Source organism: Parahoeflea halophila, from assembly GCF_900220985.1.
In the GTDB taxonomy this organism is placed as follows: domain Bacteria; phylum Pseudomonadota; class Alphaproteobacteria; order Rhizobiales; family Rhizobiaceae; genus Hoeflea; species Hoeflea halophila.
This window is the reverse complement of sequence record NZ_OCPC01000004.1, coordinates 343,418-456,628: the sequence shown is the minus strand read 5'-3', so window position 1 is coordinate 456,628 and position 113,211 is coordinate 343,418. Positions and strand designations below refer to the sequence as shown.

The following is a 113,211-nucleotide window of genomic DNA, read 5'->3' as shown; positions in this document are numbered from 1 at the left end:
AACGTCGTAGCCGAAATCCTTCATCGGCGAGGTGAAGAACGGCGAGATCCAGATGGCGTCGACGCCAAGTGACGCGATGTAGCCGATGCGTTCGGCAATGCCGATCAGGTCGCCGATGCCGTCGCCAGAGGTGTCCTGGTAGGAGCGCGGATAGACCTGATAGATGACGCCACCGCGCCACCAGTCGGCATCCGGGACGATCTCGGTGCCGGTTTGCAGCCGCTTGCCGGCAAGAGTCATGGTTTTCATAAAAGCCTCGTTATTTGACCGAGCCGGCCAGCAGGCCGCGCACGAGATATTTCTGCATGGCGAAGAAGACCACCAGCGGCACGGCGATCGACACGAAGGCCGAAGTCGCCAGGATTTCCCAGTTGCCGCCACGGGTGCCGAGCAGTTCGACGATCTGCTTGGTCATTACCGTGGTCTCACCGGTCGCATCAATCAGAAACACCAATGCGACAAGAAGATCGTTCCAGGTCCAGAGAAACTGGAAAATGGCAAAGGAGGCCAGCGCCGGGAAGGATAGTGGCAGGATGATCTTGACGAAGATCTGGAAGTCGGTGGCGCCATCGACGCGGGCGTTTTCGATGATGTCGCGGGGCAGGCCGACCATGTAATTGCGCAGCAGGTAGATCGCCAGCGGCAGGCCGAAGCCGGTATGGGCCAGCCAGACGCCGAGATAGCCCTTGCCGATGCCGATCTCGTTGTGAAGCCTGAGAAGCGGGATCAGCGCCAGCTGCAACGGCACCACCAGCAGGCCGACAACGGCTGCAATCAGCAGCGCGCGGCCGGGAAACCGCATCCAGGCGAGCGCATAGGCGGCGAAGGCGGCGATGACGATCGGGATGATGGTGGCGGGAATGGTGACCGTCAGCGTGTTGAAGAAGGCCCTAGCCATGCCCTCGCGGTTGCCCGGATCAAACAGCACGAAGCGGTAGTTCTCGAGCGTGAATTCCGGTGGCCGGGTGGCGGTAGTGAAGACCCGCGGCAGGCGGCTGTCGCCGAAGCTCTGGGGTGCTGCCAGGCTAAAGGCCCCATCTTCTGTGACCGTCAGGCTGGCGCCGTCGCCGACATCGACGGTCTCGCCGGGCGCATAGGCCTCGGGCGCGCGAGAGCTGGTGCCCCACTTGCTGATCTCGACTTCGTCGCTTTCGAACAGGTTGCCTGAAATGACGAACCGGCCGTCGATCTCGGCCTCCTCGCCGGAGATGCGGATGGCCGGCGCCTGGCGTTCCTGGGTGAACAGCGCCTTCCACCAGCCGGTGTTGGCGATCTGGTCGGCGGTGCGGAAGGAGGAAACGAAGAGGCCGACGGTGGGGAACAGCCACAGCGCAACCAGAAGCACGACCGAGATGTGAACGGCCCAGGTGAGAGGCGACTTTTTCGAGAACATGTTCATCAGCCGCCTCCCTCAGCGCGTTTCTTTGCGGGCGTTGTAGACATTCCAGGCGAGAATCGGCGTGACCAGCAACATGATGATCATGGCGCTCGCCGAGCCGACGCCCCAGTCATTGGTGCGAAACAGCTTGTCGTACATGTAGTTGGCCAGGACCTGGGTTTCCCATTGCCCGTTGGTCATGGCAAAGACGATGTCGAAGACCTTGAGCACGACTATGGTGATCGTGGTCCAGACCACCACGATGGTACTCATGATCTGCGGCACCTTGATCTTGAAGAAGATCTGGAACGGGTTGGCGCCGTCGATGATAGCCGCCTCGATGGTTTCTTCGGGAATGCCGCGCAGCGCCGCCGACAGGATCACCATGGCGAAGCCGGTCTGGATCCAGACCAGCACCACCATCAAAAAGATCGAATTCCAGAACGGGATGGTCAGCCAGGTCTGCGGCTCGCCATAGGGCAGCGATGCCGAAAACAGCGACGGAATTGCGCCCAGGGACAGCCACAGCATCCAGGCCGCGGCGAGGCTCAGAAGGCCGCGCAGGACATAGCCCCACACGCCGATTTGGCCGCGTCGCACTTCACGGCCGAGCAGCGGACGCAATGCCTGGTAGATGACATAGCCCATGCAGGCGGCGAAGACCGCTAGCAGCGCGATGGGCATGAGCTTGAGCACGAGAACCGACCAGGCACCACCATCGAAGCTGAGCCAGACGGCATTGAGCACGCCAATCTGATCCTGCCCGGCCGGCCTTGTGTCATAGACCAGCTTCCAGATCACCGCGGCGCCGACAAAGGAGATCGCCATCGGCATGAAGATCAGCGACTTGGCGATGCCGCCCCAGGAAATGCGGTCGGTGAGCTGGGCTGCCAGCAGGCCAAAGCCGGTCGAAAAGGCAGGAACAATGATCAGCCACAGCATGTTGTTCGTCATGGCTTCCCAGAACTTGGGCTCACCGAACATCTGGCTGTAATTGGCGAAACCGACAAAGGCACCGCCGGCATTGCGGTCGGTCAGCGACAGCCAGAGGGTGGCGAAGACCGGATAGGCGAGATAGAGGCCAAGCGCGAACAGAGCGGGGAACAGGAACAGCCAGGGCCGGATCTGATTGGCCCGGTTGATGTTGCGTCCGGCGTGCTCGCCCCTGGCCGGGAAAAGAACGTAATCGAGGAACCTGTTGGAGAGATAGAAGTAGCCTACGCATCCGCCGACGCCAACGATGATGGTGATCAAACCCTGAAGTGCCGGATGCATTGGTGTCCCCCCAAAAAGACATTTCAAAGTGGCAGACCCCGGACCAAGCCGGGGTCCGCAGATTTGTGCAGGTTGTTACTTGAGCGCGTCCCAGGACTTCTGGATCGCGTCCGCAACCTCTTCGGCGGATTTGCCACCAGTGTAATCGACCATGCCGGTCCAGAACGAGCCTGCTCCGACACCGCCGGGCATCAGGTCGGATGCATCGAAGCGGAAGGTCGTTGCGCCCAGCAGTACGTCGTTCATCTTCTTGAGCGTCGGATCCGAGAACACGTCGGTGTTGACCGCCTTGTAAGGGGTGAGGAAGCCCTTCTGCGCCATCCAGATCTCATGCGCGATCGGCGACTGCAGGAACTCGATCAGCGCCTGGGCGCCGGGGCTGTCCTTGGTGATGGCCCAGAGCGTGCCGGCGCCGAGCACCGGTTTGCCGAGATCCTTGCCTTCATAAGCAGGCATGTAGAAGAAGTCCGCATCGGTACCGACCTCCGTGCCTTCGGGGAAGAAGGCCGGGATGAAGGAGGCCTGATGGTGCATGTAGCACTGCGGCGGCGAGGAGAAGAGGCCTTTCGGGCTGTCGCGGAAATCGGTGGTCGCAACTGCGCCCGCGCCACCGGCGACATGGGCATCGTTGCGGGCAAACCAGCCGAACTCCTCGATCGCGTCGATGACGGCGGGATCGGTGAACTTGATTTCGTTGGACACCCATTTGTCATAGACGTCGGGCGACTGGGTGCGCAGCATCATGTCCTCGACCCAGTCGGTTGCCGGCCAACCGGTGGCGCCGCCCGAGCCAAGACCGATGCACCAGGGCGTCTCTCCGTCGGCTGCGATCTGTTCGGTCAGCGCCTTGAGCTCCTCCATGGTTTCGGGGATCTCGTAACCGGCATCCTCGAAGTTTTCCGGGACGTACCAGACCAGCGACTTCACATCGACCTTGTAGAAGAAACCATAGAGATTGTCCGAACCGTCCTCACCGGCATAGGTGCCGAGATCGACCCAGGACTGGCCGGCGGCATAGTTTTCCTTGATCCAGTCGCCAGTGCCTTCGGGAAGCGGCGAAAGAAAACCGCGCTTGGCCATGTCGGCGGCAAGCCCGGGCTGCGGGAACACCGCGATGTTGGGTGCTGAGCCTGCTTCGGCGTCAATCATGATCTGCTGTTCGAAACTGTCGGAGCCGACATATTTGACATCGGCACCGGTGGCTTCGGCGAAATAGGCCAGAACCGACTCGACATTCTCCTGGTCGGGCCCAAGCCATGGACCGAAGACCGTGACTTCCTCGCCGTCAAGCTGGGTGGATTTCAGCGCCTCGTAGCTCTCCCAGTTGAAATCGCCCTCGCCGGGGGTGAATTTGAGATCGGCGGAATGGGCCGACCCAATGGTCAGCGCAGCAGCCGCCGCGCTCATCAAAAACAGTTTCTTCATCAATTTTCCTCCGGACCAGTATCTGGCCTCTCCATCAAGCTAAACGGATTCTCCCAGCCAAGGCCATGCGATTTCAAAGCGCTTTGGCTTGCCTCAACAGGATTACGAGTACCGGCTTGAGTCAAGCTCAAAGTTCCCGGCAGGCGATGGATTTCCGTCTGCCGCTCTCGAATTGCCCAGGATTGTTGCGTTGCAACAGTGTTTTGCGATGCACTCGCGTCGTTTTCGCTTTTGCTGGCGGCAAAGCTGGGATTAGATAAAGGACTTGGGAGGGCTTGGCGTTCGCAGCCTGATGCTCAATTTCCCAAAGCGCTTTGAGTAAACGGACCGTCTTGTCGTGAACCTGAAACAGCTGTCAGCATTGCTTGAATTGTCGCAGACCACGGTCTCGCGTGCGCTCAACGGCTATCCAGAAGTCAGCGAGCAGACCCGAAGACGGGTGCTGGAAACGGCGCAGCGGTACGGTTACAAGCCCAATTCGAACGCCCGCAAGCTGGCCACCGGGCGCGCCGGTTCGATCGGTTACGTGCTGCCAGTGGGCCGCAATGTCGATCTCGATCCGCATTTTGTCGAATTCCTTTCCGGTCTCGGCGAACATGCGCTCAGCCGCGAGGTCGATCTGTCGCTGACACCCGCATCCTATGAGCGGGAGAGCGAAGCCTACCGCCGTATTGCCGCCAGCCGCTCGGTGGACGGGGTCTACCTGTCCGCGATGCGCAGCGACGAGCAGAGAATCGGCCTTTTGCAGGAGCTCGGGATTCCGTTTCTGGCGCATGGGCGGGCATTGAAGCCGGTGGACGGCTACGCCTGTGTCGATATCGACAATGAAGCCGCGTTTCACGACGCCACGCGGCTGCTGCTGCAACTGGGGCATCAGCGCCTGGCCTTCATCAATGGCGACACCGATTATTCCTTTGCCGTGCACCGGCTGGACGGGGTCCGGCGGGCAATGACTGCGTGCGGACTGGCGGTCGGCAGCCTTCAGCACCATTCGGCAGCAATGAACGAGGAAAACGGCTACCGGATCGCCAGTGCACTGTTCCACAACGCAGATCCGGCTACGCGGCCGACCGGGGTTCTCAGCGCCTCGATGTTCACCACACTGGGCATCGTGCGGGCGCTCAATCAGCTGGGGCTGAAGATGCCCGACGATGTATCGGTGATCACCCATGACGACGTGTTTCCGTTCCTCAAGCCCGAGAGCTTTTCGGTTCCACTGACCACCACCCGTTCCTCGATCCGGGCCGCAGGCGCGCGGATCTGTGAGCGATTGGTCGACATCATTTCCGGGGTGGAGACGGAGCCGGTGCAGGAGATCTGGCCGGTGGAGCTGATCGTGCGCGCGTCGAGCGGCCCCGCGCCTACGGAGCGCAAGGTGGTGCGCAGAGCGGCAGAGGCGGCGCAGTAGACAGACAGCGAGCCGCCGTCGAAAAACTTGCCGCAACGTCGTTGGGCTCTATGGGGATCGAAGACGTAAGCATGCTTTGCAGATGGGACCACACAGCGCGCAGCCTTCAGCCGAGGCGACACGCGGGCAGATGATGACCGGCACCCCGGTCCGGATCTGAAGGGTTTCAAGTGCTGTGGGGTTACAGTCCCGATCAGCTTGTCACAAGCTATACCCGGTCATCGGTCTTTTCCGCAGATTGCATCTCGTTGTGGCTTCCAGGATCGAAATCGTCGGGGTCGTAGCCTTCCTCGCCTTCGGCGATCCCGCTCACATGCGTGGTTCCTGTTTCTTCGTCGTAGACAAGCCCGTAGGTCGCGCTGCCTTCGGACCTGTAGCGGCGGTATTCATGGATGATCGCGTAGACGAAAAGAAAGGCGAAGGGCGCCAGGATCATCAGGGCTATCAAACGGGCTTCCATGGCAAATGCTCCTTTCGCAGAAACATGTTGGCTGTGAGGCTAGTGTCAAGACATGGCCTGTCAGGGCCAGCGCAGAAAGCGCCTCCCTGGTGGCGTCGAAACCTCGGGTTTCAACCCTTCTCAGGGTTCATCCGGTAAGATGAAATGCCCCAATATCCCGGGTGCCCGGATCGATGGTACGGCAGGGCCGATAAAGCGCCTTCTGGAGCCTAATTTCGCCGCCCGGCGACTTCAGTCGTTAATTTTTTTGCCGAAATCTTCAGAATTCGATAGGCGGAGTTATCCGTTCATTAACCATAATTGACGATTTTCGGCTCAACGAATGGTGGGTCGCTGATCCAGGAACAAGCAGCAGCGATGGCATGATGTCCAACCACCATTGCCGGTAACCCGAGTCCGGTATGTCCCGCGTAGATTGTCAAAAAGGGACACTTCCATGACAAGCATTATGACCAACACCGCAGCAATGTCCGCACTCGCCACTCTGCGCTCGATCAACTCCGACATGGAGACGACACAGAACCGCGTCTCCTCCGGCTACCGCGTTGAAACTGCTGCCGACAATTCGGCCTACTGGTCGATCGCAACCACCATGCGCTCCGACAACAAGGCACTTTCGACGGTCAAGGACGCTCTCGGCCTCGGCGCCGCCAAGGTTGACGTTGCCTACACAGGTATGAATTCGGCCATCGACGTGGTCTCCGAAATCAAGGCCAAGCTGGTTGCCGCCCGCGAGCCCGGTGTCGACAAGACCAAGATCGACAAGGAACTGACCGAGCTGAAAAACCAGCTGGTCTCGATCTCGGAATCGGCTTCCTTCTCGGGTGAAAACTGGCTCAACCACGATGGTGCAGCAGCCGCCGGTACCAAGACGATCGTCGGTGGTTTCAACCGCGATTCCGCCGGCCTGGTCTCGATCACGACGCTGGCGGTCAACACCACTTCGACCACGCTGATCGGCACCACCAATGAAAGCCTCGGTATCCTGACAAAAGATGTCGACGCCGACGCGCTCAATCCCAACTCCACCGGTACCGCCGTCAACTACTACCTGATCGATGCCGACGGCACCGCCACCACCGCCGGCTCCGCTACGGCCATCGCGCTGACCACCGCCACCACCGATGCCCAGGTCGACGACATGATCCGCGTCGTGGACTCGATGCTGACCGAGATGACCGATGCGGCCTCCAACCTCGGTGCAGTCAATTCACGCATCAAGATGCAGGAAGACTTCGTCGCCAGCCTGATGGACTCGATCGACTCCGGTATCGGCCGTCTGGTGGATGCGGACATGAACGAGGAATCGACCCGCCTGAAGGCTCTGCAGACCCAGCAGCAGCTCGGCATCCAGTCGCTCTCGATCGCCAACTCCAACTCGGAAAACATCCTGTCGCTGTTCCGATAGGACAGGTGACATCCGGTGGCACTGCCAAGGTGCCACCGCTCTCATGACGCAAAAGCCGCATCGGACACGATGCGGCTTTTTTAATAATTCTAGACCCAGAAATCTTCAGAGAGCGCTCAGAAGGACGGCGGCTTGAGGCCGTGGGCGCGCATGGCGGCGGTGACGGTGTTGGCCATCAGCATGGCAATGGTCATCGGGCCGACGCCGCCGGGGACCGGGGTGATGGTGTCTGCCACCTCAGCGCATTCATCAAAGGCGACATCGCCGACCAGCCGGGTCTTGCCCTCGCCACGCTCGGGCGCGTCGATGCGGTTGATGCCGACATCGATCACCGTGGCGCCGGGCTTGACCCACTCGGCCTTGACCATCTGCGGACGGCCGACCGCAGCCACGAGGATATCGGCGTTGCGGCAGACGCCAGCCAGATCCCTTGTGCGCGAGTGGGCGGTGGTCACCGTGGCATTGGCCGCCAGCAACAGCGCCGACATCGGTTTGCCGAAAAGGTTCGAGCGGCCGATGACCACGGCGTTAAGACCGGAGAGATCAGCACCGTGGGTCTGGCGCACGAACAGCATGGCGCCCGCCGGGGTGCAGGAAATCAACCCGCCGTCGAGGTCTCCGGTCATCAGCTTGCCGGCATTGACCACGTGCAGGCCATCGACATCCTTTTCCGGCCGGATCGACTGGATCACCGGGTCGGTTTCGAGATGATCCGGCAGCGGCAGCTGCACCAGGATGCCGTGAATTTCCGGATCCTCGTTGAGCTTGGCGACCAAGGCCTCGAGCTGGACTTGCGTGGTTTCGGCAGGCAGGGTGTGCTGCACCGACTTGAAGCCGCACTGCTTCGCCATGCGGCTTTTCGACGAAACATAAACATGGGAGGCCGGATCATCACCGACGATGACCACGGCCAGACCCGGACGGGCACCGGTCTCGGCCTCCAGCGCATTGCTCGCTGCCGTCACCTGCTCGATCACGCCAGCTGCAACAGCCTTGCCATCAATCACCTTCGCCATCCCAAATCCTTCCCGATCTGTTGCCTGCCCCGGCACCTGATTATCGGAGCGAGCAGCCTGCGCGGACCCTACGAAACCAAACGCAAAGGCCGATCGCTTCTTTGCGTCCTCTGATGTCAAATTTCAAGCTTGGAAGGTGTCAGGCGCTACGGCGGGGCGCGGCGTAACCGTCGATCCGGGAGCGCAATTCGTTCATCTCGCGGCGAATCCTGTCGACTTGCTCATTGCTGACAGGAGGTTCGGACCGGGCCGGCTCCGTGGCTGGTGCTGCCCGTGCCGGAGGCGCTGCGGCCGGAACCGGCTGCGGTGGCACCTGCTGATAAGCATGCACCGGTGCCGGGTGGGACTGCGCATGGGGCTGTACCGGCACGGGTTGCGGCTGATAGGCCGGTTGGAACTGGTGCGGCTGCATGGGCATCATCTGCGGCGGCAGCATGGGATAGGCCGCTGCGGCAGCATAGGGCGCCACGGGCACGCCATGGACCGGATAGACCGGTGCGTAGGGATCCACCGCCCGCCCGTGGTGCAAGCCCGGGAAGTGGCTGATCTGGGGCTGAGGAGCCTGATAGTACACGGAATGGCTGGGGTAGATCGCCTGAGCCGGGGCCGGGGCCGCAAAGGCATGGGGAGCATGGGGGGCTTGCGGATGGAATTGCGGCTGCGGCTGATGGGGCGTCTGGGTCTGCACCGGGCAAGATTGCTCCGCCGGCTGCACGTTGTGGGAATCGGGCGCGGCAACACTGACCGGTTCCGGCGCTCTGGCGTGCGCATCGGGAGCCAAGGCCGGCTCGTACCGGGCGTCCCGTGCCCGGGGAGCTTCGCCGGACAGTGCGGTTTTCTTTTCGCTTGCGGGGGGCTGTTCGACATGGTCGCCTGCTTCAGACAGGATTCTCGCCACAGCCTCGAGCCATGCCGGGCTGGCGGTCTGCTCGGCGTCGGGTTTCTCCGCTTTCCTTGCGCGTCCGGACGGAGCGGGCTCGCTGGACGGAGCCGCCCTGCTGGTCCCGGAAGCCCCGGCCCTGGCCGATTTCGGACGAAGAACGATGGTGCGTGCGGGTGCGGGAGGCACCGGTACCGCTTCCATGGAATCAAGGGTCTGCGGTTCGGATTTGCCGGAAGGCTCCTCAACGGGCGCTTTGCCCATCCGCGCACCGGCTGCCGCCGCGGCGCTGGCGCGCGCACCGGTAAAGGGGGCCGGTGTGAACCCGCCCGCGATGCTCTCACGGCCACCGGACATGCTATCATCCGGGCCGGGGCCGGACGGACGGCCGGGACCGCCAGGAGGCGTCCGCGGAGCCGGGGCCGGCGGCTGCGGATACCCGCCAAAGGGCGAGCCGGGATAACGATTTGGCAATTGCGCGCTGTTGTAGGCGCGAATGCTTTCGACCGCGCCAGCCAGCAAGGCCAGGCCGAGACCTGCAAACAGCCCCGCCATCATCCCGCCGATGGCGATGATCTTGCGCGACGGACCCATCGGCCGCATCGGCGCCTCGGCCGGGGAAATGACCCGGACATTGCGTGTCGAGAGGTTGGAACGCTCGCTGGTTTCGCGCGAGCGGGTGAGGAAGGCCTCATAGATGCCACGGGTGGCGTTGGCTTTGCGCTCGAGCTCGCGCAGGGTCACGAGCTCGACCGACTGATCCATGGAGCGGCTCTTGGCAATGGCCATCTGGCTCGCCAGTTCCTGCTCGGTCGCGACGGCACGCTGCAGCTCTGTCTGCGAGCTGGCGACGATACGGCGCAGCTCGGCGCTGATTTCATTGGTGATGGTCTCGAGCGACTGCATCGCAGCGATATATTGCGGATGCCGCGGACCAAGCCGGGTGGCCAATGAATCCGCGTTTGCCTTGGTCTGAGTATACTGCTTGCGCAACTCGCTGAGATTTGAGGACAGCAGCTCTTCGGGAAACGCGCCGGAGAGGACATCATCAATCCGGACCTTGGCGAGATTATCGGCCTTGACCCTGATGCCCACCTTCATGGCGCGGGCGTTGGCGAGTTGATCGCTCAGCGCCAGGATCTCCTTGTCGTCGATAAATTGACCGCCAACGCCGACCAGGCCGTTTTCTGCCTTGAAGCGTTCGACTTCACGCTCGGCGGCATCGAGATCGGCGCGCAGGGCGTTGAGCCGTGTGTCGATGGATTCCGAGGTCCGTTCCAGCAGGCTGGACTGCGCTTGACCTTCGGAATCGAGATAGGTCTCGACGACCCGGTTGGCGATCAGCGCGGACTTTTCCGCATCGCGGGTATCGACGCCGACTATGATGACGAAGGTCCTGGAATCGCGGGAAACCGACAAGGCATCCCTGAGATTGTTGAGTGCCTTCTGTTCGCCTTCATCGGACGGAGACTTTCCGGTGAAAAGCTCCCTGATCAGCGAGATTCCGCCGCTGATGCCGCCTGCCGAGCGGGAACCATTGAACTCGGGATCGCGGTCGAGCCCGAGGTCTGAGACGACCTTTTCGAGTACGCTGGTGGAGGAAAGGATCTGCAACTGGCTGTCGGTGATCGCCAGCATGGCTTCGGTTGAAAGCTGCTGATTGCGGATGTCATCCTCGGTGACGCGAACCTCGCGCGGGTCAACGAAGAGCCTGCTTTCAGCGTAATATTTGTGCGGCGTCGACAGCGCCAGGAGCACACCGATCACCGCGCCGCCCACCGTTGCGGCGCCTATCAGACGACGGAAGCGCCAGACGGCGGAAATCAGGATCGATGCATCGAGCAGGGGACGCGTGTCGTCGACAAGCTGACTGTGACCGGACGCAGCATGCCAGTGGTAGGGGTCGTCGCGGAACTGGATGTCCCTGCGGGGATGGCGCCCTGAATCGGGAACTTTCTCTGGCTCCGGCTCAGCCTCACTCTGCAAGGGCGCTTCGGGTCGCCGGTCTGCCTCCGGGCTCGCACCGGACGCCACTGGCTGCTGGTTGCCGGATTGCTGCCGGCGTGTTCCGGAATTCTCATCCGGCGCGATGGTGCCGATCAGCCGGGCGATCCTGTCACCGAATTTCTCGCGGGTGGCAGATGCCGGTTCAGCAGATTTCCCGGGCTGGGCTTCGGCGGCAACGGTCGGAGCGGGGTCATTGGCCGGAGCCGAGGCAAGTACAGAGCCGGCGGCACGGTCGGGTGCGTCATCCCGGGGTGCGGAAAACCGCGAGGTGGACACCCGAGCAGAGCGGTTGGGCGTCGACAGGATCGACGGTGCGGCCCTCGGCCGGTCAGCCGGCTGCGGTCCGGCGGGCTGGCCGGTTCGCGACACGCCGCTGTCACGGGCGTGATCGAGCAACGATCCACGCCCCCCGCGGGGTCTCCTGTCATCAGTTGAATCGCTCATATCCGGCTACGGCCGCCTTATTGGCAAGAATGTCCTCTTCGTTAAGACAAGTTATAAATTCATGGGTAACAAAAGGTTAATTTCGGCCAATACAGATCGTTTTCTGCTCTTTGCCGGGCAAATTGGGTGTGTTTCGGGTGGATCCGCATTGCGACCAAGCCGGCTCGCAATGGCCGTTTCGAACCTCGGATTAACATATTCCCCTTATCATTCGCCGGACGAAACGACGGGTGCAGGTGCTGCATGCGTCTCCCCCGTTATGGTACCCGATGATTGTTCGACTGAGAAACCTTGCCAGCGCCAACAGCGCCCTCGTCCGCGCTTACCTGTCCTTGGTCGGCGGGTCCGCAGGACGGCTGGTGATTTCGCTTGTCTATTTCATTGCCATTGCCAACACCCTTTCGATTGCCGAGTTCGGGCTGTTTGCCACGGCCTCGGCCTGCGGCATCATGCTGTCGCGGCTGCTTGCGTTCGGCTTCGTGTCGCCGCTCTACCGGATCGCAACGGTCAAGACCCGCCTGCTCGGGGTCTATACCGCGGGATTTCTCGGGGGGATGGTGGCCTCGGCACCGGTAATCGCGCTGGCCGCCTGGCTCACCCACCTGCTGGTGTTCGCAGACCAGATGGCGCTCGCAACCTTCGCCAAGATCATTGTTGCCGAAGTCCTGTGCTGGCGCATCATGGAGATCGCGGTGATCGTCAGCTACGGCACGAACCGTTTCGGCTCCGGCTCCGTGCTGGTGGTGGTGGCGACCTTGCTCAAGACCATTGCCGCAGTGCTGTTTGCCTGGCTGTCGGACGGTTCGCTGCAGAGCTGGGGCTGGTATTACCTCGCCGCCAACGGCCTGTCGGCGATTGTCGCGGTGGTGTTCTTCTATCCCCGAGTGCGGCTGCGCTGGAAGCTGGAGCTCTACACACGGCGATGGGTCGATGCCGTCTCCGTGGCGGGCGCGGAGATGCTGTTCTACATCCAGTCGGAACTCGACAAGGTGCTGGTGCTGTCGCTGGGCGGGCCCGAGACGGCCGGGATCTACGCCATCATCATGCGGCTGGTCGACCTGACCGCCCTGCCCGTGCGCGCCTTCCTGACGGTGCTGACCCAGAGGCTGATGCGCACCTCGGCAATGCTCAACGAGGTGAAGAACCGGTTGCTGCTGGAGGGTGCTGTGGCCGCGGTGTCGACGGCGGGGCTTCTCGGCATGGCCGGCTTCCTGTGGCTGTTCCCCGACGCGCTTGGCAAGAATGTTTCGGTGGCCGCTCCGTTGCTGATCTTCGTTGCGCTGGTGCCGGCATTCCGTAACCTGATCGAGTATCACTCGGAGCTCCTCTATGCGACCGGCCGGACCGTGGTGCGGATGCTGATCCTGGCAACGCTGGGGGCGATGAAGGCGCTGTTGCTTGCCTATATTCTGGGACTGCACACCGATGTCGTGATCTGGGTGGAACTGCTGAACGTGGCGTTCCTCGTGCTGTATCTGCTCTCGGCACTGCTGACCTACCGCGCACTTCGCGGCATCAAGAAGCGGCCTATCTGATGGGTCTCAACAGCTGCCTGCGCCAGGTCAGGGGGCAACCGAGAAGGCCAGGCGGCGGATCTCGGAAATCGGGTGATTGACGAAGGACTGGATGCCGATGGCAACCTGCCCGGGCTTCAGGTCCTGCATGAAAGCCTCGAGCCCTTCCTGCGTCTCCGGATGGGCCTCGCGGTCCCACAGAACATGGCAAAGTGCCTGGTTCGAATGACTGTGTCCCTCGCCAGCAAGCACCTCATCGACGAACCGGCCGTAGATCGTGCATTCGGAAATGGCGCGGGAGCCGATCAGCGCACGAACCCAGTCGCGGCCGGAGGCCTTTTCAATGTGATCGAGCATTGCGCGGGCGGTGTCGGCCCGCCAGCCGATGAAGGTGTTGATGTAATCAGGCAATGGCCCGGCCGCTGCCGGCACGCCAAGGAGCTTGCCGGCATGGGCGAACCATTGGCGGTGCTCGGTCATCTGCTGGCTGACCCCTGCATCAACACGGTACATGACCATGTTTCCGTCCATCCACATGCGTGATGGATCATAGGAGCGCACCATCACCACATCGGAATCGACCGACAGCAGCATGTCGGCATCGATGTGGCGGGCCAAGGCCATGCGGCGGATCTGCTGGGCGTGCCAGCCGCGCAACGGGACCGAGAACGGGCTGAGCCAGAGACGGCGGCGGCCAAGACTTAAAGGGTCGGGGAACGACCGCAGCCACCAGGGAAAGAGATCGGCTTCGCTGACCACGGTGCGGCGCGGACCTTCGAGCGGGCTGAACAGCGTAACATCGGCCGGTTCAACCAGCAGGTAGTGATGCCAGTCGCCGGACAGAAAACGGTCCAGGCTTTCGCACATCAAGCGGCAGCGATCGAGATCGGCGGACCAGGACGCGGTCATAACGGCAGTCTTCATGGCGGTTCCGCTTGGTTCGCCTCGGCGGCGGCATTCGGCAGTTGTCAGGCAGGCAGCCCGCTCTTTCGGCCGGCACCAGACAGTTTGTAACGCAGCAGGTGGCACAGGAAAACGGGGTTGCCGAGAATATAGCGGCGCCAGAGCCTTGATGGCTCAAGCACAAGGCGCCAGACCCATTCCAGCCGGAGGTCGCGAATGATCCGAGGTGCGCGCGGGACGGCCCCGGACACAAAATCAAACAGTGCGCCGACACCAAAGACCACACGACCGTGGCCCGGCCTGATATGGCTGTCGATCCAGATCTCCTGCGATGGGCTTCCGAGAGCGATAAGGGTCACATCAGGATCGATTGCCGCGAGATCGGCGAGCACCCTTGCGCTGTCGGACAGGTCAAAATAGCCGTCCGAGACGGGGAAGAACTCATGCCAGGGGGTCGCCGCCTTGAAGTTGCTGACCGCGCGATCCAGGATTTCAGGACGCGCGCCGATAAGCGCCACCTTCAGGGGCCTTGCCGCGTGCACCAGAAGTGCTGGAATGAAATCCGTGCCGTTGAGGTTCGCCGGAAAAGCACTGCCATGAAGGGCGCGCGACGCAATGTCGACACCAACGCCATCGGGCAACACCTCGGACCTCATCAGGCCCTGGCGGTATCTCGGGTCACGCATGGCAAGGTTGGTGTTGTTGGCATTGAGGAAATTGAAAATCTGCTGCGGCCGGTCTTCGTCAATCACGCGATTGAGCTGTTCGAGCGCCTGGGACCATTCCAGAGCAGCAACCCGAATACCCATGATGTCGCGATGTTGACAGTTTTTCATTGCTGGCATGGTCACTCCGAACACTCTCACCAGAACCGGGCTCTCCGTCCAAGGTACCCTGCAAACGGTGTTAGCACTTTATTAATCCGTGGACAGCTGTATTCCACAAATGCAGTTAAGGACCTGATTTACCTTTTGTTTACCATGCAATCGAGACCGGTCGACAGGGCTTTGCCGAGGCCGTCAAGCTGAACGGCATGGAAACTGCGGCCGTCCCTGTCCAACCGCTCTCCGGCACGAGAGCGCCCGACCAGATCGATCAGTGCAGCGGCAAATGCTGCCGGGTCATCGGCGACGGTGCAATTGTCCGGTGTGACCGAGATGCCACGCAGGGCACTGGATGTCGCGACCGACGGCAGCCCCATCTCGAAGGTCTCGATGGTCTTGAGCTGAACGCCGGTGCCTGTGCGCGAAATCAGTGGCACGACGCTGCAGGATTGAACGAAGGTACGGGCATCGGGCACACGCCCGAGGAACGAGACATTGTCCGTGGTCCTGGGCTTCCCGGCCCCGATCCCTCCGGCGATGGCGATGCGGAAGTCGGCCGGCAGGCGGGGCACGATCTCATCGAGGAACCAGTCGAGTCCTGCCCGGTTGGCGGCCCAGCTCCAGGATCCGATCATGCCCACATCATGGGCCGGGGTACGGTCCGTAGCTGCCGGAGGCGGCGCCACCGAGGTCACCAGCGGCAGGACAGTGGACCGCGCGGGGGCTGCGACACCGAGCGCCGCCCGGTCGTCCTCTGCAAGGGTGAAGACATGCTCCGCCATGGCACAGAGCCTGCTTTCCAGACCGGAAAGCAGGCGTGCCTCACGCTCAAACAGAAAGCGGGTCAGTGGATTGGCGGCGTTGCGGGCATTGTCGGCGGCGCTGGCAGCCTCGACATTGTGGGCAACGAATACGGAGGGAAAAGCTTCGAAGAAGTCTCTGAAGGCGCCGGGAAGCTGCACCGAGTTGAGGACCAGCCCGTCAAGCGGCGCCAGCGCCGAGAGCGCGTCACGGATCTGGGACAGGGAGGCCGCATGCATCTTGGCCACCGACACCGGTTCGCCGTGATAAAACGCATCCTTGAGCCAGAGCGCCTTTTGGCGCTTGCCCACACGGGCATTGGTAACTTCGAGCTGCCCAAGCAGGCTGGTGTGCGCCGGCTCAGCGGGGGCATGGCCGGGTTGGAGGAAACCCAGCACGGAAACCCTGTGACCGAGCATCCGCAGCGCGTCGACGATCACGCGGTTGGCGATGTCGTAACCCGACGCGGGATTTTCGACCGGGACCAGGGAGGAAATGAAGACAAGGTGCATATGTATTCCGTTCCAGCAATGGCCAGATCATAGCGCGATCACTTGAATGCCCGGTTAAGCGCCTGTTTCAAATGTCCGGTGTCAGCTTCAGCTATTCTTCAGAATCCTGTGATTGGATGGGAGGTGCAACAACCGGATATCCAAGATGACGCCAGACCCTGCCTTCGTTTCCGAGCATGCCCGCTCAGCGGACCTGAAGCCGGAACGTATCCGCGTCGTAATTACGCTGCCGACATTCCGCCGTCCGGATCATCTGGTCATGACGCTGGACTCTCTGCAGGCGCAGGGCCTGGGCGACGACACCGCGGTTATCGTCATGGACAATGACGCCGAAAGGCTGCAGGGCGCCACTGCTGCGGCAGACTGGCTGACAAGCTCGCGGCTCAAGGGCATCGCCATCGTGGCGCATCAGCGCGGCAACTGCCACGCCTACAATGCCGGCTGGGAGACCGCGCTTGCGGAGTTTCCCCGCCTGACCCATGTGGCGGTGATCGACGATGACGAAATCGCCGGGCCGGACTGGCTGGCCGGGCTGATGAAGGTCGCCGTGAATACCGGTGCTGACCTGGTGGGCGGGCCGCAGATTCCGGTGTTTGCCAACAAGGCCCTGGAGGGCTGGCGCAAGCACCCCGTCTTCACGCCGCATTACGACAAATCGGGACTTGTTCCGATCCTCTACTCCTCCGGCAATGTGCTGATCTCGCGGCCGGTGCTGGACATGATGCCGAGGCCGTTTCTCGATCCGGCGTTCAACTTCATCGGAGGCGGCGACAGCGACTTTTACCGCCGTGCCAAGGCGCGCGGTTTCTCATTCGGCTGGAGCGCCGAGGCCGTGGTTCTGGAAACGCTGCCTTCCCGGCGCGCCGAATTCTCGTGGCTGAATGCACGCGCGCTCAGAAACGGCGCGATCTCTGCAATCCTCGAGAAACGGCAATGGCCCGGAATCCCCGGCCGGGCCCGGACGCTGGCCAAATCCCTGGCATTGCTGGCCGCTGCCCCGCTGCGCGGTGTACCGCTCGGATTGCGAACCGGTTCCGCAGTGATCGGGCTTTATCACATCCAGGTCGCCGTGGGGCGGCTGATGGCCGAGTTCGGACTGGTCAACGAGCAGTACCGGAACCCGGAAAGCAACTGAGAGTCCCCAGTTAAAGCGCCGCGTGAAGAGACCGCGGCTGCGGGGTCACTGCGACGGTGCAGGCGCTGCGGCTTGTGACGGCGTGGAGACTGTCGGGTTGTTCTTGAGCGAACGGCCCTGCTGCACATTCGACCGGATGTCTTCCTTGGACAGAAAATCGATCTGTTCGACAATCACGTCGTGGAAAAATTCCTCGCCGACCCTCTCGTTCAGGGTCTGGCGGATGTGGGTCTTGAAGGCCTCGAGATCGAAGACGTCAACGTCGGGGAAATCGATGACCGGTTCGCCGACCAATGCGGTGTAGAGCGCATCTGTGATCAGATCATTGATCGGGACGGAGAGCTTTTCGATCTTGAGCGGATCGACCGTGTAGGAGAGGCGTGTAAGGAAATAGCCCTGGACCGCGCCATTCGAAATCACCGGAATCGATGCCACTTCACCGCGAATGGTTTCGAGGCCGCCGAGCATGGCGGCCGGTTCCTGCTCGGCGGATTCTTCCTTGTTGGAAAGCTGCACCGAGAAATAGACCGAGCCCAGCGCGACGGCACAAATCCAGACACCGATCGCAAGCGTTTTGATCATGACAGCTCAGTAGCCCTGAACTGGGCTTCGGAATAGGTTCCGTCGGCTTCCGAGGCGGCTACGGTTTCCTTGATCATCTCGGCGATGTCGCGAACGGCTTCCATATGCGCCTTCACCTTAAGACTGTTGGTGTGCAGCTTGCCGCGAACTGTTTCGAGGTGCTCCTTGTGCTCAGGCTCGAGCGCAACAGGACGGCTGCCGCTGAACAGCATCGTCATGTCGTAGAGGCAACGGCTCTTGATCGAGTTGGAGCGGACGAGGTCGAAATTGGGATCACTGCCGATGGCAGCGTTTTCGGCATCGATGACGGCTTCAAGACGAGACAGGACGCCGTTGATACGATAATCGTGTGAATTCAGGTCGCTCATGCTGTTTGGTGTCCCTGGCTGGATTTGGCTGTCGTGCCCGTTGCCTCATCGGACCCGGCAATATCGGCCAGGATCCGCTTCTGGAAATCATTGGTCATGCTGGCTGCGCGGTTGGTCAGATTGTCATCCTGCGAAGGGCTGACCGTCACCCCCTCGCCCGCCATCCGGGCCGCGATGCCGATGCCGCCGCCCCTTGCCAGGGCCGCACCCAGTTGCTCGGCCATCATTCCCTTCCAGATCTCACCGGCGGTTCCCTCGCCGTAAAGCTGCTCACTGTCCTTGGGCAACATGTCGGCGATGAAACTCTGCAGGATCATCGCTTCGAAGCGCTCATAGGACTCGATCGTCTTGCCGGATGCGGCAGTGCCGCTGGCAGCTGAAACCGAGATGGCTGAGGTGTCAGAAGACGCAAGCAATTGGCGCTCGAACGCAGGTGTTGCCGCTGCGCGCTCGGATTTGCGTGCGGATGCGGCTTCCAACATGGCTTCGGCCCGCTGTGCAACGGCAGGATCCGCCGCCTTGACGACGTCCAGAATGATATCGGTGGCTGTTTGTATGGCCAAAGAGCTCGCCTCGCAGAAACGGACCAAAGATGATGAATGACACCTTGTCCTACGAAGCTTACGCTGGCCTTGCGCGCCGATGGTGGGCGTCCAAATCAGGCCCGCAAGAGCCGCCGGGACAGGAAAACCTGTCCCACCGACGCGGGCTCGCCTGCCTCAGGAAAACCCGCCAGACTTGATCGTGCTGTCGAGAAGGTCGAACAGGCTTTCGTCGGCGTTGAGACGGTCTTCGGCCTCGGCCGCCTCCGCGGCATGATCCGCCAGCCGGTCAGCCTTGGTCTTCTCGGTCAGCACCTTACCCTCCTGCACCTTGATGGCGCCGGTCAGCAGTTGCGACCTTGCTGACAGTCTCTGAAACCGCTGGGCATATTGATGCGACATTGCCGTATGGATGGGATTGAACGAGCCGACAGCGTGGACCAGCGCCTCCTGGGTGGCATCGGTCTCCGCCTGTGCGCTCAGGGTCAGTGAAAGCTCGTACTCGGCCATGCGCTCGACCTGTCGCTGCACACGAACCAGACGGGCAAGTTTTTCCGAGCGCGATGTCGACATGTCAGATCAACCTCGAAAACAGATCGGCAAAACCGTTGGAAAACAGCGTGAAGAAGGTGTTGGAGCCGAAGTAGAGCAGGATCAGCCCGCCGGCGAGGATGAAGGGAATGGAGATGAAGTAGACCGGGATCTGCGGCGCCAGCTTGTTGACCATGCCGATCGAGAGGTTGAAGATCAAACCGTAGGCGAGGAACGGGCTCGCGAGCCTGAGCACCAGCATAAAGGCATTGGCCAGCGTGTCGGTCAGCGTCATTAATGCCATTCTCGGCTCGAAGCCGGTGGTCATCGGCATGAACCCGTAAGAGCGCACCAGAGACGCGATGATCATGTGGTGGAAGTCGGTCAGGAACAGGATGAACAGGGCCGTGAAGGTGATCAGGGCGGTCAACTGACCCTCGGGCTCGTTCTCGATGATGCCGCCGCCGGGGGATGAGTTGAACCCGATCGCCATGGACATGGCGGTGCCGGCATACTGGAGCGACACGACGATGAAACGCGCCACCAGGCCCAGGGTTACGCCGATGAACAATTCGGCTCCGACCAGCAAGACATAGGAGCTGCCACCGCCCTGAACGTTTGGATAGATGGTATCCCACAGGGTGGGAAGCAGCGCCATGGAAACGGCCACGGCGAGGAAAAGACGGATCTGCAGCGGAACGCGAAAGCTGGAAAAACCCGGCAGGACCATGAAACATCCACCAATCCGGCAGAACGCCAGAAAGAGGGCAAGCACGGTCCCTTCGGGGTCTTCGATCACGAGATCGAGCCGAGAAGCTTGATCTCGATGCCCTTCGCGATCTCGACGTGCGACAGCACCGGCAGTGTTGCAAAAATCCGTTCCACGATCATCCGTACATATGGCCGTGAGTCGGGCGAAGTTACCAGCACAAAAGGAATGCCCTTGTCCATGTGCTCGCGGATGACCTTGGTGGCTTCCTCGGAAAACTCCTCCAGCATGCGCGGATCGATGTCGAACTCGACGATCTCGCCCTTGGGATCACGCTTGAGTGCCTGGTGGAATGCGAGATCCCAGCGGTTGCCCAGTCTGAGGACATTGAGCTGGCCATTGCGGGCGATGTCGCCGCAGAGCTGCTGGGCCATGCGGATGCGCACGTGCTCGACGATCTGCTCGGTCTTGCGCACATGCGGCGCCAGTTCCGCGACCGCCTCGAGAATGAGGTGCAGGTTGCGGATCGAGACCCGCTCTGCCAGCAGCAGCTTGAGCACGGCCTGGAAGCCGGAATAGGTCAGATGCGAGGTGCAGATCTCATCGGCGAGCTTGCGATATTCCGGATCGAGCCGGTCGATGAGGATCTTCATGTCCTTGTAGGACAGAAGTTGCGGCAGGTTGTTGCGGATCACCTCGGACAGATGCGTCAGCACGACCGAGACGTTGTCGATCGGCTGGAAGCCTTCGCGCTTGAGATCCTCGCCGAAGCTTTCCGGTACCGACAGGGCCGGCAGGCCGAAGGCGGGCTCGCGGATCTCGTCGCCGGGCAGTGAGGGGCGATGGGAGCCGGCAAGCACCACCAGAAGTTCACCGACCCTGAGATCGTTGGCGGCCACCGTGGTTCCGTGGATGCGGATATGGTAGCTCTTGTCCTTGATCGAGATGTCGTCCGTGACCTTGATCTCGGGGACGACGAACCCGTACTGGGTTGCGAATTTCTTGCGCATCTTGGCGACGCGGAAGGCGAGTTCCTCGTGGCTGCCGAGCAGCTTGGTGGCGACCTGCTTGCCGAGCACCAGTTCGATCTCGGCGGTCTTGAGGATCGACTTGACGGAATCCTTTTCCTTGTCCTTTTCTTCCTGCTCGGTGCGGTGAATCTCCTGCGCCTCGGCGCGCGCTTTCTGATCGCGCTGGCGCGGGATGATCCAGCTCGCAAAGGCCATGCCCGAGGCCAGAATGACAAAGGGGAAGAACGGCAGACCCGGCATCAGGGCCAGCAGGAAGAGCAGACCGGAAGCTGCAAACAGCGCCCGTGGATAGCCGCCCAGCTGGTCGATGACCGCCTCGTCCGTGGAGCCGAGCTGGCCGCCGCGCGAGACCAGAAGGCCTGCTGCGAGAGACACGATCAGGGCCGGGATCTGGCTGACAAGACCGTCGCCGACCGAAAGCCGCACGAAGACATCGGCAGCTTCGCCGATCTCCATGTCATGGCGGGCAAAACCGATGATGATGCCACCGAACATGTTGATGCCGGTGATCAGAAGACCGGCGATGGCGTCGCCGCGGACAAACTTCGAAGCACCGTCCATGGAACCGAAGAACGAGCTTTCCTGCTCCAGTTCCCGGCGCCGTTCGTGTGCCTGCTTGTCATCGATCATGCCTGCCGAGAGGTCTGCGTCAATCGCCATCTGCTTGCCGGGAATGGCATCAAGGGTAAAGCGGGCACCGACTTCCGCGATGCGGGTGGCGCCCTTGGTAATGACGATGAAGTTCACCGTCACCAGAATCAGAAACACGATGACGCCGATGACGAAATCCCCGGACATCACCATCTGCGAGAAACCGCCGATGACGTGCCCTGCCGCATCGGGACCGAGATGACCTTCCGAGAGGATGACGCGCGTCGTCGCGATGTTGAGCGACAGCCGCATCATCGTGGCAATCAGCAAGATGGTCGGAAACGACGAGAAGTCGAGCGGGCGCCTGATCCACAGCGCCACCATCAGGATCAGAACCGAAAACGCGATGGAAAACGCGAGCCCTACATCGATGAGAAAAGCCGGAATTGGCAGGAACAGGATGGAAAGGATGACGACGATGCCAAAGGCAAAGCCCATGTCCTTTCCCTGAAAACCTGTCTTCTGGATCGCCAGCGCTTGCGGGTTGGCCATGTTTTCGGAGCTCCGGAGCACAGCGCAGGCGTCATGCCCGCGCAATAGGTCACCGCGACCCTAATGGGCGAAGCTTGCGCGAGGATGGCAGGGTGAATGATGGCAGTGTTCGTGATGAGACCCGGAGAGGAGCCGGCCGGTGGTTAGGGTGCGGGGCAGCCTCGGCCTGCGGACATGAGCCGTGGTCCCGCTGCGCCCGGAATAGGGCTGGCTGGACGCCATGCCCTCCCCCAAGGCGGGCCAGGAAACGCGCCTTAGAAGCCGCTTTCTATTCGCTGAAAGACGACGTCGGTGAAGGTCGAAATCTGCGCCCCGACGAAGGGCGCAGAGACGGCAACGGTCACCAGGATGGCAACGATCTTGGGAACGAAGGTCAGCGTGATTTCCTGAACCTGGGTCAGGGCCTGGATGAAAGCGATGCCGACACCGACGAACATGGCAACGAAGACCGCCGGTCCCGAGCAGACAAGCACGGTCCAGATCGCAGTCTGCACAATATCAAGGGCGTCGGCTTCATTCATCTTAGCTGATCGTCACACCTGCACTGATCGGAACCTGCTCGCCGGTTTTCAGCAGAGCCATCAGGCCGTCAGCATATACCTTTACCTGTTCAATCTCGCCAGAGATAGTGCCATCTGCACTTGTCAACGTCCGTCCGATCATCGAGCCGGCCTGACTGAGGGTCGAGGACTGCAACAGGTTTTCCAGGTTCTTGTTGGTCTGGATGGTCTGTTCCACCTGGCTGAAGGTTGCCAACTGGGCAATCTGGTCGGTGGCGTCCATCGGATCAGTGGGGTCCTGGCTCTTCATCTGCTGGACGAGCAGAGTGAGGAAGGTGTCATAATCGAGTGTGGCCTTCTTCGCCGCGGTATCAGCAATGGAACGTGCTGCTGCGGCGCCGGTTGAAACAGGGCTTACGTCCATGGTGCCAACTCCTTGCGAATCTGTTCGATCGTACCGGCCGACATGCCGGCGGTATCGAGGATCTTCTCTTCGATGGGATAGAGCGCCCGGATGGCCTTGAGGGCTTCGAATGCCCGGCCCTGGGTGACCATTCCATCAATGTGCTTGAGTTCGGTGAGAACTTCCTCGTTCTTGAAGCAAGTCAGCAGCATGACAACCGATTTGCGGAACATGCTCATGGCCTGCTCTGCCCCTTCCGGGTTGATCAACATCATCTGGACAATGAAGTAGAGCTGCTTGAGCGGCGTGGTGGCCTGTTCAGGCTGGAGAACATGGTTCTCCAAAAGGAAGGTCACGTCGTTGAGGAACTCGAGAGCAACCTTGCGGTCTACCCGCAGCACGGCTCCATTGATGAAGATCCGTTCGCCTGCCTTGAGAGAAATGCGCAGAGAGCTTTTCATTTCAATCCGTCCCTGATGATGACCGAGATATCAATGATCCCCTGGAAATTGTCGGATTGACGTTTCCGAATGCTCTCTGATTCCTTGATGATCCAGATGCCTATCGAGATGAGGTTTGCACGCAACTCCTCAGCCAGTTGATTGTCGGGGGATGCCAGGTCTTCGACAAATCGCACCCACAGACGGCTACAAAAATAAACAGCCTCAACCGCTTCACGGGATTCAAGACCCTTGGTCTTGGCCGCTTGCAGCAGCGAGATTGAATGATTGATTGCCTCTCGCTCGCGTTCGCGTGCTTCGGCAACACCATCCTCCTGAACATCCGCGTAGGAAAATTGGTACATTCAGACGCCCTTCATGTTTGTCCATTTAAGTCCGGGAACTCCGGACCATGCTGCTACAAATAGTTCATCAAGCTCATTTGCTGGATCCGGGACGTGAGCGTGTAGGACGCCTCGACCTGGGCCAGCAATGAGTTCATTCGCGTGGACGCCTCGTAAGGATCCACGCCTTCGATATCACCCAAATGAAGGGTGATGATGCGTAGTTGAGATTCAAGCGCGGTGTTGGCCTTGGTGATCCGGTTCTGGGATACACCCAGCTCACTGCGCTGATTGTCGATGCCCGTTACCGCGCTGCCTGCATACTTGATCGCGCTGGCGTTTACCGCCGTACGAACTTCGGCAGTGATCGGCGAGTTGAGCAACTCGATGCCAATGACCGCGGCAAGCGCAAAGTTGCGCATACCCTCGGAATTGGCATTGGTATTGGACTCCACCACCTCGTTCTTGAGGATGCGGCTCGTCATGTTGGTATCGGAGGCATTGGACCAGTCCGTGTTCCATGCAGCTCCCGTAAAGGCCGGTTCGAGCACATTCGTGATGAAATCGTTCATCTGCGGGACGGTGATGCCCGCTGCTGCCGGATCATTCTGGGTGAACCCGAAATGGCCTAGGAAAGTCGCGTCAAAGGCGGCCTTCGGTGCCGAACCCGGTGCGAAATAGTCTTCCAGCGGCTTTACGTTCGAGTTGATACCTGAAAACAGGTACTCGCCGTTGGCTGAGGTGTTGCCCGCGATGGTATAAGCGCCCAAGGAGGCTTCAACGTCGCGCTGGGCAATCAACAGCCTGTTGGCATCGTCGGATCCGTTGACAGCGATGAACGCCTCAAGCATCTGCTGGGCGGAATCCGACATCATGTCTAGGGCTGACTGGGAGGCCGCGAGCCGCTGGGTTACCAGGGCGTTGGAATCCAGGATCCCGTTCAGCTGGGTCATTTCAGTGTTGAGAGAAACGCTGTTTGATGTCTTTGCGCCCAGCGCCAGACCGACATCCGCATAGCGGCCGGTCACGATCTCGGTGTTGAGCTTCTGGATTTCATTCTGACCGCGGCCAATGGTCAGCCGCATTGCATTCTGCATTGCCAGATTGGAAACAAAACTGGTTTTCATGACCTTACCTCGCCGCCGCCATGAGTGCCTGGAGCATTTCATCGACCGCCGCGATCAGCCGGGCCGATGCCTTGTAGGCCTGTTCCAGTTCGAGAAGCATCGACATCTCTTCGTCCAGAGAGACGCCTGTAATGCTTGAAAGGGCTTCGACCGAACGAAACCTCGATGCTTCGCGCGATTCAGCCGCGGTTCCCGCGTCACTGCGATTGAGTTCCAGCCAGCCGATCGATTCGGCTGCAAATTCCATCAGGCTTGCTGATGAAGAAAGTCCCGCTGCAGCGTCGAAAGCCATTGGCGTGTCGAGTGCCAAGACATGCGCGTCAAGAAGCGATGAGTATCCCGTCGCGCCTGTGGGGTTGGAACTGTAAGCCGCGCCGTTGATGCCACCGTCGCGCAGCAATTTCGGATCGCCGCCGAGCGACTGGATCAGGGCCGGATTGACAGCCAGTGTCGAGGCAATGCCGGGCTCGATGGTTGCGCCAGCCGGCACGGTACCGCCTGCCCAGGTGAACAGTCCCGGCATGTCCGGAAGTGTCGGCGTCGCCGACTGATCGCTTTCGGCAAAGGTCACAACCAGTGCCCGGGCGATCTCGTCGAGCTGGGTCTGCATGGCCGGAGCGTAGTCGTCACGGATCTGCAGCAGTGACTGCAACGAGCCGCGGCCGGTGGTGTTGGCACCCATGCCCGCACCCAGCGGCACCCCGTCGACAAAGACCTGCTTGCCCTCGAGCGAGGCCGAGAAGCCCGATGAGGGTTCGAACTCGACAGGGCGCGCTACCGTTTCAAACAGGGTGACGCCGTCGCTGGTGTACAACGCCACATCATTGCCCGCCCGGGTAACCTGGGTCACACCGATGATCGACGAAATCTGCTTGATCAGCGACTCGCGCTCGTCGAGCTCTGCGTTGACATCCTTGCCGGTCTGGGTTCCGCTGTAGACCCGGTTGTTGCTGGTCTCGAACCGGGCCAGCAATTCGTTGAGCGTATCGACCTGACGCTTGATTTCCTTGTCGGCCTCATACCTGACCGTCTGAACCGCCTTGGATGCATCGTTAAGACCGTTCGCGGTAGTCACCGCATCGGCTATTGCCATCTGCGCAAGGGTGGCTTCGGAAGGCTTTGCCGCGTAGGTCGCGAGCGTATCGCGCATGGTGGCGATCAACACCGACGGCGATGATTCGTAATCGTTGCCACCGAGAATGTTCTTCAGGTCCGTCAGCCCCGTAAGCAGGGTCTGCTGCGCACTGGCCGTGGATGTATCGGTGATGCTGCGGACGAACAGGGCCGTGTCCTGTGCGCGCTGGATGTTGACACCCTGAGCACCGAACAGCGAATTGGTCAGCACCGCATCGCGACGGGAATAGTTCGGGTCCGAGGCATTGGAGATGTTGCGTGACACGACATTGGTCTGTGTCGCGTAATTCGACAAAGACGATTGTGCGGTACTAAGTGCTGACGTCAAAGACATTGACTGTACTTTCTAGTTCCCGAAAGAGCCTATCGCTTCAGATTCACGAGGACGTCCAACAGGTCGGAGCCTGTCTGGAAGACCTTGGAGTTGGCCGTGTAGCTGCGCTGGGAAGCGATCATGTCGGTCAGCTCCTGGGCGATGTCGACGTTCGAGCCCTCGACAGCGTTGGAAATCAGCCCGCCAAATCCACCGGTTCCTGCGAAGCCGGTAGTGATGACGCCGGAATCGATACCCTGGGCGTAGACGTTGCCCGGCAGCGGGATGAGATTGTCAGGACTCGGCACTGTGGCCAGTGCCACCTGATACATCGGCCTGAGGTCACCGTTTTCGTACTTTGCGTAGACGGTGCCGTCCGCCGCGACCTCAACATCTGTCACTGCGCTGGGGGCATTGCCGTTCACGTCCGCATCATCGACGGTGAACTCGTAATTGAGCTGCGTCATGTCTTTCAAGTCGATGGTCAGCGCGGCGCCACCGGGTACTGTCATCGCAATGCTGGTCGGGCTGGCTGCGGCAAGCGCGCCGTTGAGAGCGGGATCGAACACGAGGTTCTGGGTTGCGAGAGGACCGCTGCCGTAGGGGAACCCGGTTCCCGGCGTGGCCGCCGCGCGGTCATAGACTGCGACTTCCCAGTTATCATCGGCAGTCTTGGTGTAGTAGAAATCGAGCAGAACTTCCTTGCCGACGGTGTCATAGACAACCAGCGAACTCTTGTGGCTGTACTCGGCCGTGACCGCGTTCGCCGACGGCAGGTCGGCGGCTGCGACGACCGTCGCGGCATCATTGAGGTTGGCGTAGAACAGGCCGTTGGTCGAAGGGGTCGCCGTCAGTCCGGCGGAATTGACATTGACCGGAACCAGCCCGTCAAAGCCGTTGACCACGGGAGCGGGCGCGCCGCCGGTATAGTCGTAACCCATCAGTGTAAATCCGGCGGAGTTGACTAGATTGCCGTCACCATCCTTCGAGAATGCGCCGTTCCGGGTCAGAAACGGGCTTCCATTGGAGTCGGAGACGATAAAGAAGCCGTTCCCGTCGATGGCCAGGTTGGTGTTCGACGTCGTGAACTCAGGTGAACCGGAGGTGCTGATGTCGTACTGCACGCTGGTCTTGACCGCGCCTGAATTGTACGATCCGGCAGTGGTCGGCAGAATGAGCGAGGAGAAAGCGGTGGTTGCCCGCTTGTAACCGGGGGTGCTGGAGTTCTGAATGTTGTCGGCAACCGTGCTGAGGCGGTTGGCCTGGGCATTCATGCCCGACACACCGGATTGCATCATTCCAAAAAGGCTCATCGCGTAATCCCTCGTTTACTACTGCGATCAAGATTAGCTTGCGGGCCTTGCGTGAACCTGATTGCTTGTGATGCATCTGGCGCTGGCCAACCAACAAAATCGGTTGGCCAAAGCCTGCTTACTTCCAGTCGATGAGGTAACCGAGGAACCGCTTCGAATCGATCGGGTCGAAGCCGAGACGCTTGCGCAGTTTCTTGCGCAGCTTGGAGATGTGGCTCTCAACAACGTTCTCTTCCACGTCTTCGTCGAAGATGCCGTAGATGGCGTTGAAGATCTGCTGCTTGGTGACGCGGCGGCCGCGATTGGCAACAAGATACTCAAGGATGCGGCGCTCGCGCCGTGGAAGCGCAAAAGTCCGATCCTCGATTTCAGGGTCACGTCCATCGGAAAAGACGCGGATGGGGCCGATCTCGGTATGGGTGGAGAGCGCCTTGAGACGACGACGAATGGCTGCCGCACGTGCAAGGATTTCGCGGGGGTGAACCGGCTTGCGCACCACATCGTCCACACCGCTGTCATAAAATGCCAGGGTGGATTCAAGGGACGGCGTATCGCTGACTGCGATCACCGGCGCCTGGGAGCGGTCGCGGATGGCTCGTGGCAGTTCCATCATCTGGCTGCCATGACCAATCAGGAAGGCTTCCACGGCCTCAAGATCGGAGTCCGCCGCCGCATGGACCCACTCACCAAACTCAACGGAATCGAAACTCGCCGAAGGTACTCCTTCGCGCCCGAAAAGGGATGTGTACCCGTCTTTAACCAATTGCCGGTCATCAACCACTACGATCATTCGTTCGCCTCCGAATCAGTGTGGTGCCTCGTTAACTAAGAAGTACGAATCCGCTGAATCCGGGTAAACTATTAAATAGATATGGTCACATTTAATAATTGATTAACCATATTTCCCAGTGATTTGGCTAGATATGGTAGGACCCCGTGGACATGACACAATTTTGATTGGAAAAGTTAATAAAAGGTTAATTTTTGCCTTGCGCTGTTCACATTTGCCCAATTTCGAACAAACTCTCATCGGTTGGCGCACTCTTTCCAATTTTTCTCGTTTTGGTTGTGTCAGCCGCAGAATGATCGAGCCTGTTCCGTCCATGCTCCGTGACCGGTTGCAACAAGATTCGCGATCACACGGCAGACATATTTCTTCTGCGCCGGATCATTGTTCGGGCCGGCATGATATCGTGCAACGGCCATGGTCCAGGTTTCGTGCCGAGCGTGCAGACGGGAAAGAAACCGGGCGGCGTAATCCACATTGGCACGCGGATCCAGCATCGCTGCGACCGAGCTGAATTCGCCACCATGATAGCGGTGATTGATCTGCATACATCCCAGATCGATCAGGGTCTTACCCTCTGCACGCGCCTGCTCGAACTCGCGCAATGCGTCGGCCCGGCTGCGGGCATAGACCGCGCGTCCCTCGATGTTGAGCGCATAAGGATACAGCGAGCCCTTCCGTCCGGTCTCGGTCAGGCCGACCGAATGGAGGATACCTGGCGGAACTCCATGGGCGCGTGCTGCGGCCAGGATCTCAGCCTCGCAGACACCACTCGCGGCCCGCGCCTCGCTAAGCGTAACTGTCTCAGAGATAAACGCCGTCAGTACGCCGAGCGCCAGAACCAGCATGGGAACCTTGTTCATGGCTTTGCCCCCCACGGCTGCCGGATTGCTGCTGACTGGCATTGTTGCCGCTGCCTTCCCGGCCAAAGAACTGGGCATCATTCGCCCCCGCCCCCTGCTGGCCGGCCGGAAGACCTTGCTGGGCCGGCTGCCCGGACGCACGCTCTGTGCTGACAACGTGCTGAACCGTGATCTGCTCAACTCCAAAGCCCTGTCCGCGCAAGGACTTGAGTATGGACTGGTTGTCTTCCTTGATCTGACGGTAGGCTTCCGCAGTCTGAACCTTGATTTCGACCGACAGGTCCTCCCCCGACAGTTTGAGAACCGCGGTCACACTGCCAAGCGAGACGGGGTTGAGCTGAAGCTTGAGGGTATGGAGAGTTTGCCCAGGCTGCGGCCCGCCAGACTGGGCGACCGCCTGCGCAGGCGCGGCGCGCTCGGCTGCAATCGCACTGTTGCCCAGCTCGGCCAGCGAACGGGTCAGCATCTGGGAATTCGGAGACAAGTTCTGAACAGGCATAAACCGCCGTGATTCAATCACTTCAACCTTGCCGTCCTTCTTGCCTGTCAGCTCATCGGCCCGTCTTGCATCCGCATCACCCCGGTTGCCCATGGCGTCACCGCGGGCTTGTTTGCGAACGGCATCTGACTTGGCCAGAGCCTGTTCGCTTTCAAGGCCCAGTGCGCGCATGGCTTCCTTGAGCGCAGTCGGATCCTTCTGCATATCCGCCGGAGACGTTGCTGCCCTGGGCTGTGGGGAAGCAGCCTGTGCCGCCATGCCCGCAGCCGCAGCTGCCAGCGTCTGTGTGGACGGCGTCGCAGCCACAGCCTTGGTTTCTGCAGATGGCTGAGCGGCTTTCGCATTCCCCAACTGGCTGGCAGCAGCCGTGCTTGCTTGCGCATCTCCTGACGTGACCTGTTCACCGGGCTTTCGAGCGGCACTGTCCACATTGGCCTGGCTTGCAACCCTGGTCGCGGCGATCTCATTGCCGGGTACCGGCGTCTGGCCCGCTAGCGCATCCGTGTGGGCGAGCTCTCCGTCGGCTGCGCCCGCAGGCCCGTCAACCGGGTCACCATCGATCGCGCCATCCGGACCGACCAGCCCGGACGTCAGTTCCAGCTGATCACCTTCCGCGCCAAGCTCGGCTTCATCCGAATAGCTGGCACTCGACTTCAAGCCGGCCAGCAGATTGAGGATATCGTCAGATTGTCCGTATTGGACGGACACCTGCTCGTCCGCATCGGAAGCTTCGTTGCCGGTGCTCGTCTGGTTTCCAGACTGAATCTTGTCGCGATCTGCTGCAGCACCGCGCTTCTCGTTGGAAAGGGCCGCAGAGAACGCGTCAGGCCTGGCTCCATCGCCTTCGCCGCCACCTGACATCCCGTCGCCCGCCCTCGCGGCCGACCGCGCCGGCACCTGCCGCTGCAACACCATATCCAAAGCATTCACGACGCTTTTCCCTTCAATTACTCAAGCAGTTTGTCGATCCGCTCGAGTGCTTGCCTCCGCTCGGACACATAGCCCTTAAATGCTCCTTCCTCAGCCACACGGATCTCTTCTTCCGCCGCACTTGCGCGCTTGAAGAGTGTGCTCCCGGCCCTGTTTGCGGTAACGCCCGCACCTTTGAACTCTGAGGCGCCCTGCTTGCTTTCGACTGGCTCCATGATGGACGGCATTGCTTGCGTGAAGCTGTCGAGCACCGGTGCCTTCACAACCTCGCTCGCCACGATTTTAGCAGCCTCCCGCAAGACCCGGTCCCGCTGTGACAGGCGGGCGCTCGACAGGGCATTGATGCTTTCGAGCACTCCGCCAACACCGTCCGTTGGAATCTTTGCCATTCCCGAGTAGAGCTCGGCCATGGCCTGCGGCATGGTATCATTGGCTCCCAGCAGCGTCTCGGCCATGTCCGAGGCGAAGACTGCCAGCTCACGCATGCCCGAAATGGCGGCCTTGCGGGCAATCCGCAAATAGATCTCGCGCTTTCTCGGCCGATCCATGAAGGAGAGAATTTCACTCAATCCCTCGTCGCCTATTTCTTCGTAGTTTTTCTGGACGAGGTCGACGAGAAGATCGGCATATTGTCCCGCATACGGGGACGTGATGAAGCGCCGCGCATACAGTTGCGCGTAGTGCAATGCCTCCTTAAGCATGTTCTTTTCCGAGGCGATGAACAGCGACCGGCGCAGCGCGGCCTCTTCCACGAGCGTGCCGGGAGCAGTCAGTCTTGCCCAATCGAACAGCTTGAGAGCAGCAACATCATTCAATGCGGCCATGACATTGGCGGCCACCAAAGTGATGTAGGGGCCGATCTCGGTGTCGCGGTAGATCTTGACCACTTCGGTCAACTCGGTCTGGGTCTTGGCGGCTCGCCCATTCAGATAGGCACGCAGGACTGTGGTCACCTCGTTGTCGAAGTTGCCGAACTTGTCCTTTATCGCCAGGATATCGAGTGTGGCGGGATTGCCGCCGCTCATGGCGTAAATCAGCGCCGCGTCAACGTTGCGAGGATCATCGAAAACGGCCTGGTCAGCCTCGCGCAGCCTGCTGTCGATCACGCCGATGAGATAGCGCTGCATCTCCATTGCAGAATGGTCGCCTTGAACCACCGCATCCTGAACGAACTGCAAGGATCGGACCAGCTTGTAGGGCTGGAGGACCTCGATCTTGTCGTCCATTTCCAACCCGGCTTCTTGCTTGGGTTCCGAATAGGGCGCCTGGACACCCTCGATCGCCGTGGGCTGTTGCCCATCGCTGAACGCGCGGTCCGCTTCGGTACCAGCCTTATGGCCGGAAGCGATTCCGGAGAGAGAGCCAGGTAGGTTTTGGCTATCCCCTGATGGAACAGCCGCGTCGCCGGCACGGGGAACCATTGTGGCTCCGTGAAACAGCTCGAACGGCAGCGGCTTTTTCGGTTCTTCCGCAACCGCCGCACACGCAAGCACCGCCGCAATCACGGCGATGGAAACGGGCGCGGGATGACCTATTCGCCGCATCGTCAGCTTCCTTCGGCCGCGACGAGAATTTCGATACGCCGATTGACCTCCGCATAGGGGTTCTCTGGATCCTTCAACCGCCTATCAGCAAACCCCGACACCTGGATTATCCGCTCTTCGGGTACGCCACCGCGGACCAGCATGAACAGGGCGGAATGGGCGCGTGCTGTTGACAGCCGCCAGTTGTCATCATTTCCTGACGTGTATGGCCGCGCATCCGTGTGACCGCGGATGGCAATTGCGCCAGGGCGCTTTGACAGCAACTCGCCAATCTTTTCCATCGCGATGACAAGATCGCGTCCCGGCACAGCGGAGCCAACATTGAACATGCCGAAATCGAGCTGGTCGGTCAGGGAGACGAGCAAGCCGCCCTCGGATGGTGTCACGGTCAGGCCTTCGGCGAGTTTGCCGACACCGTTGCCCAGTGCCTTGGCAATTTCATCCTTGAGCCTGTCCGCCTCGGCCTCGATCTTCGCAAGCTGCTGTGCCTGCTGCTCACCGGCCTCGGCGCCGGTTCCCCCCTCGCCGGCAGTGTCAGATGCCTGGCTGCCGTCGGGACCGGTTTCGGTTTTCTCGCTGAAGTTCCCGCCCTGGGCATAGGGATCTTCGATCAAACCAAGTTCATCCAAGGCATCGGGCGGCGCATTATTCTGCGGGTACTGGTCCACCTCGACCATGGCCTGGCTGTCTTCCAGGGTTTTGCGGCTCTGCTCAACCTGCTTGGTCCAGAAATCCGGATCAAACGGATCTCGATAGGCATCACCACCGGACGCGCCTGTCGCAGGTCCAGACTGTGCGGCGCCACCATCCCCCTTGTCGGAGATGTTGGTCTGGGTTCCGGTTTCCTGAGCGATTTCAGCCAGGACCGAAAAGGGGTTTTCGAAATAGTCGGATTCCGAATAGTCCTGCTTTTCGCCGGCGGTGCTGTTTTCCTGCGTGCCAGCTTCGGCGGCCTCACCATCGGTGGTGCCCTCACCCTCAGATTTCGACTTCGGCGCGTTGGCTTCGCCGTCCTGGGTGTTGCCGACCTGCTTGATGCCGCGATCGGTGGGCTTGTCGTCCGTCAGCTTGATCGGATTGAAGTAACTCGCGACCGAAGCCTTGCTCTCTTCATTGGCAGCGTTGACCAGCCACATCACGAGGAAAAAGGCCATCATCGCTGTCATGAAGTCAGCGTAGGCGATTTTCCAGACACCACCGTGTGCACCATCATCGCCGCTGCCGCCGCGGCGCTTGACGATAATGATCTCGTTCTTGCCCTGGTGGGTTGAGTCGCCTTCAGCCATCACAGAACCTCGGCAAGCGCTTTGGACCAGTCAACCAGACGGCTGGCAAACAGGGTCCGGTCTATTTCAATTTCGATATCGAAGTCTTCGGTTTTCTCAACCGTGAGCCCGTCCGCGCCCGCGCCGAGTTGCTCGCACAGGGTGTCAGCCAGAGCTTCCGGCCCGGAAATGCGGATCTGACCGGCATTATCCAATGCGAGAGCCCTGCGCACTTCTTCGGCAAGGCCGGCGAGGATGCGCTTGCGAACCGCTTCGTCGATCAGCGGTGTCAGCACGGCCTCGACGTCGGCTGCAAGAACCTCGGCGATCTCCGCGCTTCGGGCCTCGATTGCCGCAGGGATCGTTTTGGCAGCGCTGATTTCGAGTTCTTCGCGCAAGGCCTGCATTTCGGCGGCGTGAAGGTTCTCGATGGCAAGGTGTTCGGCTTCGAATTTGCGGGTCAGTTCGGCGCGTGCGATCGCATCGCCTTCGGCACGCGCCTCGGCGCGGATGCTCTCGATATCGATGTTCGGCAGAGCCGCGGGCTTTTCGTCTTCGACGACATGTTGGCCGGCATGAAACCCGTTCATGTTCGTGAATTCGAAATCCGGTAGATACCGCGCGAAACTGGCCGTCATGAGCCTCTCCGATTGCTGGCAATTGCTGACGATAGCCGATGCAATTTCGTTCCCTTCAAGATCAGAAGGCGGGGATTGCATGATCCGACTGCGCCTTCATGCGCGTGGGAAACCTAGATAGCTAAACTTGTGTGAGAATGACCTCAGGCTGCCCGACCTGATTTTTATCCGGCTCTCACTCCGTGATAGCCGCTGGCCCGCCCCGAGGGCAATTTCGGAGCGGGCCAGCTGATCCACCATGTCCGATGACCGGCGGCACAGCGGAATTCGTTCACTCGATGCGCCCGTTGCCGGACGCTGCCAGGCTTACTGCTGGAAGAGCGAGAGGATGTTCTGCGAGTTGTTGTTGGCGATCGACAGAGACTGAATGCCGAGCTGCTGCTGGGTCTGCAGAGCTTTCAGGCGGGTCGATTCCTCGTTCATGTCCGCGTCGACCAGACGGCCGATGCCGGAGTCAATCGAGTCCATCAGGTTGGCGACAAAGTCTTCCTGCATGGAAACGCGTTTCTTCACAGCGCCAAGGTTGGACGCAGCGTCGGTCATCTCGGTCAGCATCTTGTCGACAACACGGATCATGTCGTCAACCTGAGCATCTGTCGTCGCGGTGGTGAGCGCGATTGCCGTAGCGGAGCCGGCAGTGGTGGCGGTGCCGTCGGCGTCGATCAGATAGTAGTTGGTCACCGTACCGGTGCTGTCCGGGTTGAGCGCGTCAGCGTCGATGTCCTTTGTCAAGATACCGAGGCTTTCGTTGACCTCGCCAATCATGGTGAGGCTGGTGACATTGATGTCGAGCGTGGTGATCGACACCAGTCCGTTGACGTCGCGGTTGAAGCCGCCGACCACCGACTTCGTGCCGGCTGCGGTTGCGGTGGCATTGTTGAGCCAGTTTTCGCCGGAAAACGAAGCCGAGACCGCGATCGACTTAAGCTGGTTCTTCAGCTCGGTCAGTTCCTTGTCGATCTTGGTCTTGTCGACACCAGGCTCGCGAGCGGCAACCAGCTTGGCCTTGATTTCCGAGATCACGTCAATGGAACTGTTCATCGCTGTGTAAGCGATGTCCACCTTGGCGGCACCGAGGCCGAGAGCGTCCTTGACAGTCGAAAGCGCCTTGTTGTCCGAACGCATCGTCGTGGCGATCGACCAGTAGGCCGCATTGTCGCCGGCGGTTTCAACGCGGTAGCCCGACGACACACGCGCCTGGGTAACTTCCATTTCGGAATTGATTGTACGTAGAGTCTTCAAAGCAGCCATTGCGGCTGCATTGGTCATGATGCTGGTCATATTAAAATGCCCCTATAATTGCCCAGGGACATACCGGCCAAGTCTCCGGCTACGATGATCTTGCTTCATGCAACCGGAATGGCACTCGCCTTGGATCCGGTTCACCGTTGGTTACTAAGAGGTAAACGTTTATGGTTAACGTCGAGTTAATTCAATCCCTAAATTTAGTACTGCGTCCCGGCAGAAGACCAGAATGCCGGTTTTGGTCAAAGCTTACGCAGCGTCAGATATTCAACATCTTACCGCAGCGCACACTTGAATGGACTATTGGACGGATGGATCCGGGGAGGCAACGCGAAAAGGCCGCATCGAAATCGATGCGGCCTTTCCCATTGGGTGCCTGGTCGCCGCCTTATGGCGGTTCCATTCCTGCGTGTTCTTAACGGAACAGCGACAGGATGTTTTCCGAGTTGGAGTTGGCGATCGAGAGCGACTGGATGCCGAGCTGCTGCTGGGTCTGCAGGGCCTTCAGGCGGGTCGATTCCTCGTTCATGTCCGCATCCACCAGGCGGCCGATACCGGAGTCGATCGAGTCCATCAGGTTGGCGACGAAGTCTTCCTGCATGGAAACGCGCTTGTTGACAGCACCGAGGTTCGAGGCGGCATCGGTCATCTGCGTCAGCATCGAGTCCACGACGCGGATCATGTCGTCGACCTGGGCATCGGTGGTGTTGTTTGTCAACGCGACGGCCGTAGCGGAACCAGCGGTGGTGGCGGTGCCATCGGCATCGATCAGGTAGTAGTTGACGGCGGTACCGGTGCCATCCGGGTTGAGCGCGTCGGCGTCGATGTCCTTGGTCAGAATGCCGAGGCTTTCATTGGTGGTGCCGATCAGCGTGGTCGAAGTGGTGTTCACCGACAGTGTCGTGATCGAAACCTTACCGGTTGAATCGCGGTTAAAGCCGCCAACGATGTCCTTGTTGCCGGATGCAGTTGCACCGTCATTGTTGAGCCAGTTTTCACCGGAGAACGACGCCGATTCGGAGATCGAAGTAAGCTGATTCTTCAGCTCGGTCAGTTCCTTGTCGATCTTGGTCTTGTCGACACCCGGCTCGCGGGCGGCAACCAGCTTGGCCTTGATTTCGGAGACCACGTCGATGGCGGAGTTCATACCGGTATAGGCGACATCAACCTTGGCAGCGCCGAGGCCGAGAGCGTCCTGAACGGTGGAAAGTGCCTTGTTGTCGGAACGCATGGTGGTTGCGATCGACCAGTAAGCAGCGTTGTCCGCAGCGGTTTCCACCCGGTAGCCCGAGGAGACACGGTTCTGTGTCGTCTCCATATCGGAATTGATCGAACGGAGGGTGGCGAGTGCAGACATTGCTGCGGAGTTAGTCATGATGCTTGTCATGGAAGTGTCCCTTTTTGACAACTTTACGCGGGACATACCGGACTCAAAATTACCGGCAATAGTGGCAAGGCGTCATGCCCGTCGCATTTGGCTCCCTAAAGACCGCGACCCACTATTTCTTGAAAATCAAAATGAAGATTTATAGTTACTGAACTTTTAATTGAGCGAACATATCCGCAAGAAAATGCATAATTTATTAGCCTTAATGGAACGGGATTCAGTTATTCGTTTTTTAATATTTGCGCAGGCTTCGGATAAATTTCATTAAAAAGAGAAATGGCGCCGAGACTCTTGTCTCGACGCCATCTTATTTTCAGAAGTTCTTTATTAGATCTTACTTCCAGCTTAACGGAACAGCGACAGAATATTTTCCGAGTTGGAGTTGGCGATCGAGAGCGACTGGATGCCGAGCTGCTGCTGGGTCTGCAGGGCCTTCAGACGGGTCGATTCCTCGTTCATGTCCGCATCCACCAGACGGCCGATACCGGAGTCGATCGAGTCCATCAGGCTGGCGACGAAGTCTTCCTGCATGGACACGCGTGACTGCACGGCACCGAGGTTCGAGGCGGCATCGGTCATCTGCGTCAGCATCGAGTCCACCACGCGGATCATGTCGTCAACCTGGGCATCGGTGGTGGCGGTGGTCAGTGCGATGGCGGTAGCCGAACCTGCGGTGGTGGCGGTGCCATCGGCATCGATCAGGTAGTAGTTGACGGCGGTACCGGTGGAGTTGGGATTGAGCGCGTCGGCGTCGATGTCCTTGGTCAGGATGCCGAGGCTTTCATTGGTGGTGCCGATCAGGGTGGTCGATGTGGTGTTGATCGACAGTGTGGTGATCGAGACCTTGCCGGTGGCATCGCGGGTAAAGCCGCCAACGATGTCCTTGTTGCCGGACGCTGCGGCGCCATCATGGGTGAGCCAGTTTTCACCCGAGAAGGAAGCCGATTCAGAGATCGAGACCAGCTGGTTCTTCAGCTCGGTCAGTTCCTTGTCGATCTTGGTCTTGTCGACACCGGGCTCGCGGGCGGCGACCAGCTTGGCCTTGATTTCGGAGACCACGTCGATGGCCGAATTCATCCCGGTATAGGCGACGTCAACCTTGGCGGCGCCGAGGCCGAGAGCGTCCTTGACCGTCGAAAGCGCCTTGTTGTCCGACCGCATGGTGGTTGCGATCGACCAGTAGGCCGAATTGTCGGCAGCAGTTTCAACGCGGTAGCCGGAGGAGACGCGGTTCTGTGTCGTCTCCATGTCGGAGTTGATCGAGCGCAGAGTGGCGAGTGCGGACATTGCTGCGGTGTTGGTCATAATGCTTGTCATGGACGTGTCCCTTTTTGACAATCTACGCGGGACATGCCGGACTCAGTTTACCGGCAACGGCGGCAAGACATCATGCTCGTCGCGACCCGTTTACCGATCGGCGACCCACCGTTTCTTGATGGCCAAAATGCCCAAACATGGTTACTGATTGTTTAATCGCTCCAACTTTCTTTCGGTGATGACCAGACAACGAAAAACGCCGGGGATTGCTCCCCGGCGCTCCAGTTTGATCAACCCGTAGACGGGGTCGAAGCGGCCCTTAACGGAACAGCGACAGGATGTTCTGCGAGCTGGAGTTGGCAATCGAGAGCGACTGGATGCCGAGCTGCTGCTGGGTCTGCAGGGCCTTCAGGCGGGTCGATTCCTCGTTCATGTCCGCATCAACCAGACGGCCGACCCCCTTGTCGATGGAGTCCATCAGATTGGAGACGAAGTCGTCCTGCATCGAGATGCGCTTGTTGACGGCACCAAGGTTCGATGCCGAGTCGGTCATCTGGGTCAGGATCGAGTCGACAACGCGGATCATGTCGTCGACCTGGGCATCGGTGGTGCTGTTTGTCAGCGCGATGGCCGTAGCGGAACCAGAAGTGGTCGCGGTGCCGTCGGCATCGATCAGGTAGTAGTTGGCAGCCGTACCGGTGCCATTCGGGTCGAGTGCGTCAGCATCGATGTCCTTGGTCAGGATGCCGAGGCTTTCGTTGGTGGTGCCGATCAGCGTGGTCGAGGTGGCGTTGACACTCAGCGTGGTCAGCGAGACCTTGCCGGTCGAGTCGCGGTTGAAACCACCGACGATTTCCTTGCTGCCAAGAGCTGTGGCGCCGTCGTTGTTGAGCCAGTTTTCACCGGAGAACGAAGCCGATTCGGAGATCGACGTGAGCTGGTTCTTCAGCTCGGTCAGTTCCTTGTCGATCTTGGTCTTGTCGACACCGGGCTCGCGGGCGGCAACCAGCTTGGCCTTGATCTCGGAGACCACGTCGATGGCGGAATTCATACCTGTGTAGGCAACGTCAACCTTGGCAGCGCCGAGGCCGAGAGCGTCCTGAACGGTGGAAAGTGCCTTGTTGTCGGACCGCATGGTGGTTGCGATCGACCAGTAGGCAGCATTGTCGGCAGCCGATTCAACGCGGTAACCGGAAGAGACGCGGTTCTGCGTGCTTTCCATGTCGGAGTTGATCGAACGAAGAGTGGCAAGTGCAGACATTGCTGCGGAGTTAGTCATGATGCTAGTCATGGGATTGTCCCCTTGGATTACGCGATACTGGTGAGGGACATACCGGGCTTATGAATTTACCGGTCATGCGGTGCGGCATCATGCCTGTTAGAGCCTTCCGACTTTGCAGAAGTGTTCTTTCCCGTCATGCTGGGTGCATAATCACAGCTCTTGCTTTCCAAGAGATTAATCGAAAATAGAAAAATTGAGGAATTTGTTATGGTTAACAGCTACTTAAGCAACAGACCAACACACCTCAACCAGGCGCGGTGAGGCCTAGTCAGAAATCCTGTCACGAAAAACGCCGGGGATTGCTCCCCGGCGTCCTTGAGTGTTCAACTCTGAAATCGAGCTTGAAGCGCGCCTTAACGGAACAGCGACAGCACGTTCTGCGAGCTGGAGTTGGCAATCGAGAGGGCCTGGATGCCGAGCTGCTGCTGGGTCTGCAGAGCCTTCAGGCGGGTCGATTCCTCGTTCATGTCCGCATCCACCAGACGGCCCACGCCCTTGCTGATGGAGTCCATCAGGTTGGAGACGAAATCGTCCTGCATCGAGACGCGCTTGTTGACGGCACCGAGGTTCGAGGCGGCATCGGTCATCTGCGTCAGGATCGAGTCGACAACGCGGATCATGTCGTCGACCTGGGCATCCGTGGTGGTGCTTGTCAGAGCGATTGATGTCGCGGAACCAGAGGTGGTTGCGGTGCCGTCTGCATCGATCAGGTAGTAGTTGGCAGCCGTACCGGTGCCATCCGGGTTGAGCGCGTCGGCGTCGATGTCCTTGGTCAGGATGCCGAGGCTTTCGTTGGTCGTGCCGATCAGCGTGGTCGAGGTAGCGTTGACACCCAGTGTGGTCAGGGTGACCTTGCCGGTCGAGTCACGGTTGAAACCTGCGACGATCTCCTTGGTGCCGGTCGCAGATGCGCCGGTGTTGTTGAGCCAGTTTTCACCCGAGAACGAGGCCGATTCGGAGATTGACGTGAGCTGGTTCTTCAGCTCGGTCAGTTCCTTGTCGATCTTGGTCTTGTCGACACCGGGCTCGCGGGCGGCAACCAGCTTGGCCTTGATTTCGGAGACCACGTCGATCGCCGAGTTCATACCGGTATAGGCAACGTCAACCTTGGCAGCGCCGAGGCCGAGAGCGTCCTGAACGGTGGAAAGTGCCTTGTTGTCCGAACGCATGGTGGTTGCGATCGACCAGTAGGCGGCATTGTCAGCGGCCGATTCAACGCGGTAACCGGAAGAGACGCGGTTCTGCGTGCTTTCCATGTCGTTGTTGATCGAACGCAGAGTGGCGAGTGCAGACATTGCTGCGGAGTTAGTCATGATGCTAGTCATGGGATTGTCCCTTAAAAACGCAATACAAAGAGGGACATACCGGATTCATGGTTTTACCGGTCATGCGGTGCGGCTTCATGCCTGTTAAAACCTTCCGACTTTGCAGAAGTGTTTCTTCCCGTCATGCAGGCACCATAATCCCAGCATTGGCTTTCGAAGAGATTAATCAAAAGCCAAAACTGATAGTTATCTCAAGATAGTTAACACCGGTTTAAAGGCGCAAGAATTGCGCTAACCATGTTTTGGGCCGCCGCGATATCCGGCAGCAGCCGCCGAAAGATCACTGGCGCAGGCCGATGACACTTGGACGATGATCAGATGAAAGAACGGACCAGACTTCCGACCATCAGGTTCCAGCCGTCGATGAGGACAAAGAACAAAATCTTGAAAGGCAGCGAAATAGCGGTCGGCGGCAGCATCATCATGCCCATCGACATGGTGATGGTGGCCACGACAAGATCGATCACCAAGAAGGGCAGAACAACGAGGAAGCCGATTTCAAAGCCGCGCCTGATTTCGGATATCATGAAAGCCGGCACCAGCACCCGCATGTCGATCTTGCCTTCGGATTCGGTCGACTGGCCACGCTCGTCGGCAATGTCGATGAACAGGTTCAGATCCTTGGGCCGCGTGTTGACAAGCATGAACTCGCGAAACGGGTCGGAAATAAAATCGATCGCCTCTGCTTCGGTGACCTGGTTCTCCAGAAGCGGGTTGATCCCCCTCTCCCAGGCCTGGTCGAAGGTCGGCGCCATGACGTAGAACGTCATGAACAGCGACAGGCTGACCAGAATCATGTTGGCGGGTGTTGTGGCCAGACCCATGCCCGACCGGAGAATGGCAAATGCGATGATGAACCGCGGAAAGCTGGTCACCATGATCAGGATGCCGGGCGCAACCGACAGAACGGTGAGCAGTCCGAAGGTGCGAATGATCCAGCTGGCAACGGACCCGTCGACCGGCGTCTGCAACACGTCGGGGTCTAAGATCTGGCCCTGGGCCGCCGTTGCAAATGCCATCATGGCTGCAAAGGCTGAGATAAATCGAATCATTCGATTACAAAAGTCCTCAGAAGGAGCTCGTTGACGCGGCCTTCCGACCGCAATTTCACGCGTTCACGCAGGTCTTCGCGCAAATACTGAAAGCCGCGCGGCCCCTCTATCTGCTGAAGCGATACAGTACGCAGATAGGCCAGGATATCCTGGTGGATCCGGTCGGCCAGCTCGTTGTCCGGCTGATCCGTGAACACAAGCGAGACCTCGACTCGAATCCAGTTGTCAGAAGGGTATGACAGATTTGTAGTGATCGGCTCAAGCGCGACCACGTTTTCACGGATGTCGGTTTCCGCCTGATCCCCTTCTTTTTCGTCCTTCTTGTCTGCTTCGGGAGCCTGCGCGGCCTCGGGCTGCTTGACCTGAGGCGCAATGATGCCTCCGACCACCCATCCGCCGCCTCCTGCGATCAGGCTGAGGACGAGGACAATGGCGATGGTGACGATGAGACCGGACTTTTTCCTGCCGCCGTCTTCTTCGAAGTCAGTTAATGCCATGGATCAGACCATCAAATCGGGGAGAGAATATCGACAAGCTGCTGACCAACAGGGGGCTGCTGGACTTCGGTGAGCCTGCCGCGCCCGCCATAGGAAACGCGCGCCTCGGCGATCTTGTCGTAAGCCACGGTGTTGTTGTGATCGACATCCAGAGGACGGACGATGCCGGCTACGTTGAGAATGCGGAGCTCATGGTTGACCCGCACCTCCTGGCTGCCGCTGATGACCAGATTGCCGTTCGGCAGGATTCCGGTCACGACGGCAGCGACCCGCAGCTGCAGCTTTTCCGAGCGCTCGGTCGTGCCTGTGCCCTTGGTCGAGGTGTCAGATCCGAAACTCAGATCGTTGGCACCGATCGACGAGACGATGGGAAGGTTCCAGCCTGCATTGATGCCGCTGGAATTCTTGCGGCTGCGGTCAGTGGCATTGTCGAAGCTGGCCTTGTCGTTGATCGCCAGGTCAACTGTGAGAATATCGCCGATGCTGACCGCGCGCGCATCCTGAAACAGTTTCGAGCGCCGGTCGTCCCAGAGAGAGAAACCGGCTGATTGCGCAGCCGGCTGCTTCGGATAGGCCGCCATCTGCGGAGTTTCGCCATAGGCGAGACCCGAGCCCACCGGGCTCATCGAGGGTGCCTGACCCACCTCTTTCAATGTCTGCGAACTGCATGCGCCGAGCGAGAGAGCAAGAGCGGTGACTGCGAAGGCCCTAATCATGATGGATCCTTGGGTTGCTCGGGGGCTGCTGCGGCGGCGATGATGGTTGTCAAGGCTGCTGCCTTCTTGGTGTCCATCTCGTTGAGTATCGAACTCGCCAGTCGCGGACTGAGTTTCATGACAATGGCTGCCGCGATACCCGGCTTGACAATTTCAAGCTGCGCAGCGGCGGAATCAGGCGCCATGTTCTTGTAGATTTCCACCAGCTGGGTGTCAGCGACCTGCATGAAGTCTTCCCGCTTCTTGAGCCACTCCTGATACTTGGCGGAGCCTTCCTCAAGCTGGCGCATGCGTTCATCGACTTCCGCCTGGAGCTCTTCGAGTTCCTTCTTTTGCAGCAGATAGCGCTGATCGCGCGCTGCATCGGCGATGTTGCCACAAAATGCGCGGATCTCGTCTTCAAGGCTTGGCGGCGGCGCCTGCTGCGCATGGGCGCCCGGAGCGATCATGCCCAGCATGAGGACCGCTGCAGCCCCTGCCCCACGCGACCATAAGCGCGAATGCTGTCTGTCTTTTCCGATCATTGCAGCACCAGTTCGGCATGCAGTGCCCCGGCGGACTTGATGCCCTGGAGAATGGCAATGATGCCGTCCGGCTTGACGCCAATGGAATTGAGGCCGGCGACCAGGGTTCTCAGATCCGGTCCATCGATTATGGCAACCTGGCCACCGTCGACGCCTGCCGTGATGTCGGTCAGGGGTTCAACGGCCGTCACGCCATCGGAGAACGGCAGCGGCTGCACCACAGTCGGGGTCTCGTTGATCTGAACGGTCAATGTGCCATGACTGACGGCGACCTTGGAAACGCGAACGTCGTTGCCGATCACGATCGTGCCTGTGCGCTCATTGACCACAACACGGGCCGGCGTGTCGGTTTCAACGACCAGCCCCTCGAGCTCTGCAGTCAGCCGGGCGAGGTCCGCGCGCGGGGGCTTGCGGACTGCGACCGTGGTGGAATCACGGGCCTCGGCGATGGCTGTTCCGTAGCGCGCTTCCGCAAACGCATTGATGACGTCGGCCATGCCAACGGCCGTGGTGAAATCGGGGTTTCTGAGCTGGTAGACCAGTCCGTCGACCTGCTTGAAACTGGCCGGGATTTCGCGCTCAATGATGGCGCCGCCGGGCAAACGGCCGGCAGTGGCAGTACCTTGCTGCAACGTAGCCGCGTCTCCCTCGGCATTGAAGGCCGAGACGATTACCGGGCCTTGTGCCACGGCATAGATCTGGCCATCGGCACCCGACATCGACGTCATGACAAGCGTACCGCCGCGCAGCGAGGTGGCGTCGCCCAGCGACGATACGCTGACATCGATGCGCGAACCGAGACTTGCGAAGGGTGGCAGGTTGGCGGTGACGATCACCGCAGCGACATTGTTGACCCGCGAGGCGCCGCCCTCGGTGGAGATCCCGAGGTTTTGCAGCATCGCTCGGAGTGACTGCTCGGTGAAGGGCGAATTGCGCAAGCCGTCCCCGGTTCCCTGCAATCCGACAACGAGTCCGTATCCGATCAGCTGGTTGTCCCGTGCCGCCTGCAAGGAAGCAATGTCCTTGATGCGCGAGGACGCACCTGCAGGGCGGATGAAGCTCATGCCGGCGCCGGACGCAAAAGCATCCACAGACCCCTGGCCAGGCCCCATGGCGGGACCCGGTTCCGAGCCGGACAGACAGATCATGGCAGCCCAGATACCGGCGATTTTGGCGAGTTTGCGGATCATTTCGCAGCCACCTGTATGCTGCCGTTCTCCATCACCGTTCCAGAAATGATGATGCCGGATTCGATGTTTCGGACACGGATAAAATCGCCGATGGCGGCGTTTTCAAGCGGCGTTCCCGTCGCGGTGATGGTCAGGCCGTTGCCGGTAAAGACGATCGGAACCGTCTTGCCACGTTCCACGGCCCAGGAATCACGCAATGCCGCGACCGGTATGGTCCGGCCCGGCAACAGCGTGCGGGTTGTCACCTTGCCCACGACCTCGCTGGTCACTTCGGCATAACCGCCCCGGAGATTTGGGTTGGTCACCTCGACCTCGCGGACCAGCTCTTCCACCAGTTCCTCACCGGGGTAGATGGTCCGTTCAGGCACGACTGCGGTTCCGCGTCCTGCGTGCGCCATGGAACTGGCGCACAGCAGAGCGAGCATGACAAGAGCCGCGCGAACGAGACCTTGCAAAGGCAATGTGGGGCGAAACGTCATGTCTGCCTTTTCCTTGTGTAACCTAGAGGTTCTGCGAGACGACGGACGCCATTTCATCCGCCGCCTGGATGATCTTGGAATTCATTTCATAAGCACGCTGGGCGGAGATCAGGTCGGTGATTTCCTTGACCGGATCAACATTGGATGCTTCCAGATATCCCTGCTGCACATGGGCGAAGCCAGGATCGGCAGGGACGCCGACGATAGCCGGGCCAGAAGCCACGGTTTCGCGGAACAGATTGTCGCCGAGCGGCTCTAGACCTGCTTCATTGACAAAATTCGCCAGGGTCAGCTGGCCCAGGTCCTGCAGTTCAACATCGTCACCGATACGGGCGAGAATCTGGCCGGTCCGGGAGATCTGAACTTCACTGGTTTCGTCCGGGAAGGTAATGCCGGGAACGACCACGTAACCGTCGATGGTCACCAGCTGGCCTTCGGCATTGGTGTTGAAGGCGCCGGCGCGTGAGTACTGGGTTTCACCATCCGGGGTTTCGACCTGGAACCAGCCGCGACCGACAAGTGCCAGGTCGAGCTTGTTGGAGGTGCCTACCAGGCTGCCCTGGATGTGCAGGTTACGGACCGCGGAGGTCTGAACGCCAAGACCGATATGCGCGCCTTCTGGGACAATCGCCTGGTTGGAAGCGTTGGGAACGCCCGAATTGCGCTCAACCTGATAAAGCAGGTCGGAGAATTCGGCGCGGGCTCTCTTGAAACCCGTGGTGTTGATGTTCGCCACGTTGTTGGCGATCACTTCGAGATTAAGCTGCTGGGCATTCATACCGGTAGCTGCGATGGCCAAAGCCTTCATGGCATATTCCTCAGATTTGCATACGTGCGATTTCGAGATAAGCAGTGACCATCTTGTCGCGAATTGCGACTGCGGTCTGCAGCGACTGTTCGGCCGCCATGATGGCGTCGACGACTTCACGGGTTGGCACTTCGCCCTTGATGGCGGCGAATGACTTGCCTTCGGCTGTTTTGAGATTGTCGACGACACCCTCACCCATGGTCTTCAGCGTTTCCGCAAACGAGCCTGGTGATTGTGCACCGGACACCGCCGGCATGGTTGGCATTGCAGCAGCGCCCGCCATGTCGGTCTCACGCGGACCAGCAATGCCCGACAGGCCTGACAGGCCGGAGATCTTGTCAATCATTGGCCGGACCTCAGCAGTTCAATAGTCATGGAAACCAGTTCCCTTGTTTGTTTCACGGTCTGTAGGTTGGCTTCATAGGTGCGATTTGCCTCACGCATGTCCGCCAGTTCGACCAGCACGTTGACGTTGGGACGCTTCACCATGCCATTCTTGTCGGCCGCAGGATTGCCCGGGTCGTATTCGATGACGAACTGGCTCGGGTCGGTATCGATCTTGGCGACTTCGGCCCGCGTCGCACCGGTGGCGCGGTCAAGCTCCCAGGAAAAGCTGATCGTCTTGCGGCGATAGGCGTCCTCACCCGGCGTGTTGCCGGTCGACTGCGAGTTGGCAAGGTTTTCCGAAAGAATGCGCATCCGGGTTTCCTGAACAGTCAGGCCGGAGGAAGCGATGCGGGAGGCGAGAGTAAGTGGATCAACCGGCATGATCAGCGCCTCACGGTCAGAAGCATCATGCGGTGAAAGGCCGTCACCATTCCAGTGTTGAGTTCGTACATGCGTTTGATCTCTCCGGTCTTGCTCATTTCCTCAGGCAGGTTGACCGAGTTGCCCGACGGCTGCACGTCGACATCGCCGAAGCTGCCGGTACGTACTGCGCCGCGCATCGGGTCTTCCTGGATGTGGCCGGGTTGCGTTGCCGCCATGCGGACTGGCTTCTGCGTCTGGTCGAGAACGGCTTCAAAGGCTGCGACTTCCCGGACCGCGTAGCCGGGCGTATTGGCGTTCGCGACGTTTCCGGCAACCACAGTCTGACGCACGGTCAGCCAGTGCGATTGCTTGGATGCCAGTTCGAAAAGCTGAATCGGCTGCATGGAATTTCCCTGTCCTTAACAAGCCCAGAGAATAGGCGGCTAATCTTGCGTGTGCCTTACGGGAAATTAACCATTCGGTAAGCTTCGGGACCGGGCCTTTACTTGCCGGGCAGAGGATGGTCCAGGGGTCGGGGTCGGGGTCGGGGTCGGGGTCTGCAACCTCGACCACGCAGACCAGGCCGCGATTTTATGGCGCCTGTGACACAACAGTCCGGGCATGCGACCAGCTGCAGCGCAGCAGGCAGAATCCGCAGGGCTTTATTACCCTGACCGAACCGCGTGAGACCCGTCGAAAACCGGCCTCACGCCGGGAAAATCCCTTGCCTGTGCAATTGGCTCAGCGCTGAATGACTTCACCGTTGGAGGTGATGATGACCCACTGGCCGTCGCGCTTTTCCAGTGTCGCAAGACGGGAATTGTCCGGCAGAACCGACCCGATGCGCACGATGTACATGCCCGACTGATCTTCGATCAGCGCACGACCATTGGCAACGTGCAAGAGCTTGTAACGCGGCTTGCCGGGAAAGCTCTTGTTGGGGTCGACGCTGACGAGAGGTGCAGGACCATTGGCTTCGTCACCAAGGTTCGAGACGGTCGCCGTGGTGATCGGGTCAAAGGCCGATGGCCCGGCGGCACCGTCCTTTTCATCGGGTATGGCCAGGGGTGACACGTTGACCAGGGAACGGCCGCCGATTTCAGGCAGATCACGCGTTTGCGAATACCCCATGGGAGCAATGCCGAAATTTTCCTGATTGAAGAACACGTACCAGGGAAAGAACGCTGCCGCCGTGGCCAGCATGAACCCGGCAACGGCCACCAGCCGGTCGCCGGTGCGCCATCTCGAAGCTTTGCTGACCGCAGCATTTTTCTGATCCTCGATCTCACCGGTGCCAATTTCGGCGGTAGTCGCTTCAGTCACGGTTTCGTCCTTTCCTTGGCGGGCGAGGAAGCGGGCAGGCCTGCCGCGGTCTTCATCGCATCCGCGAGTTCAGCAAATGCATCGGCGCTTGGCGGCTGTTCCGGCGTCTGACGCAACGTCTCGTAGATGACCGGCGTTTGCTTGATCGCCATTTCCAGTTCCGCGTCGGTGCCTGGCCGGTACCCGCCGATCAGCCGCAAGTCGCGGGTTTCCTCGTAGCGATGGATCAGTGCCTTGATGCGCATGACCAGCTTCTCCTCGTCACCGCGCCAAGCCTTGCGGGCCAAGCGCGAAATCGAGGTCAGCGGATTGACCGGCGGGTAGCGCCCCTCATCGGCAAGCGCCCGGTCGAGCACGAGATGACCATCGAGAATACCGCGGGCGGAGTCGGCCACGGGATCATTGTGGTTATCGCCGTCAACCAGAATCGACACGATCGCGGTGATTGCGCCAGCGCCTTCCGGTCCGGGACCAGCCCGTTCAAGCAGGCCCGGCAAGGCCGTGAACACCGATGCCGGGTAACCGCGGGCAACCGGCGGCTCTCCGGCAGCCATACCGATCTCGCGCAACGCATGGGCATAGCGGGTCAGGCTGTCGACGATCAGCAGCACGTTCTCGCCTTCATCCCTGAAATGTTCGGCAATGGCCATGGCCGTCAACGGCGCCATCTTGCGCTGCATCGGGCTTTCGTCGCTGGTGGCAACCACCGCAACAGTCTTGGCCATGTTGGGGCCGAGCGTATCCTCGATGAATTCGCGGACTTCGCGACCACGTTCCCCGACGAGGGCGACCACAGCACGGTCGAAGTCCGCAGCCTTGGCGAACATCGAAAGCAGGGTCGATTTGCCGACGCCCGAACCAGCGAAGACCCCCAGACGCTGTCCCTGACACAGCGGCGTGAAAACATCGACGACCCGTATTCCGGTCTTGAGCGGCTTGTTCACCCGCTGCCGCAGCATCGACGCCGGCGCAGCGCCGGTCACCGGACGCCGTCGCGGGCCTTGCCGAAGCGGGCCGAGCCCATCGACCGGATTGCCGAGCGCGTTGATTGTCCGTCCGCACCAGCTCTGGTCGGGTGACAGGCGGAATGGCCCGCGGCGCCACACTCTCTCGCCGATATTGGCCTGGGATGCTCCGTCTACCGGACAGGCTATCAGTTCATTCGGTCCAAGGCTCACCACTTCGGCGAGCCTGGCCACGCCACCCTGACGAAAAGTCAGAAAATCTCCGATGCGGGCATGCCGTGACAAGCCGGCGACCCCGTAATGACCGGGTGCGACGGAGGTTACTGTCCCCGAAATGTCGAACGCGCCTTCCGGATGGGAAAAGGCGCGCACGTTTTGGGCTAGCCGGGCCAGCCGTTCGCGGCCGCTCATGATGCGCCAAGCTCCGGTATGATCAGAAGGTCATCCAGCAGATTTGCGATCGAACTCATCGGCCGCTGCCCAAGGTCCGGATCGCTTCCTTGAATACGTCTTCGGTCGACTGTGTCATCGCCGAGACATTTTCGAAGGCCCGCGAAATCATGATCAGACGGCTCATCTCGGCCAACGCATTGACGTTGGAATTCTCGACATAGCCCTGAACCAGGCCGGCATTGTCGGCATCAAGCACCGGCTCCGGCGGGATGGTCGGGACAATGCCCAGCGAAGCCTTGCGGGTGAAGCCATCCCTGAAATCCGCCGAGAACAAACCGATGGCACCGCGCCGGAAACCGTCCTGGGTCAGACCACCGTCCCGTCCGGCCTTGGGTGCCTCGCCATCGGGATCGAGTTCGATCGGTGCCTCGCCCGGATCCAGCACGGGATATCCATCCACATTAACCAGCTGGCCGGTGGCGGTGAGTGTGAAGCGGCCATCGCGGGTCAACATCTTGCCGGTCGGCGTTTCGATCATGAACCAGGCGTCACCACGGATTGCAAAATCAAGCGCGCTGCCGGTGCCTTTCAGGCCTCCATTGGCGGTTGAGAGGTAGTCCTGCCCTTCGTCGACGAAGGAGACATCGGTGGAACCGGTGTTGGCCAGAACCTCGTTGAACTTGACTTCCGTTGCCCGGAAACCTGCCGTGTTGGCGTTGGCGACATTGTCGGCCAGGGTGGTAAGACGGCGTTCAAGCGCAATCTGCGACGATAGCGAAACGTAGAGCGAACTCTGCATCAGCGCCCCCCAAGTTTGAGATTGTTGATCGAGAGCATCAGTTCCGGCGAGATGCCAAAGCCGGTCGATGATCCCAGAAGTAGGCTCGAACTGGCAGACCCGCCTGACGGGTTTTCGAGCTCCCAAAGTGCGGTGAACCGCTGCATGAAAAGGTTGAGCTTCTCGGAATCCTTGAAGTCCTCGAGGTCGAGACGAGATTTGAGCAGATCCGCCTGTTTGTCGATATCGGACGCGGCGACCTCGGCAGGAATGCCGAGTGCGGTCCGCACAACCTCATACAGCGCGGTGTCAGCGAGAATACCATAGACAGAGTCGACCTCGGGGATCGTGCGCTCGAAATAGAGCGCCAGACGCACGCCGGTATTGTCGACGCCGGCTTCTTCTTCCAGCGACAGCCGGTGGTACTTGTCAACGGTGCCTTGCTGCGCCTTGGTGAAGATGGTTGCCGTTTCACCATGACGGGCGAAATTGTAGGTCTCGGCGAATTCCTTGTATTTGGAATCTGCAAGCTGGTTGGCGAAGGCATCCTCGTTGTCGATACCTTCCGTCAGCACCTTACGCATGAAGGCCTTGGCATAGTTCATGTCTTCAAGACCATGCGCCTTCATGGCGTAGTTGAAGAGGCGCGTATCGGCCATGAACTCGTCAACGGACTTGATCTCGGAAATCCGCTCTAGATAATACTCGCTTTCACGCGCTATCTGGGGCTGGCTGGCAATCCGCTCTATGGATCGCGGTAGATTCTGAGCTATGAGATTGTAGCTGGTGTATGTCGATGTCACCGGATGACCCCTCTTGTTGTCGAGGGCGCATCGCGCGGTTGTCTAACCCGCACAGTCCCCACAAGCCCGTCCCGGATTAGGCCACCTTGCTTGTGCGAAGCTGAAGATTACCTGAACACTGTTCATCGAGCCGGTAGATTCAGCTTCACACAAGGCTCAAGCCGTAGTGATTGTTTTGCATGTCATTTATCGCGGCGGGGCACCATGAACATCATTATTGGTTTTGTTATCACCATCGGCTGTGTGCTCGGCGGCTACATGGCGATGGGCGGGCACATCGAAGTGCTCAACCAGCCCTTCGAGCTCGTCATCATCGGTGGCGCTGCGATCGGCGGCTTCATCATGACGAACCCGGTAAAGACCATCAAAGACACGATCTCCGCTCTGGGCGAAGCCTTCAAGGGCAAAGTTCCCAAGGAGCGCGAATATCTCGACACGCTAAGCATTCTCTATTCGCTTATGCGCGACCTGCGCACCAAGAGCCGCAACGAGATTGAAAGCCACATCGACAATCCCGAAGATTCCGACCTGTTCCTTTCCGCCCCGACCGTGCTGAAGAACAAGGAGCTGACTTCGTTCATCTGCGACTATGTGCGGCTTATCATTATCGGCAATGCCCGCCCGCATGAGATCGAAGCGCTGATGGATGAGGAAATCCAGACCATCGCGCAGGACCGTCTGAAATCCTACCATGCCTTGAGCACCATGTCGGACGCCTGCCCGGCAATCGGCATTATTGCTGCGGTTCTGGGCGTGATCAAAGCGATGGGCGCGATCAATGAATCGCCGGCTGTCCTGGGCGGGCTTATCGGCGCCGCTCTGGTGGGAACCATGCTCGGAATTTTCCTTTCCTACTGCGTATTCAGCCCGATCGCCACGAACGTGAAGATCGTGCGCACCAAGCAGAACCGGCTCTACACGATCGTCAAGCAGACACTGCTGGCCTACATGAACGGTTCGGTTCCGCAGGTCGCCCTTGAGCACGGCCGCAAGACCATTTCTTCCTACGAGCGTCCTTCCATCGATGCCGTCGAGCAGGAAATGATGAATCCTGGCAGCGGCAGCGACGCAAAGGCGGCCTGATCTGATGAGTGTTGCAAGCGAAAAACAGATCTATTCCAGCCGGCAGGTATTTGATCCGGACCTTCTGGACCGGATGATCGGCGTCAAGGGGAACGTCGCCGACATCGAGGCACGAAGCCAGACCCTGCTCGGCGCCCTTTGCCCGGCTCTCTCGACAACGTTCCTGAGCGCGACCGGCGTCACAATCGATGCCCGGCCCGGCGACATCAGGCTGGGCAGGCGGCGCGAATTGCTCACGGAGCTCTCCGGCGATACCGTGTATTGCGAAGCAACGATCGCCAACTGGTCAACGGACATCTGCAGCCTGTGCGGCACCAAGCTGATCATCGGTATGGTCGAGTGCCTGCTGGGCGGCTCCGACCCTGACGAGCTCAATGTCGTAGCCCGGCCACTTTCGGGTATCGAACTCGACATGTCGCTGGTGGTCTTCGAACAACTCAATGACAGCCTCCGGAGCCTGGTCGCGAGCAAACAAGACGCCAAGGCACGAGCGAAAAACCCGCAGCCCGAGCATCCCGAGGCGGAAGACGACCCGATTGCCGATTTCCACGCGGTGGCCATAACACTGGATATCGAATTCGGTTCGGTGGCTGCCCCGCTAACGCTGATCCTCCCGCAATCGGTTCTGCTCAAGACCAAGATCAACCCGGCCAAGCTCGACAAGAAGTCGGATCCCAAAAAGGGTGAATGGACGGAACGGTTGAGCGACCGCGTATCCAAATCGCAGATCAGCTTGCAGGCAGCCGTGGCCCTGCAGCCGCTGGCGCTGGGCGATGTCAGTCGTTTGCAGCCCGGTGACCTGCTGGCTTTCGCCCACAATGGCGATATCGAGGTGACCCTGAGCGCAAACGGACAACCGCTGTACACCTGTGCTCTGGGCCGGGCCGGCTCCCGTTACATGGTCAAGGTGGAAGGCCAGGCGGGACCAGACGAAAACTGGAAAACCGATTTTAAATGAGATGACGCCCCGCGAGCCGCATGACAGGCTCGGGGCAAGCTTCAGACGGGATAAAGCTACATGGCTAGCGAAAAAGCACTTGATGGCATTGAAGATCTTACGGCGCAGGACGACAGCGCGATTGATGAAGCCGTGGGTGGCCTTCGCGACGTATTGAAAAAAGATTCCGGCATGGCGCCGGATCACACTGAAGAAAGCGTGGATGGTATGGGTGGCGCAGCAGCCTTTGGTTCCGATTTTGGCGCAGACTTCGAAGATGACACTGCAGCCGACGATCCCTTCAACATCGGCGACGCCACAGCGGATACATCCGACTTTGGCGCCGTCGGCCTGGATGCACCTGGTCTGGGCGACGACTTCGGCGGAGCGCCGGATCTCTCCGATCCCGGCCTTGGCGGTGCAGGTGCCGGCACGTCACTCGTTCAGGATTTCGGGGCGTCGCCTTCGGCCAACCCCGGCGTCAAGATCGGCGCGAGCGGCAGCACAAACCGGGTGGACCTGGTTCTCGGAATCCCGATTGACGTACAGATCATCCTGGGTTCCAGCCGCATGGCAGTCTCCAGCCTGATGAACCTGTCGGAAGGCGCAACAATCGCGCTGGACCGGAAAATCGGCGAACCTGTGGATATCATGGTCAACGGCAAGCTTATTGGCCGCGGAGAGATTACAGTTCTCGAAACCGACGACACCAAATTTGCTGTCAAGATAATCGAAGTCATCGGCGAACCGCAGAAGAAGTCGAACTAACATGACCAGCTATGATGAGTTCACCCCCGAAAGCACCGAAGTCGGCACAGTCCTGACGCCGTCTGAAAAGGCTGCAGCCGTGCTGCTCGCAATGGGCAAACCGGTGGCGGGTAAGCTGCTGAAATTCTTCGAGCACGAAGAACTGCAGGAAATCATCAAGAATGCCCAGAACCTGCGCACTATCAAGCCGCAGGAACTTGAAGACCTGGTCAACGAATTCGAAGACCTGTTCAGCGAAGGCGCCGGCCTGATGGACAACGCCAAGGCAATGGAAGGCATCCTCGAGGAAGGCCTGACGCCGGACGAAGTCGATGGCTTGCTCGGACGCCGCACCCAGTTTGCCACTTACGAGACATCGATCTGGGACCGGCTGCAGGATTCCGATCCCGACCGTGTCGGCAAGTTCCTGGAAAGCGAGCATCCGCAGACCGCGGCCTATATTGTTTCAATGCTGCCGACGGCCTTTGCCGGCCGGACCCTGATGAAGCTTCCCGAAAAAGTCCGGGTCGACATCGTCCGGCGTGCTGTCGACCTGAAAAACGTCAATCCGCGGGCAGCGGACATCATCGAGGCCCGAGTGAGGGATCTCGTCAACGCTATCGAGGAAGAAAAGGCCAGCACCGGTTCGGTCAAGGTGGCCGAGATCATGAACGAGCTCTCCAAGCCCGACGTGGAATCACTGCTGGGAGCACTAGAGACCGTTTCCAAGTCTGCCGTGGAGAAAGTGCGGCCACGGATCTTCCTGTTCGATGACATCCTGATGATGCCTCAGCGCAGCCGCGTTACCCTGTTCAACGATATCTCGGGCGACATCATCACCACAGCCCTGCGTGGTGCTGATCCGACACTGACGGAGGCGGTCCTGTCTGCTATCGGCGCTCGCCAGCGTCGCATGATCGAATCGGACCTATCTGCCGGTACTGCTGGCGTCAGCACACGGGAAATCGCTGTCGCACGGCGTAGCATTGCCCAGGAGGCTATCAGGCTTGCCGGGTTGGACCAGTTGACGTTGCGTGAAGACGCACCTGCTGAAGCTGCATGAGCCTGAGCTGACATGGCTGAAGGCGAAGATAAAGACAGCAAAACAGAAGAACCAACAGAGAAAAAGATCCGGGACGCGGTCGACAAGGGCAATGTACCCTTTAGCCGCGAAGTCCCGATCTTCGCGTCGACGCTCGGAATGCTTGTCTTCCTTGTGTTTTTTCTGCCTAACAGCGTGGGACACTTCACAGAAACATTGCGGGATCTGTTCGAGCAATCGGACGGGTGGCGGCTCAACAATGGTGGCGATGCTGTCGCCCTGTTCCAGCTTCTGTTCTGGGAGGCGAGCGGTATCCTGCTGCCAGCCTTCGCGCTTCTGATGGGCTTTGGTATTTCGGCTTCGGTTTTGCAGAACATGCCAAGCCCGGTCCTCGACCGCATCCAGCCCAAGCTCGAGCGCATCTCGATCATCAAGGGCTTCGGACGGATCTACGGCGCCAAGGGGTTTGTCGAGTTCGGCAAGAACATTTTCAAGATTGCCGCCGTTTCCATGATCGTCGCAGTCGTGATGCAGACGGAGTATTTCCGTTCGCTCGACTTCATGTTCATGGATCCGACGCTTGTGGCGCCGGATATGGCGCGGATGGCCGGCAAGGTCATTGTTGTGGTGCTGATCTGTACGGCGACACTTGCGGTCGTCGACCTGTTGTGGACCCGCTACAGCTGGCACCAGGACCTGAGAATGAGCAAGCAGGACATCAAGGACGAACTAAAGCAGTCCGACGGTGACCCGATCATCAAGGCCCGTCAGCGCTCGCTTGCCCGGGACCGGGCGCGCCGCCGGATGATTTCGGAAGTACCGCGGGCGACACTGGTGATTGCCAACCCGACCCACTTTGCCGTTGCGCTTCGCTATGTGCGCGAAGAAGGCGGCGCGCCGATCGTGATCGCCAAGGGCCAGGACCTTATCGCACTGAAGATTCGTGAAGTGGCTGAAGCCAACGGTATTCCGGTCTTCGAAGACCCGCCGTTAGCCCGCTCCATTTTTGCACAAGTCTCAGTGGATAACTTCATTCCGCCAGTATTCTACAAGGCTGTAGCCGAGTTGGTGCATAAGATTTACTCGACCAAACAGAATTCCAGAACTCCGGATGCGCGATCATGAAGCAGAATCCATTCTCCGCCGAGCAGGAAAAGATCATCGCGGATGCGATCTGCACGGTCGCGAGCGAACTCCGCCTGATCGATGTGGCGGATCTCATTTCCATGCTGCGGTTCGAACGGCATGGAGACCTGGCTGACCTGGTTGCATCAGCCGCGGAAATGTATTTCCTCCCCGGCACCATCAAGCTCGGTATCGGCGGCGACTATTATCTCGACTGGGGTGGGCAGCCGCGTGTGGTGCTGGACCTCGAAATCCGCCCGCAGAACGTCACTATCTACGCCCGACTGGTTCTGGAACAGGATTGCGGCGGCATTGAAATCAACCACATCGATTTCGACGAGCCGCTGGAAAACCCCGAGGACAACACGCTATTGCTGGCTGAAAGCCTGCGCGCAGCAGCCTTTCGTCCGTTCGTGTCTGCTGTCCACATCACTCCTCCGGCCGCCTGACTCGGTTCTGGTGTCCTCCGAGCCGGTTTCCAGCAAACGTAGAAGCTGTCGGCCGGCCGCGTAACCGTTCGACAAATGCCAGCATGTGGATTCAAGACCTGTACGAGCCAGTAGAGCTGGCCCTGCAATCGGCCTTCTCAGCCGAAGCGGTTTGGTTCAGGCAATGATGCCGAGCCGGATGGCCTTCGCGATGGCCTGAATGCGGTTGACAGCGTTGAGCTTGGTGGTGGCGGAACCGAGGTAGGCATTCACGGTATGGACGGACAGGTTGAGCTGCTCGCCGATAGCCTCACTCTTCATGCCATTTCCGACAAGCTGCAGACACTCGATTTCACGGTCATTAAGGTTCTCGGCGCCGGCGGAAATGCCAAATGCCAGCCGCATTTTCTCGCGGACAACGGAAACGGCCTTCCGGTGCAGATCGATCAGCAGATCGTCGCTGAGCACAGAACGGGCATTGAAGAACAGCACGATGCCGTTACCCATAGTTCCCAGCTGGACGGGAAACGCGAGGTGAGGCTCTTCATTGGCTCCGCTATCGGCGAGCACAGCCGGCGACGCGGCGAAAACCGCCGGGTCAGTCGGGTTGAAGACAACCGGAACCGGTGATGAATAGAGGTGCTTGAGCAGGAATTCGGAATTCTGCAGAAGGAACTTGTTGACCAGGGCCTGGGAACCGGAGCTCTGCATCGCACATTCGACCTTGCCGGGTTTGAGCAGGGTGTGTGCCTGGACCGACAGCAGGGCGAAAGCCGTGGACCCACACAGCCTTTGCATCGTTACCAGCTTGGGAAACAGATCCGCCGTAGAAGCGCCATCACCGAGCACGGTACCTCCTGTCCGTTCCTGGGTTCGCTCCTGGGCCTGCTGAACGTCTTGAGATGCTCCAAAATCCGTCAAAGTGCTTCCTTTGGTCATATGATCCGCTGTCGCACCGCCAGGGCAACTGCTTCGGAGCGCGTCTTGGCACCGGTCTTGTTCATGATACTGGTGATGTAGTTGTTCACCGTGTTGCGGGAGATGCCGATGATCAGGGCAATCTCGTCACTTGTCTTGCCTTCGCCAATCCAGGACAGGCACTCCACCTCCCGGACTGTCAGGTCGGAGAGGGCGTTGTTGGTGGAGACGATCTCAGGGTATTGCGACGTGTAATAGGCCACTGCCAGGGCGACATCGCGGAGCCGATCATTGGAAAGGGAGACATCCTTCTCGAACAAAAGCGCCAGCAGCATGCGTGCAGGGCCGGCATTGAATGGGATCAGGCACATCCTGGGTGCGTAATCATTCGATAGATCGTGCGGCGCATCAATGTCCTGAAAGGCAGGTTCGAAGGCCTGAAGACAGCGCCGGACTTCACTGGTCCGGGCCTCGCAGTCAACCAGGGCCGCGGCAAACCTGCGAACCAGATTGAAGGGCCAGTTGGATGTGACAATGAAATCGTTGTTCCGGTCGGAATACACGTCCGTACGAGCGAGCAGGTATGAGCGTGCGCCAGCATAAGCGCAGATCAGATCCATTCCGCCAGTCAGATGCCCACAGGTGCGCTGCGCTTCCAGATCATGGATAAACGAACCACGCGTGTTCATCAGCCCCCCTTATTTCGTCTTGTGCGCCCACAACTGTTGCGCACATGCGTCGAACCACAACATGGCCAGGGAGTCGGCATCCTTACGCTACTCGATACCGATTGCCTCACCAGCGAGACCAAACCGCCACCACTTGTTTCACCACGGGCAGGACCCTCGAATCACTTGCCCGCAGATACAGTGTGCCGAAATTCACCCCGAGAAAACATAGCCATCTTCTAGGACTGGACAGGCCGAACAATCTGTGGAGCAGTTTACTTGAATTTTAGCGGTTTGCACCCGGTTTCAGTGATTCGGCCGACCTAATCTGTGCCTTCCGGTCACTGGCGCGGCTTTTTACGCGATGAAGTGATTGGTTTTGCGCGATTTCCGCCGTTATGCCTGCTCCCGGCAATTCATGCTCTGGTCGGGGAGCAGCCCCTGTCTGATGTTGAACCGGCAGGGCATCAAGCCTGGTGCCAGCTGAGCCGTTGCGTCCGGATCATGGCAAGGGGTGAAGCGGTGTGGATACAGTACCGCCTTGGCCTGGCCGGGCAGAGCGGTGAAACAGGCAGACGATACTGGCCAAGCGATGATTGCGGCCAGCCCGGGATTGTTTCACCCCGGCTCATCCTGAACTTACCGGCGAGCCTAGGCTGCTTCGCTCGAGGCCCAGCTTCTGAGGATCTTGGCTGCTCGCTCTTCGTTGATCTCTACCATGCGCGCGAGACGGCGTTCCGGACCTTCCTTGACGCGACGATTGAAGGCGCCGGAGTCTTCGAGCTCCAGTTCGGATTCGCTTTCCTCACCAAATCCGAAGTCCGCGCCGAAGCCCTCCATGGCCATCGCATTGCCACCTGCACCCATTGCGGCAGGAGAGAAGTCTGGCAGTTCCAGCTCGTCATCCAGGCCGAGTTCGTCCTGACTTGCAGCAGCACCCGTGCCGCGAAGCAGCGGACGGAAGCCGAACATGATCAAAAGGACAGCCACGGTGATGAACGCCAGTGCATTGATGATCGTGCCAAGCTGGGTCTTCAAAGTCTCCATGAAACCAGGACGTGCCGCTTCCGCTGTGAGGATTTCACTGGCAAGGAACTCCATCACGGTGACGGTGGCACGGTCGCCGCGTTCGGCGTCGATACCGGAAGCCGAGGCAACAACCTGCTCGAGTTCGGCGAGGTAGGCCGCGGTCTGTTCAGCTGTGGGATCGCCGCCAAGCATGGCGTCGATACGTGCCTTGTTGACCACGACGGCGATCGACAGACCTTCGACATTGTAGCTGTTGCGCACAGTCGACACGGTCTTGGAGTTGATCTCGAAGTTGGTCTGCTCTTCCTTGCGCTCGGCCAGTTCGCTGGACTTCGGCCCGGCAGCATCGGTTGCGGCGGGCCCCTGGTCGGGAATGTTCTGCTCGACAGTGGCCGGAGTGCCGGCTGCCGATTCGCTGGATGTCTGGTTTTCCCGGGTCACCCGGATCGACCGTTCGACCCGGGATTCCGGATCATAGACGGTTTCCTGGATCTGCTGGCTGTCTGTATTGACCTTGGCATTGACGCTGGCCCGGAAGTTTTCAATTCCGAGAAACGGCGACAAAGCCTTTTCAATGTTGGTTTCAACCTCGGTCTGGACCATCTGCACAATCGACAGCGAGCGGTTGAGGTTCGAGTTGGAGAAATCGTCCCCGGCCGCGAGCAGCTTGCCGGTTGCATCGAGCACGGTGACTTCATCGACGGTCAAACCCGGGACCGATGAGGCGACCAGGTGACGAATCGAATCGGCAGCGCGGTTGGCAAGACTGCCACCACGCACCATGACCGATGCCGACGGTTTCTGATCGCCGCGACGGAAGTTGCCGCGGTCCGGCATGACGATATGGACGCGGGCCGCAGAAATGCCATTGATGGACTGGATGGTACGGGCGATTTCGCCCTCGAGCGCTCGAACGCGGGTGACTTCCTGCATGAAGCTGGTCAGGCCGAGCGAGCCGACATTGTCGAACAATTCGTACCCGGCGCTGTTTGAAGACGGCAGCCCGCGTTCTGCAAGCAGCATGCGGGCGCGGCTGGTCATGCCGGCTGGTACGGTGACGGAAGATCCATCCGTGCCGGTCGCGAAGTCGATGTTGGCTTCTGCAAGAACCAAGCTGATCTGATTTATGTCTTCACCAGAGAGACCAATGTAGAGGGTCTCACGCGTTGGTTTGTTGAGGAAAATGGCAGACCCGATGATCAAGAGAACCGACAGGACGCCAACCCCCGCAAGGGCCAACAGCTTCGTCTGACCGAGACCGGCCAGATTTTTGGTGACTTGTGACAGCTGGTTCAACAGACTCATTCTGTATCCGCGCTCAATAAATGACGCCGGCCACATTGACCGGTAAGTTCACACTAGACAGCGAAACTTGCGCGAAGATGATCTATTGCCGGAGACCCGGAGGATCAGAAGAAGTCGAGGTCTCCCGAGGCTTTCTGGTAGACATCGGCGGAAGGGGTCTCGTGAATCGAGGCCTTCAGCCGCCGTTTCATGTCCTCCAGGGTAAGCAGGTTGAGTGCCGTGGTGATGTCGATGAGATGTTCAGGCTCCAGCCGCTCGCTAATTCCATTAAGGAACTCCGCCAAGCCGTGGGTCTTCTGGACCGCGAGATCAATCCCCTGCATGACGCGCATATGGTCTGGTGAAGCCAGAAACTCTGTTGAGCGCCCGTTGGACAAAAGCGGTTCCAGCCGCTCGATCAGTTGCGCGACGTCGACCAGTTCCGAACTGATCCGTTCCATGACTTCACGCAACGGCTCGCCGGTGTCGCCGCCGTGGTCGAAGGGCAATTGCGTCATGATCGCGGTACTCCTTAAAAAAACTCGATCGACGTATCCGCCGGCTTGGGTGCAATAACTTTCTGTGGCACGGTTTCAAGTGCCACCGTCTTCTGCATTTCGGATCCGGTCAGCGGGTATTGCCTGGCGCGGCCGCTGACGGGGAAATATTCAAGCTTGCGCCCGACATCACCACCGGTGTTGCTTCCGACGATCCGAATGCCTTCGTCGGTGAGAAACTGCTGGGCAAATTCCGCATTCTTTTCACCAACATTGGAGAACCCCGCGATGGTTTTGGCTCCGCCAATGATCTTGGCTTCCAGCCGATCGCGCCGTGCGCCCTTTTTGAGCAGGCCGTTGATCAGCAATTCCATCAAGTGCACGCCGTAGCGGGTGGCTTCACCACCGGATCCGTTTGCGGATCCAGGCAACAGGAAGTGGTTCATTCCACCGACACCGGCGACAGGATCGCGCATGCACGCGGCAACGCACGAACCCAGGATGGTGGACAACACCACGTTCGGGTCATCGGTCACCTTATACTCGCCCTGGATTACGTGAATCCTGCGAAACTGCGCATCATCTGTCACTTCAACGATCCAAACACTGCCTCGATCGCAGCTTTCATTTTCTCAATGGTGAAAGGCTTCGCCAAGACGTTGTTCGCACCCAAGGCTGCAGCCTTTTGAACCAATGCCCGGTCACCCTGGGCGGTGAGCATGATGAATGCCGCCTTCTTGGTTGCGGGGTTGGAGCGGACAGCCTGAAGGAAGCCCAGACCATCCATCTTCGGCATGTTGAAGTCCGAAATGACAAGGTGGTGTGGCTGCTGGGCCATGATCTTGGCACCTTGCTCGCCATCGCCGGCCACAGTGATCTGTGTGAAACCGAGTTGCTGAAGAGCATCGCCCAGCAGGAGTCGGCTGGTCACCTGATCGTCAACGATGAGAACTTTGATTTTCTGTGCAATAGACATCATGCGACCCTATCTTTGCGAGAGGTTGTTGTTGTTGACTTGAGGATTTCCTCCCCAATCTGGTTGAGTGGAAACTGACAGTCGACGGCACCGATTTCGTGTGCGACACGCGGCATGCCATATACCACACAGGATTTTTCGTTCTGGCCGATGGTGCTTGCTCCGGCCTTCTTCATCTCGAGCAATCCGGCGGCCCCGTCACGTCCCATACCGGTGAGAATGACCCCGACCGCCTTGCGGCCGGCCAATTTCGCAACCGACCTGAACATGACATCGACCGAGGGCCGGTGCCCGTTAACCGGCGCCCCCTCAATCAAAGTGCAACGGGGCGATGCGGAATTCGTTATCTCCATGTGACGGTCCCCACCTGGCGCGAGATAGATGCGGCCAATCTCCAGACGATCGCCATCCTCGGCCTCCTTTACCTGCGGCGCGCAGTGGCGGTTCAGCCGTTCAGCGAAACTCTTGGTAAAGGTTGCCGGCATGTGCTGGGTGATTACCGTAGGCGGACAATTTGCCGGAAATTTGGTCAATACCGCGATCAGCGCCTCGACGCCTCCCGTCGATGCCCCCAGCGCAATGATCTTGCGTGCCGGCTGGTAATCGCTGGGTGTTGCGGAAGCGGGAGCTGCAACGGCAGGCTGACCGGCGGCAACCGGGTCTGGCAGATGCCGTTGCGAGCGTGCAGCGGCCTTGACTGTTTCGGCAAGTTCGGCAAACGGCCTCGGATCACCCGGCGCTGGCTTGCCGATGCAATCGAATGCTCCGATTTCCAAAGCCGCCAGCGTCGCCTCGGCGCCACGCTGGGTCAGGGTCGATACCATGATCACGGGCATCGGCCTGAGTTTCATGATCTTTTCGAGGAACTCGATGCCGTTCATGTTGGGCATCTCGACATCGAGAGTGATGACGTCGGGATTGAGGCGCTTGATGGCGCTGCGGGCTTCCATGGCGTCGGCGGCTTCGCCGACGACCTCGATCCCCGGATCAGAGCGCAATACCGCCCTGATCAGGCCCCGCATCGTCGGGGAGTCATCTACAACAAGGACACGTGCTCGTGCTGCCATGGTTGTCAGACCCTCCCCTTATGGCGGTAGGTGGTGATGCCGGTGTTGTCGAAGCGGTTCTTGCCCTCTCCGGACAGGCGCTCGGAATGCCCGATATAGAGGTGTCCGCCCGGCGGCAGGAGATCTGCGTAGCGAACCCAGATCTTGGCCTGCGTGGCTTCGTCGAAATAGATCACCACATTGCGGCAGAAAATCACGTCGAACTGCCCTCGGAACGGCCATTGAGCCATCAGGTTGAGTTCCTTGAAGGTGATGAGCTGCTTGACCTGGTCGCTGACCTGCCAGCGGTTTTCCGGAGTCTGCGAGAACCATTTCTTGCGCATTCCGGCATCCACGGTCTCGATTGCCTGGGCATCGTAGACTCCGGCTTTGGCCAGCGCGATGATCTTCGGATCGATGTCGGTTGCGAGGATCTTGAAATCGTAGTTCGCAACGTTTGGCGCCATCGAGAGCACCGTCAGAGCGATCGAGTAGGGTTCCTGTCCGTCAGAACAGGCCGAGGACCAGATACGGACGCGTCCGCCTGCCTGGGCGCGGCTGAGAAGACCCGGCAGAACCTCGGTGCGAAGATGCTCGAAATGGTGATTCTCGCGGAAAAAGCGCGTGAAGTTCGTCGTCAGGAAGCTGAGCATCTCCCGGCGTTCGTCCGCGCCCGCGGCGGATCCAACCAAGGCACAATAATCCCGGAAGCTGTTCAAGCCGATCTGGCGAAGTCGCTTGGACAGCCGCGAGTAGACCAGGGAAGCCTTGGTCTCGTTGAGCGCAATACCGGCGTCGGAATAGATCATTCCGGCAATCTCGGCCAGGTCCCTGCGGGTCAGCGGATAGTCCCCCTGAACGAGGCACTCATCGGGCCGACCGGACTGAAGGATTGCAGCGGCGCTCATGCGGCCTCACTTTCAATGGTTCCAAAAAGGGCTTCGATTTGCAGGAAACAGACCATCAGTTCATCCCTGGGGATCATTCCCCGGATCTCGTGCTTGTTCATGGTCTTGCTCACATCGGGGGCGGCATGGATGTCGTCGGTCGACACGGTGAAGATGCCCGACACCGAATCCACCAGCAGACCGACAATCTGGTTGCCTATATGAGTAACGATGATGACCGACTCCTGGGACGGTTCGGCGGCTGCCAGGCCCAGTCTTCGTGCAAGATCCATTACCGGAAGAACCGCGCCGCGGAGATTGATCACGCCGCAGACATGATCCGGTGAGTGCGGCAAGACCGTCGCTGGTGTCCAGCTGCGGATTTCACGCACTGACACAACTTCGATACAGAACTCCTGATCACCGAGTGAAAAGGCCATCAATTCAAGCATGCCGGTTCCGGACGTCCGCATCGTTTCCCCCTTACCCGGTCGCTGCGAGCATCATGTCAGGGCTGAGCGGCTGACCGCGAGAAGCCGTGACAACAGCGTCAACGTCAAGGATGAGAGCCACGCGACCGTCGCCGAGAATGGTTGCCGCGGCAATGCCGGGCACATTCGTGTAGTTGGCTTCGAGGCTCTTGATGACGACCTGGCGCTGACCCTGGATGGCGTCGACCATGAGTGCGCGCTGACCGCCGCCCTCGGATTCGACCAGCAACGCCACTCCATCGACCGGATTGGCAAGGTCGGCGCGGAAGTTGAGGATGTTGCCGACATCAACCAGGGGGCAGAAGGTATCGCGGATGGCGATGAGCCGCTGGCTTGGGCCGAAGGAGTGAATATCACTCTTTTCAGGCTGCAGCGTTTCGACGATGGCGGTAAGCGGAACAACCAGCGTCTGTTCGGCAACCGTCACCACCATTCCGTCCAGCACCGCCAGTGTCAGCGGCAGGCTCATGGTGAATACCGAGCCCTTGCCCGGCTTGGAGGTGATGGAGATCCGGCCTCCCAGTGCCTGGATGGAGCGCTTGACCACATCCATGCCGACGCCACGTCCGGAAATGTCGGAGATCTTGTCGGCTGTAGAGAATCCGGGATGGAAGATCAGGTTGTCGATGTCCTCGTCGCTGAGGTTGGCTTCCGGCGTGATCAGGCCATTTTCGATGGCCTTTGCCTTGACCCGCTCGCGATTGATGCCGGCGCCATCGTCGGCGATCTCGATCACGATCCGTCCGGACCGGTGCTTTGCGCTCAGTTTCAGCACGCCTTCGGGATTCTTGCCGAGTTCCGTGCGCTTTTCCGGACCTTCCAGGCCATGATCGACGGCGTTGCGGATCATGTGTGTCAAAGGTTCGGCGATCTTGTCGATCACCGTCTTGTCGACCTCGGTGTTTTCGCCTTCGGTCACCAGCTTGACGCTCTTGCCGGTCATGTCGGCGATTTCGCGAACAATACGGCCCATGCGCTGGAACACCGGTTTGACCGGCTGGGCGCGGATGGCCATGACACTGTCCTGAATCTCACGGGTCAGCTGCTGCAGCTCTTCCAGGCCAAGGTTGACCGCAGAGGATCCACCGCTTTCGTTCTCGACAACGCTTTGCGCCAGCATCGCCTGGTTGATGACCAGCTCTCCGACCAGGTTGATCAGGCGGTCAACGCGGTCCAGGTCCACGCGGATGGTCTGCGGTGCGGCAGGAACCGCGGGAACCGCTGCTTCCTTCTTCTCGGCTTCCGCGGCGATTGCCTTGGCAGCGCGCGGCATGTTTGCCGGGGCCAGTTGAGCCGGCTCCTGGGTAGCAGGGACCGATTCCGGGGCCGCGGCTTCGGCGGCAACAACCGGCGCATCCTCCAGCAGCGAGAGATCAAACGGCACTGCGGCCATCGGCTGGTCTTCACCCATTGCGTCGGGCGCAGTGAAAGCCTCTTCATCGGCGCCAGCCGTGATTTCGACGGCGGAGTCCCATTCGACGAACTCGAACACCTGGCGGATGGCTTCTTCATCGCTTTCGGTTTCAACCCGGATCAGCCACGAGAAGTAGGCCCCTTCCGGATCAAGCAGATCCAGCGATGGCAGATCATCTGTCTCGCAGCGCACCTGGAGTTCGCCGACCTTGGAGAGTTCGCGCAGGATCAGTACAGCTTCATTGCCCTTGGCATAAAGGTCCGAGCGGGGCTTGAAGCGAACCGTGAAGACCGAAGCTCCGCCACCAATTGCCAGTTCATCATCATCATCGATGCCGTCGAAGCTGAACGGGACCGGCTGGAAGCCGCTGTCATCGGTCGGAGCCGGCGCCTCTTCAACCGGCGATTCGGGGGCTTCAGATTGCGGTGCCGGTGCCGCCGGAGCCGCCGGAGCAGCAGCGCCAGGCAACGGCTGTCCCTTGGCGTAGGCCTCAAGTTCAGCCACCAGACCAGAAGTACGTGAGGCCTCGACCGTACCGCCGTCGCGGGACGCCGCTGTCAGGTCCGACAGCACGTCGGCTGAGCGCAGCATGACCTTGAGCAGATCCGGAGAAGCCTCAAGCTTGTTGGATCGAACGCAATCAAGTGTTGTCTCGAACACATGCGCGAAGGAGACGAGATCATCGAGCCCGAAAGCTCCAGCGCCACCCTTGATCGAATGCACGGCGCGAAAAACCGCATTTACCGTTTCCGGATCGGTATCGCCATCATTGAGTCGGAGCAGACCGGATTCCAGTTCTGCGAGCTGTTCCTCGCATTCCTGGAAAAAGATCTCCTTGATTTCATTCATATCCATAGGAAAGATCCTGTCAGGCAGTTACACGCTCGATGGCTGCAATCAGTTTGGACGGGTCAAAAGGCTTGACAATCCAACCGGTTGCTCCGGCTTCACGGGCGCGGTTCTTTTTCTCCGCGTCGCTCTCAGTCGTCAGAACCAGAATTGGAATCGCTCGAAAACGTTCGTTCTGCCGCACGCCTTCAATGAAGCCGAAGCCATCAAGCCGCGGCATGTTGATGTCCGTGACGATGACATCGGGGTTGGACTCCTCGAGAACTTCCAGACCTTCGACCCCGTCTTCAGCCTGCACGGTGTCGAAGCCGGCATTGTTCAGAGTGACCAGAAGCATGTTGCGGATCGTTCGCGAGTCGTCGACCGTGAGAACCTTCTTCTTCATTTCAGTATCTCCTTTGGAAGCAGAGCTTCATCCGAAATTCCCAGTAGCTGCAGTGTCTTGACGAACACATCGGAAGCTGGAGCAACCCTGAAGTTCTGTTCCTCGGCGCGCCAGCTCCTCGCAGCTGCAAGCAGCACCTGGATACATTGAGCACCAACGCGGCTCACTTCAGATGCATCGATATCGATGTCCTCACCCTTGTGGGCAAGAACCTGTTCGTGAAGGCGGCTGGCTGCGTTGAGGTCGAGAACCTCCGGCAGTTTCAGAACCTTCGGTGATGTACCGTCAGACGACATGTCGGCTATCCTTACTTGTGAATGGGCGAAAGCTGTTGGTTGCGACCTGTTGCTCAATCAGGATCGTCACGCGAGCCTCCTCTGGACGTGGTGCTGTGAGGATGGCACGGCTGCCGGCTCAGTTGACATTTCGACGCTTTGAAACCCGGCGTGGCGTTCCTGCCGATGCAGCCGGATCTGCTCGCCAAGCTCAGTGATGACGAGATGAAGATCGGCCCCGGTTTCAGCTGCGCTTGAAATGCGTGCTCCGCCGGTGTTGATCGATGTCGCAATACGGCCCAGAGACGTTGCCGAATCAGCGATGTGGTCAGCTTCAGCCTGGGCCTGGGTACCGACACCGGCGACCGATTGGGAAATGGTGCCAACCTGGTCGACAAGCCCGGAAATGGCCGTCCGGGTCTCGTCAACCAGTGCGACACCGCGTCCAACATGGGATTTGGCGTCCGAGACCAGTTCCTTGATTTCATTGGCTGCGCCCGCGGACCGTTGGGCAAGGGCGCGGACTTCGGTGGCGACCACTGCAAAGCCGCGGCCGGCATCACCGGCGCGGGCCGCCTCAATGCCTGCGTTGAGCGCCAGCAAATTGGTCTGGAAGGCGATTTCCTCAATCACCGAAATAATCTTGCCGATCTGCTCGGCGGAATTTTCGACGCCCGCCATGGCGTCGATGGCCTCACCGACAACCCGATCACCGGCCTCGGCACTGGTACGGGCATCCGCTATCAGGTTTTCGGCCTTCATTGCATTCTCAGCGGTCAGGCGTATGCGGCTTGCAATCGATGCAAGTCCTTCGTGTTCCTCGCCGACCGAATTGCCGTGGCGTTCGATCTCGACACGGACGGCTTCGAGGTCGGCACTCAACTGAATTGCAAGCTGCTGGGCTTTGCGCAGGTTGGCTTCAGACCCCGCGATCAACTCTTCGAGACGGCTGGCGGCACGATTGAAATCGTCTGCTGCCTGCTGGTGGATCCCGATGGCCTGAGGTTCAATGCGCACGGAGAGATCGCCATCGGCCAGTCGTGCCAATGCTGCACCCAGGGTCGCGGCCACGAGGTCACGCTCTTCGTTGATCTGGCCCTGGCGCTGACTTGCCATTACCTTGGCTTGGGAATTCAGCCGGTGCGACACCTGCATGTCGATATCGATCAGGGTTGCCTTTACGACATCCACCAGTCGGTCAGCGAGAAGGTTTCGGTCGGCCTTGCGCGAGAACGCCTGGAACAGACCGGTCCGGCTTTCTTCGACCAGGCGGCGGATCACCCGTTCGAGCACAAGCGCATGTCCACCGATCGACCAGCCGGCATCCAGTCCGATACGCTGGCGAACCTCTCCCAGGATGACCGAGCGGTCAACATAAAGCCCGTCGAACCGGCCGTCAGCCAAGATCGACCAATGCGCGACTTCAAGTTCTTCCAACCGGTCGATCTGACGGCTGGATGTGAACAGGGAGGCAATCTCGGGCGTGTTTTGCAGACGTTCGAAAAAGGCAGACAACGCAACCCGGGATTCGGCTTCGATCATGGGGCGCATATCGCGCAGACGATCGCTGCTGTCCTGATCAAGCCTGGTCAGATCGAGGCGCGCACGCAGGCCATCAGCCGCAGCTGCATCCCTCACCCTTGCTTGAACGTGCCCCACGCGTTTAACCCCAACAACCGGCTAGAAGCCAAGAAACCTGTCGGGCCTGCGGTGCAGCATAGGTGGTGGCAAAATATCGGAGGCACCTGTCGCGTCTGCTGACAGGACACAGCCAGTATCTTCATACCTTGCGCCGTCTGGCCCATGAAACTCTGGAAATCCGGATCTTGCCGGAACCTCGGAGCGGCTTCATGCCTTTGTGGGAACGGAACGAACGCACAATTCCACAATCCGGAGATTAGTTTGTTTTTTACGTATTAATCCTTGCCCGAAGGTTAACACCGGTTACCAGTGTTAATCATATCGCCACTGCAAATCAGCCAGCGCTTGACCAACCACAGGTCAGTCTCGAGCCACCCAATTGTCGGAGCGCAAGTTTCAGACAAGTCGCGTCGTGTAGCTAATACTGCGACGATGACAATGATGTCAGCTGGGGTCGAGCAATGATTGTTCTGGAAATAGGCGCGATATTGATCGCGATCACCACTCTCGCAAGTTTCTCACTTCACCTTCGGACAAGAGAACCCCACGGGCGGCTCAAACGGATCTTTTGAGCTACAGAGACCACTGACGGCTGTTGTAGTGACGCAGTCTACAACCCCGTTTCGTTGATATGCTCAAAAACAAACAGTTTAACCGCTGATTGCAAGAAATCGCAGTTCTGGTGTCGCTTTCCTTGGCGCAGCCCGACATACCGGCAGCTCAAATCCGGCTGCTTCGATGGTCATATCGGCTCTCCGAGCAACCTTTTTCAGACAGCATCGATCTGATTGCCCCAAGCCAGCGTTTGGCTTGCCTGGTCAAAAGGCCCGGTCTCGCTGGAGCTGACAAAACCGCCACCCCGCGCCTGGACCTCGCCATGGACGCGAGATTGAGCTTCAGGTGTATGCCCGCGACCGATCTTGATGTGGCAACTTTGACATGCTCTCGCATTGAAAAGAGGCCCGAGCCCGTCTGAGGCCAGCGTCGAAAAAGGAGATGACACCCAGAGCTTGCGGAAAAGGGCGTTGCCGAGCTTGAAGGTCTGTTTCCGTTCGAAGGTCAGCTTGGCGTTGAATTGCGAAAGGCGGCGCGATTGACAAGCTTGGTGGATGTTCCCGCGCCACCCTGCATCCGTTCGCACCGTTCAGGGGTCTGGAAACTGCCCGCGGGCCCAACCACCTGCTCCACACGTTTGCGGTCGCTGGGATCGAGATCGTTGCGGACACGAGGAAGATCTGTGCCATCTGCAGCGGCCGCCGGACCAGCCGCGGCAAGCAAGGCGGCGGCGACCAGGCCGACCCCAAAGGCAGCCAGCGCCCCGCTTCCAGGCTGGTGGCGGCTGTACCCAAGTTTGCCGAAAGCAGCTGATAATGAAAAGTATTTGGTCATACAACGCTGCCATGCATTCGCGTTGGCGTGCGTATAAAATTCCCTCACCGATGCCAGAAGAGGCCCGGTTCTCGCAGAACAGCTGTCATTTTTGCCTCTTGACTGATCAGTCGGCGTCCGCCGAAGACGCGTTCAACTGGCCATATTTCTGCACGCCCAGATCCCCAAGCAACTCGATCTGTGTCTCCAGGAAATCGATATGTCCCTCCTCGTCGGCGATGAGGGCCTCAAACAGGTTTTTGCTGACGTAGTCCCCTTCCTTCTCGCAGATGTCGCGTGATTTGGTGTAGGCGTTCCAGGCATCCTGCTCGCCGGCCAGATCGCACTCGAGCACTTCGCGGATGTTCTGCCCGATCCTGAGCGGTGCAACCGTCTGCAAGTTCGGAAAACCGTCGAGGAAAATGATCCTCTCGATGATCTTGTCGGCATGCTGCATCTCTTCAATGCTCTCCGCCCGCTCCTTCGCAGCCAGCTTCTTGTAGCCCCAGTCGTCAAGCAGGCGGTAGTGCAACCAGTACTGGTTGACCGCACCGAGCTCCAGAAACAGGGCTTCATTCAGGCATTCGATGACTTTCTTGCTCTTTTTCATAATCCGTCGGTGTCCTTGTGGAGAAAACGCATTGCATTTTGCACCATCAGGCCACGAGTGGCGACTGTCTCTTGACCGCAGACTTCCTTTTTGCGGCATCCATACGCAGCCGCTGGTCTGCAATGCGCTTGAGCAGATCCACCACCTTCGGCTCGGGACTCTGCATCTCGGCGTGGTAGCGCTGGGTCGTTTGGACGATGATGTCGATCACGCCGGGAAAACAGCCACAGCATTTTCCGCGAGCGCTCATCGCCTGATACACCTTTCCCGGCGTGATCAATTGCCACTCGTCGGCTTTGAGGAACTCCACGACGACGTTCTCAATGTCTTTCTTCGACACAACGTTGCAGCTGCAAACGATCAAGGGGCTTACCTCACTGACAGCGTCAGGGCTGTCGAGACTGCCAGACCCTTCCAATTCGATTGTGCCGAGCTCCAATGCCCCGCCCCCAATCAAATCGAACTCGAAACATTCGGTAATGTATGTGGAAACTGGAGTCAAACAGTACAGTTTAGAACGCCTCCAAACTGGACGATCGCTGGCGCATGAGGGCAGATTGGTACATTGATTTTTTTGGTCCACCCAGTCAAAGCAGCTTTATTAATTGGTCCCCGGAACATCCTACATGGCTGCATTGACTGGTACGTGGACAGGATTGGCACGGACCAACAACACGATCCCTTGTCCGGATCGGATGGCGCAGTGTTGAGGCAAAGGCCTGGCTAAGCCGGGCGGGTCTTCCCTCCGGCTAAGGCTCTCGCAGGCAATCCATCACTTGCGAGAACATGGCCGTGCACCTGCCGCGAATGCTGCAGATTTTCCATGGTCAAATTACGACCGACGACCAACTCCAGCGGAACCTACTGGTAGCCGACCGAGGAGTGCCGTTGCGCTTGATCGCCACCGTACCGTCACGATCGCCAAACATGCCGTATCTTACCGCGAACTCTCCAATCTGGCTGGCTTTCTGCTGGTCGATGCATGTCGAGTTCAAGTGGAGTCATTTGACGACAACTTACATGCACCATTTCAAAGTATTGCAGCGACCTTTGCGCATCCGATTGGATGCGCGGCGTCTGTCACACGACCACTCCCGGTTTTTGTGAGAAAAAGACTCGCTGGAGAAGCAAGCCCCAGCAGCGCGATCAAAAAGCTTTCTGGGTGCTCCGGGCAACGGTGAAGCCGTGGCCTTTAGCATTCACGCAAGTCACGCCGGTCCTGGCCGAGGTGCAGGTAATGCCGTTGCCGGTCACCGAATGTCCGTAATCGAGCACCGGGGCATTGGGATCGATGATGGTATCGCCTGCACAGATCGGCTGCCCTGCCCCGGTAGCGCCGACTGCGAATGCAAACCCCCAGTCGAGATCGCAATCCGCCGGGCGAGGGTATGACTGAGCGAAATCTAACAAGTCACAGCGCGCGCCTATGTCAGCTCCTGAGAGGATCATACAGTGAATGTTGCCCGTAGGACTGCGAAAGCTGATGTCTTGCGCGAATGCCGATGCACTCGCCACAACAAAGGCACAAGCCACTCCCGCCGCCAACTTCCTCATAGCACGCTCCTACCTGCTTCCCTTGTCTTAAGGAACCGCAACAACGGCCGCTTAGCAAGCCCTCCAGCTCATCGCCGACGCAAGATCGACATCCTGAACGCACAGGGCGATCTGCACCAATGCGAGCTCCTGGTGATCGACAAAGCTGGACCGAAGGGTCGCCGCTGGCGATCAGGTCGTCCGTTTGACTCACCTGTGCCGTCATGCCTCTGCGGCTCGCAGGGAGCCTGAGCGACAGACGCATCTGTCGACCGGCGTCAAGTCGCGTTCTGCCCATTGCGGGATTACCGGCTTGCGGCTAACTTCTGACAAAACAGGGAGAAAATGATGTTTAAACTTGTTCGCCGATTCATATCCGCTGCGATGATTGCAGGCCTTGCTTCTGGTGCTGCCAATGCCGGAGAATGGAAATTCAACAACGGGCTTCCGGAGGGCCGCGGGGAGTCGGCGCAACTGGAAACTTTTGCCGATGACGTAGCCGAACTCAGCGGGGGCAGCCTGACGATCGATGTCTTTCATGGCGGTTCGTTGAACCTCAAGGACAATGATGTGGCCCGGTGGTTACCGCGCGGAGCAGTCGAGATGGGCCTTGTATGGGCGAACTATCTCGGTCGGGACGTGCCCGCATTGAATGCTGTCATGATCCAGGGGTCGGTCGGCAGCCCGGAGGAATTGATCGCAGCACTCCCGGAAATCCAGGAAATATACACCGAGGTCCTGGCCGAACTCGATATTGTTCCGACCGGGTTCATGGCGCTGCCGCTTCTGAAAGCTTCGATCTTCTGCCGGGAAGACCCGGTTCGCACGCTGGAGGATCTCAAGACCAAGAAGCTGCGTGTCTGGAGCAACGATCAGGTTGAAACCTTCACCAAGCTGGGCGTTGCGGCGCAAATCGTCGGCCAGAACGATCTGTACGTGGCTCTGCAGACCGGCGTCGTCGATTGTGCCGTTTATCCCGCGCTGTTCGCGCATACGATTTCGCTGCAAGAAGTAACCAAGTACGCCTCCTACCTCTATCCCGTAGCAGGCGTTCCCTATGTTCTGGGTGCCTCGAAAGGGGCATGGGAGGGACTGAGCGATGCAGAACGTGAGGCGGTCAGCACAGCCGCGTCACGCGTGTGGGAGCGCACCAACGAGTATTCCAAGGCAGAGGAAAACGAGCAGGCTGCGCGCGACAAGCTTGCCGAACAGGGTATCGAGTTTCTGGAACCGTTCTCGGACGAAGATCGCGCCAAGTTCCTCGACGCTGCCTCGCAGACGTGGCTGGCGATGGCCGAGGAAGCGGGCGGCAAGGCACCCGAATACCGGCAGCGCATTCTAGACGTCCTGGGACGCTGAATTTGCGCGATGACGAGAAAAAGGGTGGGGCCCCGGACAAAGGGACCCCGAACATTGCCGTGCGCATCGGCGCTTTTCTGACACCCGTCTTCATTGCGATGGCAGTGCTTGCGGCGATGGCGGGTTGCGCCATCGTCGTCCTGATCGGCGCAAGTGTGACAATGCGATATTTTGCGTTCGCGCCTTTCCGGTTCACCGAGGAAATTGTCGGCCTGCTGATGACGGCCGCGTTTTTTCTGGCGCTTCCGCTTGTCACCCTTCGTGCCGATCACGTCCGCGTCCTGGTGCTCGTGTCGGCATTGCCGGAAAGGGCACGGATTTGGGCTCACAGACTGTCAGCTCTTTTCGGCGCGGCTTTCTGCCTCTGGTTTCTGGCGCTTTGCCTGCCCTGGCTTGAATTCGCAATCGACCGCAACATCAAGACCGAGGTCGGGCGGCTACTTTTGTATCCTTGGATGGCACTGCTTCCCCTTTCCATGGCCTTGAGCGTGGTTGCGTTTCTTCTGGGTGCCTCGTCGCAATTCCAACGCAACAAGACCGGCTAGTCGCGAGCAGGCGGAAGGAAAGACATGCTTAGTTTCTGGGGCGTTTTGGTTGGCGGGCTGACCGTCATTGCCGGGTCGGGCCTTGCACTCGGCGCGGCGCTGGGTCTTACCGGGCTCTTGATCCTGCACTTCCTTGCCGGCGGCTCGACCTATGTGGCTGTGGACGCCGTCTGGAACGTTCTCAACTCGTTTACGCTGAGCGCCATTCCGCTGTTCATCATTCTGGGTGAGATCATGCTGCGCAGCGGGGTCAGCCAGAAGATATACTCCGCCCTGACACCCCTGTTCCAGCGGGTTCCCGGTGGATTGCTGCACACCAATATTGCTGTCTGCACATTGTTTGGCGCGGTCAGCGGGTCCAGCCTCTCAACCGCGGCGGCGGTCGGTTCGGTCGCCTATCCGGAAATGACCGAGCGCGGCTATGATCGGCGCATGGTTGTCGCGTCGCTGGCCGGGGGCGGCACGCTGGGACTGCTTATTCCGCCCAGCCTTTCGCTGTTGATCTATGGCGCACTCACAGAAACCTCGATCGGCCGGCTGTTTCTTGCCGGACTTGTCCCGGGCCTCCTCTTTGCGGCAGCATTCATGGCCTACATTTTGGTGCGCTGCCTGACACGGCAAGGGCTTGCACCCAGAAACGAGGAGTCGGCAGGAATCCGGACAATACTGTTCAAACTGCTCAGTCTTTGGCCTTTTATGCTTCTCATCATCGCGATCATGGGCAGCATCGCATTCGGCATCGCGACGCCCACAGAAGCTGCCGGGATCGGAGTGATCGCGACCATCATCGTTGGCCGCTTGTGGGGAACCCTAACCCTGAAGTCACTTGCCGAAAGCTTCTATGCAGCGATCCTTCTCTTCGCGTCCATTGCATTTGTCGTCATGGGTGCAACCATTCTTGCGCAGGCAGTCAGCCTGCTTGGTGTTCCGCAGTCCATTCTGGAAACTGTACGTGCTGCGGAACTCGGCGCCCTGCAGGTGCTCTTTCTGGTGGTGCTGATATATCTGGTGCTTGGCTGCTTCTTCGACGGGCTGTCACTGATGATCATGACGCTGCCGATCGTGGTGCCACTGATGGTGGGGCTCGGTTACGATCCGATCTGGCTGGGCGTCATCATCACGATTCTCATCGAGATCGGTCAGGTGACACCGCCCGTCGGGCTAAATCTTTCAGTGCTGGTCTCGGTAACGAAAGAGCGGGTATCGCTTGGCGAGGCCGCCGTCGCCACCATTCCCTACTGGCTGATTCTGCTGGCCGGGATCCTGGTACTGGCAATGGTGCCGCAAATCGCGCTGTTCCTGCCCGGTGCGCTGATGTGAGATGCGTCGCTCAGACCGGAATGCGAACCAGATCCAGCGGCAGGCGGTTCATCATCTCGTGACCGGTGTCTGTAATCAGCAGCTGGTTTTCGATGATCATCCCACCAAGCCCGTCGATGTACCAGGGGCACTCGAAGGCCATGACCATTCCCGGCTCGAAGATGACATCCGACCGCGCTGAAATGAACGGCCACTCTTCGCTGCCCAGTCCCGCGCCGAGCCCATGCCCGAAATGGCCTCTTGAATAGCCGGGAAACCCGGCAGCCCTGATACCGGCGAGCGTGGCGCGATAGACCTCTGACAGGGGGACCCCTGGACGCAACAGGTCGGACCCTGCAACGAAACCGTCCATAAGCGCATCGAAGAGGCGTGTCTGGCGTTCACAGGGCGTGCCAAGAACAAAGGTACGACCCGTGTCCGAAGTGTAGCCATTCACAAGGCAGCCGACATCAACCTTGATCAGGTCGCCCGGGCTCGCGGCTGCATTGCCTCCCCATGGGTTTTTCCCGACGGAGATATATTCCCAGCTTCCACTCAACGCCTTGCTTTCGCTGTGGTTCTCAATCGACATCTTCCAGGCTTCGGCAAGGGCGTTGCGCGTGACACCAGGCTGAATCGCCTCCTGCACAGCCCTGATACCGCCTTCCGCGATTTCGACAGCCAGGCGCAAGTGAGCTATCTCCTCAGCTGTCTTGACCATCTTGAGGCGTGTGATCAGGTCCGATGCATCAACCAGAACCACATTGCCGAGCGCAGCCTGGAACGCACCAACGTCGCTTGCGGAAATTGCCGAGGCTTCGAAGCCGATACGTGCCCGGTCAAGGCCGCGTTCGCTCAGGATATCCGCCAGATGGCGGTAGCAATTCATCGGGTCAAAGGTTTCCGGGCGCTGAAAGCCCTCGGAGCGGCCCGAGGAATGCCATGCCGTGGCAACAGCCTCTTCGGGGGGCAGTTCCGGGTCCACGGCTTCCAGGTTCGTTGTTTCCACCCAAATCGGACTTTCACGGACGTCAGTGATGTGACTGGTGTTGCGAAAGGATCGGGCGAAGAGGTCACTGACAACCGCTGCCTCCTCGGAGGTTTCATCCGCAGGTATCAGGACGGCGACCGCACCGGCGTTGCGCCACATCGTGGCAACACCCGGCAAGGCTCCGGTTGCGTATCGGAAACTCTCAGGAGACAGAAGGATGATCGCGTCGAGGCCGGCTTCGGCCATCAACTTCCCGGCTCTTGTTTGGTCAAGGGCTGCCATCGACGTTTCGTATGCCTTGTCACGTTTGAATCAAGGATCACTACCACGAAGCGACCAGGTTTTGCGAGATCAACTCCGGTGAAACAATGCTTGCGATAACTGCTCACCAGATGAACCGCCACACCGACCCGTCGACCGCGAACCATCACGCTGCCTGGTGGGGTGCCGCTGCAATGTCATCAACAGCATCCGCAGCAGCAAGACACCTTTTCCAGCTGGTCGTTACCTACAAGCATCGCCTGCAACAGGTGTAAGGTTGCAAGCCCATCGTGACATTGATTTCAGGAAGGAAGTGGTGCCCGGAGGCGGATTTGAACCACCGACACGCGGATTTTCAATCCGCTGCTCTACCAACTGAGCTATCCGGGCAACCGGTCCGGGAACCACGAGGGCCGGGCCAGAAGCTTGCGGCGGTGGACTTCTCCAACACCGAAAGCGAGCGCGTTATACCATCTTGAAAGGCACTGTCCAGCATCCTTTTTGCTGTTTTTTCGGTTCGGCAAAAAAACACCGCAGAAGCCTAGCCGCGGTCGTCGAAATCATCGTCCTGATTGTCTTCGACTTCGGTGACCGGAATGGCATAACCACCAACCAGCCAGCGATTGAGATCGATCGAGCGACAGCGTTCCGAGCAGAAAGGATAGCTGCCACGCGTCGAGGGACGTCCACATTCGGGACACGGCTGCGCCTTGCGCAAAGGTGTGACCTTGCCGGTGTCGATGGGACCGTCATTCATCGCTTCAGCCTTCGAGCCACTTGTAATGAACATCATAGCCTTCACCCGTCAGCAGGCTGACCGTTTCGTAAAGCGGCAGGCCAACGACATTGGTGTAGGAGCCGACAAGCTTGACCACGAAGCTTCCGGCCAGGCCCTGGATGGCGTACCCCCCAGCCTTGCCGCGCCACTCACCCGATGCCAGATAGCTCTCGACCTCGATATTGGAGAGACGCTTGAAGCGGACCTTCGTCTCAACGATCTTCTGACGGATGGTATGGTCGGGAGTCACCACACAAATGCCGGTGAAAACCCGATGATTGCGGCCCGAGAGCAGGTAGAGCGCGTTGGATGCCTCGTCGATCTGTTCTGCCTTTGGCAGAATCCGGCGCCCGACGGACACCACTGTGTCGGCGGCAAGGATATGCGCGTTTTTCCAGGCCGGGTCGGCCCGGGTCTCCGACAGGGCTGCCTCGGCCTTCTCACGCGACAGCCGCCGTGCAAGCGAGCGCGGATGTTCTGAGCGCTGCGGCGCCTCGTCGAGATCCATCGGCATCAGCCGGTCAGGAGCAATGCCGGCCTGATCGAGCAGCTCAAGCCTGCGCGGGGAACCGGACGCGAGAATCAGTTTTTGCGAGCGTGCCATGCGGCGTCACACCCGGTGCTTACTTGAAGCGATAGGTGATGCGGCCCTTGGTCAGATCGTAAGGTGTCATCTCGACCAGCACCTTGTCACCGGCCAGCACGCGGATGCGGTTCTTGCGCATGCGGCCGGCGGTGTGAGCGATGATCTCGTGCTCGTTTTCGAGCTTTACCCGAAAAGTTGCATTCGGCAGCAATTCGGTGACCACGCCAGGAAATTCTAGGACTTCTTCTTTCGCCATTCAGTGTCTGTCTTTCTCTTGCAAAAAAGGCGGCGCATGATGCGCAGGCCTGAAATTTGGCCGGAACCTACACAAAGACGAGCGCTTTGTGAACCAAATTGATTCACATGGTTGTCGGCGCCCGGGACCAACCCCTGCCCTCACCGATGCGCTGTTTGAGCATGTCACGCACGTCTCGATAGGCATCAAGAATGCGTTCACGGGTTCCTGTTGCAACCGTCGGGTCCGGCGTCGGCCAGTAGATCACCTCAACGGCGTTGCCGCGGGTAAGTTCCAGCGCCCGGTGGTGAGCCTCCGGCGCCAGGGTAACAATGACGTCGAAGTAATCGTCTTCGAGCTCATCGAGCGTCTGCGGCTGCCGCTCACCCAGATCAAGTCCGAGTTCAGCCAATACCACATCGACGAACGGATCCCGCTCGCCCGGACGGACCCCGGCAGAGGCAATATAGGTGCCCTGCGGCAGCACCGAACGGGCAATCGCTTCGGCCATCGGCGATCTGATCGCATTCATACCGCAGACGAACAACACCGCACCGGGCGTGGCATTGGCGGGCTTTGCTTCGATGTCGTCCGCCATGGCGGGCTCTATCCGCGCCAGTGCAGCACGCAGACCAGCGTGAAAAGCCGCCTGGCGGTATCGAAATCCATCCGGATCTTGGCATCCAGCCGGTCCATCAGGGTCTGCGAACCTTCATTGTGAATGCCGCGCCGACCCATGTCGATCGCTTCGATCTGGCTCGGCGTCGAGGAGCGGATTGCCTCGTAATAGCTTTCGCAGATCATGAAATAGTCCTTGACGATGCGCCGGAACGGCGTCAGCGAGAGGATATGCGTGGTGATCGGCTCATCGGCCTGTGTGGCGATCGAGAACACCAGCTTGGAATCGATCAGCGAGAGCTTGAGCTTGTAGGGACCCTTGTCGTGACCGACCGGCTCGAAGCTGTTTTCCTCGATGAGGTCGAAAATGGCGACGGCGCGCTCATGCTCAATGTCAGGGGTTGCGCGGCCGATGGTTTCATCGAGCACAACATCACAGAGCCGTTGAGTGTCCGCCGCTGTCATTCCCGTTACCGGCCCCCATCCGGCCCTTCGCCACGCTGGTTCATCCTGATCGACACCGAGCGCGCATGGGCATCAAGCCCCTCGGCCTGCGCCAATGTTATGGCAGCAGGGCCGAGCGACTGCAACTGCTCAGAGCCGAGCCTGAGAATAGAGGTGCGCTTGACATAGTCGAGAACCGATAGCCCCGAAGAGAACCGGGCCGAGCGTGCCGTGGGCAGCACGTGGTTGGAGCCGCCGACATAGTCGCCGATAACTTCTGGCGTGTGGCGGCCAATGAAGATGGCGCCGGCGTTCCGCACCCTTGCGGCGAGCGCCTCGGCGTCATCGGTGGCGATTTCAAGATGCTCGGCAGCAATGCGGTCCGCGAGCGGCAGTGCGGCCTCCCAGTCAGGCACCACAATGACGGCGCCGTAATCCGCCCAGCTCTTGCGCGCCGTGTCGCCGCGGCCGAGTGTCGCCATTTGCCGTTCCACCGCATCGATCACCGCCGCGCCGAAAGCCTCGTCACGGGTGATCAGGATCGATTGCGCACCGACGTCATGTTCGGCCTGGGCGAGCAGGTCGGCCGCGATCCAGTCGGGATTGTTGTCGGGATCGGCCATGACCAGCACTTCCGACGGCCCGGCGATCATGTCGATGCCGACGGTGCCGAAGACCTGGCGCTTGGCAGCGGCCACCCAGGCATTGCCGGGCCCCATGATCTTGGCCACAGGGCGGATGGTTTCGGTGCCATAGGCGAGGGCTGCAATCGCCTGGGCGCCGCCGATCCGGTAGATCTCGCTGACGCCGGCAATGCGGGCTGCGGCCAGCACCACCGGGTTGAGCACCCCGTTCCGCGCCGGCACCACCATGACGATGCGCTCGACGCCCGCCACCTTGGCCGGCACCGCGTTCATCAGCACCGAACTGGGATAACTCGCCGTGCCGCCAGGAACATAAAGCCCAACGGCTTCGATGGCCGTCCAGCGCGAGCCGAGCTCGACGCCCAGCGCATCGACATAGTGATCGTCTTTCGGCATCTGCCGGCTGTGATGGCTGAAAATCCGGTCATGGGCGAATTCGAGCGCGGCTATGATCTCGGGATCGGCGGCTTCAAAGGCTGCCTCGATTTCCTTGGCACTTACCGCAAGGCCGAGCGTGCGGGTGTCGATTCGGTCAAATCGCTGGCTGTAATCGTGCAGGGCCTCGTCGCCACGGGCGCGAATCTCGGCAATGATCGCCCGAACATCGGCCTCCACGTCCACCGAAACCTCACGTTTGGTGGTCAGAAACGCAGCGAACCGGCTTTCAAAATCCGCCTGCCGGTAATCAAGCCTCAGTACCAATGCCCTGCCCCCATGTCATGTCGTTCAAATCAGCCGCCCAGCGGATGGCGCGGCTTGAATTTGGTTTCCCAGCCGCCGCCAACATCGGCAAGCTGTACTTCTATGCAGGCGACATCCAGATGGATCACTGCGCCGCCGGACAAAACCAGTTCGACCGTGCCGGCGGGCGCCTCCTGACCTGGTAGAAAACGCAAGGCCAGCAGCGCGTGCACAGTGTCGGCATCCTTGAGATTGACACCGCGGGACCTGACCGAACGAACCTGCTTCACCGCGAGCAGCGCCCGGCGGCGCTCGAAGGTCTTCCTGCTTTTGCCTTCTTCCCAGACAAAGCGGTTGGCCTCAAGCGTAAAGGCGCCGCCCTTGCCCCGGAATGCGGTGTCGCCGGTCTTGAAGACGGCGTCCTGCAGACAGGCGGAAATCACGGCCAGGTCGGCATCATCAAGTGCAATCAGTTTCAAACTGTCCATAGGATCCTCGAGAGACTTGCATCTACAGCCACATCCGCCGCAAGGCGGGTGCTGCACTGCAAGGTAGGTGCGGCCAGGGCAAAGCGCAATGCGCAGAAGGTGGTGAATGCCATTGCGCTCTGGCGCCGGTCGTGCCGCTGTTCCGGGTTATCCGCTGATGCGCTCGACGACAGCACCGCAATTGGTGAGCTTCTCTTCCAGCCGTTCAAAGCCGCGATCGAGATGGTAGACCCGGTTGACCACGGTTTCACCCTCCGCTGCGAGGCCTGCGATCACCAGCGATACCGAGGCGCGCAGATCGGTCGCCATCACCGGGGCGCCGCGCAAGACCGGCACGCCGGTGACTGTGGCGGTCTGTCCGGACAGCGAAATCTTCGCGCCGAGCCGGGCCAGTTCCTGCACATGCATGAAGCGGTTTTCAAAGATCGTCTCGGTGATGTGCGAGATGCCGTTGGCGCGGGTCATCAGCCCCATGAACTGCGCCTGCAGGTCGGTCGGGAAACCCGGGAACGGGTCCGTGGTCACGTCGACCGGCAGGATTTCACTGCCGTTTTTGCGGATGCGGATGCCGTCGGCTTCGGGCGTAACCTCGGCGCCTGACCGGCGCAATGCCAGCATCGCGCTTTCCAGGAGCGCTTCGGACGTGTTTGCCAGCAGCACGTCGCCGCCGGTCATCGCGACCGCCATGGCGTAGGTTCCGGTCTCGATGCGATCGGGCAGGACCCGGTGGCGGGCGCCCGACAGCGAGGCAACGCCATCGATGATGATGGTCGGGGTGCCCGCGCCGGATATCTTGGCGCCCATGGCAATCAGGCAGTTGGCCAGATCGACGACTTCCGGCTCGCGCGCGGCGTTTTCGATCACCGTCTGACCCTTGGCCAGCGTCGCAGCCATCAGCAAGACGTGGGTGGCGCCGACCGAGACTTTGGGAAACACGTAACGGCCGCCGATCAGGCCCTTGGGAGCGCGAGCATTGACGTAGCCGTTTTCGATCTCGATCTCGGCGCCGAGGTGCTGCAGCCCCTCGATGAAAAGATCCACAGGGCGGGTGCCGATGGCGCATCCGCCTGGCAGTGAAACCTTGGCTTCACCCATGCGGGCCAGAAGCGGACCGATGACCCAGAAACTGGCGCGCATCTTCGAGACAAGCTCATAGGGTGCGGTGGTGTCGACAATGGTACGAGCGGTGAAATGCACGGTACGGGCATAGGCCGTGTCCTGGCGCTCGCGACGGCCGACAACGGCGATATCAACGCCGTGATTGCCCAGAATGCGCTGCAGCTGCTCGACATCGGCGAGATGCGGGAGGTTTTCCAGCGTCAGCGTATCGTCGGTGAGCAGAGAGGCGATCATCAGCGGCAAGGCCGCATTCTTCGCGCCGGAAATCGGAATGACGCCATTGAGCGGATTCCCGCCAACGATCCTGATGCGATCCATGCTGTCCTCTTGAAGTTTCGGGTTGCGCCGGTGCCCCGGCGGCCAGGCCCTGAAAAATATCTGGTGCGCTGTTTAGACCATCAACGGGAATGCGGCAACACAAGGACCGGTCCGCAGTTAATCGGAATCGCCGCCCTTTCGGGCAGCCTGGCCGCCGGATGCGGGCAGTCCTTCGGTTTCGTCGGCCTGGCCCTCACGGCGGGCACGGACCTGTGCCTTGCGCCGCTGCAGGTTGGCACGCAACTGTGCGGCGCTGCGCTCGGCACGCTTTGCGGCCAGACGCTCGACTTCGGCCCTGCGTTGCTTGGCCCCTGATTCTGGATCGGTCCTGTCGGTCATGATGCGCATTTGATAACGCAAAAGCGTGCACGGGTGAAGATCTTGTCACCTGGTCGCGCTCCGGGCGTTGACCCGGCATTCGCACGCCTGACCGGGCCGACAGCGGTCGACCTGCGGGACGACAGATGCGGGCTCGACCGCAAGTTCATGCAAAAACGTGTGCTCGCCTGGCCCGGATCGCACACGATGCGCCGGCATGACGGGTTCCGGCGCGGCCATTTCCAAGCTTTTCGAAACTTGTCGCAGCAATCGCCCGTTTGCGCTTGCACTCCTGTTCAAGCTGTGGCAATAGCGGGCCGCTTCAGTCGTTTACAGCCTCTCGATCTGATCGGGAGCGCGACACGGACCGCGGCTGACGGAGACAATCTGCCGTCTGATCGCCGTTGAGAACCGAAGCAAGGGCTGCCGTAGCTCAGGGGTAGAGCACTCCCTTGGTAAGGGAGAGGTCGAGAGTTCAAATCTCTCCGGCAGCACCAGATTTTTTCCGGAACAGATCCCAGTCAAGATCCGGACGGCGCATCGCGGTCGCGTTGCTATTCCGCTGGATATCAGGTTGATTCGCCGGGCAGCTTCTAATCGACGAGATGCTGAAGCTAAAGGGCTAGCTGCGCAGTGCGGGCAAGCCTACGCCGGTGCTTTCAAAACCTCCGTCAGAGGCGATCACCTGACCGGTTACGTAGCTGGCCTTTTCCGAGCACAGGAAGGTGATGACCTCGGCAATCTCGCGCTCCGTCCCATAACGGTTGAGCGGGATGGCGTCGTGATAGGCAGCGATTATTTCAGGCGAATGGACGGCCATGGCCAGCTTGGTCCGGACCGGGCCGGGGCACACGCAATTGGCGCGAATGCCATACTCGCCCAGTTCAGCGGCCTGCTGCTTGGTCAGGTGGATCACCGCAGCTTTCGACGTGCCATAGGCAACCCGCAGGGTCGAGGCGCGCAGTCCGGAGATGGAGGCGATGTTGACGAATGCGCCACGGCTTTCGCGCAATGCCGGGATGGTGGCCTGCGAGACAAGAAAGACCCCGTCGAGATTGGTCGCCATCACCGCGCGCCAGCGGGCGAAATCGGTGTCTTCGATGGGACCGAAATCGGCAACACCGGCATTGTTGACCACAGCATCAATGCGCCCGAAAGTGGTCCGCACCGCGTGGACCATGTCGTCGACCTGATCGGGAATCGAGACATCGTGGACGAAGGCGCTGACCGGGTTCAGGCCAGTGGCTGCCTTGTGCAATTCTTCGCCATCACGATCGACCATCGCCACGCGCCAACCCTGCTCGATGAACAGCTGCGTGGTCGCCAGGCCTATGCCGCGCGCGGCGCCCGTTACCAATGCCACTTTCTCAGTCATCTCGTTCCTCGCCCCGATACCAAAAAATGCGAGACGGGCCGCTCCGTCCTCCGGCCCGCCGAAAAATTGCGCCTTCAAACCTGTTCAATCTCGACAGGATCAGGCGATCCCAAACCGCTTCGCAGCCTCGCGTCAAGCTTTTGCGAGCCTGCCGAGAACCGTTTCCAGCTTTGCCACCGTGCCGTCGACATCGCCAAGCTTGTCGAGGCCGAAGAGGCCGATGCGAAAGGTGCGGAAATCTTCGGGTTCGTCGCACATCAGTGGAACGCCGGCGGCGATCTGCATGCCTTGGCCCGCGAATTTCTTCCCGTTCTGGAATTCGGGGTCCCTGGTGTAACTGACGACCACGCCAGGCGCCTCGTAACCAGCGGCAGCGACCGACTTGAAGCCGTTGGCGGCCAACAGGGCGCGGGTCTTGCGGCCAAGCTCCCACTGCATCTTGCGGGCATTTTCGAAGCCGAAGTCACGGGTTTCGGTCATTCGGTCGCGCAGCACCACCAGCGCATCGGTGGGCATGGTGGCGTGATAGGCATGGCCGCCTGCGACATAGGCCTGCATGATGTCGTGCCATTTGCGCAGATCGACAGCAAAGCTTGAGCTGGTCGTCTTTCCGAGACGCTCGAGCGCCCGCTCACCGAGCATGACTAGGCCGGCCGCCGGCGAGGCGCTCCAGCCTTTTTGCGGCGCGGAGATCAGAACATCGACACAGGTCTTTTTCATGTCGACCCAGATGCAGCCCGAGGCGATGCAATCAAGCACGAACAGAGCGCCGACATCGTGAGCGGCGTCGGCAATGGCCCTGATGTAGTCATCAGGGAGAATGACGCCCGAAGAAGTCTCGACATGCGGCGCGAACACGACACCGGGCCGCTGCTCGCGAATTTTTGCGGTCACCAGCTCGACCGGCTGCGGCGCGAAAGCCGAAGTGGTTTCGTTGCCGACCTGGCCGGCCTTGATGACGGTCGTTTCCGATGGAATGCCGCCCATGTCGAAGATCTGGGTCCAGCGGTAGGAGAACCAGCCATTGCGGATGACCATCACTTTCCGGCCGGTGGCAAACTGGCGTGCAACCGATTCCATGCCGAAGGTTCCGCCGCCGGGCACGATCACGGCTGCCTCGGCCTGATAAACGTCGCACAACATGGCATAAAGGTCGGTCATGACGCCCTGGAACGTTTTAGACATGTGGTTGAGGGAGCGGTCGGTGAAGACCACCGAGAATTCCATCAGGCCATCGGGGTCCACGGGCGATGTCGTCATGTTCATGTTCTTGCTCCAGTTTCGCAATGCCGTCCGTTGACCGGTCTTGATCCCGCTATAGGCTGGATTGCCGGAACATTGAAGGCGCTCCGGTCCATTTAGACATCATGAGACCAATTGGACGCAGCCTGGGGCAGATTGTTATGCGATTGCGCACTGCCCCGGTTTCTCACACACAGTTCCGAAGCTACAAGGAGGGCAAAGGGAGAGTCTGCCATGCACTATGCCTGCTTCACCGTCGAGATTGCCGACTACATTGCCCATATCCGTTTCAACCGGCCGGAGAAGGCCAATTCGATGACCCCGAAGTTCTGGGCCGAACTGCCTCAGGCGGTTGACAAGATCTCCAATGACGCGGAGGCGCGGGTGATTGTGATCTCGTCCGAGGGCAAGCACTTTACCGCCGGCATGGACATCTCGGTGTTCATGAGCGGCGGGCTGGATGGCGATGCGGCCAATCCGCAGGTCTCGGCGGAGGCCTTCCGCTACAAGATCAAGGCGCTGCAGGAGACTTTCTCCGCGCTCGAACGGGCGCGCCAGCCGGTGCTGGCGGCGATCCAGGGCGGCGCGATCGGCGCAGGGGTCGACCTGGCAACGGCCTGCGACTGCCGCTACGCCTCGGCCGACGCGTTCTTTGCGGTGCAGGAAACGGCCATCGGCATGACCGCCGATGTGGGCACCTTCCCGAGGCTGGTGAAACTGATCCCGGAAGGCTGGGCGCGGCAGATGGCTTATACCGGCGAGCGGCTTCCGGCGGAGAAGGCGATGCAAATCGGCTTGGTCAACGAGGTTTTCGAGACGCACGACGAACTGCTTGACGGGGTAATGGCAATCGCGCACAGGATTGCCGCGCACTCGCCGCTCGCGGTCACCGGCAGCAAGGCGATGGCGAATTATTCCCGCGATCATACGACCGCCGACACGCTGGATTACATTTCGGTGTGGAACGCGGCGATGCTGCGCCCCGACGACATCAGGGAAGCCTATACAGCCAAGGGTGAGAAGCGCGCGCCTGAGTTTGACGACCTGAAGCCGGTTTCAAAATAGCGGCCAGGCAATCCGGCCGGTCTCAGCGATTGTATCTGCGGCGGGCCAGGACCGGTGCGAAAGCGAGCGCATTTCCAACCACCTCCTCCGTGTCGTCATGCGGCGGTGTCCAGTCGAGCACGATGCGGCGGGGTGCCTGCTCTGTCTCGTCGATGACATGATTGCTGCGCGCAAGCGCTGCTTCCCAGGCCAGAGCGCTGCCGACAATCTCGTCAATGTCGTCATGTTGCGGCTTCCAGCCGAGAATGGTGCGGGCCCGGGTTGAATCGGCCACCGAGGTGATGATGTCGCCCTCACGGCGGTCGCCGAAACGGATCTCGAAATCGCGGCCGCTCAGCCGTCTGACGGAATCCAGCACTTCGCGAACCGTGTAGCCGCGGCCGTAACCGCAATTGGCGACCAGGCTGTCGCCGCCGCCGCGCAGATAGGTCAGCGCATCCAGATGTGCGGCAACCAGGTCGGTCACGTGGATGAAATCGCGTATGCAAGTGCCGTCACGGGTCGGATAATCGGTGCCGAAGACCTCGATGCCGTCACGCTTGCCCATGGCTGCTTCCGTCGCCACCTTGATCAGGTTGATGGCGCCGCGGGTCGATTGTCCCGTCCGTCCGAGCGGATCGGCGCCGGAGACGTTAAAGTAGCGCAGCGCCGCATAGCGGAAGTCATGGGCCGCTGCCGTATCCGCCAGCATCATCTCGGTCATCAGTTTTGAACGGCCATAGGGCGATTGCGGCAAAGTGGGCGTCGTTTCCGCGACCGGGCCATCGCCTTCCGGGCTGCCATAGACCGCCGCGGTGGAGGAAAACACCAGCTTGCTGACCCCGGTTTCGATCGCTGCGCGAACCAGGGCGAGGGAATTGGCGGTGTTGTTCCGGTAATAGCCCAGCGGATCGGCCATCGAGTCCGGCACCGAGATCGAGCCTGCGAAATGAACGATCTCCTTGATGCCGTGGTCGCGGATGATTTCGGCAATGGCGCCGGTATCGGCGACATCAGCACAGATGAGTTTCGCCTCAGGCGCCACCGCCCATTCGAAGCCGGTCGACAGGCGGTCGACCACGACCACGTCCTCGCCGGCGTCGAGCAGTGCCCAGACCATGTGGCTGCCGATATACCCCGCTCCGCCTGTTACCAGAACCGTCATGCCGACCCCTTAATGGTGCTTTCACCACCGCAGGATGAACCTCAAGTTTCAAGAAACCGTGAATCGCGGCTGTTCCGCTCTGGAGCAGGAAGGTCTGCCGTCAGAGAGAAGAGATGTAATCGGCGAGCCGTCCCGCCGCCTCCTCGACATGGTCGAGGCGGCGCAGGAAACAGGCGCGCAGGAACTCGGCGCCGCCCTTGTCGAACGCGGTGCCCGGCGCCAGGCCCACGCTTGCACGATCAACGATGTCGATGGCCGCAGCCTTGGTATCGGTGATGCCGTCGATGCGGAAAAAGGCATAGAACGCGCCGTCAGGCTTCTGGGTGACCACCCGGTTGGTAGCAGTCAGCGCATTGCAGAACAGGTCGCGCGCAGCGGCGGCCTTGGCGATTTGCGCGCCGACATAATCATCACCATGTTCAAGCGCCGCCAGGGCGCCCTTCTGCATGAACTGGGGCACGCCCGAGGTCTGGTACTGGACGCTGTTTTCCAGCACCTGGATGATCGAGGGCGGCGCCACGATCCAGCCAACCCGCCACCCGGTCATCGACCAGTTCTTGGAGAAGGTGTTGACGAAGATGATGCGGTCGTCGTCCTGCATGATGTCTAGAAAGGACGGCGCGCGCCCGCCAGCATAATGGAACTGGGTGTAGATCTCGTCGGCAATGATCCAGAGGCCGTGCTTGCGCGCCAGTTCAAGGACGGCGTCGAGGTCCTCCCTCGTCGCCGTCCAGCCGGTCGGGTTGGAGGGCGAATTGAAAAAGATCGCCCGGGTCTTCGGCGTGATCGCAGCAGCCAGCCGCTCGGGATCGAGGCTCCAACGGCCGTTGGCGTAGTCCAGCGGCGCCGCAACCGGGATGCCGCCGGACATGCCAAGTGCCGCCGCAAAATTGGGCCAGGCCGGTGTCAGCTGGATGACCTCGTCGCCGGGATCGACCACGGCCTCAATGGCAATCTTGATGGCTTGCATACCGGATCCGGTGACACAGAATGCATCCAGCGGCAGCCGTTTGCCAAACAGCCGGGCATGGTAATCTGCCAGGGCCTGCCTCAGTTCGGGAATGCCGCGCTGCCAGGTGTAGAACGTTTCACCATTAAGCAATGCCTCGGAAGCAGGACGGGCAATAAATTCAGGGGTCGTCTCATCGCCCTCGCCGGACCAGAGCGGAATGAGGCCCGGCTTGAGGCGGCCGTGATTGACAACGGCGACGATACCGCTTTCCGGGGCCTGGATGGCGCGGCGGCTGAGGTTCTGGAACTGGTTCATGGCAAACTCCGTTTGCCTCTCTTAGCTGTTTGCGCGGAGCCTCGCATCCACCCAGGGCTTATCGATCCATGGTTTTTTCTGATGCAAACCGGTGCACACGCAGCAAAAAGCCCCGGCACGGAGACCGGGGCCTGATGCAAAACATCGCTCCATCCCTGCCCATCGCAGAGAGGAGCGTGGTCCGGAGCCCTATTTTTTCAGAAGATCGCGGATCTCGGTGAGCAGCGCGATGTCGGCCGGCGGTGCAGCAGGCTTGGCCGGGGCGACTTCTTCCTTCTTGCGCAGGGAATTGACCGCGCGCACCATCAGGAAAATGATCCAGGCCAGGATCAGGAAATTGATCAGCACGGTCAGGAAGTTGCCATAGGCGAGCACGGCACCCTGCTCCCTGGCCGCTTCGAGTGTGGTTGCCGTCACGCCGCCGGCAAGCGGGATGAAGAGATTGGAAAAATCAAATCCGCCGAAGATCGCGCCCGCGATCGGCGTGATGATATCATCGACCAGCGATGAAACAATTAGACTGAATGCACCGCCGATGATCACACCGACGGCAAGATCTATCACGTTGCCTCTGGCAATAAACGCCTTGAACTCATTCAACATGTCAATTCTCTCCGTTGGTCGCGGATGTCCCTGTCCGAGCATAACCGGGCCCGCGCGCCCCGTTGAACCGGTTCAGGCACTCCTAACACAGTTACGCGCGTAAAAACTGGCAAAATTCGGCAATACACTGCTTATTGGACAAGCCGTTCATCGACCAAAGGCTGCCTTGTTTGGCATCAATTTGGGCCTATGCTTGCGCCTTGGAGGCGTGGGGAGGAGACAGCGCATGATGCCCGGCTGGCTGGTGTTCGGATCAGCACTTTTCTATCTGCTGATGCTGTTCGCGATCGCCACCTATGGCGACCGGTCCGCGCGTCAGCATCGCAAGCGGACAGCCGGGCGTCCGATCATCTACTCGCTCAGCCTGGCGATCTATTGCACTTCCTGGACCTATTTCGGCGGCGTCGGCCTCGCAGCCTCGCGTGGGCTGGAATTCACCGCGATCTACATCGGTCCGATCCTGATGTTCACGCTTGGGATGCCGATCCTCAAACGCATCGTCACCCTGGCCAAGGCCGAAAAACTCACCTCAATCGCAGACTTCATGGCAGCGCGTTACGGCAAGAGCCCGTTGGTCGCAGCGCTGGTCGCGCTGATCGCCGTGATCGGCACGATCCCCTACATCGCGCTGCAGCTCAAGGCGGTCTCCTCGTCAGTCGCGGTGATGGTCGATGTCGAGCAGTTGAACCGCGTAACGGAAACCTTCTTCCTGTCCGACATTTCGTTTTTCGTTACGCTGGTGCTTGCGGCGTTTGCAGCGATTTTCGGCACCCGCCACACCGATGCGACCGAACACCAGGATGGCCTGATCCTGGCAATTGCGATGGAATCCCTGGTCAAGCTGCTGGCGTTTTCGCTGATCGGCCTGACCGTGGTGTTCGTAATGTTCGACGGTCCGTGGGATCTGTTGCAGGCCGCCACCTTAAACACCGAGGTGATGAAGGCAATGACCCACGAGACCCCGTTGTTGCGCTGGGTGATGCTCATAGTGTTGTCGGCCTTCGCGATCATCCTGCTGCCGCGGCAGTTTCATGTGGCTGTGGTCGAAAACCGGACGCTGGGAGAGTTGCGCCTGGCGGGATGGCTGTTGCCGCTCTACCTGGTGGCGATCAATATTTTCGTGCTGCCGGTGGCCATTGCGGGTGTGCTGCAATTCGGTTCGGGCGGTTCGAGCGATCTGTTCGTGCTAGCCTTGCCGATGGCCAACGACATGCCGATGGTCACTCTGCTCACCTTTATCGGCGGCTTTTCCGCAGCCACGGCGATGGTGATCGTGGCCTCGGTGGCGGTGGCGATCATGGTGTCCAACGACATCATTGTTCCCGTGGTGCTCAGACGGCGCAGCCGCCGCGGCCAGAGCGGCGATTTTTCCGGCCTGATCCTGATCATCCGGCGCACCGCGATCATTGGCATCCTGCTGCTCGGTTTCGCCTATTACCGGGCGGCCGACATCAATGCCGGGCTGGCTTCCATCGGACTGCTGTCTTTTGCGGCGATCGCGCAATTGGCGCCGGCGTTTTTCGGCGGGCTGTTCTGGCGGCAGGCGAACGCCCGCGGCGCCGTTGCAGGTCTCTCCAGCGGGATTGCCATCTGGGCCTATATCCTGATGGTGCCGAGCCTCGGCGGGCCAGACAATAGCCATGTGGCCGCAGCTATTCTCGATTTTTTCATTCCCGGCTCCTACAGCTTCACCGGTGCCGGGGCGGATCCGCTGTTCAACGCGGTGGTTCTGAGCCTGACGGTCAATTGCCTGTTCTACGCAATCGGGTCGCTGTCGCGCAGACCGAAATCCATCGAGCGGATACAGGCGGCGATGTTCATCCCCGAAAGCCAGCGGCTGACCACGTCGGGGCGCAGCTGGAAGACCAAGGTCACGGTCGGCGATCTGAAACAGACCATCAGCCGCTATCTGGGCCAGGAGCGTACCGAACGCTCGTTCCATTCGCACGAACGTGCCATCGGCCGCTGGATAAACGAACAGGACCCGGCCGACATGGGCATGTTGCGGTTTGCCGAGCAGTTGCTCGGCAGTGCCATCGGCTCAGCCTCCGCACGGCTGGTGTTATCGCTTCTGTTTGAGCGTGCGGATGACATTCCTGGTGACACCGCGCGGCTCTTGGATGAGGCGTCCGAAGCCCTGCAATACAACCGCGACCTGCTGCAGACCGCCCTTGGGCAGATGAACCAGGGCATCACCGTGTTCGACAATTCCAACCGGCTGACCGTCTGGAACAAGCGGTTCCGTTCGCTGCTGGAACTGCCGGAGCAAGTCGGCCAGGTCGGCTTTCCGCTGGAAAGCATCATTGCGATTCTGGTCGAGCGCGGAGATCTCAAGCCAGGTGAGGAACAAGAGGCACTGGACCGCTTTCTCGAGATGGACAAGGCATTCTCCCTGACCATCGGCCGGGAGAAGAGGATCATCGAGATCCGCTCCAATCCGATGCCCGACAGCGGAATTGTCACGACTTATGCGGATATCACCGAGCGCGTGGCCGCAGACATGGCGCTGAAACAGGCCAACGAGACGCTCGAGCAGCGCGTCAGCAAGCGGACCGCGGAACTGACCCGGGTCAACCGGGAGCTGGAGAAAGCCCAACTGACCGCCGAGGAGGCCAATATCGGCAAGACGCGGTTCCTCGCCGCCGCAGGGCACGACATCTTGCAGCCGCTCAACGCGGCACGGCTCTATTCCTCCACGCTGGTCGAACGGCTGGGCAGTTCCCCCGATCAGAAGCTGGTTCAGAACATTGATTCATCGCTGGAATCGGTGGAAGCCATTCTAGGTGCGGTGCTGGATATTTCCAGACTCGATACCGGCGCGATGAAGCCGCAATTGGCGAGCTTTCCGCTCAACGACCTTCTGCAGCGGGTGGTGACGGATTTTGCCCCGGTGGCGCGGGAGAAGAACCTCAAGTTCACGGTTATGCCGACGAGCGTGCATGTCCGTTCCGACCCCAATCTTTTGCGCCGGCTGATCCAGAACCTGGTGTCCAACGCTATCAAATATACCCGTGAAGGCCGGGTTCTGGTCGGTGTCCGGCGCCGTGGCGACAAGGCGTTGATCCAGGTGATCGACACCGGAATCGGGATCCCTTCGACCAAGTTCCGCACCGTGTTCCGGGAATTTGCCCGGCTTGAGGAAGGTGCACGCACGGCTTCGGGACTAGGGCTTGGCCTGTCGATTGTCGACCGGATTGCCCGGGTTCTCAAACACTCGGTCGACATTGCCTCGCTCTCAGGCAAGGGGACCGAGTTCCGGGTGGAGTTGCCGATCGAAACCAACATCTCGCGCAATCAGGCGCAACCGAAGCTCAAGTCTGCGGACGCTGCCAACACCAATCTGAAGGGACTGAGAGTCCTGTGCATCGACAATGAGCCGAAGATCCTCGAAGGCATGACACTGCTGTTGAGCGGCTGGGGCTGCACGGTTCTGGCAGCCGATTCGCTCAATACAGGCCTCTCAATTGCGGAAACAGAGGACGCGCCGGACGTTGTCTTTGCGGATTATCATCTCGATGACGGTACCGGTATCGAGACAATCGTGGCGCTGCGCAAACTGTGGAAAATGGACATCCCCGGCCTGCTGGTGACCGCCGATCGCACGCCCGAAGTCCGCAGCATGGCGGAGGCCGAGCGCATTGCGGTTCAGAACAAGCCAATCAAGCCTGCGGCGCTGCGTGCATTCCTAAACCAGGTGACGTTTGCCCGGCGGAGTGCAGCAGAATAGCGCTGCCTTGCTCACTCGCTCTGGCTCAAAACCTCGGCACCAATCTTGGAAAGCTGAATGACGGCCTGGGTGCGGCTGTCGACGCCGAGCTTCTGCAACACGGCGGAAACATGCGCCTTGATGGTGGCTTCGGAAACACCGAGTTCATAGGCGATCTGCTTGTTGAGCAGGCCTTCCGCGAGCATCCCGAGAACCCGCCCCTGCTGCGGTGTCAGGGTCTTGACCCGGCCGATCAGGCCCGCGATCTCCTGATCATGCTCGGAGCCCAGATCAACATCCGGCGGCGTCCAGATGCCACCGTCGAGCACCGTTCGCACGCCCTCGCGGATTTCGTCGATGCTGGCGGATTTGGAAATGAAGCCGGATGCGCCCAGTTCCAGGGCGCGGCGCATGGTCGAGACGTCATCGGTGGCGGAGACGACAACCACCGGAAGACTTGAAAACTCGGCGCGAAAGGCAATCAGCCCCGAAAGACCGGACACGCCCGGCATGGTCAGATCGAGAAGGATCAGATCCGCTTCCGGATGGTCACCAGCTTTTTTGCGGGCGCTTTCGAGATCACCAGCTTCCAGAATATCAATCGTTGCGCCGATTCCCTCCAGCGCCTGCCGCATGGCGCCCCGAAACAATGGATGATCGTCCGCAATAATGAATGTCAATTGCGCCATGCGCTCTCCCCTCCTGATCGCGCTTTCGCTGCAATCAGGCCCAATCTGTTTGCGCACTCACCTTAGCGGCGGGCCGAGCCTTCACGCAAGTACATGGAACGTGGGACAGGCCAATGTGAAACCGCTGACGGATGTCAGGTTCGGTCGGGGACAGGCTCAGACGGTGTTGTTGGCGATGCCTCGAAATCCCTGCGCAATTCCTCCACCATGCCAAAGAATTGGCGCATCATCTTCTGCATGGCCCCGATGGCCCGGTCGAGTTCTGCGTCGTCGGGAAACCCGCCTCCCTCTTCCCGCGGCGTCGCCGGGTCAAGACGGTTTTCGAGCGCCTCAACCCGGGCCGAGAGATCCGACAAGGTGTCCTTGAAGGCGTGGCGTTCGTCGGCCGCCATCTTGCAGACAAGCTGGCCGTCCGTCCCGGTGCACATCGACATCTCGCCGGTCTCGGTATCGAGCCGGACAAACCCGTCTGCGAACCTCTCGATAGTATAGCGGTTTGATGCGGGCTCCTGCGCCAGCGCCCAGGTGGGAGCGATCAAAACCAGGACCGCGACACACAGAAACTGAAAACGGATCATGACGAAACCCTCCTGTTTCTGTATGTGGTGACACGCAATAACGACGAAATCGAGAAACAAGCCCGAAGAGACGCTGGCAGAACTTGCTCACAGGTCCGGCATCGGCAAAGCGAGACGAATGAACATGAATGCAACCATCTACAAGATTGCCCCCGAAGCGCTGTGGCGCGAGGCTGAAGCCAAGGGCCGTTTCACCGGAGCGCCAGTCGATCTGGCGGACGGCTTCATTCACTTTTCGACCCGCGAACAAGCCATCGAGACCGCGCAGAAGCATTTCGCGGGACAGGAGAACCTGTTGCTGGTGGCTGTCGATGCCGGCGCGCTGGGCGACAAGCTGGTCTTCGAGCCGTCCCGCGGGGGTGCGCTGTTCCCGCATCTTTACGCTGATATGCCGCTTGCGGCGGTAAAATGGGTCAAGCCGCTGCCGCTGGGCCCTGACGGCGGCCATGTGTTTCCGGACATGGAAGCATGAAAAGCCTGATTGACAGGTTCGCCCGAAGCGCGCTTTTCGCACTCGACCCGGAAACCGCGCACGAGCTGTCGGTCGCAGCGCTCAAGAGTGGGCTACTGCCGCGTTGTCGGCGCGATCGCGACCCGCGGCTCGCGGTCAGTATCGCTGGCCTCGATTTTCCGAACCCGCTCGGTATGGCCGCCGGTTACGACAAGAATGCCGAAGTTCCCGCCGAGCTGTCGCGATTGGGGTTCGGCTTTGTCGAAGTCGGCACGCTGACGCCGAAACCGCAACCGGGCAATCCGAAACCGCGGATCTTCCGCCTGGTCAGGGACCACGCGGTGATCAACCGGCTTGGTTTCAACAATCAGGGGCACGCTGAAGCCCATGCGCGGGTTTCGGGCCGGCACCGGGACGGCATCGTCGGAATCAACATCGGCGCCAACAAGGAGACCGACGACCGGGTCGGCGATTATGTTTCGGGTATAACGCGCTTTGCTGACGTGGCCGACTATTTCACCGTCAATATCTCTTCGCCCAACACCCCCGGCTTGCGCAATCTGCAAACCAGGGCAGCGCTTTCGGAGTTGTTGAACCGGGTTCTTGCCGAGCGCGATGCCCAGACCAGACGCATTCCTGTGTTTCTGAAGATCGCACCGGATCTGACCGAGCCCGATCTCGATGACATCGCGGCGGAATGCCTGACACAAAGACTCGGCGGCGTGATCGTGTCCAACACAACGCTGTCGCGCTCGGGCCTGAGCCAAGACCCGAAAACTGCCGAGGCAGGCGGATTGTCGGGCCGGCCGGTGTTTGAACGCTCGACCATCGTGCTGGCCAAGATGCGCCGGAAACTTGGCCCGGACATGCCCCTGATCGGGGTTGGGGGTATCGACAGTGCCCAGACCGCCGCGGAGAAAATCCGAGCGGGCGCGGACCTGGTTCAGCTTTACACCGGGTTCATCTATGGCGGACCGATGTTGCCAGGGAGAATCCTGCGGGATCTTTCCCGGCTTTGCGACCGCGAAAATCTGACCAGGCTTTCAGATCTGCGCGACAGCCGGACCTCCCATTACGCGGGACTGGCAATCCCGGAATAGGATTACGCCGCGCCGAAGGCCTGATCCCTGCGGCGCGGCAGAATCGCCAGAAGGGTGAGCCCGCGCGCAACGAGAAAGATGTTGAGCGAGATCCACAGGCCCTGATTGCCCCAGATCCGGGTCAGGCCGATTGACAACAAGATGAACAGGGCCAGCGACAGCAGCATCATGTTGCGCATGTCACGTGACCAGGTGGCACCGATGAAGACCCCGTCCATCTCGAAGGCAAGCACGCCGGCAACCGCCGTCAAAGCGGCCCAAAAAAGATAGGTCCCGGCCTCCAGTCGCACCGGTTCGAGGGTGGTCATCAACCCGATCATGGCATCGCCGAAGATCAGGAAGAAGCCGGTGGTGAACCCGGCCAGCGCAAATCCCCAGAAAACGGTCAGCCGCACCGCCTTGTCGAATGCGGGGCGGTAGCGCGCGCCGATGGCCCGGCCCGCCAATTGCTCGGCTGCGGTGGCGAACCCGTCAAGATAGTATCCCGCGACCATGAAGATGTTCATCAGGATGGCATTTGCAGCGAGCGTAGTCTCCCCGAAGCCGGTTCCCAGGCGGGTAAACCAGGCAAATGCGGCGATCAGTGCAAAGGACCGGATCATGATGTCGCCATTGAGCGACATCAACCGCAATATAGCTGCGCGATCGATGATCTGTTTCCAAGACGGCGCGTGCGTACGGTCGAAGTTGCGCCGAATGACCAGGAAACCGGCGGCGCAACCGGTGATTTCCGCAATCACGGTGGCCCATGCGACGCCCGGAAGGCCAAAACCAAGTCCCAGCCCGAGCAAGATCGACAGGGCGATGTTGGTACCGTTGATAACGGTTTGCAGCAACAGACCGGTTCCACCCATGCCTCGGCCGAGCACATAGCCGAGAATGGCGTAGTTGGCCAGGGCAGCGGGCGCCGACAGTGCCCTGATCATCAGATAGGTCGAGGCGGCGGCGGCAACCTCCCCCCGGGCGCCCATGAATGCCAGGCCGGCGGCCAGGAGCAGTGGCGTTGCGGCGATGACGAGACCGCCCGCGACGACCGAAATCATCAGCGAACGCCAGAAGACCGCCTGTTGCTCAGCCGGGTCACCCCGGCCCATGGCCTGGGCAACGAGACCCGTGGTCGCGGTGCGCAGGAAATTGAAGGTCGTGAATACCAGATCGAACAGAATCGCGGCAATGGCCAGTCCGCCCAGCAGTGCAGCATCACCCAGGCGGCCGACCACCGCTGTGTCGACAAGGCCGAGCACCGGCGTGGTCAGGAATGCAAGCGTCATTGGCACCGCAATGGCAAGAACCATGCGGTTGTTGACCTCGAAGGGGCGGCCTTCAGGTGGCAGCAGATCGGACTTGAGCGGCAGATCGGTCAAGCGGCGCGGTTCCGTGAGCTCATGGTGCATCTTTCCTCTGCGAGATGGTCGCGGCTGTAAAGAGGAGAACTCCGATAGCCTCATCAATGCTGCTGATGGATGCTCCAGGGTCGATCACAGGGGCATGGGCCCTTGGCGTCCGTGGCATGGTCAGCGCTGCCCGATGTGTCCCATTGCTGGACAACCGATGTGTCTGTTTTTTAACCCCTAGCGGCTATCGAGGGGCAATCGCAAATCACCCTAACGATGGAGGCATTCGAGTGGATTCGTCCTTTTTGTTGTCGACCATCAACCCCGTCATCGGGCTCTTGCTCACACTGACATTTTTCCTGATCTGGAGGAAACACCCCGAAAAACTGCATATCCTGAACTGGGCTCTGGGCTTTGCGGCAGGCAGTATCGGCTTCGGGTTTGAGTTCTTTCACTTCTTCATCGCAAATTTCCGTTTCGAAAACGGTGTGAACACATTGCTTCCGCTCAGCATCCTGTTCTCGGTCAGAGGGGTGTGCCTGCGCTATCGCGGCCACTCCCCTGACAGCGCCCTGCTGTTTCTGGTCACGGCCACGACTGCCATCGCCTTCGGGATGTCGGGCGGGCATCACTATGCTCACCTTCGCGGCCTGGCCATCAGCTGCGGCATGGCAATAATGATGATCCTGGCCATGCACGCGATGACGCGGGCAAAAAACTGGAACCGAATCGATCTCTGCACCTTCCTGGTATTCTCGTCGCTGGCGGTGCTTCTGTCTCTTCGTCCGCTGGCTTCATTTCTGATGGAGGGTGCTGCGAATGCTGACACACTCGAGGTCACGTCGTTCTGGGTTGTCTCGCTGAAGATAGCCGGACTGTATGCATGGGTGGTGTTTGCGATCCTGTTTCTGCTGCGCATCGCCGCCGACATACTCAACGAACTTCACGAAGAGATGGTCACGGATTCGCTCAGCGGCATCCTCAACCGCCGGGGGTTCTTCGAAACGGCCTCAAGGGTTATCCGTGAAGCAAACCCCAGACTTCCTGTGTCGCTGCTCTTGCTGGACATCGACCATTTCAAGCAGGTCAACGACACCTACGGTCATCAGGCCGGTGACGCGGTGATCCGGGGCGTGGCCGGTGTCATGCTCGAACATTCGCCGGAGACAGCTGTCATCGGCCGGCTTGGCGGCGAAGAGTTTGCCATCCTCATCCCGCTTAGCAGCAGCAGGGCCTCCCTTGCCTTTGCCGAGGCCATGCGCATGAAAATTCAGGCTCAGTCGCATCCCGAAATTCACACGGACTATCCGGTTACCGTCAGCATCGGCGTGGCGGAGGGGAAAGGAAGGGCTCTCGACGAGCTCATGCGCGACGCCGATCTTGCGCTTTACAAGGCCAAGAACTGGGGCCGAAACCAGGTCTCGGTCGGTGGCGAAGCTTTCCGCGATCACGCAGCACAGATACCAGGACAGCGCGTGCGCGCCTTTAGCTAGAGGGGCCGCTCATCTTTAAGTGGAACCGTGGGAGGGCCGGGAGTTTTGGTGGACGCGTGCAGCCTGGCCGGGCATAAACGCCCCATGTCGTTCCTGCCCATAGTCCACGCCCCGGATTACGATGCCAACTTTGCACCGGACCACCGGTTCCCGATGGGCAAATACACCAGACTGATGGAACTGATCCGCGCGAGCCACATTGGCGAGCGGACAATCGTTCACGCGCCGGGACCGGCGTCTGCGGAGTGGTTGTCGCTCGCCCATCACCGCGTCTATGTGGATCAGGTGCTGGCCTGCAAGGTGCCGGCCTTCATCGAGCGCGAAATCGGCTTCCCTGTCACCGAGCGTGTCAGTCTGAGAGCGCGACTGGCGACGGCCGGAACGGTCATGGCCGCGCGGCTGGCGCTCGCCGAGGGCATCGCCTGCAACACCGCCGGGGGAAGCCATCATGCACGGCGAGCGCAAGGGGCGGGCTTCTGCACCTTCAACGATGTGGCGGTCGCCGCGCACCTGCTGCTCGCCGACGGCGAGGTTGGGCAGGTGTTGGTAATCGACCTCGACGTCCACCAGGGCGACGGCACGGCCGAGATCTGCGCGGGCACTGATGCGATCCGTACTGTCTCGATGCACAGCGAGAAGAACTACCCGGTGCGCAAGCAGGCTTCGTCGATTGACGTTGCCCTACCTGATGGGGTGCGCGACGCAGCTTACCTTGAGACGCTGGACTGGCTGCTGCCGCGCAGCGTCGCGGGTTTTACGCCGGATCTGGTGTTCTACAATGCGGGCGTGGATCCGCACGAGAATGACAGGCTTGGACGGCTGTCACTGAGCGACCGGGGCCTCAAGGACCGCGACCGGCGGGTGTTTTCCTTTTTCAGGGAGCGGGGAATAGCGGTGGCGTCGGTGCTCGGCGGCGGCTACAGCCGCGACATTGAGGCCGTCGCCGGACGGCATCTCATGACCTTCGAAGCCGCGGCGGAGTTTGCCTGAGACCTGCGCCTATCTGCGCAGGCTGAGCAGCCGCAGGACGATAAAGACGGGAATGACAACGCCGGCGCCAAGCAACAGATAGCTGCCGAAACGGCCCAAGGCGGCGAAACCTGTTTCCCAAATATTGACGAGGAAATCGCGGACAATGAACAGCAGATCCACCGGATACCAGTTGAAGGTGGCCATGATCACGCCGACCACGAAAGATGCAACCAACAGCTTGAGTGCGGTGCGGCCGGGCGTGTCGCCCAGAAAGCGTGTCAGACCATTGCTCATTGCATCCATTCCCGTGTTCCGTTGACTTTCACATAGTCACGCAGGGTATCCAGAGCAAGTCCGTTACTCGGTGCCGTCGATCATCCGCTCGAGCGTTTCCAGCCGGTCGGCTTCGGCCGGAGGCTTGTCCCAGCGCAGACGGCTTATCCGGGGAAACCGCATGGCAACGCCGGACTTGTGGCGGCTGGAACGGTTGATACCTTCAAAAGCGATCTCGAAGACCAGCCCCTTCTCCGCCCCGGCGCGCACCGAGCGGACCGGCCCAAAGCGCTCGATGGTGTTGTTGCGGACATATTTGTCGATCTCGATCAGCTCATCGTCGGTGAAGCCGAAATAGGCCTTGCCGACCGGCACCAGTTCGCCCGGTTCGCGCCAGACGCCGAAAGTGTAGTCGGAGTAAAAGCCCGAGCGCTTGCCGTGACCGCGCTGGGCATACATGAGCACCGCATCGATTAGAAAAGGATCGCGCTTCCACTTGAACCATTCGCCTTTCGGGCGGCCAGGCAGGTAGGGCGCCGCCTTGCGTTTGATCATGACGCCTTCGATGACAGCGAAGGGCGGATTAGCGCGCAGGGCGGCAAGATCGTCCCAACTTTCGAAGCTAAGCAATTGAGAGCAATCGAAGCGCGCCGGATCGAGCCCTGAGACGAATGCCTCGAGACGCTGCCGGCGCTCTACAAACGGTCTCGGTCGCAGATCCTCGTCCCCCTCCTGCAACAGGTCATAGGCGCGGAAGAAGGCCGGGAAGTCGCGCAATTGTTTGGCGCTGACCTTCTTGCGGTTGAGGCGTTGCTGCAGGTCGGAAAACGATCCGGTTTCGAGGCCACCTTCGGTGGCGCGGGCGACCAGCAATTCGCCATCCAGCGCGCCGTCAAAGCCGATCGCATCGACAAGATCCGGAAACGTGGCCGAAATGTCATCGCCGGTCCGGGTATAGAGCCTTGATATGCCGCGCTCCGATGTGGCCTGCACACGGATACCGTCCCATTTCCATTCAGCCGTAAAATCCTTCGGATCGAGTTTTTCAAAATCCTTGTCGTCGATGGCATGGGACAGCATCACCGGGCGGAACGGTGCGGCAGCTGCGTTGACAGGTTTGTCGCCCGAGCCTTCGAGCCAGGCAAAGAGTTCGGTGTAAGGCGGCGCCAGGCCGTGCCACAACTCTTCGATCTCGTTGACATCAACTTCCCCGAAAGCCGCCAGCGATTGCTTGATCAGTCGGCCTGACAGCCCCATGCGGAAGCCGCCGGTGACAAGTTTGAGCAGCGCGTAGCGTCCGGGCGGATCGAGCCGGTCGAGCCAGTCCTCGACGAGGCGGGGGCCGTCGCGGCGCGAGGACGCGATCAGTGTTTCGACCACTTCGGACAGGCCCGGCATGTCGTTGCGGCCAGCAAGCGCCTCTCCCTTTTGCGGCCAGGCAAGCGCTATGGTTTCGGCCAGATCGCCGACATAGTCGTAGGAATAGCCGAAGAGCTCGGGATCCATGCGGGCGGATATCAGCTCGCGGAGTTGCGCCGGTTTGACCGCTGGAATGTCAAGATCGCGGGCAATCGCTGCCAGCGCATAGCCGCGCTCCGGGTCGGGCACCGTGCGAAAAAAGTCCTGCAGCAGCCGAAGCTTGGCGTTGCGCGAGGGCGTAAACGCGAGCATGTCGAGAAGATCGGCGAAACGGTTCATCTCTCAGTCGCCTTCGTCTTCATAGCCGACCAGATGCAGCGGCCTGGCGGGAATTCCCTGCATGGCGCACCAGCGCACCAGGGCCTCCTCGCGGCCATGAGTCACCCAGACCTCACCAGGCCCGACCGTCTGGATGGTGTCGGCCAGTTCGTCCCAGTCGGCATGGTCGGAGATGACCAGCGGCAGTTCGACCCCGCGCTGGCGGGCGCGCGCCCTCACCTGCATCCAGCCCGAGGCGAAGCTGACCAGCGGATCGGGGAAACGGCGGGCCCATTTGTCGCCGAAGGCCGACGGCGGTCCAAGCACGATGGCTCCGGCGAAATCACCCTTGGCACCGGCATCCACCGTCGCCGGCCGCAGGTCTCCCAGAGCGATGCCCTGGCTTTCGTAATAGTCGCAGAGCTTTTGCAAAGCACCGTGAAGGTAGAGCGGCTGGTGATAGCCGGCATCGCGGATCAGGCGGATGACGCGCTGCGCCTTTCCCAGCGAGTACACACCGACCAGATGCGCGCGCTCCGGGTTGCGGCTAACCGAGCGCAAAAGCCGAGTGATTTCATCCATCGCGTCGGGGTGACGGAAGACCGGCAGCGCAAACGTTGCTTCGGTGATGAAGACATCGCAGGGCACCGGCTCGAAAGTGGCGCAGGTCGGGTCGGGCCGCGGTTTGTAGTCTCCGGAAGCAACGATACGCAGATCCTTCCACTCGACAGCAATCTGGGCCGATCCGAGCACGTGTCCGGCAGGGTGAAACCGCACGGTCACATCCTTGATGCGGACGGTCTCACCAAACCCGGCTGCCTGGGTTTCTCGGGCATGGTCGGCGCCATAGCGGATAGCCATGATGTCGAGTGTCTGCGGGGTGGCAAGCACGTGGTCGTGCCCGGCGCGGGCGTGATCTGCATGGCCATGGGTGATCAGGGCCCGGTCGACATTGCGGACCGGGTCAATGAAAAAGTCACCTGGCGGACAATAAAGCCCTTCACGGCGGGGGATCAGCAGGTCTTCGGGTCTGGTTGCCATGATACTCAACTAGCGCGGCAGAACCGCGTGCGAAAGGGCTTGCGTTTTGCACGCTGTCAACGCATAGGCTCCAGCCTCAGTTCCTCTCCGGTTCACACATGACATCCTATCAGCTTTCCTCTGGCGATCTGACTGCCGATCGCCGTGCTCACTATGCCCGTCTCTATGCCGAAGGCGGCGATCTCGGCGCGGCCGTGGATCTTCAGGTCCAAGCGCTTTCACTGGCTCCCGGCTGGGCTGCCGGCTGGCAGGCGCTGGGAGATTTTCGCGAGAAGGCCGGGGATCTGGCCGGCGCGGCGGACGCGTGGCGGCAGGTGCTTGTGCTTGCACCGAATGATATATTCGGCGCCGGGCTGAAGCTGTCACTGACCGGTCAGGCCGAAACACCGCCAACACCGCCCTCCGAATATGTCGAAGCGTTGTTTGACGGCTATTCGGACCGGTTCGACACGGCTCTGATGGAAAATCTCGGCTACCGCGTTCCCGAGCGGCTGGCTGCCCTGATTGAAGACGCGGCTGGCAGCAATGCACAGTTCGCCAAGGTGATCGATCTGGGCTGCGGCACGGGACTGTTCGGCGAGCGGATCCGGCGGGCGACATCCTGGCTTGAAGGCTACGACCTGTCGCAGGGCATGCTGGCCAAGGCCTCGGACAAGGGCGTCTACGATCATCTTGGGCAGGCCGATATCCTGCACGGTATCCCGGCGGCGCGGCTACCGGATGCGCAGCCGGCGGATCTGGTCGCGGCAGCGGATGTGTTTGCCTATTTCGGCGATCTTTCAGGCGTCTTGGCCGTGGCCGCCAGCCTGACCGCACCTGGTGGCCTGCTTGCGCTTTCGCTGGAGGCAGGCCCCGAGGGATGCGAGTGGATGCTGCAAACCTCGCTGCGCTATTGTCACGGCGAGGCCTATCTGCGGCGGCAACTGGAAGAAAATGGCCTCTATTTGCTGACATTGAGCCGGGAACCGATCCGGCGGGACGGCCCGGACACCATCTCGGGGCTACTTGCCGTGGCACGCAAGCGGCCAGGTGCCACGGTGACCGAAGAACCTGCGGCCCTGGCAATTTCCCCGGCCCTGACCGCCGCTCTCAACTGAAAGCGGCGATTGCGACCGGGTCTCGGTCAAGGTGCTGTCAGGCGGCAGCTGCCGGTTGATCCAGCGGATGCGGGGTGCGGAAACTGACCGCGAGCCGGTTCCAGGTGTTGATGACACCGATGGCCACGGTGATGTCTACGATCTCCGCCTCGGTGAAATGCGCCTTGAGGGCTTCGAATTCGCTATCGGGGACACCGGTCTGGGCGAGGTTGGTGACAGCATCGACCCAACCGAGAAGTGCGCGCTCCTTGGCGTCATAGACATAGGCCTCCCGCCAGACGCTCATCAGGTTGATCCATTGCTCGCTCAACCCGTCGCGGCGGGATTCCTTGACGTGCATGTCAACGCAGTAAGCGCATCCGTTGATCTGTGACGCGCGCAGCTTGATCAGGTCAATGAAGCGGCGTTCCAGACCGCATTTCTGGACATAGGAGTCGAGCTGCAGCACAGCCTTGAAAGCGTCCGGTGCAGCCTTGTGGAAATCAAGACGAGGTTTCATGCGATTTCTCCTTTTCGAACCTGGCCTCAGCGGGCCGGTTTGCGTTGATGCTGATCCAGAAATGCACAGCCACGGGCCGCGATGCCGCCATCATCGGCTCGTGCAAGGTCGGCGATGAGATCCGCCATGGTGACCCCGGCAAGCTCTGCCCGGTATGCCTGCTCGGCCCTGAGCATGGCGGTGTTGATGCCGCAGGGCGCCTTGAAGTAGCGTTCCGGCAATGGATTTGGGCCGCGTTGCCGGATCTCGTTGCAGCGAAATGCGGGCGCCGGGCCTTCGATAGCGAGCACGATGTCGAGCAGGCTGATCGCCACCGGTGTCCGGCCGAGCCGGTAGCCGCCCTTCGGCCCGGGTACAGTGGCAAGAATGCCGGCTTTCGAAAGCGCCTGGAGATGCTTGAGCAGGTAGCTGGTCGAGACGCCGTGAAACTCAGCCAGGCTCGACGCCGACAGCACGGCATCCGCTTCCAGCCTTGCGAGCATGGTCACGCTGTGTATCGCCTGCTCTATCCCGTCACTGAGTTTCATGTGTCACTCTCCTATCATGGATATTTTTTATCCATGATTTAGCGTGATGTCAAACGGAGCCCACCGCAACACCAATCCTGTGTTCGCTGCGATTGCGTTTGGATCAGCTTCGGCCTTCTTGGAGAGCCTGCACGGCTGCACTACATTGTCGGTCGTGAAAACCGAATCTGCACCAGCCACCGACAATCCGGGGTTCTCATTGCCCGAGCCGTTTCTCGGCTGGTTCGCCAGCCGCGGCTGGCAGCCGCGTGCGCATCAGCTGGAGCTCCTGGCAGAGACCATAACCGGTCGCTCAATGTTGCTGATCGCGCCGACGGGAGCCGGCAAGACACTGGCTGGTTTTTTGCCGAGCCTTACCGACCTTGCCGCACGCGGCAAACCCAAATCTGGAACCGCCGGGGCGCGGACGCTGCACACGCTCTACATCTCGCCGCTCAAGGCGCTGGCGGTCGATATCGAGCGCAACCTGGCGCGGCCGGTGGAGGAAATGGCGCTGCCGGTGCGGATCGAGACCCGGACTGGCGACACACCGCAATCCAAACGCGCGCGGCAACGCACCGACCCGCCCGACATCCTGCTGACCACGCCGGAACAGGTCTCGCTGCTGATTGCCAATCAGCACGCCGAGCGGCTGTTCTCCGGTTTGCGGTACGTGATCTTTGACGAGCTGCATTCGCTGATCGCCTCGAAGCGGGGGCACCTGCTGGCGCTGGCGCTGGCACGGTTGCGCAAGCTGGCGCCCGGATTGCAGACCATCGGATTGTCGGCAACAGTGGCGGATCCGGAAGAGCTGCAGCGCTGGCTGGTTCCGCAATCGCCCGCAACCGATGCGCTTGCCGGCCGGATCACGGTCGCAGGTGGAGCCAGTCCGCATATTACCATTCTCGAAAGCGAGGAGCGGATTCCCTGGTCGGGGCACTCGGCGCGCTACGCGATTCCCGAGGTCTACCAGACGATCAAGGATCACCGCACCACGCTGATCTTTGTCAACACCCGCAGCCAGGCTGAACTGCTGTTCCAGGAGCTGTGGCGGATCAATGACGACAGCCTTCCGATCGCGCTGCACCACGGTTCACTGGATGCGGCACAGCGGCGGCGGGTGGAAGCGGCGATGGGGCGCAACGAACTCCGCGCCGTGGTCGCCACCTCGACGCTGGATCTCGGCATCGACTGGGGCGATGTCGACCTGGTGGTGCATGTCGGGGCGCCCAAGGGCGCCAGCCGGCTGGCGCAGCGCATCGGCCGTTCAAACCACCGCATGGACGAGCCGAGCCGGGCGATCCTGACACCGGCCAACCGGTTTGAGGTGCTCGAATGCCAGGCCGCGATCGACGCCAATTATGTCGGCGCCCAGGACACGCCACCAGGCGGAGATGGCGGGCTTGATGTGCTGGCACAGCACGTGCTCGGCATGGCCGCCGCTTCGCCTTTCGATGCGGATGACCTCTACAGTGAAGTGAGCAGCGCCTCACCCTATGCCCAGCTTGACCGCGAAACATTCGACAAGATCATCGAATTTGTCGCCACCGGCGGCTATGCACTCAAAAGCTACGAGCGCTACGCCCGGATCCGCAAGCAGCCGGACGGGCGTTGGCGGATCTCGAACCCGCAGGTGGCGCAGCAATACCGGCTCAATATCGGCACCATCATCGAAGCGCCGATGCTCAATGTGCGGTTGACCAGCCGCAAGAACGGCACGCTGACCGGGCGCGGCGGACCGCCGCTGGGCAAGGTCGAGGAATATTTCCTCGAAACGCTCGCACCTGGCGACACGTTCCTGTTTTCCGGCAAGATCCTGCGCTTCGAGGGCATCCGCGAAAACGAGTGCATGGTGTCCAAGGCCTGGGACCAGGATCCGAAAGTGCCGGCCTATGCCGGCGGCAAGTTCCCGCTCTCGACCTATCTGGCGGACAGCGTCCGGGCGATGATCGCCGACCCTGAAAAGTGGAGCGCGCTGCCAGACCAGGTTTCAGACTGGCTGAGAATGCAGCAACAAGTCTCGCAACTGCCGGCACGCGACAGCCTGCTGATCGAGACATTTCCGCGGGCAGAGCGCTTTTTCATGGTGCTCTACCCGTTCGAAGGCCGCGTGGCGCACCAGACCCTGGGCATGCTTCTGACCCGCAGGCTCGAACGGCTGGGTGCACAGCCGCTCGGGTTCGTTGCGACGGACTATTCGCTTGCTGTGTGGGCGCTCGAAGACATGGGCTCGATGATTGCGAGCGGGCGGCTTGATCTGGGCGAGCTGTTTGACGAGGACATGCTGGGCGACGATCTCGATGCCTGGCTCAACGAATCCTGGATGCTCAAGCGCACCTTCCGCGCTTGCGCCGTCATTTCCGGGCTGATCGAGCGGCGGCATCCGGGCAAAGAAAAATCGGGCCGCCAGGTGACAGTCTCGGCGGACCTGATCTATGACGTGCTTCGAAGCCATGAACCGGACCACATCCTGCTGCGCGCGACCCGCGCCGATGCGGCACAAGGGCTTCTGGATATTCACAGGCTTGGCGCTATGCTGAAGCGAATCAAGGGCCATATCCGGCACCGCGCGCTGGAGCACATTTCGCCGCTGGCCGTCCCGATCATGCTGGAGATGGGGCGCGAACCGGTGACCGGCGAAGCGCATGAAAGCATCCTGGCTGAAGCCGCAGAGGATCTGCTTGCCGAGGCACAGAGTTAGAATTGAACGGAACAGCCATGCACGGCACAAATGCGGCTCTCACACTCGAAACCCAGGCAGGCGCACCGCTGACGGTGGATGTCACTGTCAACGGAACCGCCGTCATCTGCGACCGTGCCGGCGTGGCCTGGCTGCCGGGCAGCGGCGTACTGGTGGTGTCCGATCTGCACCTGGAAAAGGGTGCTGCCTATGCCCGGCGTGGAATGATGCTGCCGCCCTACGATACGGCGATGACGCTCGCCCGGCTGGCAGCTGCGATTGCGCGTTACAATCCGCGTCTCGTGGTCAGTCTTGGCGACAGTTTTCATGACCGGAAAGGTTCAGCTCACCTGCCCGAGTGCTACCGCGAGCAGCTCCAGGCCCTGCAGCACGGCCGGGCCTGGACCTGGATCGAGGGCAATCACGATCCGGACAGGCCGGTGGGGCTAGAGGGGGATTTTTGCAGCGAATTGAAGGTGGAAACGCTCAACTTCCGGCATGAGCCGAAACCGGGGATGACGGACGGCGAAATTGCCGGTCATTTGCATCCTGCTGCGCGCGTGGTCCGGCGCGGCAAGGGCGTGCGCCGGCCATGTTTTGCCAGCGACGGCAAGCGGCTTTTGATGCCGGCCTTTGGCGCGACCACCGGCGGGCTTGAACTCCGCCATCCAGCCATGCGCGGATTGTTTGACCGAAGCCGGCTGATGGCACACCTGATCGGCAAGGAACGTATCTATTCCGTCGCCTTCAGCCGGATGAATGGCTGACCGGGCACCGGTTCTTTTTGAGTCAGGCGATCAGCACAAGCAATATCGAGGCAACGACGATGGCGGTGATGGTCAGGCGCAGCCGCCCGAACCAGCCGGGCAGAGCGCCGTTACGGGCGCTGACCACGTCCCAGCCCCCTTGCAGCGCGAAGCCGGCGAGCAGCAGGAGCAGCGACCAAGGCCGTTCGAGCAGCAACGCCAGCCAGGCCACCAGCGACGGCGCCACGCTGATCATCAACTGCTCTGCACCCGGACCTGCCGAGGGCGGTAGCGCCGCGCCCCAGCGAACACCTCCCATGAAGGACAGGATCACGGCACCATAGCCGATGAAGGCCGTCTCACCGCCGAGATGCGCCGTCGCGAAGACCGGCGAAACGATCCCAGCCACCGCCATGGCGACAAAGGGCACCGCGCCGAGCCCGGCCAGAAACCAGGCCGTAGCACCGAGGCGGTCGCCTTCCTGTTGCATTTTCATTCTCTGCCCGCCGGTGTTGCCAGATCAGTCCTTGCGGAAAATTATGCTTCCAAGCCAGCCCGTCAAGGTGGCGAGCAACACGGCGACCAAGCCGTAGGCCAGCGAGTAGTTGTGGGCGAAATTGTATATGAACTGTTCGAGACCGGTCTTGACCACCCGCAGCGGAATGACCTTTTCCATGACGAACTGGTTGTTCTTGTAGAGCACCGCGCGGACTTCGTGCTGGCCTACCGGGATGTTGGCCGGCAAGCGGACGGCGGCACGGAACAGCGCCTTGGAAATGAACTGAACGCCGGTCGGATGGCGCTGGTACAGCCCGCTTGCCTGCTTGATACGTCGCAATGCATCGCGAAACTCGGTCAACCGGGAGCCGTCGCCGACGCCGCCGGTCGGTACAAGCCTGATGTTGTTGATGCCGATATCGCGCGACGCAAGCTCCATCAGGTTGGTAATGTTGGGAAGCGGCCTGGTGCTCGACATCGAATAGGACGCCGGGATCGGCTCGAAACGGATTGAATGACGGTTGATCCAGATTCCCGCCACTCGCTCCTTTCGCCGCACAGTGGTGGGGATGCGTGGGCCTTCCAGCGCGACCACGACATCATAGGCGAAGGTGGCCAGAAGCAGCTCGTCCGCCCCTTCAATGGCGCCGAAGACCGTGATGTCGGCGCCTGAGAAGTCGGAGGTGATGGCGATTTCGTTGGTGGAAATGCCGATGTCGATGCGCTCGGAAAACTTCTCGTTGACGGTCACCGGCGGGTCGGCGAGCTGCGCCATGGCGGGAACAGCTGTGCAGAGGGAGACGACAAGCAGGAGGACAGCGGAGCGCATCAGAACCCGAAGCTCCCGCTGACAACCGAGTAGATCTCGTCGGGCGGAAGCACCAGCCCGAGGCCAAGCCGGATTCCGACGCCGAGCACCAGCAGTGCCAACCCGGCGCGCAATTGCTCACCACGCATCTTCTGACCGACGCGAACGCCGTATTGCGCACCAATCACCCCGGCGATCATCAGCAGCCAGGCCAGAACGATGTCGACCGAGAAGTTGGTCGTCGCCTGAACGACCGTCGTGAAGGCGGTGACAAAGATGATCTGGAACAGCGATGTGCCGATGACGACCGAGGTCGGGATCCGTAGGAGGTAGATCATCGCCGGAACCATGATGAAGCCGCCGCCGACGCCCATCACCGACGTTAAAATGCCGATGGCGAAGCCAAGCAGGATCACCGGAATGACGCTGAGGTAAAGCTTCGATCGCTTGAACCGCATCTTGAACGGCAGCCGGTGGACCCAGTTGTGCTGACCCGGCTTGCGTAGGGAGACGGTCTTGTTCTGAGCCGCCCGCCGCAACGAGTTCACGCTTTCCCAAAGCATCAGCCCGCCGACAGAGCCGAGGAAAACGACGTATAACAGCGAAATGATCAGATCGAGCTGGCCGAGACGCCGCAACATGGAAAAGATCTGGATGCCGACGGTGGCGCCGGCCAGACCTCCGACCAGAAGCACAAGTCCGAGCTTGATATCAAGCGTGCCGCGCCGGAAATGGGCAAGGGCACCGGAAACGGACGACGCGACCACCTGATTGGCGCCGGTGGCGACCGCCACGGCGGGCGGGATATTGTAGAAGATCAGCAGCGGTGTGATCAGGAATCCGCCACCAACACCGAACATTCCGGAAAGGAAACCGACCGCCGCGCCCATCCCGAGGATGACGAAGATATTGACCGACAATTCTGCGATCGGCAGGTAGATGGTCACCTTGCCCCCCGGGGGTCAATGACGGAAAAAGGGTTACGCCGGGGAATGCCCGGCACCATGGTTTTGCGCGTTTCGCAGGTGCGAGTCAAATCAGTTGAGCCGATCCTGCGACGGTTTTTCCGTCGCAACGTTTTTTTTCACCGCGTGCGGCCCAAACCAAGCAATCCAGCGCTAAGAAACACATGATAAAGCTAGGAAATGACGTGGGATTTGGAATCCCGGCTTCCATCCCCAACGAGCAGATCCGCTGCCTGCATGGAGGCAGCGGATCTGGCTGTCAAAGGACTTCCTTGGCGGTCGGGCGAGCCCGCGGTAAAACCGGTTAGCCGTTCCGGGCGAGCAGTTCCTGGACCAGCGCGTCGTCGATTTCCCCGGTGGGTTCCAGTCCGATCGAGGCCTGGAACTGCCTGATCGCGGCGACGGTCTTTTTGCCCATTACGCCATCAGGTGCGCCCGCATCAAAGCCGTTGTTGTTGAGAATTGCCTGAATGTTGCGGATGGCCTTGCTCATGTCGACCGCGGCGGTTTCGGTGGAGGCACCCTGCCAGGACGCAGGAACCTCGACTTCGTTTGCGTCGGGGTTGATTGGCTGAGCCGTCCAGTTCGCCACCGATGCGCGGGCCGCCTCGACCTGTTCGGGCCGCAGCGCGTTGAAGACTTCATCGCGCTTGACCGCTGCATCCCGGTCGCCATCATTGGCGGCAATGGCAAACCATTTGTAGGATTTCTCGAGATCGCGGGGCACGCCGTCACCCCGCGCATAAAGAATGGCGAGGTTGACTTGGCTGTCGCGAACGCCAACCCCGGCCGCACGGTCGAACCATTGCGCGGCGCTGTCATAATCCGGAACGGTGCCAGCGGTGGCATAAAGCACGGCGAGATTGTGCATTGCGCTGGCGTTGCCCTGCTCGGCAGAGAGCTGGTACCATTTCTTGGCGGCATCGAGATCACGCTCGAGACCACTGCCCTTTTCATAGAAATTGGCAATGCGGTACTGCGACGGTGCGTGCCCGAGGTCGGCGGCCCGCTGATACCAGCTGGCGGCAGTCCGCAAATCGACGGGAACGCCGCGGCCTTCCGTGAAGCGTGCGCCGATCTCGTAGAATGCAAGCGGATTGCCCGCTGCCGCGGCAGCCTTGAGCGCGCCGGATGCAGCGTTCGCCGGCAGCGCATCGATAGCTGCGGTGAGGGCGTCGTCGATGGCCGGGGCCTGAACTTCGGCCTGATTTACATTCTGAACCTCTGGCGGCGTGATCGCGGCAGTCTCCTCCGCCGACAACACCGGCGGTTCTGTCCCGGTCAGTTCCAACGGAGCGTCCTCGCCCGGTTCGATCACCCGGACCTCGGGCAGACGGGTTGCCGTCACCGGCTGCAGATCCTCGGCACCGACCACAGAGACCTCGCTGTCGTCGGCAATCCCGGCGTTTTCTACCGTCGCCGGCTCGACAATGGCCGGCTCAACGACTGCCAATTGCTCATTCCCGGAGGAAAGAAGACCGGACACCAGCGGGTAGGACATGATTGCCAGCAGAACCGCGCCGGCTGCCATCAAGATGGGGCGGCGACGGGACTTGAAGACCTCGAGCATGCCGCCACCGGCCTTGCGTGCCTTGCCGATGGTTTCCACTTCCGCAGCGGCTGCCATGGCAGCGCGGCGGGCGGAGGCGAGAAACTCGGTTTTTTCCGAACCGTTCTCGGCCGATCCACGATCGCGCTGGCGTTCAGCGGCCTGGGCCTCACGCACCTTCTGCAGAATGCGATTGATATCGGGTGCGCCCGAGCCGGGCTCAAGCGGCATGTTCGCGGTTGCCGCGTCCATTTCCATGGAGGGATCGAGGCGAGGCGTATTGTCTTCGGTAAACTGCGGGTCGTACTGCGACTTGGCGGCTTCCTTGCCCGGGCGGATGCGGGCTGCCAGCCCGGACAGGAACGACTTCTCGCTGCCGCCATCCGGCTCTGCCGCAAGCTCCGGGTCATCCGTCTCTGCCTCTTGGCTTGCAGCAAAGGCCGCAGCCATTGCGGCGGCTTCCGATGGCGTCCGCGCCGGGTTGGCCTTGTTGCCGGCATGGCTCATCTCAACCTGGTGGATTTCGTCCTGGTAATCCGGGGCAGCCTGCATGGCTTCGTCGAGCGCCTCGGTCGAGGTGCGCGGCATCTGCGCATCAGCCACACCATGGGATGCAGGCGCATCGAGACGTTCCAGACGACCAGCAATCTTCAGCATGGTTTCCTGAACCGCTTCGAATGCGCGGGTGGTGCGGTCTTCGGTCTTGCGGCTCAGGCTTTCCAGAGCCTTGAGGTCATCGGCCAGCGCAGTGATGACCTCCATATTG

114 protein-coding genes and 2 tRNA genes (2 of these 116 only partly in view) are annotated in these 113,211 nt (G+C 60.2%); 23 read left to right on the top strand and 93 right to left on the bottom strand.

Translation table 11 applies throughout. The annotated features are described in order from the left end of the window. The 4 genes from bglA to CRO46_RS15450 all read right to left on the bottom strand — a co-directional run. On the bottom strand, nt 1-249 hold the beginning of the coding sequence (gene bglA / locus CRO46_RS15465) for a beta-galactosidase BglA (protein ID WP_097108668.1). It extends 1,428 nt beyond the left edge of the window; only the first 249 of its 1,677 coding nucleotides appear in the window; its start codon is at nt 247-249; its stop codon lies off the left edge, out of view. Nucleotides 250-259: 10 nt separating this feature from the next. Continuing rightward, on the bottom strand, nt 260-1,399 hold the full coding sequence (locus tag CRO46_RS15460) for a carbohydrate ABC transporter permease (protein WP_097108667.1): 1,140 nt from the start codon (nt 1,397-1,399) through the stop codon (nt 260-262). Nucleotides 1,400-1,411: 12 nt separating this feature from the next. Further along, nucleotides 1,412-2,653, bottom strand: a complete 1,242-nt coding sequence (locus CRO46_RS15455; RefSeq protein WP_097108666.1) for a carbohydrate ABC transporter permease — start codon at nt 2,651-2,653, stop codon at nt 1,412-1,414. A gap of 75 nt (nt 2,654-2,728) precedes the next feature. Then, the gene (locus CRO46_RS15450) at nt 2,729-4,078 is read right to left on the bottom strand and encodes an ABC transporter substrate-binding protein (RefSeq protein WP_097108665.1); all 1,350 of its coding nucleotides are present in this window, start codon (nt 4,076-4,078) and stop codon (nt 2,729-2,731) included. A 337-nt stretch (nt 4,079-4,415) separates the two neighbouring features. Between CRO46_RS15450 and CRO46_RS15445 the strand changes: the two genes are divergently transcribed. Then, nucleotides 4,416-5,486: a LacI family DNA-binding transcriptional regulator gene (locus CRO46_RS15445; protein WP_097108664.1), complete on the top strand. Its 1,071-nt coding sequence runs from the start codon at nt 4,416-4,418 to the stop codon at nt 5,484-5,486. Between the two features lie 208 nt (nt 5,487-5,694). On the opposite strand, the gene CRO46_RS15440 is transcribed toward CRO46_RS15445, so the two are convergent. Beyond that, a complete protein-coding gene (locus CRO46_RS15440; protein WP_097108663.1) occupies nt 5,695-5,946 on the bottom strand; it encodes a hypothetical protein in 252 nt (83 codons plus the stop codon). A gap of 436 nt (nt 5,947-6,382) precedes the next feature. On the opposite strand from CRO46_RS15440, the gene CRO46_RS15435 reads away from it, so the two are divergent. Next, nucleotides 6,383-7,354, top strand: coding sequence for a flagellin N-terminal helical domain-containing protein (locus CRO46_RS15435; protein WP_097108662.1), 972 nt, complete (start codon nt 6,383-6,385; stop codon nt 7,352-7,354). Nucleotides 7,355-7,470: 116 nt separating this feature from the next. Here CRO46_RS15435 and folD read toward each other — a convergent pair whose 3' ends face one another. Together folD and CRO46_RS15425 are read right to left on the bottom strand one after the other, a co-directional pair. Beyond that, nucleotides 7,471-8,370: a bifunctional methylenetetrahydrofolate dehydrogenase/methenyltetrahydrofolate cyclohydrolase FolD gene (gene folD / locus CRO46_RS15430; RefSeq protein WP_097108661.1), complete on the bottom strand. Its 900-nt coding sequence runs from the start codon at nt 8,368-8,370 to the stop codon at nt 7,471-7,473. A gap of 139 nt (nt 8,371-8,509) precedes the next feature. After that, nucleotides 8,510-11,701, bottom strand: a complete 3,192-nt coding sequence (locus CRO46_RS15425) for a GumC family protein (RefSeq protein WP_097108660.1) — start codon at nt 11,699-11,701, stop codon at nt 8,510-8,512. A gap of 269 nt (nt 11,702-11,970) precedes the next feature. Between CRO46_RS15425 and CRO46_RS15420 the strand changes: the two genes are divergently transcribed. Then, nucleotides 11,971-13,236, top strand: coding sequence for a lipopolysaccharide biosynthesis protein (locus CRO46_RS15420; RefSeq protein WP_097108659.1), 1,266 nt, complete (start codon nt 11,971-11,973; stop codon nt 13,234-13,236). 27 nt (nt 13,237-13,263) lie between these two features. Here CRO46_RS15420 and CRO46_RS15415 read toward each other — a convergent pair whose 3' ends face one another. From CRO46_RS15415 to CRO46_RS15405, 3 genes are all read right to left on the bottom strand, one after another. Continuing rightward, complete coding sequence (locus CRO46_RS15415; RefSeq protein ID WP_097108658.1) at nt 13,264-14,139, bottom strand: DUF6492 family protein; 876 nt, start codon at nt 14,137-14,139, stop codon at nt 13,264-13,266. A gap of 44 nt (nt 14,140-14,183) precedes the next feature. Continuing rightward, complete coding sequence (locus tag CRO46_RS15410) at nt 14,184-14,954, bottom strand: WecB/TagA/CpsF family glycosyltransferase (protein ID WP_244577915.1); 771 nt, start codon at nt 14,952-14,954, stop codon at nt 14,184-14,186. Nucleotides 14,955-15,082: 128 nt separating this feature from the next. Then, complete coding sequence (locus tag CRO46_RS15405; protein ID WP_097108656.1) at nt 15,083-16,255, bottom strand: glycosyltransferase; 1,173 nt, start codon at nt 16,253-16,255, stop codon at nt 15,083-15,085. Nucleotides 16,256-16,400: 145 nt separating this feature from the next. On the opposite strand from CRO46_RS15405, the gene CRO46_RS15400 reads away from it, so the two are divergent. Continuing rightward, nucleotides 16,401-17,390, top strand: a complete 990-nt coding sequence (locus CRO46_RS15400; protein ID WP_097108655.1) for a glycosyltransferase family 2 protein — start codon at nt 16,401-16,403, stop codon at nt 17,388-17,390. Nucleotides 17,391-17,435: 45 nt separating this feature from the next. Here the strand turns inward: CRO46_RS15400 and CRO46_RS15395 are convergent, their stop codons facing one another. The 38 genes from CRO46_RS15395 to CRO46_RS15210 all read right to left on the bottom strand — a co-directional run bounded on the left by CRO46_RS15395 (nt 17,436) and on the right by CRO46_RS15210 (nt 51,170). Continuing rightward, nucleotides 17,436-17,972 carry a hypothetical protein gene (locus tag CRO46_RS15395; protein WP_097108654.1) on the bottom strand — a complete coding sequence of 179 codons (537 nt, stop codon included), beginning with the start codon at nt 17,970-17,972 and terminating at the stop codon, nt 17,436-17,438. Then, the gene (locus CRO46_RS15390) at nt 17,969-18,340 is read right to left on the bottom strand and encodes a hypothetical protein (RefSeq protein WP_097108653.1); all 372 of its coding nucleotides are present in this window, start codon (nt 18,338-18,340) and stop codon (nt 17,969-17,971) included. Before CRO46_RS15390 ends, CRO46_RS15395 begins: the two co-directional genes overlap by 4 nt. Beyond that, nucleotides 18,337-18,903 (bottom strand): rod-binding protein, encoded by a 567-nt coding sequence (locus CRO46_RS15385; protein WP_097108652.1) that lies wholly within the window; start codon nt 18,901-18,903, stop codon nt 18,337-18,339. The genes CRO46_RS15390 and CRO46_RS15385 overlap by 4 nt, the downstream gene beginning before the upstream one ends. Nucleotides 18,904-19,059: 156 nt before the next feature. Further along, entirely contained in the window at nt 19,060-19,455 is a 396-nt protein-coding gene (locus CRO46_RS15380; protein WP_097108651.1) for a hypothetical protein, read from the bottom strand. A 1-nt stretch (nt 19,456) separates the two neighbouring features. After that, entirely contained in the window at nt 19,457-20,212 is a 756-nt protein-coding gene (fliR, locus tag CRO46_RS15375) for a flagellar biosynthetic protein FliR (RefSeq protein ID WP_097108650.1), read from the bottom strand. Continuing rightward, nucleotides 20,209-22,296, bottom strand: coding sequence for a flagellar biosynthesis protein FlhA (gene flhA / locus CRO46_RS15370; protein ID WP_097108649.1), 2,088 nt, complete (start codon nt 22,294-22,296; stop codon nt 20,209-20,211). Before flhA ends, fliR begins: the two co-directional genes overlap by 4 nt. A 254-nt stretch (nt 22,297-22,550) precedes the next feature. Further along, nucleotides 22,551-22,817 (bottom strand): flagellar biosynthesis protein FliQ, encoded by a 267-nt coding sequence (gene fliQ, locus CRO46_RS15365; protein WP_097108648.1) that lies wholly within the window; start codon nt 22,815-22,817, stop codon nt 22,551-22,553. Between the two features lies 1 nt (nt 22,818). Next, nucleotides 22,819-23,220, bottom strand: coding sequence for a flagellar hook assembly protein FlgD (gene flgD / locus CRO46_RS15360; protein ID WP_097108647.1), 402 nt, complete (start codon nt 23,218-23,220; stop codon nt 22,819-22,821). Then, nucleotides 23,211-23,660: a flagellar biosynthesis repressor FlbT gene (gene flbT / locus CRO46_RS15355; protein ID WP_097108646.1), complete on the bottom strand. Its 450-nt coding sequence runs from the start codon at nt 23,658-23,660 to the stop codon at nt 23,211-23,213. Before flbT ends, flgD begins: the two co-directional genes overlap by 10 nt. Beyond that, nucleotides 23,657-24,004: a flagellar biosynthesis regulator FlaF gene (gene flaF, locus CRO46_RS15350; RefSeq protein WP_097108645.1), complete on the bottom strand. Its 348-nt coding sequence runs from the start codon at nt 24,002-24,004 to the stop codon at nt 23,657-23,659. Before flaF ends, flbT begins: the two co-directional genes overlap by 4 nt. A 53-nt stretch (nt 24,005-24,057) precedes the next feature. Next, on the bottom strand, nt 24,058-25,110 hold the full coding sequence (locus tag CRO46_RS15345; RefSeq protein ID WP_097108644.1) for a flagellar hook-associated family protein: 1,053 nt from the start codon (nt 25,108-25,110) through the stop codon (nt 24,058-24,060). Nucleotides 25,111-25,114: 4 nt separating this feature from the next. Next, nucleotides 25,115-26,578 (bottom strand): flagellar hook-associated protein FlgK, encoded by a 1,464-nt coding sequence (gene flgK / locus CRO46_RS15340; RefSeq protein WP_097108643.1) that lies wholly within the window; start codon nt 26,576-26,578, stop codon nt 25,115-25,117. Between the two features lie 29 nt (nt 26,579-26,607). Beyond that, the gene (locus CRO46_RS15335; RefSeq protein WP_097108642.1) at nt 26,608-27,870 is read right to left on the bottom strand and encodes a flagellar hook protein FlgE; all 1,263 of its coding nucleotides are present in this window, start codon (nt 27,868-27,870) and stop codon (nt 26,608-26,610) included. 118 nt (nt 27,871-27,988) lie between these two features. Continuing rightward, nucleotides 27,989-28,660 (bottom strand): response regulator transcription factor, encoded by a 672-nt coding sequence (locus tag CRO46_RS15330; protein WP_097108641.1) that lies wholly within the window; start codon nt 28,658-28,660, stop codon nt 27,989-27,991. 281 nt (nt 28,661-28,941) lie between these two features. Then, nucleotides 28,942-29,505 (bottom strand): transglycosylase SLT domain-containing protein, encoded by a 564-nt coding sequence (locus tag CRO46_RS15325; protein WP_097108640.1) that lies wholly within the window; start codon nt 29,503-29,505, stop codon nt 28,942-28,944. After that, nucleotides 29,462-30,949 (bottom strand): flagellar hook-length control protein FliK, encoded by a 1,488-nt coding sequence (fliK, locus tag CRO46_RS15320; RefSeq protein ID WP_143439057.1) that lies wholly within the window; start codon nt 30,947-30,949, stop codon nt 29,462-29,464. The genes CRO46_RS15325 and fliK overlap by 44 nt, the downstream gene beginning before the upstream one ends. Before the next feature lie 17 nt (nt 30,950-30,966). Further along, entirely contained in the window at nt 30,967-32,370 is a 1,404-nt protein-coding gene (locus CRO46_RS15315) for a chemotaxis protein (protein WP_143439056.1), read from the bottom strand. Between the two features lie 125 nt (nt 32,371-32,495). Continuing rightward, nucleotides 32,496-33,779 (bottom strand): MotB family protein, encoded by a 1,284-nt coding sequence (locus CRO46_RS15310; protein ID WP_097108637.1) that lies wholly within the window; start codon nt 33,777-33,779, stop codon nt 32,496-32,498. After that, complete coding sequence (locus tag CRO46_RS15305) at nt 33,779-34,396, bottom strand: hypothetical protein (RefSeq protein WP_097108636.1); 618 nt, start codon at nt 34,394-34,396, stop codon at nt 33,779-33,781. The genes CRO46_RS15310 and CRO46_RS15305 overlap by 1 nt, the downstream gene beginning before the upstream one ends. 306 nt (nt 34,397-34,702) lie before the next feature. Continuing rightward, complete coding sequence (locus tag CRO46_RS15300) at nt 34,703-35,677, bottom strand: flagellin N-terminal helical domain-containing protein (RefSeq protein ID WP_097108635.1); 975 nt, start codon at nt 35,675-35,677, stop codon at nt 34,703-34,705. Nucleotides 35,678-36,056: 379 nt separating this feature from the next. Further along, nucleotides 36,057-37,028 carry a flagellin N-terminal helical domain-containing protein gene (locus tag CRO46_RS15295; RefSeq protein ID WP_097108634.1) on the bottom strand — a complete coding sequence of 324 codons (972 nt, stop codon included), beginning with the start codon at nt 37,026-37,028 and terminating at the stop codon, nt 36,057-36,059. Nucleotides 37,029-37,373: 345 nt separating this feature from the next. Continuing rightward, the gene (locus CRO46_RS15290) at nt 37,374-38,345 is read right to left on the bottom strand and encodes a flagellin N-terminal helical domain-containing protein (protein WP_097108633.1); all 972 of its coding nucleotides are present in this window, start codon (nt 38,343-38,345) and stop codon (nt 37,374-37,376) included. 259 nt (nt 38,346-38,604) lie between these two features. After that, on the bottom strand, nt 38,605-39,576 hold the full coding sequence (locus CRO46_RS15285) for a flagellin N-terminal helical domain-containing protein (RefSeq protein ID WP_097108632.1): 972 nt from the start codon (nt 39,574-39,576) through the stop codon (nt 38,605-38,607). Between the two features lie 344 nt (nt 39,577-39,920). Beyond that, nucleotides 39,921-40,892, bottom strand: a complete 972-nt coding sequence (locus tag CRO46_RS15280; RefSeq protein WP_097108631.1) for a flagellin N-terminal helical domain-containing protein — start codon at nt 40,890-40,892, stop codon at nt 39,921-39,923. 314 nt (nt 40,893-41,206) lie between these two features. Next, nucleotides 41,207-41,944 carry a flagellar type III secretion system pore protein FliP gene (fliP, locus tag CRO46_RS15275; RefSeq protein ID WP_097108630.1) on the bottom strand — a complete coding sequence of 246 codons (738 nt, stop codon included), beginning with the start codon at nt 41,942-41,944 and terminating at the stop codon, nt 41,207-41,209. Then, a complete protein-coding gene (locus CRO46_RS15270) occupies nt 41,941-42,441 on the bottom strand; it encodes a flagellar basal body-associated FliL family protein (protein ID WP_097108629.1) in 501 nt (166 codons plus the stop codon). Before CRO46_RS15270 ends, fliP begins: the two co-directional genes overlap by 4 nt. 11 nt (nt 42,442-42,452) lie before the next feature. Continuing rightward, nucleotides 42,453-43,160, bottom strand: coding sequence for a flagellar basal body L-ring protein FlgH (gene flgH, locus CRO46_RS15265; RefSeq protein ID WP_425479289.1), 708 nt, complete (start codon nt 43,158-43,160; stop codon nt 42,453-42,455). Further along, nucleotides 43,154-43,681 carry a MotE family protein gene (locus CRO46_RS15260; RefSeq protein ID WP_097108627.1) on the bottom strand — a complete coding sequence of 176 codons (528 nt, stop codon included), beginning with the start codon at nt 43,679-43,681 and terminating at the stop codon, nt 43,154-43,156. The genes flgH and CRO46_RS15260 overlap by 7 nt, the downstream gene beginning before the upstream one ends. Next, nucleotides 43,678-44,793 (bottom strand): flagellar basal body P-ring protein FlgI, encoded by a 1,116-nt coding sequence (locus CRO46_RS15255; RefSeq protein ID WP_179759084.1) that lies wholly within the window; start codon nt 44,791-44,793, stop codon nt 43,678-43,680. The genes CRO46_RS15260 and CRO46_RS15255 overlap by 4 nt, the downstream gene beginning before the upstream one ends. A 74-nt stretch (nt 44,794-44,867) precedes the next feature. Next, complete coding sequence (gene flgA, locus CRO46_RS15250) at nt 44,868-45,350, bottom strand: flagellar basal body P-ring formation chaperone FlgA (protein ID WP_097108626.1); 483 nt, start codon at nt 45,348-45,350, stop codon at nt 44,868-44,870. A 22-nt stretch (nt 45,351-45,372) separates the two neighbouring features. Further along, the gene (gene flgG / locus CRO46_RS15245) at nt 45,373-46,158 is read right to left on the bottom strand and encodes a flagellar basal-body rod protein FlgG (protein ID WP_097108625.1); all 786 of its coding nucleotides are present in this window, start codon (nt 46,156-46,158) and stop codon (nt 45,373-45,375) included. Between the two features lie 10 nt (nt 46,159-46,168). Beyond that, a complete protein-coding gene (gene fliE, locus CRO46_RS15240; RefSeq protein ID WP_097108624.1) occupies nt 46,169-46,504 on the bottom strand; it encodes a flagellar hook-basal body complex protein FliE in 336 nt (111 codons plus the stop codon). Further along, a complete protein-coding gene (flgC, locus tag CRO46_RS15235; protein WP_097108623.1) occupies nt 46,501-46,926 on the bottom strand; it encodes a flagellar basal body rod protein FlgC in 426 nt (141 codons plus the stop codon). Before flgC ends, fliE begins: the two co-directional genes overlap by 4 nt. A gap of 2 nt (nt 46,927-46,928) precedes the next feature. Next, on the bottom strand, nt 46,929-47,312 hold the full coding sequence (gene flgB, locus CRO46_RS15230) for a flagellar basal body rod protein FlgB (protein WP_097108622.1): 384 nt from the start codon (nt 47,310-47,312) through the stop codon (nt 46,929-46,931). A gap of 337 nt (nt 47,313-47,649) precedes the next feature. Next, nucleotides 47,650-48,231, bottom strand: a complete 582-nt coding sequence (locus CRO46_RS15225) for a flagellar protein (protein WP_244577913.1) — start codon at nt 48,229-48,231, stop codon at nt 47,650-47,652. Continuing rightward, the gene (fliI, locus tag CRO46_RS15220; RefSeq protein WP_097108621.1) at nt 48,228-49,607 is read right to left on the bottom strand and encodes a flagellar protein export ATPase FliI; all 1,380 of its coding nucleotides are present in this window, start codon (nt 49,605-49,607) and stop codon (nt 48,228-48,230) included. Before fliI ends, CRO46_RS15225 begins: the two co-directional genes overlap by 4 nt. 55 nt (nt 49,608-49,662) lie before the next feature. Next, nucleotides 49,663-50,388 carry a flagellar basal-body rod protein FlgF gene (gene flgF / locus CRO46_RS15215; protein ID WP_097108620.1) on the bottom strand — a complete coding sequence of 242 codons (726 nt, stop codon included), beginning with the start codon at nt 50,386-50,388 and terminating at the stop codon, nt 49,663-49,665. Further along, entirely contained in the window at nt 50,388-51,170 is a 783-nt protein-coding gene (locus CRO46_RS15210; protein WP_097108619.1) for a DUF1217 domain-containing protein, read from the bottom strand. Before CRO46_RS15210 ends, flgF begins: the two co-directional genes overlap by 1 nt. Before the next feature lie 204 nt (nt 51,171-51,374). On the opposite strand from CRO46_RS15210, the gene motA reads away from it, so the two are divergent. From motA to CRO46_RS15180, 6 genes are read left to right on the top strand one after another with little or no spacing between them, the layout of a single operon-like run. Then, a complete protein-coding gene (gene motA, locus CRO46_RS15205) occupies nt 51,375-52,253 on the top strand; it encodes a flagellar motor stator protein MotA (RefSeq protein ID WP_097108618.1) in 879 nt (292 codons plus the stop codon). A gap of 4 nt (nt 52,254-52,257) precedes the next feature. Continuing rightward, on the top strand, nt 52,258-53,211 hold the full coding sequence (locus CRO46_RS15200; RefSeq protein ID WP_097108617.1) for a FliM/FliN family flagellar motor switch protein: 954 nt from the start codon (nt 52,258-52,260) through the stop codon (nt 53,209-53,211). 60 nt (nt 53,212-53,271) lie between these two features. Next, nucleotides 53,272-53,958: a flagellar motor switch protein FliN gene (gene fliN / locus CRO46_RS15195; RefSeq protein ID WP_097108616.1), complete on the top strand. Its 687-nt coding sequence runs from the start codon at nt 53,272-53,274 to the stop codon at nt 53,956-53,958. A 1-nt stretch (nt 53,959) separates the two neighbouring features. Next, entirely contained in the window at nt 53,960-55,000 is a 1,041-nt protein-coding gene (locus CRO46_RS15190) for a flagellar motor switch protein FliG (RefSeq protein WP_097108615.1), read from the top strand. Between the two features lie 12 nt (nt 55,001-55,012). Further along, a complete protein-coding gene (gene flhB, locus CRO46_RS15185; RefSeq protein ID WP_097108614.1) occupies nt 55,013-56,104 on the top strand; it encodes a flagellar biosynthesis protein FlhB in 1,092 nt (363 codons plus the stop codon). Continuing rightward, nucleotides 56,101-56,553, top strand: a complete 453-nt coding sequence (locus tag CRO46_RS15180; protein ID WP_097108613.1) for a hypothetical protein — start codon at nt 56,101-56,103, stop codon at nt 56,551-56,553. The genes flhB and CRO46_RS15180 overlap by 4 nt, the downstream gene beginning before the upstream one ends. 156 nt (nt 56,554-56,709) lie before the next feature. Here CRO46_RS15180 and CRO46_RS15175 read toward each other — a convergent pair whose 3' ends face one another. From CRO46_RS15175 to CRO46_RS15095, 17 genes are all read right to left on the bottom strand, one after another. After that, complete coding sequence (locus CRO46_RS15175) at nt 56,710-57,381, bottom strand: response regulator transcription factor (RefSeq protein ID WP_179759081.1); 672 nt, start codon at nt 57,379-57,381, stop codon at nt 56,710-56,712. 86 nt (nt 57,382-57,467) lie between these two features. Further along, nucleotides 57,468-58,139: a transcriptional regulator VisN gene (visN, locus tag CRO46_RS15170; protein WP_097108611.1), complete on the bottom strand. Its 672-nt coding sequence runs from the start codon at nt 58,137-58,139 to the stop codon at nt 57,468-57,470. Between the two features lie 630 nt (nt 58,140-58,769). Further along, nucleotides 58,770-60,452 carry a flagellar basal-body MS-ring/collar protein FliF gene (gene fliF, locus CRO46_RS15165; RefSeq protein ID WP_097108610.1) on the bottom strand — a complete coding sequence of 561 codons (1,683 nt, stop codon included), beginning with the start codon at nt 60,450-60,452 and terminating at the stop codon, nt 58,770-58,772. Nucleotides 60,453-60,556: 104 nt separating this feature from the next. Further along, nucleotides 60,557-60,949, bottom strand: coding sequence for a hypothetical protein (locus CRO46_RS15160; protein ID WP_097108609.1), 393 nt, complete (start codon nt 60,947-60,949; stop codon nt 60,557-60,559). A gap of 14 nt (nt 60,950-60,963) precedes the next feature. Beyond that, nucleotides 60,964-61,518: a chemoreceptor glutamine deamidase CheD gene (gene cheD / locus CRO46_RS15155; protein ID WP_097108608.1), complete on the bottom strand. Its 555-nt coding sequence runs from the start codon at nt 61,516-61,518 to the stop codon at nt 60,964-60,966. After that, entirely contained in the window at nt 61,515-61,904 is a 390-nt protein-coding gene (locus CRO46_RS15150) for a response regulator (RefSeq protein WP_097108711.1), read from the bottom strand. Before CRO46_RS15150 ends, cheD begins: the two co-directional genes overlap by 4 nt. Continuing rightward, nucleotides 61,904-62,971, bottom strand: coding sequence for a protein-glutamate methylesterase/protein-glutamine glutaminase (locus tag CRO46_RS15145; RefSeq protein ID WP_097108607.1), 1,068 nt, complete (start codon nt 62,969-62,971; stop codon nt 61,904-61,906). The genes CRO46_RS15150 and CRO46_RS15145 overlap by 1 nt, the downstream gene beginning before the upstream one ends. 5 nt (nt 62,972-62,976) lie before the next feature. Further along, entirely contained in the window at nt 62,977-63,858 is an 882-nt protein-coding gene (locus CRO46_RS15140; protein ID WP_097108606.1) for a protein-glutamate O-methyltransferase, read from the bottom strand. Continuing rightward, nucleotides 63,855-64,289: a chemotaxis protein CheW gene (locus CRO46_RS15135; protein ID WP_244577912.1), complete on the bottom strand. Its 435-nt coding sequence runs from the start codon at nt 64,287-64,289 to the stop codon at nt 63,855-63,857. Before CRO46_RS15135 ends, CRO46_RS15140 begins: the two co-directional genes overlap by 4 nt. Before the next feature lie 31 nt (nt 64,290-64,320). After that, nucleotides 64,321-66,597, bottom strand: a complete 2,277-nt coding sequence (locus CRO46_RS15130) for a chemotaxis protein CheA (RefSeq protein ID WP_097108604.1) — start codon at nt 66,595-66,597, stop codon at nt 64,321-64,323. A 13-nt stretch (nt 66,598-66,610) separates the two neighbouring features. Then, nucleotides 66,611-66,976, bottom strand: a complete 366-nt coding sequence (locus CRO46_RS15125) for a response regulator (protein ID WP_097108603.1) — start codon at nt 66,974-66,976, stop codon at nt 66,611-66,613. Further along, nucleotides 66,973-67,272: an STAS domain-containing protein gene (locus CRO46_RS15120; protein ID WP_097108602.1), complete on the bottom strand. Its 300-nt coding sequence runs from the start codon at nt 67,270-67,272 to the stop codon at nt 66,973-66,975. Before CRO46_RS15120 ends, CRO46_RS15125 begins: the two co-directional genes overlap by 4 nt. A gap of 66 nt (nt 67,273-67,338) precedes the next feature. Beyond that, the gene (locus CRO46_RS15115; protein ID WP_097108601.1) at nt 67,339-68,910 is read right to left on the bottom strand and encodes a methyl-accepting chemotaxis protein; all 1,572 of its coding nucleotides are present in this window, start codon (nt 68,908-68,910) and stop codon (nt 67,339-67,341) included. Between the two features lie 751 nt (nt 68,911-69,661). Further along, a complete protein-coding gene (locus CRO46_RS20345; RefSeq protein ID WP_425479282.1) occupies nt 69,662-70,033 on the bottom strand; it encodes a di-heme oxidoredictase family protein in 372 nt (123 codons plus the stop codon). A 354-nt stretch (nt 70,034-70,387) separates the two neighbouring features. Continuing rightward, on the bottom strand, nt 70,388-70,870 hold the full coding sequence (gene bfr / locus CRO46_RS15105; protein ID WP_097108600.1) for a bacterioferritin: 483 nt from the start codon (nt 70,868-70,870) through the stop codon (nt 70,388-70,390). A gap of 46 nt (nt 70,871-70,916) precedes the next feature. Next, nucleotides 70,917-71,309, bottom strand: coding sequence for a (2Fe-2S)-binding protein (locus CRO46_RS15100; RefSeq protein WP_244577911.1), 393 nt, complete (start codon nt 71,307-71,309; stop codon nt 70,917-70,919). A gap of 707 nt (nt 71,310-72,016) precedes the next feature. Next, the gene (locus CRO46_RS15095) at nt 72,017-72,424 is read right to left on the bottom strand and encodes a DUF6636 domain-containing protein (RefSeq protein WP_097108599.1); all 408 of its coding nucleotides are present in this window, start codon (nt 72,422-72,424) and stop codon (nt 72,017-72,019) included. A gap of 327 nt (nt 72,425-72,751) precedes the next feature. Here CRO46_RS15095 and dctP point away from each other — a divergent pair, with 327 nt between their 5' ends. Genes dctP through CRO46_RS15080 form a run of 3 tightly spaced genes read left to right on the top strand, consistent with a single transcriptional unit; the run spans nt 72,752 to nt 75,627 of the window. Further along, nucleotides 72,752-73,762, top strand: coding sequence for a TRAP transporter substrate-binding protein DctP (dctP, locus tag CRO46_RS15090; protein WP_210421531.1), 1,011 nt, complete (start codon nt 72,752-72,754; stop codon nt 73,760-73,762). A 2-nt stretch (nt 73,763-73,764) separates the two neighbouring features. Then, entirely contained in the window at nt 73,765-74,307 is a 543-nt protein-coding gene (locus CRO46_RS15085) for a TRAP transporter small permease (protein ID WP_210421530.1), read from the top strand. Between the two features lie 24 nt (nt 74,308-74,331). Continuing rightward, complete coding sequence (locus tag CRO46_RS15080) at nt 74,332-75,627, top strand: TRAP transporter large permease (protein WP_097108597.1); 1,296 nt, start codon at nt 74,332-74,334, stop codon at nt 75,625-75,627. A gap of 10 nt (nt 75,628-75,637) precedes the next feature. Here the strand turns inward: CRO46_RS15080 and CRO46_RS15075 are convergent, their stop codons facing one another. From CRO46_RS15075 to CRO46_RS15025, 11 genes are all read right to left on the bottom strand, one after another. Further along, the gene (locus CRO46_RS15075; protein ID WP_097108596.1) at nt 75,638-76,879 is read right to left on the bottom strand and encodes a M24 family metallopeptidase; all 1,242 of its coding nucleotides are present in this window, start codon (nt 76,877-76,879) and stop codon (nt 75,638-75,640) included. Nucleotides 76,880-77,172: 293 nt separating this feature from the next. Next, nucleotides 77,173-77,248 (bottom strand) — tRNA-Phe (locus CRO46_RS15070). A gap of 151 nt (nt 77,249-77,399) precedes the next feature. Then, nucleotides 77,400-77,615: a DNA gyrase inhibitor YacG gene (gene yacG, locus CRO46_RS15065; RefSeq protein ID WP_097108595.1), complete on the bottom strand. Its 216-nt coding sequence runs from the start codon at nt 77,613-77,615 to the stop codon at nt 77,400-77,402. Nucleotides 77,616-77,619: 4 nt separating this feature from the next. After that, entirely contained in the window at nt 77,620-78,240 is a 621-nt protein-coding gene (locus tag CRO46_RS15060; RefSeq protein ID WP_097108594.1) for a Maf-like protein, read from the bottom strand. 19 nt (nt 78,241-78,259) lie between these two features. After that, nucleotides 78,260-78,478 carry a translation initiation factor IF-1 gene (gene infA, locus CRO46_RS15055; RefSeq protein ID WP_004435948.1) on the bottom strand — a complete coding sequence of 73 codons (219 nt, stop codon included), beginning with the start codon at nt 78,476-78,478 and terminating at the stop codon, nt 78,260-78,262. A 103-nt stretch (nt 78,479-78,581) separates the two neighbouring features. Beyond that, complete coding sequence (locus tag CRO46_RS15050) at nt 78,582-79,055, bottom strand: arsenate-mycothiol transferase ArsC (protein ID WP_097108593.1); 474 nt, start codon at nt 79,053-79,055, stop codon at nt 78,582-78,584. 8 nt (nt 79,056-79,063) lie between these two features. Next, nucleotides 79,064-79,540 carry a UPF0262 family protein gene (locus CRO46_RS15045; protein WP_097108592.1) on the bottom strand — a complete coding sequence of 159 codons (477 nt, stop codon included), beginning with the start codon at nt 79,538-79,540 and terminating at the stop codon, nt 79,064-79,066. Nucleotides 79,541-79,545: 5 nt separating this feature from the next. Further along, nucleotides 79,546-80,865, bottom strand: a complete 1,320-nt coding sequence (gene hisD, locus CRO46_RS15040) for a histidinol dehydrogenase (RefSeq protein WP_097108591.1) — start codon at nt 80,863-80,865, stop codon at nt 79,546-79,548. A gap of 29 nt (nt 80,866-80,894) precedes the next feature. Further along, nucleotides 80,895-81,332 carry a DUF2948 family protein gene (locus tag CRO46_RS15035; protein WP_097108590.1) on the bottom strand — a complete coding sequence of 146 codons (438 nt, stop codon included), beginning with the start codon at nt 81,330-81,332 and terminating at the stop codon, nt 80,895-80,897. A 147-nt stretch (nt 81,333-81,479) separates the two neighbouring features. Beyond that, a complete protein-coding gene (murA, locus tag CRO46_RS15030) occupies nt 81,480-82,769 on the bottom strand; it encodes a UDP-N-acetylglucosamine 1-carboxyvinyltransferase (RefSeq protein WP_097108589.1) in 1,290 nt (429 codons plus the stop codon). Between the two features lie 117 nt (nt 82,770-82,886). Continuing rightward, nucleotides 82,887-83,108: a hypothetical protein gene (locus CRO46_RS15025; RefSeq protein WP_097108708.1), complete on the bottom strand. Its 222-nt coding sequence runs from the start codon at nt 83,106-83,108 to the stop codon at nt 82,887-82,889. A gap of 401 nt (nt 83,109-83,509) precedes the next feature. On the opposite strand from CRO46_RS15025, the gene CRO46_RS15020 reads away from it, so the two are divergent. Then, nucleotides 83,510-83,584 (top strand) — tRNA-Thr (locus CRO46_RS15020). Nucleotides 83,585-83,709: 125 nt separating this feature from the next. Here CRO46_RS15020 and CRO46_RS15015 read toward each other — a convergent pair. Together CRO46_RS15015 and CRO46_RS15010 are read right to left on the bottom strand one after the other, a co-directional pair. Continuing rightward, nucleotides 83,710-84,462 carry an SDR family NAD(P)-dependent oxidoreductase gene (locus CRO46_RS15015; RefSeq protein ID WP_097108707.1) on the bottom strand — a complete coding sequence of 251 codons (753 nt, stop codon included), beginning with the start codon at nt 84,460-84,462 and terminating at the stop codon, nt 83,710-83,712. Nucleotides 84,463-84,594: 132 nt separating this feature from the next. Further along, nucleotides 84,595-85,728, bottom strand: coding sequence for an aminotransferase class V-fold PLP-dependent enzyme (locus CRO46_RS15010; protein ID WP_097108588.1), 1,134 nt, complete (start codon nt 85,726-85,728; stop codon nt 84,595-84,597). Between the two features lie 210 nt (nt 85,729-85,938). Between CRO46_RS15010 and CRO46_RS15005 the strand changes: the two genes are divergently transcribed. After that, a complete protein-coding gene (locus tag CRO46_RS15005; protein WP_097108587.1) occupies nt 85,939-86,769 on the top strand; it encodes a crotonase/enoyl-CoA hydratase family protein in 831 nt (276 codons plus the stop codon). A gap of 22 nt (nt 86,770-86,791) precedes the next feature. Here CRO46_RS15005 and galE read toward each other — a convergent pair whose 3' ends face one another. The 3 genes from galE to mscL all read right to left on the bottom strand — a co-directional run bounded on the left by galE (nt 86,792) and on the right by mscL (nt 89,783). Next, nucleotides 86,792-87,913 carry a UDP-glucose 4-epimerase GalE gene (gene galE, locus CRO46_RS15000; RefSeq protein WP_097108586.1) on the bottom strand — a complete coding sequence of 374 codons (1,122 nt, stop codon included), beginning with the start codon at nt 87,911-87,913 and terminating at the stop codon, nt 86,792-86,794. A gap of 100 nt (nt 87,914-88,013) precedes the next feature. Further along, nucleotides 88,014-89,180, bottom strand: coding sequence for a pyridoxal phosphate-dependent aminotransferase (locus CRO46_RS14995; RefSeq protein ID WP_097108585.1), 1,167 nt, complete (start codon nt 89,178-89,180; stop codon nt 88,014-88,016). Nucleotides 89,181-89,369: 189 nt separating this feature from the next. Then, on the bottom strand, nt 89,370-89,783 hold the full coding sequence (gene mscL / locus CRO46_RS14990; protein WP_097108584.1) for a large conductance mechanosensitive channel protein MscL: 414 nt from the start codon (nt 89,781-89,783) through the stop codon (nt 89,370-89,372). 226 nt (nt 89,784-90,009) lie between these two features. On the opposite strand from mscL, the gene CRO46_RS14985 reads away from it, so the two are divergent. Continuing rightward, nucleotides 90,010-93,510 (top strand): hybrid sensor histidine kinase/response regulator, encoded by a 3,501-nt coding sequence (locus tag CRO46_RS14985; protein WP_097108583.1) that lies wholly within the window; start codon nt 90,010-90,012, stop codon nt 93,508-93,510. Nucleotides 93,511-93,521: 11 nt separating this feature from the next. Here CRO46_RS14985 and CRO46_RS14980 read toward each other — a convergent pair whose 3' ends face one another. Then, nucleotides 93,522-94,178 carry a response regulator transcription factor gene (locus CRO46_RS14980; protein WP_097108582.1) on the bottom strand — a complete coding sequence of 219 codons (657 nt, stop codon included), beginning with the start codon at nt 94,176-94,178 and terminating at the stop codon, nt 93,522-93,524. A gap of 134 nt (nt 94,179-94,312) precedes the next feature. After that, nucleotides 94,313-94,756, bottom strand: a complete 444-nt coding sequence (locus tag CRO46_RS14975) for a hypothetical protein (RefSeq protein WP_097108581.1) — start codon at nt 94,754-94,756, stop codon at nt 94,313-94,315. Nucleotides 94,757-94,880: 124 nt separating this feature from the next. On the opposite strand from CRO46_RS14975, the gene CRO46_RS14970 reads away from it, so the two are divergent. Together CRO46_RS14970 and CRO46_RS14965 are read left to right on the top strand one after the other, a co-directional pair. Then, a complete protein-coding gene (locus CRO46_RS14970) occupies nt 94,881-95,228 on the top strand; it encodes a DUF952 domain-containing protein (RefSeq protein ID WP_097108706.1) in 348 nt (115 codons plus the stop codon). A gap of 5 nt (nt 95,229-95,233) precedes the next feature. Beyond that, nucleotides 95,234-96,307: a quinone-dependent dihydroorotate dehydrogenase gene (locus CRO46_RS14965; protein WP_425479288.1), complete on the top strand. Its 1,074-nt coding sequence runs from the start codon at nt 95,234-95,236 to the stop codon at nt 96,305-96,307. A 2-nt stretch (nt 96,308-96,309) separates the two neighbouring features. Here CRO46_RS14965 and CRO46_RS14960 read toward each other — a convergent pair whose 3' ends face one another. Further along, on the bottom strand, nt 96,310-97,602 hold the full coding sequence (locus CRO46_RS14960) for an MATE family efflux transporter (RefSeq protein ID WP_244577922.1): 1,293 nt from the start codon (nt 97,600-97,602) through the stop codon (nt 96,310-96,312). Between the two features lie 215 nt (nt 97,603-97,817). Between CRO46_RS14960 and CRO46_RS14955 the strand changes: the two genes are divergently transcribed. Then, complete coding sequence (locus CRO46_RS14955; protein ID WP_179759080.1) at nt 97,818-99,134, top strand: GGDEF domain-containing protein; 1,317 nt, start codon at nt 97,818-97,820, stop codon at nt 99,132-99,134. 84 nt (nt 99,135-99,218) lie between these two features. Then, complete coding sequence (locus CRO46_RS14950; protein ID WP_244577910.1) at nt 99,219-100,124, top strand: histone deacetylase family protein; 906 nt, start codon at nt 99,219-99,221, stop codon at nt 100,122-100,124. 9 nt (nt 100,125-100,133) lie between these two features. Here CRO46_RS14950 and CRO46_RS14945 read toward each other — a convergent pair whose 3' ends face one another. From CRO46_RS14945 to CRO46_RS14935, 3 genes are all read right to left on the bottom strand, one after another. Beyond that, on the bottom strand, nt 100,134-100,400 hold the full coding sequence (locus CRO46_RS14945) for a DUF6460 domain-containing protein (RefSeq protein ID WP_097108704.1): 267 nt from the start codon (nt 100,398-100,400) through the stop codon (nt 100,134-100,136). Between the two features lie 63 nt (nt 100,401-100,463). Next, nucleotides 100,464-102,077 carry a cisplatin damage response ATP-dependent DNA ligase gene (locus CRO46_RS14940; protein WP_097108577.1) on the bottom strand — a complete coding sequence of 538 codons (1,614 nt, stop codon included), beginning with the start codon at nt 102,075-102,077 and terminating at the stop codon, nt 100,464-100,466. Nucleotides 102,078-102,080: 3 nt separating this feature from the next. Continuing rightward, nucleotides 102,081-103,097, bottom strand: coding sequence for a ligase-associated DNA damage response exonuclease (locus tag CRO46_RS14935; protein ID WP_097108576.1), 1,017 nt, complete (start codon nt 103,095-103,097; stop codon nt 102,081-102,083). A 98-nt stretch (nt 103,098-103,195) separates the two neighbouring features. Here CRO46_RS14935 and CRO46_RS14930 point away from each other — a divergent pair, with 98 nt between their 5' ends. Continuing rightward, complete coding sequence (locus CRO46_RS14930; protein WP_097108575.1) at nt 103,196-104,194, top strand: class I SAM-dependent DNA methyltransferase; 999 nt, start codon at nt 103,196-103,198, stop codon at nt 104,192-104,194. A 37-nt stretch (nt 104,195-104,231) separates the two neighbouring features. Here CRO46_RS14930 and CRO46_RS14925 read toward each other — a convergent pair whose 3' ends face one another. After that, nucleotides 104,232-104,693 carry a carboxymuconolactone decarboxylase family protein gene (locus tag CRO46_RS14925; RefSeq protein WP_097108574.1) on the bottom strand — a complete coding sequence of 154 codons (462 nt, stop codon included), beginning with the start codon at nt 104,691-104,693 and terminating at the stop codon, nt 104,232-104,234. A 26-nt stretch (nt 104,694-104,719) separates the two neighbouring features. Then, nucleotides 104,720-105,220: an RrF2 family transcriptional regulator gene (locus tag CRO46_RS14920; protein ID WP_097108573.1), complete on the bottom strand. Its 501-nt coding sequence runs from the start codon at nt 105,218-105,220 to the stop codon at nt 104,720-104,722. Between the two features lie 145 nt (nt 105,221-105,365). On the opposite strand from CRO46_RS14920, the gene CRO46_RS14915 reads away from it, so the two are divergent. Further along, a complete protein-coding gene (locus tag CRO46_RS14915) occupies nt 105,366-107,900 on the top strand; it encodes a ligase-associated DNA damage response DEXH box helicase (protein WP_425479287.1) in 2,535 nt (844 codons plus the stop codon). Between the two features lie 17 nt (nt 107,901-107,917). After that, nucleotides 107,918-108,646, top strand: a complete 729-nt coding sequence (pdeM, locus tag CRO46_RS14910) for a ligase-associated DNA damage response endonuclease PdeM (protein WP_097108571.1) — start codon at nt 107,918-107,920, stop codon at nt 108,644-108,646. Nucleotides 108,647-108,668: 22 nt separating this feature from the next. On the opposite strand, the gene CRO46_RS14905 is transcribed toward pdeM, so the two are convergent. The 4 genes from CRO46_RS14905 to CRO46_RS14890 all read right to left on the bottom strand — a co-directional run. Continuing rightward, nucleotides 108,669-109,121 (bottom strand): DUF3429 domain-containing protein, encoded by a 453-nt coding sequence (locus CRO46_RS14905; protein WP_097108570.1) that lies wholly within the window; start codon nt 109,119-109,121, stop codon nt 108,669-108,671. A gap of 24 nt (nt 109,122-109,145) precedes the next feature. Beyond that, a complete protein-coding gene (locus tag CRO46_RS14900) occupies nt 109,146-109,952 on the bottom strand; it encodes a TIGR02186 family protein (RefSeq protein ID WP_097108569.1) in 807 nt (268 codons plus the stop codon). Further along, nucleotides 109,952-110,878, bottom strand: a complete 927-nt coding sequence (locus CRO46_RS14895; RefSeq protein WP_097108568.1) for a sulfite exporter TauE/SafE family protein — start codon at nt 110,876-110,878, stop codon at nt 109,952-109,954. Before CRO46_RS14895 ends, CRO46_RS14900 begins: the two co-directional genes overlap by 1 nt. A gap of 322 nt (nt 110,879-111,200) precedes the next feature. Next, on the bottom strand, nt 111,201-113,211 hold the 3' portion of the coding sequence (locus CRO46_RS14890; RefSeq protein WP_179759079.1) for a peptidoglycan-binding protein. It continues 1,880 nt past the right edge of the window; the window shows 2,011 of its 3,891 coding nt (coding positions 1,881-3,891); its start codon lies beyond the right edge, outside the window; its stop codon occupies nt 111,201-111,203.

Bases quoted from the DNA above. Each gene is read 5' to 3' on its own strand.
- CRO46_RS15460 (WP_097108667.1), bottom strand. From the start codon at position 1,399: ATGAACATGTTCTCGAAAAAGTCGCCTCTCACCTGGGCCGTTCACATC.
- CRO46_RS15455 (WP_097108666.1), bottom strand. From the start codon at position 2,653: ATGCATCCGGCACTTCAGGGTTTGATCACCATCATCGTTGGCGTCGGC.
- CRO46_RS15450 (WP_097108665.1), bottom strand. From the start codon at position 4,078: ATGAAGAAACTGTTTTTGATGAGCGCGGCGGCTGCTGCGCTGACCATT.
- CRO46_RS15440 (WP_097108663.1), bottom strand. From the start codon at position 5,946: ATGGAAGCCCGTTTGATAGCCCTGATGATCCTGGCGCCCTTCGCCTTT.
- CRO46_RS15435 (WP_097108662.1), top strand. From the start codon at position 6,383: ATGACAAGCATTATGACCAACACCGCAGCAATGTCCGCACTCGCCACT.
- folD (WP_097108661.1), bottom strand. From the start codon at position 8,370: ATGGCGAAGGTGATTGATGGCAAGGCTGTTGCAGCTGGCGTGATCGAG.
- CRO46_RS15425 (WP_097108660.1), bottom strand. From the start codon at position 11,701: ATGAGCGATTCAACTGATGACAGGAGACCCCGCGGGGGGCGTGGATCG.
- CRO46_RS15420 (WP_097108659.1), top strand. From the start codon at position 11,971: ATGATTGTTCGACTGAGAAACCTTGCCAGCGCCAACAGCGCCCTCGTC.
- CRO46_RS15415 (WP_097108658.1), bottom strand. From the start codon at position 14,139: ATGAAGACTGCCGTTATGACCGCGTCCTGGTCCGCCGATCTCGATCGC.
- CRO46_RS15410 (WP_244577915.1), bottom strand. From the start codon at position 14,954: ATGAAAAACTGTCAACATCGCGACATCATGGGTATTCGGGTTGCTGCT.
- CRO46_RS15405 (WP_097108656.1), bottom strand. From the start codon at position 16,255: ATGCACCTTGTCTTCATTTCCTCCCTGGTCCCGGTCGAAAATCCCGCG.
- CRO46_RS15400 (WP_097108655.1), top strand. From the start codon at position 16,401: ATGACGCCAGACCCTGCCTTCGTTTCCGAGCATGCCCGCTCAGCGGAC.
- CRO46_RS15395 (WP_097108654.1), bottom strand. From the start codon at position 17,972: ATGATCAAAACGCTTGCGATCGGTGTCTGGATTTGTGCCGTCGCGCTG.
- CRO46_RS15390 (WP_097108653.1), bottom strand. From the start codon at position 18,340: ATGAGCGACCTGAATTCACACGATTATCGTATCAACGGCGTCCTGTCT.
- CRO46_RS15380 (WP_097108651.1), bottom strand. From the start codon at position 19,455: ATGTCGACATCGCGCTCGGAAAAACTTGCCCGTCTGGTTCGTGTGCAG.
- flhA (WP_097108649.1), bottom strand. From the start codon at position 22,296: ATGGCCAACCCGCAAGCGCTGGCGATCCAGAAGACAGGTTTTCAGGGA.
- fliQ (WP_097108648.1), bottom strand. From the start codon at position 22,817: ATGAATGAAGCCGACGCCCTTGATATTGTGCAGACTGCGATCTGGACC.
- flgD (WP_097108647.1), bottom strand. From the start codon at position 23,220: ATGGACGTAAGCCCTGTTTCAACCGGCGCCGCAGCAGCACGTTCCATT.
- flbT (WP_097108646.1), bottom strand. From the start codon at position 23,660: ATGAAAAGCTCTCTGCGCATTTCTCTCAAGGCAGGCGAACGGATCTTC.
- flaF (WP_097108645.1), bottom strand. From the start codon at position 24,004: ATGTACCAATTTTCCTACGCGGATGTTCAGGAGGATGGTGTTGCCGAA.
- CRO46_RS15345 (WP_097108644.1), bottom strand. From the start codon at position 25,110: ATGAAAACCAGTTTTGTTTCCAATCTGGCAATGCAGAATGCAATGCGG.
- flgK (WP_097108643.1), bottom strand. From the start codon at position 26,578: ATGTCTTTGACGTCAGCACTTAGTACCGCACAATCGTCTTTGTCGAAT.
- CRO46_RS15335 (WP_097108642.1), bottom strand. From the start codon at position 27,870: ATGAGCCTTTTTGGAATGATGCAATCCGGTGTGTCGGGCATGAATGCC.
- CRO46_RS15330 (WP_097108641.1), bottom strand. From the start codon at position 28,660: ATGATCGTAGTGGTTGATGACCGGCAATTGGTTAAAGACGGGTACACA.
- CRO46_RS15325 (WP_097108640.1), bottom strand. From the start codon at position 29,505: ATGCTGGTTCTGGCGCTCGGCGTACTGACGGCGTTTATCTCTGAGACA.
- CRO46_RS15315 (WP_143439056.1), bottom strand. From the start codon at position 32,370: ATGGTTCCCCGTGCCGGCGACGCGGCTGTTCCATCAGGGGATAGCCAA.
- CRO46_RS15310 (WP_097108637.1), bottom strand. From the start codon at position 33,779: ATGGCTGAAGGCGACTCAACCCACCAGGGCAAGAACGAGATCATTATC.
- CRO46_RS15305 (WP_097108636.1), bottom strand. From the start codon at position 34,396: ATGACGGCCAGTTTCGCGCGGTATCTACCGGATTTCGAATTCACGAAC.
- CRO46_RS15300 (WP_097108635.1), bottom strand. From the start codon at position 35,677: ATGACCAGCATCATGACCAATGCAGCCGCAATGGCTGCTTTGAAGACT.
- CRO46_RS15295 (WP_097108634.1), bottom strand. From the start codon at position 37,028: ATGACAAGCATCATGACTAACTCCGCAGCAATGTCTGCACTCGCCACC.
- CRO46_RS15290 (WP_097108633.1), bottom strand. From the start codon at position 38,345: ATGACAAGCATTATGACCAACACCGCAGCAATGTCCGCACTCGCCACT.
- CRO46_RS15285 (WP_097108632.1), bottom strand. From the start codon at position 39,576: ATGACTAGCATCATGACTAACTCCGCAGCAATGTCTGCACTTGCCACT.
- CRO46_RS15280 (WP_097108631.1), bottom strand. From the start codon at position 40,892: ATGACTAGCATCATGACTAACTCCGCAGCAATGTCTGCACTCGCCACT.
- fliP (WP_097108630.1), bottom strand. From the start codon at position 41,944: ATGATTCGATTTATCTCAGCCTTTGCAGCCATGATGGCATTTGCAACG.
- CRO46_RS15270 (WP_097108629.1), bottom strand. From the start codon at position 42,441: ATGGCATTAACTGACTTCGAAGAAGACGGCGGCAGGAAAAAGTCCGGT.
- CRO46_RS15260 (WP_097108627.1), bottom strand. From the start codon at position 43,681: ATGATCGGAAAAGACAGACAGCATTCGCGCTTATGGTCGCGTGGGGCA.
- CRO46_RS15255 (WP_179759084.1), bottom strand. From the start codon at position 44,793: ATGGGGCCTGGCCAGGGGTCTGTGGATGCTTTTGCGTCCGGCGCCGGC.
- flgA (WP_097108626.1), bottom strand. From the start codon at position 45,350: ATGACGTTTCGCCCCACATTGCCTTTGCAAGGTCTCGTTCGCGCGGCT.
- flgG (WP_097108625.1), bottom strand. From the start codon at position 46,158: ATGAAGGCTTTGGCCATCGCAGCTACCGGTATGAATGCCCAGCAGCTT.
- fliE (WP_097108624.1), bottom strand. From the start codon at position 46,504: ATGATTGACAAGATCTCCGGCCTGTCAGGCCTGTCGGGCATTGCTGGT.
- flgC (WP_097108623.1), bottom strand. From the start codon at position 46,926: ATGCCGGTTGATCCACTTACTCTCGCCTCCCGCATCGCTTCCTCCGGC.
- flgB (WP_097108622.1), bottom strand. From the start codon at position 47,312: ATGCAGCCGATTCAGCTTTTCGAACTGGCATCCAAGCAATCGCACTGG.
- fliI (WP_097108621.1), bottom strand. From the start codon at position 49,607: ATGAGCGGCCGCGAACGGCTGGCCCGGCTAGCCCAAAACGTGCGCGCC.
- flgF (WP_097108620.1), bottom strand. From the start codon at position 50,388: ATGCAGAGTTCGCTCTACGTTTCGCTATCGTCGCAGATTGCGCTTGAA.
- motA (WP_097108618.1), top strand. From the start codon at position 51,375: ATGAACATCATTATTGGTTTTGTTATCACCATCGGCTGTGTGCTCGGC.
- CRO46_RS15200 (WP_097108617.1), top strand. From the start codon at position 52,258: ATGAGTGTTGCAAGCGAAAAACAGATCTATTCCAGCCGGCAGGTATTT.
- fliN (WP_097108616.1), top strand. From the start codon at position 53,272: ATGGCTAGCGAAAAAGCACTTGATGGCATTGAAGATCTTACGGCGCAG.
- CRO46_RS15190 (WP_097108615.1), top strand. From the start codon at position 53,960: ATGACCAGCTATGATGAGTTCACCCCCGAAAGCACCGAAGTCGGCACA.
- flhB (WP_097108614.1), top strand. From the start codon at position 55,013: ATGGCTGAAGGCGAAGATAAAGACAGCAAAACAGAAGAACCAACAGAG.
- CRO46_RS15180 (WP_097108613.1), top strand. From the start codon at position 56,101: ATGAAGCAGAATCCATTCTCCGCCGAGCAGGAAAAGATCATCGCGGAT.
- visN (WP_097108611.1), bottom strand. From the start codon at position 58,139: ATGAACACGCGTGGTTCGTTTATCCATGATCTGGAAGCGCAGCGCACC.
- fliF (WP_097108610.1), bottom strand. From the start codon at position 60,452: ATGAGTCTGTTGAACCAGCTGTCACAAGTCACCAAAAATCTGGCCGGT.
- CRO46_RS15160 (WP_097108609.1), bottom strand. From the start codon at position 60,949: ATGACGCAATTGCCCTTCGACCACGGCGGCGACACCGGCGAGCCGTTG.
- CRO46_RS15150 (WP_097108711.1), bottom strand. From the start codon at position 61,904: ATGTCTATTGCACAGAAAATCAAAGTTCTCATCGTTGACGATCAGGTG.
- CRO46_RS15145 (WP_097108607.1), bottom strand. From the start codon at position 62,971: ATGGCAGCACGAGCACGTGTCCTTGTTGTAGATGACTCCCCGACGATG.
- CRO46_RS15140 (WP_097108606.1), bottom strand. From the start codon at position 63,858: ATGAGCGCCGCTGCAATCCTTCAGTCCGGTCGGCCCGATGAGTGCCTC.
- CRO46_RS15135 (WP_244577912.1), bottom strand. From the start codon at position 64,289: ATGCTTGAATTGATGGCCTTTTCACTCGGTGATCAGGAGTTCTGTATC.
- CRO46_RS15130 (WP_097108604.1), bottom strand. From the start codon at position 66,597: ATGGATATGAATGAAATCAAGGAGATCTTTTTCCAGGAATGCGAGGAA.
- CRO46_RS15125 (WP_097108603.1), bottom strand. From the start codon at position 66,976: ATGAAGAAGAAGGTTCTCACGGTCGACGACTCGCGAACGATCCGCAAC.
- CRO46_RS15120 (WP_097108602.1), bottom strand. From the start codon at position 67,272: ATGTCGTCTGACGGTACATCACCGAAGGTTCTGAAACTGCCGGAGGTT.
- bfr (WP_097108600.1), bottom strand. From the start codon at position 70,870: ATGAAAAAGAGCAAGAAAGTCATCGAATGCCTGAATGAAGCCCTGTTT.
- CRO46_RS15095 (WP_097108599.1), bottom strand. From the start codon at position 72,424: ATGAGGAAGTTGGCGGCGGGAGTGGCTTGTGCCTTTGTTGTGGCGAGT.
- dctP (WP_210421531.1), top strand. From the start codon at position 72,752: ATGTTTAAACTTGTTCGCCGATTCATATCCGCTGCGATGATTGCAGGC.
- CRO46_RS15080 (WP_097108597.1), top strand. From the start codon at position 74,332: ATGCTTAGTTTCTGGGGCGTTTTGGTTGGCGGGCTGACCGTCATTGCC.
- CRO46_RS15075 (WP_097108596.1), bottom strand. From the start codon at position 76,879: ATGGCAGCCCTTGACCAAACAAGAGCCGGGAAGTTGATGGCCGAAGCC.
- yacG (WP_097108595.1), bottom strand. From the start codon at position 77,615: ATGAATGACGGTCCCATCGACACCGGCAAGGTCACACCTTTGCGCAAG.
- CRO46_RS15060 (WP_097108594.1), bottom strand. From the start codon at position 78,240: ATGGCACGCTCGCAAAAACTGATTCTCGCGTCCGGTTCCCCGCGCAGG.
- infA (WP_004435948.1), bottom strand. From the start codon at position 78,478: ATGGCGAAAGAAGAAGTCCTAGAATTTCCTGGCGTGGTCACCGAATTG.
- CRO46_RS15050 (WP_097108593.1), bottom strand. From the start codon at position 79,055: ATGGCGGACGACATCGAAGCAAAGCCCGCCAATGCCACGCCCGGTGCG.
- CRO46_RS15045 (WP_097108592.1), bottom strand. From the start codon at position 79,540: ATGACAGCGGCGGACACTCAACGGCTCTGTGATGTTGTGCTCGATGAA.
- CRO46_RS15035 (WP_097108590.1), bottom strand. From the start codon at position 81,332: ATGGACAGTTTGAAACTGATTGCACTTGATGATGCCGACCTGGCCGTG.
- murA (WP_097108589.1), bottom strand. From the start codon at position 82,769: ATGGATCGCATCAGGATCGTTGGCGGGAATCCGCTCAATGGCGTCATT.
- CRO46_RS15025 (WP_097108708.1), bottom strand. From the start codon at position 83,108: ATGACCGACAGGACCGATCCAGAATCAGGGGCCAAGCAACGCAGGGCC.
- CRO46_RS15015 (WP_097108707.1), bottom strand. From the start codon at position 84,462: ATGACTGAGAAAGTGGCATTGGTAACGGGCGCCGCGCGCGGCATAGGC.
- CRO46_RS15010 (WP_097108588.1), bottom strand. From the start codon at position 85,728: ATGAACATGACGACATCGCCCGTGGACCCCGATGGCCTGATGGAATTC.
- CRO46_RS15005 (WP_097108587.1), top strand. From the start codon at position 85,939: ATGCACTATGCCTGCTTCACCGTCGAGATTGCCGACTACATTGCCCAT.
- galE (WP_097108586.1), bottom strand. From the start codon at position 87,913: ATGACGGTTCTGGTAACAGGCGGAGCGGGGTATATCGGCAGCCACATG.
- CRO46_RS14995 (WP_097108585.1), bottom strand. From the start codon at position 89,180: ATGAACCAGTTCCAGAACCTCAGCCGCCGCGCCATCCAGGCCCCGGAA.
- mscL (WP_097108584.1), bottom strand. From the start codon at position 89,783: ATGTTGAATGAGTTCAAGGCGTTTATTGCCAGAGGCAACGTGATAGAT.
- CRO46_RS14985 (WP_097108583.1), top strand. From the start codon at position 90,010: ATGATGCCCGGCTGGCTGGTGTTCGGATCAGCACTTTTCTATCTGCTG.
- CRO46_RS14980 (WP_097108582.1), bottom strand. From the start codon at position 94,178: ATGGCGCAATTGACATTCATTATTGCGGACGATCATCCATTGTTTCGG.
- CRO46_RS14975 (WP_097108581.1), bottom strand. From the start codon at position 94,756: ATGATCCGTTTTCAGTTTCTGTGTGTCGCGGTCCTGGTTTTGATCGCT.
- CRO46_RS14970 (WP_097108706.1), top strand. From the start codon at position 94,881: ATGAATGCAACCATCTACAAGATTGCCCCCGAAGCGCTGTGGCGCGAG.
- CRO46_RS14960 (WP_244577922.1), bottom strand. From the start codon at position 97,602: ATGGTTCTTGCCATTGCGGTGCCAATGACGCTTGCATTCCTGACCACG.
- CRO46_RS14955 (WP_179759080.1), top strand. From the start codon at position 97,818: ATGGTCAGCGCTGCCCGATGTGTCCCATTGCTGGACAACCGATGTGTC.
- CRO46_RS14950 (WP_244577910.1), top strand. From the start codon at position 99,219: ATGTCGTTCCTGCCCATAGTCCACGCCCCGGATTACGATGCCAACTTT.
- CRO46_RS14945 (WP_097108704.1), bottom strand. From the start codon at position 100,400: ATGAGCAATGGTCTGACACGCTTTCTGGGCGACACGCCCGGCCGCACC.
- CRO46_RS14940 (WP_097108577.1), bottom strand. From the start codon at position 102,077: ATGAACCGTTTCGCCGATCTTCTCGACATGCTCGCGTTTACGCCCTCG.
- CRO46_RS14935 (WP_097108576.1), bottom strand. From the start codon at position 103,097: ATGGCAACCAGACCCGAAGACCTGCTGATCCCCCGCCGTGAAGGGCTT.
- CRO46_RS14930 (WP_097108575.1), top strand. From the start codon at position 103,196: ATGACATCCTATCAGCTTTCCTCTGGCGATCTGACTGCCGATCGCCGT.
- CRO46_RS14925 (WP_097108574.1), bottom strand. From the start codon at position 104,693: ATGAAACCTCGTCTTGATTTCCACAAGGCTGCACCGGACGCTTTCAAG.
- CRO46_RS14920 (WP_097108573.1), bottom strand. From the start codon at position 105,220: ATGAAACTCAGTGACGGGATAGAGCAGGCGATACACAGCGTGACCATG.
- pdeM (WP_097108571.1), top strand. From the start codon at position 107,918: ATGCACGGCACAAATGCGGCTCTCACACTCGAAACCCAGGCAGGCGCA.
- CRO46_RS14905 (WP_097108570.1), bottom strand. From the start codon at position 109,121: ATGAAAATGCAACAGGAAGGCGACCGCCTCGGTGCTACGGCCTGGTTT.
- CRO46_RS14900 (WP_097108569.1), bottom strand. From the start codon at position 109,952: ATGCGCTCCGCTGTCCTCCTGCTTGTCGTCTCCCTCTGCACAGCTGTT.